The sequence below is a fragment of the Paraburkholderia caballeronis genome (genome assembly GCF_900104845.1).
GTDB classification, from domain to species: Bacteria; Pseudomonadota; Gammaproteobacteria; order Burkholderiales; family Burkholderiaceae; genus Paraburkholderia; species Paraburkholderia caballeronis.
In genome coordinates this window covers 1,367,350-1,480,278 of record NZ_FNSR01000002.1, presented here as the reverse complement: position 1 = coordinate 1,480,278, position 112,929 = coordinate 1,367,350, and the positions used below count along the sequence as shown (strand labels likewise).

Sequence of the window (112,929 nt, the reverse complement as noted above, 5' to 3'; positions counted from 1 at the left end):
CGCCTTGCCGCGGTCCTTCACGTCGAACCATGCGGTGATGAGCTTGACCGCGGCCGCGACGTCCCCGCCCGCGGCGAGGCCCATCAGCGCCTGCAATGCGATGCCGGCCGCGATGCCCGGCGTCATGCTGAAGCCGAAAGTCGCGAAGCCGAGCGCGACCATCGTGCCGGCCAGCATCACGCGGCTGCCGACCTTGTCGGTCAGGAAACCGCCGAGGCCGTTCGCGACGACATATCCGCAGAAGAACGCGGTGACGAATACGCCGAGCGCCATCAGCGGCAGACCGAGCGACGCCGACGCGACGACTGCGACCGAGCCCCACGCGAGCCGGTCGATCATCGTGAAATCGAGTGCGATCCAGCCAAGAAGCACAGCGACCCATCGGTATCCCGCGCGGGCCTGTGCGGAACCCGTAGCGTCCGTGCGCAGGGTGTCCGGGCGACTGCTCATTTGTTGTCTCCTCCGAATCGGCCGCGGCCCGATACCGCCTCGTGCGGCATCGCCACGTTCCGCCAGCCGTCAATCAGGTTTGCAGCGGCGAAACGTCCCCACGACCGTCTCTGGAAAGACGTTCGTTCATCCGTGTACTTGTAGTTTCGTGGGGGTCCGCAGCCTTGCTTTTTTGTGTCCCGCGCGTTGCACGCGCGGGCCGCAGATCATACCGGCAATCATCGCATCGCCATGTCCGTCTCCTGTGTCGATGGGAGTTGGCGCTTCAGCGCCTACTCCCATCCCATGCACCGCTGTCGATGGGAGTTGGCGCTTTAGCGCCTACTCCCATCCCATGCACCGCTGTAGATCGGAGCGACCAAAAAGCGCCCACCCCGATGCCACGCAAAATGATTGCCGTTCCCGCTGATCGTGATGCAACCGAAACCGCCGCCGTCAGGCCGCCGGCCCTTCGACAAACGCGTCGCAAAAGAACTCGCTCGAAGGCAACGCGCGCAGCGACGTGAAGTCGTCGCGCGCGGCCTTCGTCATCGCCGGCGCGCCGCACGCATAGACCTGCATGTGTTCGAGCGACGGATGATCCTGCATCACTGCCTCGTGAACGAAGCCGGTGCGCCCGTCCCACGCTTCGGCCGCGTCCGGCGCCGACAGCACCGGCACGAAGCGAAACGCCGGATTGCGCGCGGACCACTTCGACGGCACGTCGAGCGCATACAGATCGGCGGCCCGCCGCGCGCCCCAGTACAGATACATCGGCCGCTGCACGTTGCGCGACAGCGCATGCTCGACGATCGAGTGGATCGGCGCAAAGCCGGTACCGCTCGCGACGAACACGATCGGCTTGTCGCTGTCCTCGCGCAGATAGAAGTCGCCGTACGGCAGTTCGACTTCCAGCGCATCGCCCTGCGCGAGCGTCGGCAACACTTCGCCGCTGAAGCGGCCGCCCGGCACGTGACGGATGTGCAGCACCGCGCCGTCCGACGCAGACGGCGGATTCGCCATCGAGAAGCTGCGCCGCTCGCCGTTGCCGAAAACGACCTGCAGATACTGGCCCGCCCTGAACTTCGCCTTCACGCCGGCGGGGAAGCGCAATTGCAGCACGGTCACGTCGGGCGACGGCTGGCTGATGCGAAAGATCTTCGCGCGCACGACCCGCCGCGCGGACGGATCGGCGCGGCGGATGCTCGCGGACTCCAGCACCAGATCGCTGCGCGGCTTCGCCCGGCAATACAGCGCAAAACCCTGCGCGCGCTCCGCGTCGCTCAGTCCCTCGGAAGCGCCGGTCGCATCGACGAGACCCTCGACGACCCGCCCGCGACAGCTTCCGCAAATGCCCTTCCTGCACGAATACGGCAGTTCGAAACCGGCCCGCAATGCCGCGTCGAGCACTGTCTCATCGCCGCTGCAATCGAACCGGTAGTCCGTTCCCGCCACCTGAACCTGATATGTCATCTGTGTGTCGTCCTGCACTGGCAACGCGTTTCGCTCATCCGTCAACCGGCCCGCTCACAGCGGGATCACCAGCAGCGTGTCGAACGTCGAGCTGTCGCAGACGACGATGCGTTCCGCGAATTTCAGGTTCGGGCCGTCGAACACGATCCGGTCCAGATAGCAGCCGGTGACGAACGGATCGGTGCGTCCGTCGCGCATGATCCGGTACGTGACGAACGGCGTTTCCGCGCGGACTTCGTCGCGCTGCTGGCCGAGGATCGCCGGCATGCCGACAATGTGCCGATAACGATGGCTTTCGAAAATGTTCGCTTCGCGCAGCGCCGAGATCCGGTCCACCAGCATCCCGCGCGAGTCCGCGTAGAAGATGCCGGCGGGCAGGTTCGCGCGATGGTTCGCGCTCGACGTGATGTTGTACAGGCAGTCCGCGGTGAAATAGTTCGGCCACGACTCCAGCTCGTCGTTGTCGATCGTCCGCACGTAGGCTGCATTCAATGCGCCGACCTTCCACGTCAGTTCCAGCTCGTTCATACGTCAAATCCCCATGTGTTGCCGATAGGCCTTCCAGAAGCCGCGCACAGCGGCCTCCGTGGCGCGCGTGTCGGTGGTCGCGGTTTCGCCGCCGCCCATTTCGAGCACGCCGAATTCGTCGGTCGCGCTGACCGTGCCGCGCTGCACGAAGCCGCCGACCGCGCCGTCCTCCAGCGAAACGAGTCCCGCCGGGCCGATCAGGTTGGACTGGCGGATGCGCATCTTCGTCATTTCCGGCGTGTCGTCCTCGAAGCCGAGGTAGGTCCAGTTGAGCTGCGTCTCTTCGATGCCCTTCGGCAGCACTTGCCGGACGACGATGCTGTTGTTGACCTGGCCCAGCACGAAGCCCGGAAAGACCGACAGGATCTGCAACGTGATGCCGTCGCCGAATTCGTCGACCCCTTCGAGGAAGCTCGCGTCTTCGAGCCGGTAGGTTTCGCTGTCCGCGCGCAGCCCCTGGTCGCGATACTCGTTGCCCGCGGGCGCGGTCTTGTCGATCATCGAAAAGCTGACGTGATTGCCGCCGTCGGGCGACACGATCAGGCCGCCCTTCTGCGTCAGACGATTGATCTCGAACGTCGTCAGGAACAGATGCAGCAGGCTAGCATGGTAGGAATCCTTTACGTTTTCGAAGTAAAGCTTCCAGTTGTTCGGCAGCGCCTGGCTGTAGCGGCCGAGGATGCGCAGCGGCTTGCGCAGCACGCGGCGGATGCGGCCGAGCACTTCGTCGCCGATGTATTCCTCGATCGGCGGCACGTCGTCGGACAGGCTGCCGAACACGATGCCGCACAGCGTCGATACGCGCAGCTTGCGCGGGTTGTGGTCTTCCATGCAGAACGAGCCGGGCATGCCGCCCTTGCCGTTCACGCCGTTCTGGAACGACACGCCCTTCAGGTTGCCTTCGAGGTCGTAAGCCCAGCCGTGGTACACGCACGCAAAGCCAGTGGTGTTGCCCGCGTTTTCGAGGCAGATCAGCGCGCCGCGGTGCGTGCAGCGATTCTCGAACGCGTAGATCTCGCCGTCCTGTCCGCGCGCGACGACGACCGGCATTTCGCCCGCGAACGTCGTCACGTAATCGCCGGGATTCTTCAGTTCGGCTTCGAGGCAGAGGAAGTTCCAGGCCGGCCCCTCGTAGATGCGGCGCTGCTCGGTCGCGTACACCGTCGCATCGTTGTAGACCCAGAACGGAACGCGCGTCAACTGGTCGGCAGGCCATGCGGAGCGCACGGAGGGGAATGGGAGCCTCTGTTCGTTCATTTGTACTCCTGAAATAGGCAAAAGTGGGGCGCGCTGCCCTGTGCCTGAATCGGCCGATGGGCTGCGACGTTTTTTAAACTATGCCCTTCTGGCTTGATCCATGTCAACGATTTTTGGATCAAAGTACGCGTAAACGATAGTTAGTGCGTATTGTGTATCGAAGTGCGTATTGCGCACTTATAATGACTGTAAGAAATCGGGGTGGCCGCTCATCAACGGTCCAACCGCCTCGATTCTTTCGAGGGTCTTTCAGACCCGTTTAGTACAATCCGATACTTTCTGCCGGCTTGGAGCGCGATGGATACGAACGACGATGATCGCAACGACGAACGATCGACTGAACGCGATTTCATTGGAGCCCTGGAAAAAGGCCTCGCAGTAATCGAAGCGTTCAACGCGTCGGACGCCGCGCTGACCGCAGCCGCCGTCGCCACCAAGACGGGCCTCACGCGCGCCGGCGCGCGTCGTTATCTGCTGACGCTCGCGAAGCTCGGTTACGCCGACTTCGACGGCAAGTTCTTCCGCCTGACGCCGCGCATCCTGCGCCTCGGCTACGCGTACCTGTCCGGCGCGTCGCTGACGAAACTCGCGCAGCCGATTCTCGAAATGATCGGCGAGCGGATGAACGAGGTCGCGTCGTTGACGCTGCTCGACGGCGACGAGGTCGTGTTCGTCGGGCGCTCGGCGGCTACCCGCATCGCGTCGGTGTCGATCGGCATCGGCACGCGCCTGCCCGCCTACTGCACCGCATCCGGCCGCGTGCTGCTGATGCACCGGACTGACGTGCAGATCCGCAAGTACCTCGACAACGTAAAGATCATCGGCTACACGGAAAAGACCGTCACCGATCCCGGCGCGCTGCTCGGCGAGTTCCAGCGCTCGCGGCAGGACCGTTATTCGGTGATCGACGAGGAATACGAGATCGGCCTGCGATCGATCGCGGTGCCGGTGCTGAACGCGCGCAACCAGTTGGTGTGCGCGCTCACGGTCAGCGTCCACTCCAGCCGCATGACGCCCGAGCAGATGGTCGAGGAAATCCTGCCGGTTCTGGAAAGCGGCGCGCGGACGCTCGCGTCGATGCTGTGACGCAAGCCGCTGCCAGCCGCCGCTTCGTTTCGACTCCAGGGAGCCCCACGTGATCTCGCACATCTTCATCGGCGTCAACGACTTCGAGCCCGCCTTCGCGTTCTATTCGGCGTTGATGCAGACGCTCGGGCACCGGCTGAAGTTCTGCGAGCGCGACAAACCGTGGGCCGGCTGGATGGCGGCGGACGCGCCGCGTCCGCTGTTCATCGTCGGCCAGCCTTATGACGGCAATGCGGCGCAGGCGGGCAACGGCCAGATGGTGGCGCTGCTCGCGCGCGACCGGCAAACGGTGGACCGCGCGCATGCGCTTGCCATCGCGAACGGCGCGACCTGCGAAGGTCCGCCGGGTTTGAGACCGCACTATCACGCCGACTACTACGGCGCGTACTTCCGGGATGCGGACGGCAACAAGCTGTGCATATGCTGTCACGACCCGGCGCTGGATTAGCGGGTCCAATCGATCCAGCACGTCAACGCCTTCGACGTCCCACACCGGCACGCAAAACACGACCGCACGAAGCGAACCACGACAGCTTCGTGAAAAGCGTGTCGTCATCGAATGTTCGCGCGATTCGGCATAGGCCTTGCGCAACGAGTCCGCGTCGCATCGGCCTGCCGCTGCGGTGAACCGGCATCGAATCAACCGCTCCGTTCACAAAGCCGCCGGCCGGCATCCTGGCAGTGTTAAGCCCGGTAGCGATCGACGGCGGTGGCGCGCCGATCGACCCCTTTGTCCCGGGCGGGCAGGGCCGCACCGGCCCGTTGCACGTCGACCGTCCTCAACCGTCCACCCGTCCCCCCACCGCGAGCCGCGCCGGATCGACGATCCGGTCATACGCGTGCGCGTCCAGCAGTCCGAGCGCCAGCGCCGCCGCGCGCGGCCCGATCCGCTCGTCCACTGCCTTCGCGATGATCCGCGCGACGTTGTCGTAACCGAGCACCGGGTTCAGCGCGGTCACGACCAGCAGCGCGTTCTCGACGTTCGCGGCCACCCGCTCGCGATCGACGTCGAGACCGGCCACGAGCCTGCGCGAGAACACGACGACCGCATCCGCGAGCACGCGGATCGATTGCAGCAGGTTGTAGATCAGCACCGGCTTCGCGACGTTCAGCTCGAAATTGCCCGACGCGCCGGCCATCGTCACGGTCTGGTGATTGCCGGCGACCTGGAAACACGCCTGCGCGAGCACTTCCGCGATCGTCGGATTGCGCTTGCCCGGCATGATCGACGACGTGAGGCCGTCGTCGGGCAGACGCAGTTCGCCGAGCCCGCAGCGCGGCCCCGACCCGAGCCAGCGCACGTCGTTCGCGATCTTCAGCAGCGCGACCGCGATCGCGTTCAGCACGCCGGATGCTTCGACCAGCGCGTCGTGCGCGCCCATCCCCTCGAACTTGCTCGGGTTCGGCGCGAACGCGAGCCCGCTCGCGCCGGCGAGTTCGTCGCAGAACGCCTCCGCGAAGCCCGGCGGCACGTTCAGCCCGGTGCCGGCGGCCGAGCCGCCCTGCGGGACCACGAGCACGCGCGGCAGCACGCTGTCGATCCGCGCGACCGCATTGGCCGCCTGGTGCGCGAATGCGTCGAAGGTCTGCTCCATCGTCATCGGCACGGCGTCCATCAGATGCGTGCGCGCGACCTTGACGATGCCGGCGAACGCCCGCGCGCGCGCCTGCAACGTGACGCGCAATTCGTCGAGCGCGGGCCGCAGCCGGCCGGTCAATTCGAGCGCGGCCGCCATGTGCATCACGGTCGGAAAGCTGTCGTTCGACGACTGCGACGCGTTCACGTGATCGTTCGGATGCACTGGCGACTTCGTGCCGAGCGGCTGGCCCAGCAGTTCGTTCGCGCGATTCGCGATCACCTCGTTCGCGTTCATGTTGGTCTGCGTGCCGGAGCCGGTCTGCCAGACCGTCAGCGGGAAATGCCCGTCGAACTCGCCGTCGCGGACTTCGGTCGCGGCCGTTTCGATCGCGTCCGCAAGACGCGCGTCGAGCACGCCGAGCTTCGCGTTCACGCGCGCGGCCGCCCACTTGTGCAGGCCGAACGCGTGAACGAGCACGGCGGGAAACCGTTCGTCGCCGATCTCGAACAGCCCGAGCGCGCGCTGTGTCTGCGCGCCCCAGTAGCGGTCGGCGGGAATCTCGACGGCGCCGAACGCGTCGCGCTCGATCCGGGTCGGGTGAGTCGTGGTCATCGTGTTCCTCGTTGCGGCGGGGTCAGCGCGACGCGCCCGCATGGTTGCCCGGCAGTTCGTCCGGATGCACGGCCAGCGAATCGTCCGGGTCGATGTCCGGATAACGCTCCGGATACAGGTAACGCTGCGCGGCCTGCGCGTCGAACGTGCCGGACCAGCGCGCGACCACGACGGTCGCGAGCGCATTGCCGATCGTGTTGCAGGTCGCGATCGCCATCGACAGGAAGCGGTAGACGCCGAAGATCACCGCGAGCCCTTCGACCGGCAGGATGCCCGTCGACGTGACGGTCGCGGCGAATACGACGAACGAGCCGCCGGACACGGTCGCCGCGCCCTTCGACGTGAGCAGCATCAGGAGCAGGATGCCGAGCTGCTGCGCGAGCGTGAGCGGCACGTTGTACGCGTGCGCGATGAACAGCACGCCCATCGCCATGAAGATCGACGTGCCGTCCAGGTTGAACGCGTAGCCGGTCGGCAGCACGAGCCCGACGGTCTGCCGCTCGCAGCCGAACCGTTCGAGCTTGAGGAGAAGCGGCGGCAGCGCGCTTTCGGACGACGCGGTGCCGAGCACGATCAGGATCTCGTCCTTGATGAAGCGCATGAAGCGCCACATGCTGAAGCCGGACAGCTTCGCAATCGCGCCCATCACGACGACGACGAACAGCACGATCACCGCGTAGAAGCTCAGCACGAGCTGCGCGAGCGCGACCAGCACGGCGGTGCCGTTGCTGCCGACCGCGTACGCGACCGCGCCGAACGTGCCGTACGGCGCGAGCTTCATCACGAGGTTGATGAACGCGAACAGCACGTCGGACACCATGCCGAGCCCTTCGTTGATGCGCGCGCGCCGCTCGTCCGGAATCGCGAGAATGCCGATGCCGACCATCACCGCGAGCACCACCACCTGCAACAGCTCGCCCTTCGCGAACGCGCCGATGAAGTTGTCCGGCACGATGTGCATGATGAAGCCGGTGAAGGTCTGCGGCGACGCCTTCGCGACGCTGACCGCCGGGCCGTTCGCGGTCACCGCCGCCATGCCCTCGCCGATCGGCAGCAGGTTCGCGACCAGCAGGCCGAGCGCGAGCGCGATCGTCGACACGACCTCGAAGTAGACGATCGAGCGCCAGCCGACCCGTCCCGCGCTGCGCACGTCGCCGGCGGACGCGATGCCGTGCACGATGGTCAGGAACACGAGCGGCGCGACGCCCGCGCGGATCAGCGCGAGAAAGATGTCGCCGAGCACCTTCAGTTGGGTCGCCCACTTCGGCGCGACGATGCCGAGCACGATGCCGGCGACGAGCGCGACCAGCACCTGCATGCCGAGCCGCCTGTACCACGGTCGCGCGGCGCGCGACGGCGCGGCGCGGTCATCCGATGTGCTGCTGTCCTTCATGTCGTCTCTCCTCCGGTTCCGCGGTTCAGATCGCGCCCGACAGCGCGATCGCGCGATCGACCATCTGCGGCGCGAGGCCGAGATAATTCGCGGGATCGGTCATCCGGTCGATCGCGGCGCGGTCGAAATGCTGCGTGACGGCCGGCAGCGCGGCCAGTGCGTCGGCGAGCGTGCCGCCTTGCTCGTTCACGGTGCGGCACGCGTCGTACACGATGTCGTGCGCCTGCTGGCGGCCGGTGAACGGCGCCATCTGCATCATCACCGCTTCGGCGACGATCAGCCCCTTGCTGATACCGAGATTGTGTTTCATCCGCGCGGCATCGACGATGAGGCCGCCGAGCGCGAACTTCGCCTGATGCAGCGCGCCGGCGGTCAGGATGAAGCTCTCGGGAATCGCGATCCATTCGGCGTGCCACGGCCCCGTCGCGCGCTCGAAGTCCTGGACCATCGCATCGACCATCAGGCCCGCGTGCTGGCGCACGGCCTTCGCGGCCGCGAGCATCAGCTCGCTCGAAATCGGATTGCGCTTCTGCGGCATCGTACTGCTCGCGCCGCGTCCCTTGACGAACGGCTCGTACACTTCCGCGAACTCGGTGGACGCCATGATCATGATGTCGAGCGCGATCTTGCCGAGCGAGCCGGTCACGAGCGCGAGCAGGTTCACCGCTTCCGCAAAGCCGTCGCGCGCCACGTGCCACGTGGTCGCCGGCACGCCGAGGCCGAGTTCGTCCGCGAGCGCCTGCTGCACCGCAAAACCCTTGTCGCCGATCGACGCGAGCGTGCCGGCCGCGCCCGCGAACTCGACCACCGCGACGCGCCCGCGCAGTTGCGCGAGCCGCTGCTGGTGCCGGTCGAACATCGCGAGCCAGATCGCCGCCTTGTAGCCGAACGTGACCGGCAGCGCCTGCTGCAGATGCGTGCGGCCCGCCATCGCGGTGTCGCGGTGACGCTTCGCGAGATCCGCGAGAATGCCGCGCAATTCGCGGATGTCGCCGTCGATCGAGTCGAGCGCGTCGCGCACCTGCAGCGCGACGGCCGTGTCCATGATGTCCTGGGTGGTCGCGCCCCAGTGCACGTAGCGGCCCGCGTCGCCGCACATGCCGACCAGTTGATGCACGAGCGGCAGGATCGGGTAGCCGACGATGTCGGTTTCCTCGCGCATGTGGTCGAAGTCGATGCGCTCGATGCGCGACTCGCGCGCGATCACGTCGGCGGCGTCAGCGGGAATCACGCCGATGCGCGCCTCGGCTTTCGCGAGCGCGACTTCGACGTCGATGTAGCGCTGGATCAGCGCATGGTCGGAAAATAGCGCACGCATCTTCGCGGTGCCGAACGCATCGCGAAACAGGATGGAATCGACCACGGTGCTGGAGAACGGTACGGCCGGGTTCGTCATGACGACCTCTGCAAAACGGAAACGATGAACACAGGGACAATTCGCGCGCGACGCGCCATATGTCCGGACATATTTAATCTAATATGTCCGGACAATACGCACAAGTTATGATTTACCCTGGATAACACTCACGCACCCATGAACAAGCCCCACTTTTCCGACATCGCGCGCGACCTGACCGAGCGCATTGCGTCGGGCGGTTATCCGGTCGGCTCGTATCTGCCGACCGAACTGGAACTGCGCGACCTGTACGGGACGAGCCGCCACACGGTCCGCGCGGCGCTGCTCGAACTCCAGCGGCTCGGCCTCGTGTCGCGCCGCAAGAACGCCGGCACGCGGATCGAGTCCGCGCAGCCAACCAGCAGTTTCCGGCCGTCGCTCGCGTCGCTCGACGACCTCGTGCAGTTCGGCACCACCCACCTGCGCGTCGTGCAGCACACCGGGGAAATCGTAGCGTCGGACGCGCTCGCGAAAACGCTGCAATGCCGCGCCGGCGACCGCTGGGTATGCATTTCGAGCCTGCGTATCGACGGCGGCGCGAAGGGCGCGCCGGTCGGCTGGACCGACGTCTACGTCGATCCCGCGTATGCGGAAGTCGTGGAAGCGGCGCGCGCCACGCCGGAGATGCTGGTCAGCACGCTGATCGAGGCGCGCTACGGCCGCTGCATCTCGCAGATCCAGCAGAACGTGAACGCGGTGATCGTGTCGCCGGACATGGCGCAGAAGCTGAATGTCGAGGCCGGCACGGCGGCGCTCGAAATCGTGCGCCGCTACCTGGACGCGGCGGGCGTCGCGTTCGAGATATCGGTCAGCGTGCATCCGGCCGACCGGTTTTCGATGTCGATGACGCTCAGGCGCTCGGACGCCTGACAAAACCCGCCGCCGGCCCACGGGCGGCGGCCGTCCGGGTCGGCGCTCAGATCCTGAAGCGCATCACGGCTTCGCGCAGCGCGGCGGCCTGCGACTCCAGCGACATCGCCGCCGCCGTGGTCTCCTCGACGAGCGCCGCGTTCTGCTGCGTGGCCTCGTCCATCTGCGCGACCGCGCGGTTCACCTGGCCGATGCCGTCGCCCTGCTCGCGCGACGCGGCCGCCACCTCGTGCATGATGCCGCTGACCCGCTCGATCGACTGCACGATCTCGCGCATCGTCGCGCCGGCGGAATCGACGAACGCCGAGCCTTCCGCCACGCTGCCGACCGCGCCGTCGATCAGCGCCTTGATCTCGCGCGCGGCCGTCGCCGAACGCTGCGCCAGCGTGCGCACCTCGGTCGCGACCACCGCGAAACCCCGGCCCTGCTCGCCCGCGCGCGCCGCTTCGACCGCCGCGTTCAGCGCGAGGATGTTGGTCTGGAACGCGATCGCCTCGATGGTGCTGACGATCGTCGCGATCTTCTTCGACTGCTCGCTGATCCCCGCCATCGTCTCGACCACCCGCGACATCGCGTTGCCGCCCTTCTGCGCGACCTGGGCCGCGCCGGCTGCGAGCGTGCTCGCGCTGCCCGCGTTCTCGTCGTTGTGGCGCGCGGTCGTCGTCAGTTCCTCGACGCTCGCCGCCGTCTGCTCCAGCGCCGCCGCCTGCGATTCGGTGCGGCGCGACAGGTCCGCGTTGCCGGCCGCGATCTGGTGCGTGGCCGCCGCCATCGACTCGCTGCTCGCGCGCACGGTCGACACCGTCTCGCGCAGACCGTTGCGGACGTCCGACAGCCCGCGCAGCAGCACGCTCATCTCGTCGCGGCCGCGCATCTCGACGGACCGCGAAAGGTCGCCGCGCGCCAGCGCCGCGCACACGTCGAGCGCCTGCGCGAGCGGCCGCGAAATCGCGCGATGCAGCCCGACCGCGCATGCGAGCGCCAGCACGAGCGCGACCGCCAGCGCGACGCCGGACAGCATGCTCACGTGCGTCAGCATCGACTGGAAGCCGTCGTAGCTGTTCGCGCCGTCCTGCATCAGCCACGCGTTCAGGCGGTCGGTGCTTTTGGTCAGCGCGAGCGCGAGCGGCGGCATGGTCTGCATCGTGATCTGGTTCGCCTTCGCCGCGTCGCCGTCGTGCAGCGCCTGCAACGTCGGCTCGATCGCGCCGTGCAGCAGGTTGTCGAGGTCCGACGAGACGGCCTGCGCCAGTGGCTCCTCGCCCGGCTTGCGCGGCAGCGCGAGGAAGCGCGCATACGCGCGCTGCGCGGTCGCGAGGTAGTTGCGCGCCTTGTCCATCAGCGCCGGCGTGTCCGCTTCGTCCGGATGGAGCAGCACGCGGTCGATCGCGACCCGGCCGATCGCGAGGTTGTATTTCGTGTCGCCGAGCGCGACGGCGGCTGCCAGCTGGATCGAGTAGGTGTCGCTCAGCGCCGCCTTGCCGCTGCGCGCGGCGAGTTGCCCGAGCCCCGCCACCGCGAGCATCAGCACGATCAGCAGACCGAACGCAAGCGCCACCCGCGCCCGGATGGAGAAATTCGAAAACATGACTGGACAGGCCCCCGCCGCACATTGAGTTGCTGGTATCGCGGCCCATCCGGTTATGACCCAATATGTCCGCACATATTCAGCAAATTACGGTTGATAAGGGTCTAATCATGATAGGGGTAAACCCTTATCAACGCGTGTAGAGCACGGTTCGACGGAAGTGCTGCGGCGAAAGGATCGACACCCCCACCTGTCGGATCGTTGACACAAAACCTTCTATTGATAACGATTATCGTTTACAGCATAATTCGGGCCGCATTCGAATCCCTGGGATGCCACACGATCCCGCTCCGCCTAATCCAGCCACGTTGTCTGGTCTCGCCGCTCCGCCGCCATGCCTATCGTCAAGTCGTCCCAATCATCGGCACGCCGCCGCCCGCTTCACTGGGGCGCCCGCGCGCTCTTCTCGGTCTGCGTATCCGGGCTGGCCCACACGGCCGCCGCGCAGTCGTCCGGAAACGATACGAACACCGAAACGACCGCTTCGCAGTTGCCGACCGTCAAGGTCACCGCCGCGGCCGAAACCGAACCGACCGTCGGCTACCAGCCGCGCACGAGCAGCGTCGCGAGCCCGACCGGGCAGCCGATCGTCGACATCCCGCAGGCCGTCGCCGTCGTCAGCGGACAGGTGATGGAGGACCAGCAGGCGCGCTCGCTCGACGACGTGCTCGGCAACGTCAGCGGCGTCACGCAGACCAACACGCTCGGCGGCACGCGCGACGCGTTCATCAAACGCGGCTTCGGCTCGAACGACGACGGCTCGATCCTCGTGGACGGCATCCGCACGCCGATCCTGCACAACTACCTCGTGACGGCCGACCGCGTCGAAGTGCTGAAGGGGCCGGCGTCGCTGCTGTACGGCATCCAGGAGCCGGGCGGCGTCATCAACATCGTGACGCGCAAGCCCGAGGACGAATTCAGCGGCTCGGTGTCGGCGACCCACACGAGCCACGGCGGCAACGGCGGCAGCTTCGACCTGACCGGGCCGCTCGGCGGCGTCGGCCAGGTGGCGGGCGGCACGCTCGCGTTCCGGCTGATCGGCGAGGACAACACGAGCCAGTACTGGCGCAGCTTCGGCCGCCAGCGCGACGCGCTGATCGCGCCGTCGCTGGCGTGGCACGACGCGAACACGTCGATCGACGTCAGCTACCAGTACGTGGATTACACGACGCCGTTCGACCGCGGCACGGTGCTCGTGAACGGCCGCCCCGACGACGCGCTGCGCTACACGCGCTACGAGGAGCCGTGGTCGCAGAGCAGCGGCATCCAGGAAACGTTCCGCGCGCGCGTCGAGCACCGCTTCTCGGACCAGTGGAGCGTGCGCGGCACGTACGGCTGGAGCCGCGACCGCTACGACCAGTACCTGACCCGCGGGATCTCGTTCGACGACACGACCGGCCTGATGCGCCGCTCGTCGGACGCGAACCTCGGCCGCAACGACTCGGACCAGGTCGCGACGGTCGGCCTGCTCGGCAACCTCGGCATCGCCGGCATGCGCCACGACCTGTATTTCGGCGGCGAATACGAACGGCAGCGCAGCTTCCGCGGCGACACGGTGCGCGGCGCCGCGACGGGTGGCTTCGACCTGTTCGATCCCGTGTACGGACTGCTCGCGCCGGGCGGCAAACCGAGCGCCACGCAGAGCGACAACCTGTCGAAAGTCCACACCTATTCGCTGATCGCGCAGGACACGGTCCATCTGACCGACCGCCTGATCGCGTCGGCCGGCGTGCGCTGGGAGGACTGGCACCAGATGTCCGGCGTCGGCCGGCCGTTCACCGTCAACGACGATTCGCACGGCAATACGTGGCTGCCGCAGTTCGGGCTGGTCTACCGGATCGCGCCGTCGCTGTCGGTGTACACGAACTACAGCCGCTCGTTCGTGCCGAACGTGTCCGGCGACGCGGTCGAGCCGCTCGCGCCCGAACGCGGCCGCGTGTACGAAGCGGGCCTCAAGTTCGACCTGAAGCCGGGCATCACCGGCACGCTCGCGGTCTATCAGATCGACAAGCGCAACGTCGCGGTGACCATCGGCGACGTCACGTCGACGATCGGCAGCGCGCGTTCGCGCGGCGTCGAACTCGACGTGGCGGGCCGCGTGACCCGCCATCTGAGCCTGATCGGCAGCTATGCGTACACGAACGCGGTCGACGAGCAGGACAACACGCCGATGGTCAACGCGCCGCGCCATTCGGGCAGCCTGTTCGCGGTCTACGACACGACGCTGCCGTACGTGTCGGGGCGCTGGCGCTTCGGCGGCGGCGCGCGTCTGGTGGGCAACCGGCCGGGCGACACCGCGAACAGCTTCACGCTGCCGGGATATGTGGTGGTCGATGCGTTCGCCGCGTACGAAACGAAGATCGGCAGGATCCCGACGAAGATCCAGTTCAACGTGAAGAACCTGTTCGACAAGACCTACTACCCGTCGAGCAACAGCAACCTCATCATCGCGGTGGGCGAGCCGAGGCTCGTGATGCTGACTTCGACGTTCTCGTTCTAGGCGTGGGGGATCGGGCGGGCGGTCGCGGTTCGGTTGCGTCGCCCGATGCCGATAGCGCGGCTTACGGCGCGAGCACGCGCGTCTCGATGCGCGCGAGCCGCTTCAGGTGGCGCGGCGCCGGCACGAGATCGGCGCCCGAGAACAGCACCGGCGCGCCGTCGTCCTCGTCCAGCGCGTTGCCACCGCATTCGTAGGCGACGACCGCCTGCTGCCCGACCGGCGTGTTGAACAGTTCGTGCCACGAAAAGGTGACCGCATAACCATCGTGGCCGACCGCCAGAAAGATCATGCGCTTGAAGTCGCCGGGCGCGTCGCAGCGCAGGCCGGCGTGCTGAAGTAAATCGGTGAGCAGCACGCCCCGGTACGGTTCGACCGTGCGGATGAAACGCTGGGTGGTGTAGCAGCGCAGATCGAACGGCGCACACGTGACGGCCGGAAAACACCGCAGCGCGTCGAGCGAAATCGCCTGCGGACGCAGCACGCAGCCCGTGAGCCGCAGCGTGCCGGGAAGGTCGATCTCTTCGACGGCGCGGCGGGCGGTCTGTGCGATGTCCATGGTCGGAGTCTCCTCGATGGGCGGCGGGCGTGGCGGGCGAAATATCCTCGCGTATATTACGCCGCGATGCGCGGGTCATCCAGTTCGGCCCGCGCATGACGCTTCGCCTTCGAAGATCCAGCGTCAGCGCCGCGGACCTGGCCCTCGGACAACACAGCGCGATCTGCGTATTGGCCGCCTTTTCGGCGTCCGATTGCACCGTGTCCCGATGATCCGGCTCGCCGTCCAGCACGCCGGTCAGGCACGCGTCGCACATCCCCTGCTCGCACGACAGCGGCACGTCGATGCCCGCGTCGAGCAGCACGTGGGCGATCGAGCGGTCGGCCGGAATCGCGAACGACTGACCTGTCGAGGCGAGCCGCATGATGAATGCGTCGCCATCGCCGCCTGCGCCGGCCGACGCAAACGCTTCCGTATGCACGTGCGTTTGTGATCAGCCTCGCGCAAGCGCGGCTTCGCGCAGGTGCGCCATGAAGCCGGCCGGCCCGCACACGTAGAGGCGCGTGTCCGGTGGCCTGCGCCTGACGGCGGCGGGGCAAGTTGTTCGCGACGCTGCTGCAACGCTGGAACAAGGACTACGCGCGTGCGCTCGCGCAACTGGAGGAGTTGCAGGGACTCAAGCGCGGCCAGGTGCAGAGAGCGATCATCGACGCGCTCGCCAGCAACCGCGAAATGGTGCACACGTATGCGCATCTAACCGAACGCATCCGGATCATCCGGCGTCTCGACTTCACCGACGACGCGCGGATCACCGCCGCGTTCGAAGCGCAGCCGCTGCATCGCGACGGAGTGCGCGCGCCCGACGATCATGATCTGCTGTTCGCGCAGCCGTTCCGCGCGGCTCGCGCTCGCTCTCTAACGGGTGTTGGGGCGGTCATCGTGCGATGCCCGCCCGTCGCAAACGCATACGAAAACTCAGCTTGCCGACGCCCTGACCGACGTATCGACCAGCACCGGCTGCTCGCGATACCGCGCCGGGAAAAGCCGCTTCAGGTCCGCGAGCTTCGGCATGTCGTTGATCGCGATATACGACGCATCCGGATGCAGCGTCAGGTAGTTCTGGTGATACGTCTCGGCCGGATAGAACGTGCGATCCGCTTCGACCGTCGTAACCGGCGACGCGGAGAACGCGTGCCCGTCGCGCAACTGCGCGAGGTACGCGCGCGCGATGCGGGCCTGTGCGGGCGTCGTCGGAAAGATCGTCGAACGATACTGCGTGCCGACGTCCGGCCCCTGGCGGTTCAGTTCGGTCGGATCGTGCGCGACGGAAAAATAGATCTGCAGGATTTGCCCGTAGCTGATCTGGCGCGGATCGAACGTGATCCGCACCGATTCCGCGTGACCGGTCGTCCCCGTGCTGACCGTCTCGTACTGCGCGGACGCGCGATCGCCGCCCGTATAACCGGACACGGCGGACGTCACGCCCCTGACGTGCTGAAACACGCCCTGCACGCCCCAGAAGCAGCCGCCCGCGAGCACGGCCGTCTCGAACGGCGGCGCGCCGGTCGAGGCATCCTTTTCATCGAGCGTCGGCGGCGGCACGACGCGCGCTTCGCCGGCGAGCACCGGCGGCTGCACGAGGGCGGCCGCGGCCGCAAACAGGGTCACGGCCGCGAGCAGCGGCCAGCGCCAGCCGAAACGGCGACGCGACGTACGGGACGTGCGGGAAAAGCGGGAGGCTTCTTGCATGGCGGTTGCTCCATGACGTGACGAGACAGGACAAAACACGGCCGGCGCATTCGCCTAGCCGAACGTGAACGAATAAGCGTGCACGCCGGGATCCAGGAAGCGGATCTCGAACGTGCGGTCCGCGACGGCTCCCTGCTGGCGGATCAACTGATACAGGCGCTGACCGGTCACCGTGCCGTAGCCGTTCGCATCGACGTCCGCGCCGTGGTCCGCGCCGGGCGGCTTGCCGTCGACGGTCACGCGAAAGCGGACCGGCTTGCCGTCGCCCGCCGGGCCGAGCACGAGGTGCAGGTCGCGCGCATGGAAGCGATAGACGATGCCGCCGCCGGCGCGGTCGAGATCGGCATGCTCCGCGCCGAGCGTCCACGTGCCGGCCAGCGCCCACTGGTTCAGGTCGAGCGGACCGGCCGCGTAGTCGTGCGGCCGGTCCGCGACCGGCTCGCCCGGCGACGCGAAGCCGTGCGCGCGCTCGTAGCCGAGATAGGTCTCCGGCGACTGCATGTCGTTCATCGCGGGCGGCGCTTCGGCGCCAGTGCCGGTGTCCGTGACGAAACCCGCGGGCAGATCGCGCGCGCCGGCCTCGGTCAGCAGTTGCCGGATGGTTTGTTCGGATTCCCGGTAATCGCCTTCGCCGAAATGGTGATGGCGGATCTTCCCATTGGCATCGACGAAATAGTGCGCGGGCCAATACTGGTTGTCGAACGCGCGCCAGATCGCGTAGCGATTGTCGATCGCAACCGGATAGTCGATCTTCAGGTCGGCCACCGCGCGCCGCACGTTGCCGATGTCCTTCTCGAACGCGAACTCGGGCGCATGCACGCCGATCACGACGAGTCCGTTCGCGCGGTACTTGTCGGCCCACGCCTTCACGTACGGCAGCGCCCGCAGGCAGTTGATGCACGAATAGGTCCAGAAATCGACAAGCACGACCTTGCCGCGCAGCGCGGCGGCCGTCAGCGGCGGCGAGTTCAGCCATTGCACCGCGCCGTCGAGCGACGGCAGTTCGCCTTCGACCGGCAGCGCGGCGGACGGCGCGTGCTGCGCGGCGCGCATCGACGCGCTCGCCTGCATCGACGCGGAGCCTTGCATCGACGCGGACGCCATGTGATCCGACGCGGGCCGCAGACGGTCGAGCAGTCCCTGTTCGAGCTGGTTCGTGCCGGCGAGCGACAGCCGCGCGAGCACGCCGGTATCGGCATGGAGCGCGATCGCCGCGACGCCCGCGAGCACCGCGATGCCGAGCCCGCGCCGGATCCATTCGCCGACGCCGAGCGAACGCTTCATCGCGGCGAACACGCGTTGGCCGGCGATGAGCGCCAGCGCGAGCGACGTCGCCGCGCCGGCCGCATACGCGAGCAGCAGCAGCGACGTATGCACGCTCGCGCCTTGCAGCGCGGCGCCGGTGAGGATCAGGCCGAGAATCGGGCCGGCGCACGGCGCCCACAACATGCCGGTCGCGACGCCGAGCAGCAGCGACGCGCCGAAACCGCCGCCCGCGCGCTGCGGATCGTCGGCCGACGCGGACAGCCGCGCGCCGAGCGCGACAACCGGGCGCGACAGATAATCCGCGAGCGAAGGAAACAGCAGCGCGACGCCGAACACGGCGAGCAGCACGAGCGCCGCGATGCGCCCGTACTGGTTCGCCGCGACGGCCCAGCCGCCGCCGACGGCGGCCAGCGCGCCGACCGCGCTGAACGCGATGGCCATGCCGATGAGCAGCGGCAAGCCGCTGCGCACGAACGGCCGCTCCGTGCGGGCGAACACGAACGGCAGAACAGGCAGGATGCAAGGGCTGACGATGGTCAGCACGCCGCCAAGCCAGGCAATCAGGAACAGGGGCATACGGGCGTCGCTCCAGGGCGTCCGCGCGCCGTCGATCGGCGCTGCGGACAACGGTTGTCAGAGGGAGAACACCGGAGGGCGGCGGTTATTCCGCGCCCGGTCTCGCGACGACAGCGTCGCACGTTGCCGGTCTGGCCGTTCGGACGTCGCTCTGATGCGTATTCGTCGAAACGGCGCGGAGGGTTGCAGCGGAACACGGCTTCGCACGGAGCGAAACGAAGCCGGTTATCAGGGGGAGACGAAGATGAAACCGTGGAAGCAGCCGATGGCTTCCGCGACGGCCTAAGCCGGCGTCAGCGGGCGATCCCGCGCCAGCCGAATTCGACGAACGTGCGGCACAACGCTTCCATGCCGGCCGCGTCCGCTTCGTCGAAACGCGCGAGGCGCGGGCTGTCGACGTCCCATACGCCGATCAGCGCGCCGTCGGCGGCGACGAGCGGCACGACGATTTCCGATTGCGATGCCGAATCGCATGCGATGTGGCCCGGGAACGCATGCACGTCCGCGACGACCTGGGTCTGCCGCGACAGCGCGGCCGTGCCGCAGACGCCCTTGCCAAGCGCGATCCGCACGCACGCCGGTTTGCCCTGGAACGGGCCGACCACCAGTTCGGCGCCGTCGAAGAAATAAAAGCCGGCCCAGTTCAGGCCGTCGAGCGAATTGAACACGAGCGACGAGAAGTTGGCCGCGTTCGCGACCGTATCGGTTTCGTGCTCGATCAGCGCGCGCGCCTGGGCAACGAGCGTTTCATAAAGCGCGGGTTTGGACTCGGGCAGCGTGTCGGAAAGCGTGAATGTCATGCGTATCGATCGAAGTGTGCAGCGGGAAAAATTCGCGCCAAAATGCGCGCCAGCCGTTATGGTGCCACGAGCGCGGCCGGCGGCGCTGCGCGTCCCACTCGATCAACGCAAATCACGTACACTCACGCGCACCCGCGGCAAGCCATCGATCGACGATCAGGCAACGCGTAGTCAGCTACGCCGCACGAACCGCTCCCTTACGAAAACATCAGCATGGAAAACAGTCAGCTTACCCCCATCACGCTTCGGCAAAGCCGCGTCGTCGTCGCCGGCGGCACATCCGGCATCGGCTTCGCCGTCGCGGACGCCGCGGCCCGCGCCGGCGCCGAGGTCGTCATCGCATCGAGCAATCCGGAACGCGTCGCGGCCGCCCTCGCGCGCCTGCCCGAAGGCACGCGCGGCGAGTCGATCGATTTCACCGACGACGCGCAGGTCAGCGCGTTTTTCGCGCGCGTCGGCGCGTTCGATCATTTCGTCTACACCGCCGGCGAATCGCTGCTGCTGCAAACCCTCGCGGACCTCAGCATCGCAGACGCGCAGCGCGCGTTCGACGTGCGCTACTGGGGCGCGCTGCGTGCCGTCAAACACGCTGCGCCGCTGCTTCGCGCGGGCGGCTCGATCACGCTGACGAGCGGGGTCGCGTCGTCGCGTCCGCTGCCCGCGTGGACGGTGCCGTCCAGCATTCTCGGCGCGATCGAATCGCTCACGCGCGCGCTCGCCGTCGAGCTGGCGCCGCTGCGCGTCAACGCGGTCGCGCCCGGCGTGCTGCGCACCGCGCTGTGGGACAACATGACCGACGCGGACCGCGCGGGCCTGTACGAATACATCGCGGAGAAAATGCCGGTGCGGCGCGTCGGCGAAGCGGCCGACGTCGCGCAGACGTATCTGTACCTGATGCAGCAGGGCTTCAGCACGGGACAGGTCGTCGTCGTCGACGGCGGACACGTGCTGGTTTAACGCGCAACGGAACAACGGCTCGCGCTATCCGCGAGCCGTTGTTCAGCCTGCCGGGCTTTCGTCGCCGACCTGAATCGGCAGACGAAGGCCCTTTTTTCTGCGCGCTAGAAATTCGCGTGCAGGTTGACGAACGCGCTCAGCGATTCCCCGACGTACGCGCCCGCCGCGTTCGCGGCGACGAAGTAACGCCGGTCCGTGATGTTGTGGACGTTCAGATCCACGCCCCAGCGACGCGCTTCATAGCCGAACGCGGCGTTGGCGATCACATACGACGGAATCGAGTTCACGTTCGTGATGTCGCTATAGCTGCGGCTGACGTAGTTGACCCCCGCGCCGACGTGAAAGCCCGGCATCCCGGCGATCGAGAACGCGTACGTGGTCCACAGGTTCGCGATGTACGCCGGCGCGCCCTGCGGATGATTGCCGACCGACGTGATGCCTTGCGGGTTGTCGGTGATCTTCGCGTCCTGCGCGGTGAAGTTCGCGATCACGTGCCACTGCGGCGTGAGGCTCGCATCGAGCGACGCTTCCGCACCCTTCGTCCGCTGGCTGTCGAACACGACGCTCTCGACGCCGCCGATCGTCGTCAGCGCGGCGACGTTGTCGCGCGACACGTCGAACAGCGCCGTGTTCAGCACGTACCGGTCGTCGAGGAACGCGAACTTGACGCCCACTTCGTATTGCAGCGCGGACTCGGGCGCGCCGATGCCGTTCTGCGTGTTCTCGGAGTTGAAGTTCGCCAGATGGCTCTTCGACACGCCGAAATACGGCGACAGCCACGGCAGCGCCTTGTACAGCACGCCGACGTTCCAGCTCACCGGCGCGTCGTTGCGCGAGTCGGTCACGCCGGCGACGAGCGGCTGCCCCTGGGTGTCGAACCGGCCCGGCACGGAGATGCCCGGCGTCAGCGACGTGTCCCACCAGTCCTTGCGCACGCCCGCGCGCAGCTTCAGCTTGTCCGTCACGTCGATCTGGTCGGTCGCGTACACGCTGTAGTAGTTCGCGACGAGGTGATCGTTGTCGCACGAATGCTTCGCGTCGCACAGGAACGTCAGGCCCGCCAGCGACGTCTCCGGCGGAACCGGATTAAACGCGTCGGGAATGTTCGGCAGATCGGCGGTCGTGCGTTCGGTGTCGATCGTCTGGTGCTGATACTCGAAGCCGGTCAGCAGCGTGTGCCGGACGCTGCCGGTCCCGAACCGCCACACGGGCTCCAGTTGATAGTCGAAGCTGTTGTCCGAATCGTCCTGCTGCCGAAGCTGTCTGCCGACGACCTCGTTGCCGCTCACCTTCGTGCTCGTGCTGTCGCCGTTGCCCAGCACGTCGAGGCTGCGATGCAGATACGAGAACCGGTTGTTGATGGTCAGGATGTCGCTGACCTTCCATTCGTCGGCGACCGTCGGGCGCACGTAGTTGCCGCGCGCGAACGCGAACGGCGTCGAATACTTCGAGTCGATCGGCACGTTCGTTATCGGCGACCCGTGGAAGTAGATCAGGCCATATGAATCCGGGGTCTCGTGAATGTTGCGCGCGTCGATCGAAAAGTCGATCTTGTGGTTCGCGGTCGTCCATTCGAGTTCCGGCCGGATTTCCGCGTCGCGGCTCGACAGGCCGCGAAAGCCGTCCGAGCGCGACGCGGTCGCGTCGACGCGATAGTTCAGGCCCGCGATGCCGGTCGGCCCGGTCACGTAACCGCTGCCGCCGACCGTGCCGAACGAGCCCGACTGGAGGCTCGCGCCGGCATGGAACTCGGACGACGGCGTGTAGTGCACGATGTTGATCGTGCCGCCGGGCGGTCCGCTGCCGAACAGCGCCGACCCCGGCCCTTCGAGCACCTCGATGTGCTCGACGCCGTTCAGCGAATGCGAGATGCCGCCGAGCAGATCGCCATCGGAGAAACCGTCGTTGTAGACCTGCGCGTTCAGCCCGCGAATCAGGAAGTGATCGTAGTAGCCCTTGGTGTCCTGACCGCCGACGTTCACGCCGCTCGCGTTGGCGACGCCGTCGCGGAGCATCATCGCGCCCTGCTCGTTCAGCAGCGCGCGCGGAATCACCTGCACGCTGGCCGGCAGGTCCTTCAGTGCGGTTCCGGTCTTGCTCACGCCGACGACCTGGTCCGGATCGTTGACGTTGTCGGCCTGCGCGGCCGGCCCGGAGACCGTCCCGCGCACCTGCACGGGCGGCAGCGTCGGCGCGTCCGCCGCAGCGGGCTTCGCGGCGCCTCCGGACGGCGCCGGCTGGGTCTCCTGAGCGAGCGCCGTGTGCGCCAGCGCCACGGCGAGCAGCGAGCCGGTCAATCCCCTGCTCGTGCGCTTCCGAAGCCTTTGGACATCGATTCTTTTCACTTCTGATTCTCCGGTTGATGAGTGTGCTGCCGGACTGTCCGTCGTCGGATCCGCGTTGCGGCAAGCGCGCGCCATCCAGGCATCCATTCTCGGAATAGCAATCATTACTATTTGTGAGCACACGAATGGACGTGAACTGGCGTGTTGGCCGCCTGCCCCGCGGTGGTCTCGCGAAGGACTCCCCTGCTGCCGTCCGGCTTCCCTCCGCCGATCGCAGACTGCGGATTCGCATCCGGACAGCCCGCCAGCGCGGAAAGGACTTCTGACAGCCTCGTTCAAACGAACGTGATCCGGGCTTTATTCCAGCCTCATCCGTTTATTCATTACTGCCGGTTACAAAACGCCCGAGGACGACGCCCGCCTGGCTTCGGCCGACACATGCCCGCGACCCATGAGGGCCGCTCCCGCAGCTGCCTCACCGTCCCCAATAAGCAGGGACGGCGTCCTTTTTGACCGAACCACGATGGATGAAGAGCGGCCCGGTCACGACCCTGAACAGTCGCTCGCTCCGCCCTCAAGCCGCTGTTTGACTTGACGTGCATCTCCTGATAGCGACGGGGCATCCGGCAGTAAAAAGCCGCGAACGTCAGGTTTCGATTTCAGCGGACGCAAGCTTTTGGCTCCGATTGTCCCGTCGCTACCTGTAAAGCCAGGACGATCGGCAACCTATTCGGGAAGCTCGGCCATTGGCCGTCATTTATTGGCCACAAAGAATCCCCTCCATCGCACCACCGCTGATCGATCTGCCGATTAACCCTGGGAAAAGCTGCGGTCCCTATATGCAACAAACTGACGTGAGGCAATGCAATGCTTTGGTTCAATAAAATCGAGGACCACGCCTCCGCCCTTGCGCCACTGGCTTCAGCGGCCAGGTCTGTCGAGTGCGCGGTCGAATTTCGCCATGTCACCCGACGTTTTCCGGCAAGACATGGCAACGCGCAAATGACCGCCGTCCAGGATGTCTCCGTTGCGATTCGCAAGGGCGAGGTGGCCTCGCTGATCGGCCCGAGCGGCTGCGGCAAGAGCACGCTGCTGAACATGGGCGCGGGCCTTTACATGCCGACCGAAGGAGAGGTTTTCGTCGGCGGTCGGCGCGTTACCGGACCTTCGCACGACGTGGCGTTCATGCTGCAGAAGGATCTGCTGATGCCATGGCGCACCATTGCTGAAAACGTCGAGCTTGGCATCCAGATTCGCGGCGTGCCGCGCGGCGAGCGTCGCGCGAAGTCGGCGATCTTGCTGGAACGTTGCCATCTCAAGGGCTTCGAATCGCACTATCCGCATCAACTGTCAGGCGGCATGCGTCAGCGCGCGGCATTGGCGCGCACACTCGCCGTCGAGCCTGACGTCCTGCTCATGGACGAACCGTTCTCGGCGCTCGACGCGCAAACCAAGATGGTGTTGCAACAGGATCTCGCCCAGATGCTCGCCACCGAAGCGAAAACCGCGTTGCTGATTACGCACGATCTCGCCGAGGCCGTCGCATTGTCCGATCGCGTATTCGTCATGAGCGAACGACCCGGCACCATCATCGAGGAAATCCTGATCGATCTGCCGATGCGCGATAACCCGCTTGAGCGCCGCAAGCTCTCGGCCATGAACGGCTACATCGCCAGGTTGATGGATCTATTGAAAGTCGGCAGAGAAGATCACCTCGGCTGATTCAGACGACCAGCGTTTTCAGCATTCACCCAGATACCGGACCCAGCCAGATGATGCGCACGACTCTCAAACTGAAGATGATGACCGGCAGCCTGATGCTGCTCGTCCTGTTCCTGATCGGCTGGCAATGGGGGCCGGCGGCGCTCGGCATACCTGAATTCGTGCTGCCGAGACTTTCGTCGACCTTCAACGAAGCCATTCGCATGCTGAACAGCGAGAACCTGATGATGCATGCCGGCGTCACGGCGCTCGAAGTCGTTGCCGGATTCGTGATGGGCTCGGCGCTCGGCGTGACGATTGGCGTGGCGCTGGGTCTTTCGCCGACCACCGAAACGGTGCTGTCGCCGTACATACTCGCGCTGCAGATCGCGCCCAAGGTCGCATTTGCACCGCTGTTCGTGATGTGGATGGGCTACACCGTTTATCCGAAGATCGTCGTCGCGGTGCTGATCGTGTTCTTCCCGGTCATGATCAACGTGCTGGGCGCGGTTCGGGCGGTCGACCCCGACATGGTCAACCTGGTGCGCGCCATGTGCGGAAATCGCTGGCAGGTGTTTCGGCTGGTCGAGTTTCCGTCCGCGATGCAGGCGCTGTTCGCGGGCCTGCGCATCGCCTCGACGCTCGCCATCATCGGCGTCACGGTCGGGGAACTGGTGGGCGGCGACAAGGGGCTCGGCTTTCTGCTCGTCTACGGCGAGGGGCAAGGCAATACCGCCATGGTGTTCGTGTCCATCGTCGCGCTGACGATCATCGGGATTCTCGCCTACGCGGCAGTCGTCTGGCTTGAGAAGCGCGCGCTGCACTATCTGCCCCGCGCCAGCATGCGTACTGTCTGAGCGGGTCAGCCATTGAGCCGATCATCATGACTGACTACAGCGGCACGATCCGGCGCGCGGTCCGCACCGGCCAGCCCCCACTCGTGCGCAGCCTCGAACGCGGCCTGCGCATTCTCGGCGAGTTCTCCTCGCGCGAGACCTTGCTCAGCGGCTCGGAACTGGCACGGCGTCTAGGCATGCCCCGTACGACGGTGTTTCATTTGCTGCAGACGCTCGAATCGTTCGGCGTCCTCGAACGGTCCGGCAACGCGCGCGGATACCGGCTTGGCGTGGCTGTCCTGCGTCTGGGTTTCGAATCGCTGAGCCCGCTCGATTTGACGGATTTCACCCAACCCGTGCTCGACAAGCTGCGCGACGCAACCCGCCTGACGAGTCACGTCGTGATTCGCGAAGGCCGCGACGTCGTATTCGTTGCAAAGGCACAGAGCCGCGCCCCCCTCTTCTCGCTCGTGAAAATCAATGTGGGGACGCGCCTGCCGGCGCACGCAACGGTGCACGGCCAGGTGCTCATGGGAGACATGACGTTGCGCGAACTGGCCGCGCTGTTTCCCGAGGGCGAGTTGAAACAGTACACCCCCCGTACGCCGCGGTCTGTCGAAGCCTTATATGAGGTTGTGCGGAAAATCGCGCAGCGCCGCCATGCAGTGAGCAGGTCGTCGTTCGAGGACGGGATTTCGGTCATCGCCGCACCCGTGCTTGATGAATCAGGGCGTATTGCTGCGGCTGTCGCGGTGACGATGCCCCAGGCGGAGACCGGTTCGAGCGATTCGGAGAGCGGTCTGATCGAGCAGGTATGCAAGGCCGCCAGCGATCTTTCGCTGTGGCTGAGCTTTCGGCCTCGCGCCCGTTCGCCGGCACGAGCGTAGCGACGCTGCGCGGCCGTCAAAGTTTTCTTACCAACCGGCTTTGGTCCATTGATATGAGCGAAACAAAAAATCCCGGCCCGCAGAACGCGCCGGCTGAAACGATGCTTCTGACGGTGTTCCTCAAGCACGACCAGTCGAACAATCTCGACGCGTTTCAGTCTCGCCTGAAGGCGGCCGACTGGTGGGAACGCTTCCCGCCCGAAGGCGTCAAGGTGATGTCATGGACCGTCGCAATGGGTTTCGGCCAGATCGTCACGCTGGAATTGCCGCCTGCATTGCTGCCGGTCGTCAATCTTGAACTCGAACGTTCCGCATGGGGCGTCTTCCGCACCGAATGTTATTCCACCTACGACTTTTTGCCCGTGCGCGAGCGCATTCGCGAACGGGTACGCCAGGGAGGCCAATGATGGAGCGTTATCTTGAACCGCATCAGGCTCGCATGCGTGAGCCGTCGCAATACGAGAACCTGCTCGGCGATTCGATCGAGCGCGCCTACGCGAACGGATTGCACGATCTCGCATCGCTGGTGGGTTATCTGAACGACGCGGGACCCGGCCCGCAAGTGGGAGTCCGGTGGACCGAGGCAAGCTTTGCCGCCGAGATGAAGCGGCTGGCAGCGGACTAGACGCGCCGCGACAATCGATTTCAAAGGAACAGGCGATCGACATGAATGCCCCTGAAGACACCGTTGAGGCCGTGCTCGAAAACGGCCTGAAGAATCTGTGGTTCCCCCTCTGCCCGTCGGATTTCATCGGCAAGGAGCCCATATCGCTGCGACGGCTCGGCAAGAAGCTCGTGCTGTGGCGCGACGCCGACGGCGCGGTGCATGCGCTGGAAGATCACTGCCCGCATCGAGGCGCCCCGCTCTCGAAAGGGATCGTGCTGGGCGATCGCATCGCATGCGGCTATCACGGCGTTCAGATTCGCGCGGATGGCGTGGTGACAAGCGTACCGGGCAGTCCGGGCTGCAAGCTGGAAGGCTCGCGCGCGGTGCAGTCGTTTCATGTCAGAGAGTCGAACGGCGCCGTGTGGCTCTATAACGCGCAGGGGAACATCGACGAACCGCCACCGCTGCGCTTGCCGGAACAACTCACGTCCGGCGAATTCTCTTCTTTCCTCTGCTACACCGAATGGAACGGCAGTTACCGCTACGTGCTCGACAACGTGATGGACCCGATGCACGGCACGTATCTGCACAAGCAGTCTCATTCGATGGCGCTGGGGGACCAGAGTGCGAGCTTCCGCATTCGCGACACCGAAACCGGTTTTGTGTTCGAGAAAGAAGGCCAGCGCGACGTCAATTTCGACTGGACCGAATGGGCCGACACCGGCGTCCACTGGCTGCGTCTTGAGATCCCCTATCCGAAAACAGGCGGCCCGGGCGGCAATTTCATCATCGTCGGCAGCTTCACGCCGATCTCGGCGAACCAGGCCGCCGTATTCCACTGGCGCTGCCGCAAGGTCGATGGATGGCAACGCGACACGTGGCGCTTCCTCTACAAGAACCGTCTGGAAGCGCGCCACTGGGCCGTGCTCGAACAGGACCGCGACATGCTCGAATTCATGGAGGCGGACGCGAACCAGCGCGAACACCTGTATCAACACGATATGGGTGTTGTCAAACTGCGGCGCCATTTGAAAAGTCTTGCCAAGGCCCAACTCGAAGAGGCGGCGGCCCAATGAGCGACGTCAGACTCAACGCGAGCCGTATCGTCGCGGCCGGCGTGCCGGACCTCGACCACGCGACATGGACCAACGGCATTCGCATCGGCAGCGAACTGGTGCTCTCCGGCATGACCGCGCATCCGGCGACAGTAACCGCGAATCAACCGATCTCCACCTACGAGCAGGCGCTGATCGTGCTGAACAAGATCAAGTCGCTCGTCGAGGCCGAAGGCGGCTCGATCGCGAACATCGCGCGGCTCACGGTCTACGTGACGGATATCGCCGACAAGGACCAGATAACCCGTGCCCGTCGCGTTTTCTTTGCCGGACTGGGCGCCTATCCGACGTCGACGCTCGTGGCCGTGTCCGGCCTTGTCTTTCCCGAGCTGACTGTCGAGATCGAGGCGAGTGCGCGGCTCGATTTCGATCTGCGGCAGATCCGCCCGCCACAATGACCTGAATTTTGGCCGCGCCGCCGAGCAAAAGGCGGCGCGGAACGAATATGAGCAGCAATGAACTCCTGCAGGCCCGCATACGCACCTTGCGTTATGAAGCGGAGGGCGTACTCAGCGTCGAATTGATACCGGCACAGGGCACACATTTTCCGAGGTTCGATCCGGGCGCCCATGTCGATCTGCATCTCCCCAATGGATTGACGCGCAGTTATTCGCTGCTCAATTCATGCGACGAGGTCGACCGTTATGTGCTGGGAATTCTCTCCGACCGGCAAAGCCGCGGCGGCTCGCGCTACGTGCACGAAAATTTCCGCTGCGGCATCACGCTGCCGGTTGGCGTACCCCGCAACCACTTCGCACTCGACGACAGCGCCGAGTCGACCGTGCTGATCGCGGGCGGGATCGGCATTACGCCGATTCTCTGCATGTATCGTCGCTTGCGCGAAGCGGGTAAGGCCGTGCGGCTCGTGTACTGCTCGCGCAGCCGCGCGCAGGCCGCGTTTCTGGATGAACTCGCCATGCTGGGCGGAGACATTCATCTCCATTTCGATGATGAAAACGGCGGCCAGCCGTTCGACCTGGCAGGATATTTCAAACAGCAACCCAGGACGATTCACGCCTACTGTTGCGGCCCGGTTGTGATGTTGAACGCGTTCGAAGCAGCGTGTCATGCGAGCGGAATCGAGCATGTCCATGTCGAGCGCTTCGCGGCGGATCAGGCAGCGGTGCAAGCGCCGAAGAATGGCTACACGGTGGAGCTGGCAAAGAGCGGCAAGACGCTCGACGTGCCCGCCGGCAAGACCCTTCTCGAAACGCTGCTCGAAGCGGGTATCGAAGTCGAATACAGCTGCGCGGAGGGAATCTGCGGGGCGTGCGAAACGCGCGTACTTGGGGGGTGCCCGGAACATCGCGATTCGGTCCTGAGCGCCGCTGAAAAGGCCTCCGGCAAAACGATGATGATTTGCGTGTCCGCCGCGAAAAGCGGCACATTGGTTCTCGATCTCTAGCGGGCTTCGGCCGCACGGAACAGTATGACGATACTTGGCATCGAACAGATTACCTATGGCGTAACCGACCTTGCATCCTGCCGGCGCTTTCTCGCCGACTGGGGGCTGCGCGAAGTGGATTGCACGGAGCGGTCCGCATACTTCGAAACGCTGAACGGTTGTCGCGTCCACGCCGTCGCGCACGACGATCCGTCGTTGCCGCCGGCGTTCGAAGACGGGCCGACCCTTCGCGAAGTCACGTGGGGCGTCGCGACACGCGCGGAACTCGACGCGTTGCGTGGCCGCTTCGCCGGTAGAGCCGGACACTTCGAGCACGACGATGCAGTGGGCTGTATCGATCCCAACGGGCTGGCGATACGTATCGAGGTTACCCGCAAACGCACCATCGATCAGCAAGGCTCGCCGGCCAATCCGTGGGGATATCCCCCTGCGCGGATCGATACGCCGGGCCCGGTTTATCAACGCGCGGAACCGGTCGAGGTGGGGCACGTCGTGTTCTTCACCGATGCGCTAGCCGGGACCGAGGCGTTTTACCGCGAACTGCTGGGTTTCGAAATATCGGACCGCTACCCGGAGCGTGGCACATTCATGCGCTGTTCGCCACACGGCGGTCACCATGATCTCTTCCTGCTTTCCCTGCCGGGCGGCAAGCGCGGACTCAATCATGTCGCGTTCACCGTCCGCGATATTCACGAGGTATTCGGCGGCGGATTGCACATCAGCCGTTGCGGCTGGAACACGCAATTGGGGCCGGGCCGCCACCCTATTTCATCGGCTTATTTCTGGTACTTCCAGAATCCCTGCGGCGCCCTGATCGAGTATTACGCCGACGAGGACTACCTGACGCCGGAGTGGCAGCCGCGCGAATTCGAGCCGGGGCCGACCACGTTTGCGGAATGGGCGGTGGACGGCGGCCTCGACGGTCACTCGCGGCGACAGGCCGGAGCCGCAAAAAACCTCCGGGCTGCGTTCCTCACCGATCGCAAGGCGCCAGCAAGCTGATTCCGTCCACGCGAAAGAGACGCCGCGTCAAGGCCGTATGCCGTCGCGCGGATCGCTGTGGTGCGACGCGTACGCCCCCGGCGAGAGGCCGCACCATCGCTTGAAGGCGCGCGTGAAGGACTTCTCCGATTCGTAACCGACACGCGAAGCGATTGTCGAAATGCGCGTGGGCCGGGCGGTCAACTCATGGGCGGCGAAATGCATCCGGACATCGGTGACATAGGCCATGGGCGCCATTTCCACCAGCTCGGTAAATCGCGCAGCGAATCTCGAACGCGACATGCCGGCGGTCTCGGCGAGCGTGGACAGGTTCCATGCCGAACCCGGATCGCGACGGATCGCCAGAATCGTCTTGCCGATCTGCGGATCGAAGAGTCCTCTGAGCCAACTGGCGGTGGTCTGCGAATGCTGGAATACGTGGGCGCGGATCATCTGCACGAACAGCACATCGGAAAGCCTCGCTGCGGCGATGGTCCATCCCGGCTGGCATGACATGGATTCTTCGATGAAGGTTTGCAGCGTCGACTTCAGCCACGGTGAAACCGCCGGATCGTCGGCGCGAATGTGGATGAGCGCCGGCAGGATGCCGAACAACGGATGACGCTTTGCATTCGGAAACCCCACGATGGCCGTGTGCAGCTCGCACGCCGCGCCGCCGCCGCCCGCTTCGAATTCGAGCGGCGTGTCGTATTTGGGCACGAGGCCTTTTTCCGCCAGAATCGAATTGAAGGAGATCGGCGGGTGATCGGGATCGGAACTCATGCGATGCCAGTCGCCGTGCGGCAGCAAAACGACGTCGCCGGGTTGAACGAGTACCGGGGACTGTCCCTCAAGAGACAGGTAATACGGCGCGCCCCTGCAGATACGAAATGGGACGCCCTGCACCGCATCCTTGTCGAACGACCAGGGCGCGCGCAACGTGAAGTGCCCTGTCACGACCGCGTTGGCGTGGAAATCCTCCAGGTACTCGTTCAACTGATCCACAACTGACTCCATTCGATGCAGCACCGCGCCGGCACGTCAGGATCGCCCGGCTCCGGGCGTCTGTCGATACGGTTCTCCCACTATGCCCAGCTTAGCCGGACAAAATTTGCGGGAGGCGGAAATCGTCGCGAGCCGGAGTCCATCCGCCGCCTGGGACGTTCTGCAACTCTTTTGATGGTTCCGGGAGTTGTCCCTCGAATATCCGCGACAAAGAATCCGGCTAACGCTTCGCTTGCGATGCGGCGCTTCGTGCCAGGACGCAAGCCGGCAGTTGGTTTGCAGCCGCTGGCGGAGCCACACGCCGACTGTCGGCGGATTCGCAGCGACGTGCACATCCCGATGTCGATATTCACGCGAGATTCAAAAATGTTAAGCCAAGAAAAGAACCGGTTGCTCACCGAGGTTGGACCTGGCACGCAAATGGGCGACTACCTGCGGCGCTACTGGCATCCCGTTGCGGGCGTAAGCGAATTCGACGAGATGTCGGTTCGCCCGATTCGCCTGTTTGGAGAGGACCTGGTGCTGTTCAAGGACCTCTCCGGCAAGTTCGGCCTCGTGCAGCGGCGCTGTCCGCACCGCAACGCGGACCTCGCGTTCGGGTTCGTCGAAAAATGCGGTCTGCGCTGCGCGTACCACGGCTGGGAGTTCGATGCGAAGGGCCAGTGCACCCACCAGCCCTACGAGGAGATTGTCGACGCCGATGCGCGCCTGCGCAAAAAAGTCACCGTCACCGCTTACGAAGTCAGGGCGAAAGCCGGCTTGATCTGGGCTTACATGGGTCCGGCGCCGGCTCCCGAGTTGCCGGATTGGGAGCCCTTCCACTACGAGCACGGATTCGCCCAGGTCGTTCTGGCGGAGGTGCCGTGCAACTGGTTCCAGTGCCAGGAGAATTCGATCGATCCGATTCACTTCGAATGGACCCATAACAACTGGACGCAGCGCTTGCAGGACAGCAACGCGGAATATGTCCCGACGCATCTGAAGACTCAGTATGAAGAATTCGATTTCGGTTTCATCTACAAGCGACTGCGTGCGAAAGAAAGCGAGCAGAACCCGATGTGGACCATCGGCCGCGTGACCTTGTGGCCCAACGGCTTCTACCTCGGCCATCACTTCGAATGGCGCGTGCCGATCGACGATGAAAACACGCTCAGCGTGCTGTGGGTGTTCAACCGGGTGCCGAAGGAGCAGGAGCCCTATGTGCAGGAGCACATCCCGAGCTGGTACGGACCCGTGCGCGACGAGAACGGCGCGTGGATTACGAGTCATGTCGCGAATCAGGATTTCGCGGCGTGGGTAGGCCAGGGCGCGATCACCGATCGCACGAAGGAAACGCTCGGCGCAAGCGACCGGGGAGTCGTGATGCTGCGCCGGCGCTTCTTTGAAGAACTGGAAGCGGTAGCCGCCGGCAAACAGCCCAAAGGGCTGATCACCGACCGGGAAGCGAATCACAACGTTTATTTGCCGTCGGCGTGCCGCGATGAACTGATGAACGGCTTGACGCGTGCCGAACTCGCCGCGCACCCCTTGCTGGGACCTTATCTGCGGGACTTTATCGGTCAGGCTGGGCAGCCCGACCACGTTCGCGAAGCATACGAAGCGGCTATCGGGCAAAGGCTTGAGGGCGCGACTTTCTTCACGGTGCATGGCGCGCGTGCCGCGGAAGAAGGAGAAGCAGCCGCCAACGATCCCGCCTGACGCAGGCCCGCCGTGCCCGCTTCCCGGCGGGCCGGCTGGTTCGTGGAGTGTGAACGTGAGCGTTTCATCAAGAAAGTTTTAAATCGCATGATAAGGATGGCGAAATGAAAACCGGAATAGTAAAAGTACTGACCCGCGCGTCGCGGACGCTGGCGACGCTCACCGCGCTGGCCGCCGCCAGCCTGAATGTGCATGCGCAGACTCCGTTGAAGGACGTCACCTTCCTGCTCGCGGCCCCGCCTGGCGAACTGGCTTTCGCCCCATTCATGCTGGCCGACAGCAAGGGCTATTACGCGAAAGAAGGTCTGCGCGTACGCTGGGTTGCCGTGCATGGCGGGGCGGATGTCGGCAAGCAGCTGGCGGCAGGCAATGGCGACCTGGGCGACGCGCTCGGCGATACGCCGATCATCCTGCGGGCGAATGGCATCGACGTGAAAGCCGTTGCATTGCTGGGCGGTCACCCGCTGCATCAGTTGATCACCCGGGACGACCGTCATATTGCGAGGGCGGCTGACCTCAAGGGAAAGACGCTTTCGGTGATGTCGTATGAAGACACCTCCTATTTCGTCACGCTTGGCATTCTGGGCAGCGCCCAGTTGACCCGCACCGATCTCCAGGTTCACGCCGGCGGTCCGAGCGGCGTGTGGCAGGACGTGGCGACCGGTAAATCCGATGCGTTGGTAGGCACGCCGGAATGGGGCGCCGATGTCGAGGCAACCGGCGTCAAGGTGACCTACCGTCCGACGGACCAGTTCACGCCCGGCATGGGGCAGGCCATCATCGCCTCCGACAGGGAGATCGCGTCCGATCCGGAAACCGTGCGCAAGTTCGTGCGCGCCACGCTTCACGCGATGAACGACATTCAACAGGACCCGCAGGCAAGCGCGAAGGAATATGTGGCGGCCGTGCCGTCCTACAGCGGCAAGCTCGACTTCGTGACCAAAGTGCTCAGCTATTACGCAAAGAGCGTCTTTCCGGGACCGCTCAGACCGGGCGAATTCGATCGGGCCATCGTGGAGAAGGTGCAATCCGCTTATCTCGACGAGAAGGTAGTGCGTGCCGCCCAGCCCGTCGACAGCCTGTTCACCAACAGGTTTATCCAGTAGCCGTATCGGTCATTGATTTTTGCCCACGATGTCTTGATTCACCAATACAAAACCAGACGACAGAAAATATGAAATATTTCAGGTGCGGAGTAGGTGTGGTGCTCGCATGCATGAGCGCCGGTGCGTATGCGCAAAGTTCGGTCGAAATCTATGGGCTTATCGATGCGGGAATAACGTATGTAAGCAATCAGGGCGGCAGTCGGCTTTATCAGTTCGCGGACGGCATCAATTTCGGCAACCGGTTCGGTCTGGAGGGGTCCGAAGACCTGGGCGGCGGATACAAGGCGGTATTCCGTCTTGAGAACGGCTTCTCACTCGGCACAGGCGGATTGAACCAGGGAGGAAGCATGTTCGGGCGGCAGGCGTACGTTGGTTTATCCAATCAGTACGGGACGTTGACCCTCGGCAACCAGTACGACTTCGTGTTCGACTACCTCACCGAGTTCAGCGCAACGGGCTATGCGCTCGCTTACGGCGGCCACATGGGCGACGTCGACCGTCAGGGCGGCGATCGCCTGAACAATTCGGTGAAGTTCTCCAGCAACGATTTCCACGGACTGCGCTTCGGCGCGATGTATTCGTTTGGCAACGTGGCGGGCAGCCTTCGTGAAAACAGCGCGTGGAGCGCCGGTGCGAAATACGATCAAGGCAATCTCAGTCTGGCGGCGGTCTATACGCAGTTGAACAATCCGCACGGTATCGCCGCCCTTGACCCGTATAACCAGCTCGGCGTATTCACTTTCCTGAATCAGACCGTCGCGACCCGAAACCCGGCAACGGGGCAAGTCACGGACTTGTATCCGTACGGCACGGCATTTCCGGTGGACCGTCAATCGATGGGTGAAGTCGGCGCCTCGTACAAGCTCGGCAACCTGACCTTGACGGGCAATGTCACGGCGACCACCTTCAAGGGTTATGGAACGCAGCAAACGCTGTGGGTGTACGAAGCCGGCGCGCTTTACTCGGTGACGCCGCAACTGCTTGGCATCGCAGGTTACGAGTATCAGAAGATGGGCGACGTTCACTGGAATCAGCCCACCATCGGCGCTTACTACTATCTAAGCAAGCGTACGAGCTTCTATGCGGCGGTGTCCTATCAGGTCGCATCGGGGCCGCTCAACGCCACGCAGGGACAAGGCTTCTATTTCGGACCGTCGTCGAATCACGAGCAGACTTCGGCGCGCATCGCGATCATTCACAAGTTCTAATGCGGAGCGCGAGCAGAAAATAATTATGTCCTCGCTGCCGCGACCCCGAATGTCTGTTCCACTCCGCAACAAGCCAATGGCGCTGCGGCATGGAGAGCACGCACGGGGTTGACGGCTTGCTTCGTTGAAGTTATGGCCGGGCATTCGCGGCAAACGGGTCGCGAATGCCCGGCTCACTCGCATGTAGCGGCATGTAGCGGACACGTCGGCTACGATGTGCGAACGGCGGTTTGCGGCCGATCGGGCGTTACCAGCTTTCCTCGAACAGGGTTAACATCCGAATCTGTAGTTGCAGGGGATCGCCATGCCCATGCAGCAGGTTCCAGGCAGACGTACAGGTTCATATCTGATCGGGCGCAGCGCAGGCCGTCGTGAAGCTCGTTTTTATTATAAAAATCAACCCATTTAACGTGACTCACACCCTTTCCACCACCGTCACCGCCGAACTGGAGATTCGCAAGAGCCGCTTCATCGCGCAGGCGATTCCGGTTGCGGATCGCGACGCCGCGATGGCCGAGCTTCGCCGGCTGCGCGACGAGCATCCGGCCGCGACGCACGTCTGCTGGGCGTTGCTCGCGGGCGGCCAGTCCGGCATGTCCGACGACGGCGAGCCGTCCGGCACCGCGGGCCGGCCGATTCTCGAAGTGCTGCGCCATCACGATCTGGACGGCGTGCTCGCGGCCGTGGTCCGCTATTACGGCGGCGTGAAGCTCGGCGCGGGCGGGCTCGTGCGCGCGTACACCGACGCGATCGCGACCGCGTTGCAGGACGCGCCGCGCGTCGAGCGGATCGCGCAGAAGGAACTGGTGATCGAGATCGGTTATCCGGAAGAGGCGCGCGTGCGCCACTGGATCGAGCAGGAAGGCCATACGCTGGCTGGCAGCGAGTACGGGATGACGGTGCGCCTGACGATCCGTCTGCCCGCCAACGTGATCGACGCGGCGCGCGATGCGCTGCGCGACGTCACGCAGGGGCGCGGCGGTTTTCCCGACCATGACTGACACGCGGCCGGAGCCCGACGACTCCGGCCGCGCGCGACATCAAGGCTACGTCGCGGAGATGATGACCTTCAGCGCCTGCGAACGCGCCGCATCGCCGAACGTCGCATAAGCATCGGCGATCTTGTCGAGCGTGAAGCGGTGCGTGACCAGCTTGCCCGGTTCGAGACGCTTCGTCTCGACGGTCGACAGCAGCATCGGCGTCGTGTAGGTGTCGACAAGCCCGGTCGTCAGCGTGATGTTGTGCGACCACAGCTTTTCGAGGTGCAAGTCCACCTTCGTGCCGTGCACGCCGACGTTCGCGATCGTGCCGCCCGCGCCGACGATCGCCTCGCAGATCGCGAACGTGGCCGGAATGCCGACCGCCTCGATCGACACGTCCACGCCGCGATTGCCGGTCAGCGCCATCACGCGCTCGACCGCGTCGCCGCCCTTGCTGTTCACCACGTCGGTCGCGCCGAACGTCTTCGCGACCTCCAGCCGGTTGTCGTCGAGATCGACGACGATGATCCGCCCCGGCGCATAGAACTGCGCGGTCATCAACGCGGCGAGGCCGACCGGCCCCGCGCCGACGATCGCGACCGTCTGCCCCGGCTTCACCTTGCCGTTCAGCACGCCGCATTCGAAGCCGGTCGGCAGGATGTCGCTCAGCATCACGAGCGCCTCTTCGTCCGCGTCCTTCGGCAGATGGTAGAGGCTCGTGTCCGCATGAGGAATCCTGACCTTCTCCGCCTGCGTGCCGTCGATCAGATGGCCGAGAATCCAGCCGCCGGTCGTGCAATGCGAATACATCTGCCGGCGGCAGTATTCGCACTTGCCGCACGAGCTGATGCACGAGATCAGCACCGGGTCGCCGACCTTGAAGTTCGACACGCCGTCGCCGACCGCCTCGACAATGCCGACGCCTTCATGGCCGAGCGTCGTGCCGGGTTTCACTTCGGGAACGTCGCCCTTGAGGATGTGCAGGTCGGTGCCGCAGATCGTCGTCTTCGTGACGCGCACGATCGCATCGGACGGTTTTTCGATCTTCGGTTCCGGTTTGTCTTCGAGTGCCTTTTGACCGGGACCCCGGAATACCAGCGCTTTCATGTCTGCCTCCATTGTCGTGGTGTGACGGGATGGAACGGGTCCGCCATGGCGGCGGGAAAACGACGCGCGAATACGCGTGGCGTATGCAATGCGAATGGTGGCGTGGCTCGCCGCGGTTGTGCGATGGATGAAGGGCGGCGGCCCTCAGGCTGCGACCGAGCATAGCATGCGGGTCATGAGCCCCATCTGCGAAAACGCCGGGACGATGGCGGGCAAAACGTCGCAGAAATGCGGGCCTGAAAGCTGCGGGAAAAGCGCGAAAAAAAAGCCGCCGACAAAGTCGGCGGCCACAGGGACGTGAAGAACAATGATGAGCCAGCGATGATGCCCGTCCAACGTGACCGTAGCGTTAAACTCCGGCACATCGCAGCGGACGCCGCGCGCGCCGCCGTGTTCAGTGAACCGGCTGCCCATCGCGCGTGACCTTCACCGCGCTCTGCGTCACGTAACTCGCCCGCACGTTGTCGCCGACCCGCAGGTCTTCGAGCGACACGTTCGGCGGCACGTCGAGCGTCACCGTCTCGGTCGGACCGCGCAGCGTGATCTCGCGTCGCGCGCGATCGATGTTGCGGATGGTCGCGACCACTTCGATGTTGTGCGACGTCGTCGTCACGCCGCCGGTCGCGGGCGTGGTGGACGTCGTCTCGACGCGCGAGCGCACGCCCGAGCCGCTGCGCTCCGCGCGCAGCAGCAACGCATGGCGGTACACGATGTTCACGTGGTCGCCCGGCGCGAGCTTGCTGACGTCGGCAACCTCCGGATCCACATGGACGGTCACGCGGTTGCCGCGCCGGGTGCCGCGCTCGCCGGTCAGCGTGACGCTGTTCGTGGCGGGGTCGATGCTGACGATGCGCGCGTTGGTCTCGGTCACGCTCATGCCGAGCACGGCGGACGGCGCATCGGCATCGGCGGGCGTGGCCGCATGAAGCGGCGCGAACGGCGCAGCGGATACGGCAGCCGCGACGCAACCGGCCGTTGCGAGCCGCAGCGAAAGCCGCAGCGAAATGGAACGGTGACGCTCACGCATGGGGTGGCTCCTTCTATGGCGTTTTCCAACGACAACGGGAAGCAGCGACGTCCGATGCGCGAAGCGATGTGAATGTGCCGGAACCGTCGCCGCAAAAGCCTGCAATGCGCAAAAGCCCGATCATTGTCCACGCAATCGGAGAAGGACGTCGCGCGAATGGCCGCGCAGGCGACGGCGAGCCGCACGCTAGCAAACGTGCGCACGGAAATAACGGACGTCATTTAAACCGCATTAAATCGCACGATGTGGTACACCCTGAATCGCGCGCATTCCGTTCATCCGCCCAATGCAGAAACCGGATCGCGCAACGGCAAAACGTGTTAAATGGCGATTACATCCGGGCCGATTTAAACGATGCGGAAAAGCGTGTGAATAACGCCGCGCCGCGCGCCGGTCAGGATAGCAAACATCATATGAAAACAAGGCCGCATGCGGCTTGTGGCGGACATGAGGAGAATCCCGGAATGGCAGCGCGCATTGTTCACCGATTCACCGACATTGATTTTCCCCGATAGTCCACGATAATCGACAAGTCAAGCAGACTTTTTTTCGTGCGCGTGTACACATTCCATACAAAACCATTTATTAATATTCGTGCGGACGCAATGCGTCCGCACGCGCTCACAGCGGACGTTCAATCGTCCTCAGTAGTCCGGACGCGGACACCGGCAACCTCGCAGCAGAGGTGATCCGCACGCAGGGCAGTGGCTGACAGGGGCGGCGTATTCTCGATGCCGCATGATCGGAACCTTTCGTCGACGAGTGATCCCATGCTTACCCAAACCGAGAATTTGCCGAGCGTCGCGAGAAGAATGGCCGCCGGCCAGATGCTCATTGACGGCGCCACGGTCAACGCAGTAGCCGATTCGCTGCATCTTTCGGCGCAGACCGTGCGGCGCTACAAGACGATAGTCGAGGACGGCGGCCTGGCCGCGCTCAAGCAGATGAGCGTCGGCGGACGGCCGTCGGTTCTGAACCATGCGGCGCTCGAATGGATCTCGGGCGCGCTGCACGGCTCCGCGCGCGAGCACGGCTTTCCGAGCGACGCGTGGACGAACAGCCGCGTGCGCGAACTGATCGGCCGCCAGTTCGGCGTGCACTACTCGCGCGTGTACACGTGGCAGATCGTTTCGAATCTGGGCCTCGGGCATCGTCTGTCGAAGTCGGCGCGCTGACCCGCGCGCCATCGCCGCCGCCCGGTCCGTCCACGGGTCCGTCCACGGCAGGCAGCCGCCGCCCGGGCAGGCCGCTCAGGTGGCCGCGCCATGCCCCGCGGCGAGCGGCGGCTCGACGCTGTCGCCGCTGACCACCTGCGTCCTCACCTGGTTGCGGCCCGCCGCTTTCGCTTCGTAGAGCTGGCGGTCCGCCGCCGCGAGCAGCCGCGCGCCGCTGCCGCCGTCGGGCGGCAGGCTCGTCGCGCAGCCGATGCTCACCGTCACGCGGCCCTGCGGCGAGTCGCTATGCGCGACGTTCGCCGCCTCCACCCGCCTGCGGACCTTCTCCGCGATCCGCGCCGCGCTGCCGGCCGGCGTGCCGGGCAGGATCACCGCGAACTCCTCGCCGCCATAACGCGCGACGGTGTCGACCGAGCGCCGCAGCGCCGACGCGATGCGCTCCGCGACGACGGTCAGCACCTCGTCGCCGGCCGCGTGGCCGTACGTGTCGTTGAAACGCTTGAAGTGGTCGATGTCGATGAACAGCACCGACAGCGGCATTTCGTCGTGCACCGCGTGCTGCCACTCCGACGCGAGCCGCCGGTCGAGCGCGCGCCGGTTCGCGAGACCGGTCAGCGGATCGGTGACCGCGAGCCGCATCAGTTCCGCCTCGGCCAGCACCTTGTCGCGCAGCGCGAACGCGAACAGCCACGACAGCACCACGTACGCGCCGCCGAGCACGACGGTCAGCCCGATCGCGAGCCGGCTGCGACGCCGCCAGTTCGCGAGCAGGTCGTCCACCGCGGGCGCGATGCCGACGATCAGCGGCGCATTCGCGACGTGCGTGTACGTGTAGATCCGCTCGACTCCGTCGGCCTTCGTGCTGGTCGTGAACGTGCCGGACGCGCGCCGGCTCATCAGCGCGAAACCCGGCGAATCCACGTAGTTCGCGCCGATCCCGCGCGACAGCGTCGGCTTGCTCGCGAGCAGCGTGCCGTCGTCGAGAAAGACGAACACGCGGCCCTGCCGCCCGACGTCGATCCGGTCGAGCAGATGCTGGAAGTATTCGATGCGCACCGCGAGCAGCGCGACGCCGTCGAAGCGTCCGTCCGCGCCGTTGATCCGCCGCGACAGCCCGACGGTCAGCACGCCGTTGCGCAGCATCGACCGGTACGGCTTCGAGATGTACAACTGCGCGTCCGGATTGCGCTGCTGCGCGACGAAGTAGTCGCGGGCCGAGAGCGACAGCGCCGGATTCGGGGTGCCGGTCTGCGAGGCCTTCACGTGTCCGGACGCGTCGAGCACATACGCGCCGCCGAGAAACGACGCGACCGTCGCGCGATCGAACAGCACGCGCTGCCGCAGCGCATCGGGCAGCCGCCACGTCTGCGGCTGCTGCGCGCCGGTCACGACCGCCTGCAATGACAGGTCGTAAAGCTCGACGTTGCGCGCGAGGTCGCCGCTGATCGTCGTGACGACGTTGCGCGAGTTCTCCACCGCGTGATCCAGTTCCTCGACCCGCCCCGCATAAAGCGTCTGGAACGTGAGCGCCGCCATCACCGTCGCGGTGAGCGTGCCGGTGATCCCCGCGAGGAACGGATGCCGGCCGACCATCCGCGCGATCTCCAGCACCTTCGCGGTCACCCATCTGCGCGCCCGGTGGCGCGGCGGCAGCACCCGTTTGTTCACTGCGCAGCTCCCGAGGTTCGCGCGGTCGTCCGGCCGTGCGTCGTAGGCGCCGGGCGGCTCGCGACGGTTCTTTCTACGTGTCGTGATGCGGCCTGTTCGGCGCGGGCGATGCATCGCGCATCGCCACGACAGGGCGGGCGGCGCGTCCGACCGTGCCGCCGCGCGCGCCGCACCGGCTCTCAATTATCGGCGAGCATGCGCAGATCGCAAGCCGCGTCGCGCCATTCGGGGCCTTATATGAAACAAATGTGTCATCAATTCGACACGCCCGCCAGTCAGGATCGAAAGCCGCGGTTTCCTGAACTGAACGGAGCGAGCAGACCATGCCGGATCTTTCCTATTCGTCGCAGCCGGGCGCCGCCCCGGCCCGCGGCCGCAACCTGAGCCTCATTGCGTTCCTCGTCGTCATCGCGGCGGGCATCGCCTACGTCGGCACGCATCTCGCGTCGGACCTGTCGCCGGTGCGCGAGACTTCGGCGATGCCGTGGCTGCTGCTCGGCATCGCGCTGCTGATCGCGCTCGGCTTCGAGTTCGTGAACGGCTTTCACGATACGGCCAATGCGGTCGCGACCGTCATCTACACCCATTCGCTGACGCCGAACCTCGCGGTGGTCTGGTCCGGCGCGTGGAACTTCCTCGGCGTGCTGACCTCGACCGGCGCGGTCGCGTTCGGCATCCTCCAGTTGCTGCCGGTCGAGCTGATCCTCCAGGTCGGCAACAGCGCCGGTTTCGCGATGGTGTTCGCGCTGCTGATCGCCGCGATCATCTGGAACCTCGGCACCTGGTACTTCGGGCTGCCGTCGTCGAGTTCGCATACGCTGATCGGCTCGATCATCGGCGTCGGCCTGATGAACCAGATGCTGCACGGCGCGTCCGGCACGAGCGGCGTCGACTGGAGCCAGGCGCTCGGCGTCGGCAAATCGCTGCTGTTCTCGCCGGTCGTCGGCTTCATCGCAGCGGGCCTGCTGCTGCTCGTGCTGAAGGCGCTGGTGCGCATCCCGGCGCTGTATGCGGAGCCGAAGGGCAAGGAGCCGCCGCCGTTCTGGATCCGCGCGCTGCTGATCCTGACCTGCACCGGCGTGTCGTTCGCGCACGGCTCGAACGACGGCCAGAAGGGGATGGGCCTCATCATGCTGATCCTGATCGGCACGGTGCCGACCGCCTATGCGCTGAACCGCGCGGTGACGCCCGCCGAAACGCAGACGTTCGTCGCGGTCGCGCAGCAAGCGGCGCAGACGCTCGGCGGCTACACGAACGGCGTCGCGGCCCCCGCGAACCCGCGCGCCGAAGTCGAGCGGTTCGTCAGCTCGCGGCAACTGACGCCGCAGACGGTGCCGGCGCTGCAGGCGCTGACGACCCAGGTCGGCAACGCGGTCGCGGGTTACGGCTCGATCGCGGACGTGCCGCAGGCGAGCGTCGACAACGTGCGCAACGACATGTACGTCACGTCCGAGGCGATCCGGCTGATGCAGAAGTCGAACCAGCCGGCCTTTTCGCCGGACGCCGAAAAGGCGATCTCGAACTTCCGCACGCAGATCGATCATGCGACCAAGTTCATTCCGACCTGGGTGAAAGTGGCGGTCGCGATCGCGCTGGGGCTCGGCACGATGGTCGGCTGGAAGCGCATCGTCGTGACGGTCGGCGAGAAGATCGGCAAGCAGCATCTGAGCTACGGCCAGGGCGGCTGCGCGGAACTGGTCGCGATGGCGACGATCGGCGCGGCCGACGTGTACGGGCTGCCGGTTTCGACCACGCACGTGCTGTCGTCCGGCGTCGCCGGCACGATGGCCGCGAACGGCTCCGGCCTGCAATGGAGCACGGTGCGCAGCCTCGTGCTCGCATGGGTGCTCACGCTGCCCGCGTCGATCCTGCTGGCCGCCGGGCTGTACTGGCTGTTCCGCCATCTGTTCTGAGGCACGGCGGCGCCGGCTCCGTAGCCCGCGCCGCGTCAAATGAAAACGCCGCGCGGCCCTGTCACGGGCCGCGCGGCGTTTTGCTTATCGCGTCAATACTTCTCGGGAATGATCATGTTCTCCGGCACCGGATGGCGGATGTAGTCCGGATGATGGACGCGCGCCGGCAGCGTGATCGTCGGATGCTCGACCTCGTGGTACGGCACCTGCGACAGCAGATGGCTGATGCAGTTCAGGCGCGCGCGTTTCTTGTCGACGCCCTGCACGACCCACCACGGCGCCTCGGGAATGTGCGAACGCTGCAGCATCACTTCCTTCGCCTGCGTGTACGCCTCCCAGCGGCGGCGGCTTTCGAGGTCCATCGGCGACAGCTTCCACTGCTTCAGCGGGTCCTCGATGCGGCTCTGGAAGCGGATTTCCTGTTCTTCGTCGGTGATCGAAAACCAGTACTTGACGATCTGCACGCCGCTGCGCGCGAGCATCTTCTCGAACTCGGGCACCGAGCGGAAGAACTCCTCGTACTCGTCGTCGGTGCAGAAGTTCATCACGCGCTCGACGCCCGCGCGGTTGTACCAGCTACGGTCGAACAGCACCATCTCGCCGCCGGCCGGCAGATGCGCGACGTAACGCTGGAAGTACCACTGCGTGCGCTCGCGGTTGCTCGGCGCGGGCAGCGCGGCGACGCGGCACATGCGCGGATTGAGCCGCTGCGTGATCCGCTTGATGACGCCGCCCTTGCCCGCCGCGTCGCGCCCCTCGAAGATCACGACCAGCCGGTGGCCGGTGCTGGCGATCCAGTCCTGCATCTTGACCAGTTCGCCCTGCAGCCGGATCAGCTCGCGGAAGTACATGCGGCGTTCAACGCGCTCGTCGTCGGTCAGCTCGAAACCACCGCCTTCCTGGAGGCGGTCGTCGACTTCCATTTCGAGTTCCTCGTCGTACGCGTCGAGCATTTCTTCGTCGAGGCGGCGACGGCGATGCAGTTCGGTCGCGTTTTCCCGGTCGGACTCGTTCATTGCAGTTCTCCTGTTCCTGTATCGGTGTCGATGCCGGCGTAGGCATCCGTGCCGTCCGCGCCCGCCCGCGTATGCGCACGGCCGCGGCCACGCGTCACTATCGGCGCAGCCGGTGTCATCCTTATTTCAAAACCGCCGCGCGGATCAGCCGCGAGGCTTCGCGAAGCTCAGTTCGTGGCCGTCGGGGTCGAGCACGTGGAAGTAGCGTTCGCCCCACGGCGCGTCGGACGGCGCGAACGCCGGAGCAATGCCGGCGGCCCGCAGCCGTTCATAAAACGCATCGACGTCCGACACGTACACGATCACGCGGCCCCAGCCGCCGAACGGCCCATGCGGCGCTTCGAGCAGGTTCAGATACGCGGGCGGCGTGCGTTGGTCGCCGCCGAGCGCGAACGACGCGAAACCCGGCACGGAATCGCCCGGCTTGCGCTCGAAACCCAGCGTCTCGTAGAAGCGCACCGAGCGCCCGATCTCGCTGACGGTCAGCGTCACCGCGCTCAGCGACTCGATCTGCGCGCTGCGTCGTTCCCTCATCACCGCCTCCTTGCGGCTCGCGCTTCGTCTGCCTGCCCGGGTTCCCGCACGCCAGCAACGCATGCGTCCGGACAGCCGCCGGTCGTGTCGCCGGCCCTGTTCCGCGACTTTAGCAGCGTTTCGCGCAGCGGCGTACCAGTGCCGCGACGGCTCGGCAAAAGCGCCGCTCGAACGGCCGGCAACGCCGCCTGACTGCGTTAGCGCTCCACGTGCGCATTGCGGCCACGTCTTGATGCGCTGCGTTAGGATCGTACCGGCCTTCGCATCCGTGCCGGCATCGCGTCAGTTCCGCCGCAACGACTTTTTCGATGCACCCGACATGACCATCCCGATCCGACCCAGCAGCGAGCGTCAGCGTCAACCGGAAACGACCATCCGCCGTAGGGGCGACGGCGCGTGGCCGGAACGGCGGCCTGCGGCTGGCCGTGGCGTTCGCGCCGTTGCGAGGCCGCCGTCTTGCGCGCGGCGCGGCGCTTCGTTCGTTGGCCTCCACGGTTTGAGCGGACGTCGTTGCGGCCTGCGCGACCGATGCCGCGCGGACGCGCGCTGATGGACGCCCGCCCTGGCCGCGTCCGCCAGTCGCGCGCCAACCGCCGCGCGGCGCATTGTCTGCCCGGCGCGTGGCCCGCATCCGCCGAACGCATGACGGCGCATCGCTGCGACCGGGCCGCCGCCGCCGAAGCGAACTCCTGCTCGGCAAGCAGGCGCCGTATGTCGCGCTCGCGATGCTGAACTTCCTGCTGATGACGCTGCTCGCGGTCACCGCGTTCGGCGTGCCGATCATCGGCAGCTTCTGGACGCTCGCGGCGGCGGCGGTGCTGTACAGCCTGTGCTCGACCGCGATCGGCCTGCTCGCGTCCACCTTCACGAAAAGCCAGATCGCCGCGCTGTTCTTCACGATGATCGGCGCGATGGTGCCGGCCGTGCAGTTCGCGGGCCTCCTGAACCCGGTGTCGTCGCTCGAAGGCGGCGGGCGGCTGATCGGGCAGATCTATCCGGCCGCCTGCATGCTGACGATCAGCCGCGGCGTGTTCAGCAAGGGGCTCGGTTGCGCGGACCTGCATGGCGCGTTCGGGCCGCTCGCGCTCGCGTACCCGGTGATCCTCGGCGCGACGGCCGCGCTGCTGAAGAAGCAGGAGCGCTGACAACATCCCGCCGAACCTGCAACGCGACGTGCTCGCCGGGCGGCCGGCCGGGATCCAGTTGAACATCGACGCGACGCGGATGAGCCAGGCGTTCACCGGCAGCGGCTACATCCAGCAGATGATCGACGACGAAGCGCGCGAGTTCGTGAACCGCTACCGCGCGTCGGACGAGTTGCCGGTCGATCTCGCGGTGCGGATGCGCTTCAACCCGAATCTCACCCAGGCGTGGTTCGGCTCGGTGATGGAGGTCATCAACAACGTGACGCTGCTGTCGATCATCCTGACCGGCGCCGCGCTGATCCGCGAGCGCGAGCACGGCACGATCGAGCATCTGCTGGTGATGCCGGTCACGCCGATCGGGATCATGCTCGCGAAGGTGTGGTCGGTGGGGCTCGTCGTGCTGGTCGCGTCTGGCCTGTCGCTGACGTTCGTCGTGCGCGGGCTGCTGCAGGCGCCGGTCGAGGGATCGGTCGCGCTCTTTCTCGCCGGCGCCGCGCTGTACCTGTTCGCGACGACGTCGATGGGCATCTTCCTCGCGACGCTCGCGCGCAGCATGCCGCAGTTCGGGATGCTGCTCGTGCTCGTGATGCTGCCGCTGCAGATGCTGTCCGGCGGCGCCACGCCGCGCGAAAGCATGCCGAAGATCGTGCAGACCATCATGCTCGCCGCGCCGACCACGCATTTCGTGCAGTCGGGCGAGGCGATCCTGTATCGCGGCGCGGGCATCGACGTGGTGTGGCAACCGTTCCTGTGGATCGCGGCAATCGGCTGCGCGCTGTTCGCGCTGTCGCTCGCGCGTTTTCGCAAGACCTTGAGCCAGATGGCGTAACCCGCGAAACCGCGCCTCTTCCGGCTTTCCCCCTGTATTGCGCACACCGAATGCGGCTATGATCGGGGGGCTGCGCAACAGCCGCGTCCGTTGCGCAGCCCGCCATGCCGCTTGATGCACCGCTTGATGCACGGGCTGATGCGTCGTCCGATGCGTTGCCCGGCAGGTCGCCGCACCCCGCGCGACACGCCGCGCAGCGCGCCGCACGGCGCGTTGCGCCAATCCCCGCGAATACGCGCAGCTGCCGGCCGAAGCCGGGCCTACGGAGACAGCCGAATGACCCTGCCCCTGCTCATCGCCCTTCCGTTCGTCGCGGCGGCGCTCATCGCGGCCGCGATGTTCGCGATGCCGGACGGCGTGCGGGTGCGCGCGCTGAGCCCGTGGTTCGCGTTCGCCGCACCGCTCGTCGGCCTCGGGCTGCTCATCAGCGAGCGCGTCGGGATGCCCGCGGCCGGCGTGCTCGCATGGCGGCGGCCCTGGGTGCCGGGCCTCGGTCTCACGATCGGGCTGCGGCTCGACGGCCTGTCGTACCTGTTCGCGCTGCTGGTGCTCGCGATCGGCCTGCTCGTGTTCGTCTATGCGCGCTACTACCTCGCGAACAGCGAGTCGCTGCCGCGCCTCTACGTGCTGTTGCTGCTGTTCATGGGCTCAATGCTGGGCCTCGTGCTGTCGGACAACCTACTGCTGCTCGCGATCTTCTGGGAGCTGACGAGCGTCGTGTCGTTCCTGCTGATCGGCTTCTGGCCGGCGCGCGCGGACGCGCGGCGCGGCGCGCGGATGTCGCTCTCGATCACCGCGGCCGGCGGGCTCGCGCTGCTCGCGGGCGTGCTGCTGCTCGGCCATATCTGCGGCAGCCTCGAACTGGCCGACGTGCTCGCGCAGGCAGGCCGCGTGCAGCACGACCCGCTGTATCCGGCGATGCTGCTGCTGATCCTGTTCGCCGCGTTCACGAAGTCCGCGCAGTTCCCGTTCCACTTCTGGCTGCCGCACGCGATGTCCGCGCCGACGCCGGTGTCCGCGTACCTGCACTCGGCGACGATGGTGAAGGCCGGCGTGTTCCTGCTCGCGCGGCTGTACCCGGTGCTCGACGGCACCGACGAATGGTTCTACATCGTGAGCCTCACCGGCCTCGTCACGCTCGCGGGCGGCGCGGCGATGGCGCTCGTGCAGCGCGACCTGAAGGGGCTGCTCGCGTATTCGACGATCAGCCACCTCGGCCTCATCATGCTGCTGTTCGGGCTCGACACGCAGCTATCGACGGTCGCCGCGCTGTTCCATACGATCAACCATGCGGTGTTCAAGGCGTCGCTGTTCATGGCGGCCGGCATCATCGACCACGAGACCGGCACGCGCGACCTCGGTCAGTTGCGCGGGCTGCGGCGCTACATGCCGCACACGGCGCTGCTCGCGATCGTCGCGTCGCTCGCGATGGCCGGCGTGCCGCTGCTGAACGGCTTCCTGAGCAAGGAGATGTTCTTCGGCGAGACGCTCGCGCAAGGGCTGCTCGGCGAGTTCAACTGGGTGATCCCGACGCTCGCGCTGTGCGCGACCGCGCTGTCGGTCGCGTATTCGCTGCGCTTCGTGTACGGCGTGTTCTTCGACGGCGCGACGCCGCGCGACCTGCCGCAGTTCCCGCCGCACGAGCCGCCTCGCTTCATGAAGCTGCCGGTCGAGATCCTCGTCGTGGTGTGCCTGCTGATCGGCCTCTTTCCGCAGTTCACGATCGGCACGATGCTCGAAGCGGCCGCGCGCGTCACGCTGGGCGGCCCGCCGCCCGACTACAGCCTGAGCCTGTGGCACGGCGTGAACGCGCCGCTGACGATGAGCGTCGTGTCGTTCGCGGCCGGCGTGCTGCTGTTCGCCTTCCGCCGCGACGCGTTCCGCCGGCACCGCTCGCTGCTGTCCGAGTTCAACGCGAGCGAAGGCTTCGACGTGTTCGTGGGGCGGCTCGAACGCGCCGCGCGCCCGCTCGTGCGGCTGTTCGAGAGCGGCTCGCTGCCGTCATACCTCGCGTGGATGATCGGCGCGATGCTCGTCGTGCCCGGCCTCGCGCTGAGCGCGCTCGCGCCGTTCGCCGGCCCCGCGCCGCGCATGCCGGCGGACCCGGTCACGCTGGCCGGGCTCGCGCTGCTCGCGGCGCTCGCGATCGGCGTCGTGCTCGCGCGCGCGACCCTGCTCGTCGCGATCGTGCTGCTCGGCAGTTGCGGGCTGCTCGTCACGCTCGCGTTCGCGCGGTTCTCCGCGCCCGACCTCGCGCTGACGCAGATTTCCGTCGAGATCGTCACGGTGCTGCTGCTCGTGCTCGCGCTGTATTTCCTGCCGGCCGTGCAGCGCGCGCCGGACCCGGCCGCCGCGCGCATCCGCAACGCGGCGCTCGCGATCGCGGGCGGCGCGCTGGTCGGCGGCGTCGCGTACGCGGTGCTGACGCGCGCGCCGCTGCCCGGCATCGCGCCGTACTTCCTCGCGAACGCGCTCGGCGGCAGCGGCGGCCACAACGTCGTGAACGTGATCCTCGTGGACTTCCGCGGCTTCGACACGCTGGTCGAAATCTCGGTGCTGGTCGTCGCGGGCCTCGCGGTGAAGGCGCTGCTGCGCGGGCTGCGGCTCGCCGCGCCGAAGACCGGTCCGCGCGGGCTGCCGTGGTCGTCGCAGTCGCATCCGCTGCTGCTCGCGATCCTCGCGCGGCTGATGCTGCCGCTCACCGCGCTCGTCGCCGTATTCGTGTTCCTGCGCGGCCACAACCTGCCGGGCGGCGGCTTCGTCGCGGCGCTCGTCGCGTCGATCGCGCTGCTGTTGCAGTACGTCGCGAGCGGCGTGCTGTGGACCGAGTCGCGCATCCGCATCAATTACCGGTCGCTCGCGGGGCTCGGCATCCTGTGCGCGGCGCTGACCGGGCTCGGCAGCCTCGCGTTCGGCTACCCGTTCCTGACGAGCGCGTTCGGGCATCTGCATCTGCCGCTCGTCGGCGAGATCGAACTGAGCACCGCGATGCTGTTCGATCTCGGCGTGTTCGGCGCGGTGGTCGGCACGACGCTGACGATCGTGTCGCACCTCGGCGTGCGCGACAAGAACCTGCAATCCGTGGAGAAAAGCTGATGGAAGCCGCTTATGCCGTGACGGTCGGCGTGCTGTGCGCGTGCGGGCTCTACCTGCTGCTCGCCGCGCGCATGCTGCCGGTGATCTTCGGGGTCACGCTGTTCTCGTATGCGATCAACCTGTTCCTGCTCGGCATGGGGCGGCTCACGACCGGCCGCCCGCCGATGGCCGGCGCAGGCGCGGGCCAGGCGGACCCGGTGCCGCAGGCGCTGGTGCTGACCGCGATCGTGATCGGCTTCGCGATGACCGCGTTCTGCGTGGTGCTCGCGCTGCGCTCGCTCGCGCTGAACGGCACCGACCACGTGAACGGCAAAGAGCCGCGCGCCGAATGAATCACGGCCTGCTCCTTCCGGTGCTGATCCCGCTCGTCGCGGCGGGCGCGATGATCGCGCTGCCGGCGCGCGCGCGGCGGCTGCAACACGCGATCCACGTGATCGCGACGCTCGCGCTGCTGCCGGTCGCCGCGTGGCTGTGGTCGCGCGCGGCGGCCGGCGACATCGCGGTGTACGCGCCCGGCCACTGGCCCGCGCCGTTCGGCATCGTGCTGCAGCTCGACCGGCTCGGCGCGCTGATGCTCGCGCTGACCGCGTTGCTCGCGTGCTGCTGCACGCTCGGCACGAGCGCCGTCGACGCGCTGCGCGGCCGCCACTTCGGCCCGCTGTTCCAGTTCCAGTTGATGGGATTGAACGGCGCGTTCGTCGCGGGCGACCTGTTCAACCTGTTCGTGTTCTTCGAGCTGCTGCTGATCGCGTCGTATGCGCTGCTGCTGCACGGCGGCGGCCGGATGCGCGTGCGCAACGGGCTGCATTACCTGGTGCTGAACCTCGCGGGCTCGTCGTTCTTCCTGATCGCGCTCGGCGTGCTGTACGGCGTGACCGGCACGCTGAACATGGCCGACGCCGGCGAACGGCTCGCGCAGCTCGCGCGCGACCACGCGGACACGCTGCCGCTCGCGACCTTCGCCGGCACGATGCTGATGCTCGTGTTCGGGCTGAAGGCCGCGCTGTTCCCGATGTCGTTCTGGCTGCCGCAGGCGTATCGCAGCGCGATCGGGCCGGTCGCCGCGCTGTTCGCGGTGATGACGAAGGTCGGCGTGTACGCGATGCTCCGCTGCGATGCGCTCGTGTTCGGCGCCGCGCACGGGCTGCTCGACGGTTTCATGAACGGCTGGGCGTGGTGGCTCGCGATCGCGACGATCGGGTTCGGCGCGCTCGGCTCGCTCGCGGTGCAGAGCCTGAAGGCGACGACCGGTTATGTCGTGCTGGTGTCGGTCGGGCTGCTGATCGCGGCGGTGTCGATGCAGAGCGTCGGCGCGTGGAGCGCGCTGCTGTATTACCTCGTCAGCACGACGCTGTGCACGGCCGCGCTGTTCCTGCTCGCGGACGTCGTGGAAGCACAGCCGCAGACGCCCGAGGCGGCGGACGAGCTTGAGCCGCGCCGTGTATTGCCTGTCGCGGTGACGGCGCCGGTTTTCGATGCGGGCGCGGCGGCGGCCGCGGCCGTCGGTACATCCCAGCCCGTCGAACCCGCCGCCGCATCCATCGACACCGCCGTGGCCGGGCGGCCCGCCGTCGCCGCTGTCACGGCTGCCACCGGCCCCGCCGCCGCGCAACCTTCGACCGCCGCCGCGCTGCTGCTGCTCTTCGCATCGCTCGGCGCGGTCGGGCTGCCGCCGCTGTCGGGCTTTCTCGGCAAGGCGATGGTGCTCGCCGCGACGCCGCTCGCGCGCGCGCCCGTGCTGTGGACCGCCGTGCTCGTGTCGGGCCTGTTGCTGATCGTCGCGATGAGCCGCGCCGGCACCCGCATCCTGTGGGCGATCCCCGCGTCGTTCGGCTACGCGAACGCGCCGCCCAGGTCGCCGTCCACGCTGCCCGCGCCCCCGCCCGCCAGCAGCATGAAGCTCGTCGCGTGCGCGCTGCTGCTCGCGGGCGTCGTCGCGATCACGATCGGCGCGGGGCCGCTGAAGCGTTACCTCGACGCGACCGCGACGCAGTTGTTCGACCGCACCGCGTATGTGGACGCGGTGCTGCATGCCCGGAGATGACCGATGCTGAAACGGCTTTTCCCGCACCCGTGGCTCACCGTCGTGCTGCTGATCGGCTGGCTGCTGCTCGCGAACGACGTGTCGCCCGGCAACGTGCTGCTCGGCGCGGTGCTCGGCTGCGCGATCTCGTTCTTCGTCGGCGAGGGGCTGTGGCTCGCGCCGGTGCGCTTCGGCCATCCGTGGCTGCTGCTGCGGCTCGCCGCGCACGTGCTGATCGACATCGTCGTCGCGAACGTGCAGGTCGCGCTGCTCGTGCTCGGCCCGACGCGGCGGCTGCGCCCCGCGTTCATCCACGTGCCGCTCGACAGCACCCATGAGATCGCGCTGACCGCGCTGATCGGCATCGTGTCGCTGAGCCCCGGCACGCTGTGCGCGGAACTGAGCGACGACCGCACGCAGCTGATGGTCCACGTGCTCGACCTCGACGACGAAGCGGAACTCGTCGCGCTGATCAAGACCCGCTATGAAGCCCCGCTGATGGAGATCTTCACATGTTAGCCGCCGTGATTCCGGTTTCGTACGCGCTGCTCGGCGCAGCCTTCCTGCTGACCGTCGTGCGGCTCGTGCGCGGCCCGTCGCTGCCGGACCGCATCCTCGCGCTGGACACGCTGAACGTGAACGCGATCGCGCTGATCGTCGTGTACGGCATCCAGTTGCGCTCGACGCTGTTCTTCGAGATCGCACTGCTGATCGCGGTGACGGGCTTCGTCGGCACCGTCGCGCTGACGAAGTATCTGCAGCGCGGCGACATCATCGAACTGAACTGAACGGGGCTCGCCTATGGACACCGTGATCGAAGCGATCGTCTGCGTGCTGCTGTTGACCGGCAGCCTGTTCACGCTGATCGGCGCGATCGGCCTCGCGCGCCTGCCGGACTTTTTCATGCGGCTGCACGGGCCGACGAAATCGACGACGCTCGGCGTCGGCGGCGTCGTGCTCGCGTCGGTCGTGCACTTCTCGTCGCTGCGCGAACTGACGAGCCTGCACGAAGTGCTGATTCCGGCATTCCTGTTCCTGACCGCGCCGATCAGCGCGCACATGCTCGCGAAGGCGGGCATCCAGCAACGCGTGTCGCTGTGGCGCGCGACGCGCGGGCGGCCGGCGCTGGATGACGGCGACGAGGCGCCGCGCGACGCTGGCGACGCGCGTTCATGACTTCGCGTGTAGCCGCGCGCGGATGCAGAGGCGGCCGATGAAACGTTCGTTGCTGCTGCTTGCACTCGCTTCCACAACCGCGCTCGCGTCGCCATTCGATCCCGCCGACGAACTCGCGCAGCGCAGCGGATTGCCCGCGAGCGAAGTCCGCGCGATGCTGTCGAACTGCGACGCCGCGCAGGCCAACATGAACTTCTGCGCGTGGCGCGACCAGCTGGTCGCAGAACACGCGTTGCAGTCGGCCGTCGATGCGAAGGCCGGCGTTTCGACGTCGTGCCGGTCCGCGCTCGCGAAAAGGATCGACGTGTGGAAGCACAAGCGCGACGCCGGATGCAGGCGATCCGCAGAAACGGAATGGGGCGGCGGCTCGATGCTGCCTGCGGCGGTCGCGATGTGCGCGACGAAGGCGACGCAGCGCATGACGAATACGATCCGTTCCGCGGCATGCGGATGATTCATGCGCGGGCATCATCGGCGGCTCGCGATACTTGACGCGGCTACGTCCCGACGAGCGATCGTAGCGATCGCAGCGATCGATGCACCGCGGCAAGCCGCGCGGGAACCGCGACCCGAACACGTCATGAACAGGTTTCCACTCCGCGTAAAAACCGCTCCACTTACGTTGTAAAACGCGACCCAACCCCGACCACACCCCGACCACGTGATACGCAGCCGCCGCGCGTAGCGCACGCGATGCCGCATCCTCCGCATTCGCCCGAAGACCCGCACAGAGCCTGTGCGATCCAGGCCGCCATGTCCTTTTTCTCCGGCTCGTCATCCAGCGCGGCACAGCGATTGCTGACTGCAGGCGTCCCCACCGCGCGTCGAACGCCCGCGCCGGGCCGGACAACAGGAGCCGCGGCGGACCCGACAGACGTCGTCGACCGTGCGTCAAAGACGCGCAGCCGCCGCGATGGCACGGGCGCCTTGCCCGACTTTCGATGAGGTGGAAGAGATGAAGATGATTCGCACGATCGCCGCGCTCGCAGGCGCGGCCGCGCTGCTCGCCGCATGCGGCGGAGGCAGCGACGATGTCGGCAAGGAACTCGGCCTGCAAAACCCCGAGATCCATTTCGTTCACGCGATAGCCGGCGGCCCGACCGTCGACTTCCTCGTCAACGGCTCGGCATTGCAGACCGGCATCACGTACAAGACCGTCACCCACTTCGCGAACATCAACACCGGCGCAACCACGGTCGCGTTCGCCAACGCCGGCAGCACGACGCCGCTCGCGAGCGGCAACTTCCCGGACGTCGCGAAGGGCCACGAATACACGGTGCTCGCGCTGCCCGCGCTGACCGGCGCGGACATCGGGCTGATCGACGATCCGTTCGACAAGGGCCTGCTGTCGAACAGCGCGCGGGTGCGCGCATTCAACGCGACGGTCAACGCGCAGAACGTCGACATCTATCTCGTGCCGCCGAACACCGACATCTCGACCACGTCGCCGACGCTCGCGGGCGTGTCGTTCAAGAACGCGGTGCCCGCCAGCGGCCAGGACTCGAACTACATGAACGGCGGCACCTATGTCGCGATCGTCACGACGGCCGGCAGCAAGACGCCGATCTTCCAGTCCGCGTCGTTCGACCTCGCGAACAACGCCGACTGGCTGATCACGACGGTGCCGGTCGCCGGCGCGCTGAGCCAGTTGCAGCCGAACCAGATCCATCTGCTCGTCGCGCAGGGCGGCAACACGCAGCAGCCGGCCCTCGAACTGACGAACGCGCTCACGAACCAGTAGGCGCATCCGCGTGGCCGCCGCGCGCGGACAGGTCCGCGCCGCGGCCGGTCTTGCGCGCCTCGGCCAGCATGAAGTCGATGAAGGTGGAGGCCGCGCGCGTATGGTGGCGGTTCGGCATGTACAGCATGTACATGTGCGTGCCGAAGATGCTGAGCCGCCATGCGTCGAGCGCGGTCACCACGTCGCCGCGGCGCATGTCGTCGTGCACCACGTAGTCGGGCACCACGCCGACGCCGAGGCCCGCGAGAATCGCCTGGCGCAGGAACAGGAAGTTTTCCGAAATGATCGTCGGCTCCAGCAGCACCTCGTGCCGCTCGTCGCGCAGATACGCGGCGATCCGCAACTGCCGCCCGACCACCGCGGCGGTAATCAGCGGCGCGGTGCGCAGGTCGTCGAGCCGGGACGGCATCCCATGCTCCGCCGCATACGCCGCCGACGCGCACGCGACATAGCTCACCGGCCCCATGTCGCGCGCGACGAGGTTCTGCGGCGGCTCCGACATCACGCGCACCGCGATGTCCACTTCGTCGCGCATCAGGTCCTCGACGCGATTCTCGAACATCACGTCGAGCACGATGCCCGGATACTGCCGCTTGAACGCGATCAGCCAGTCCGACATCACCAGTTGCCCATAACCGCTCGGCACGCTGAGGCGCACGCGCCCCTGCAGGCTCTGCCCGAGCGTGGACACCGATTCGCGCGCGGCCAGCAGCGCGCTCTGGATCGCGCGGCCGTGCTCGTACAGCTTCAGCCCGATCTCGGTCGGCTCGACGCGGCGCGTCGTGCGCCGCACGAGTTGCAGCCCGATCGACTTTTCGAGCTGGTTCAGGTGGTAGCTGACGTTCGCGCGGCTCATCTTCAGCCGGCGCGCCGCCTCGCTGAGATTGCCCGCGTCGAGGATCTCGACCAGCAGGGTCAATGCGTTGACGTCCATCAATCGGGTCACTGTCAAGGATGGCTTGACAGTCTGTCAACCGGCAATGCAATTGTCAATGAACCCTGACTGCGCCGACAATCGCAGGAACATCCGAAAACTGCGCCCGCGCGGGCCGCCCCGATCCCTGGAGACACGCCACGATGGAATTCGACACCGCCTCCCCCCCCTCATCGCCGGTTACGCACGCGCTGCGCGGCAAGGTCCTGCTGGTCACGATCGACAACCCGCCGGTCAATGCGCTCGGCGTGGACGTGCGGCGCGGCCTCGCCGCCGCGATCGACGCGGCCGATTCGAACGACGCGGTCGAAGCCGTGCTGATCGTCGGCGCGGGCCGCAACTTCATCGCGGGCGCGGACATCCGCGAGTTCGGCAAACCGCCGCAGCCGCCCGCGCTGCCCGACGTGTGCAACCGCATCGAGGCGTCGGCCAAACCGGTGATCGCCGCGATCCACGGCGCGGCGCTCGGCGGCGGGCTCGAAGTCGCGCTGGCCGCGCATTACCGGATCGCGGTCGCGGGCGCGAAGCTCGGCCTGCCGGAAGTCACGCTCGGCCTGCTGCCCGGCGCGGGCGGCACCCAGCGCGCGCCGCGCCTGATCGGTGCGGAGGCGGCGCTGTCGCTGATGCTGAGCGGCCGCCACGTGGGCGCGCAGGAGGCGCTGAAGCTCGGTCTCGTCGATCGCGTCGGCCACAGCGACGACGTACTCGCGGAAGGCATCGCGTATGCGCAGGAACTGCTCGCGGCGCGCGCGCCGGTGCGCCGCACCCGCGACGCGCACGGCCTCGCGGATCGCGCGGCCAGCGAAGCCGCGATCGCGGCCGCGCGCGCCGCGAAGAAATCGCACGGCCTGTTTTCGCCGCAGAAGATCGTCGATTGCGTCGAGGCCGCGCTGAACCAGCCGTTCGACGAAGGTTTGCGCTTCGAGCGCAAACAGTTCGTCGCATGCCTCGACAGCCCGCAGCGCGCGGGCCTCGTGCATGCGTTTTTCGCGGAGCGCGAAGTGCAGAAAGCGCCGGAGACCAGAAACGCGGAACCGCGTCCGCTGCGCACCGTCGGCGTGGTCGGCGGCGGCACGATGGGCGCGGGCATCGCGGTCGCGGTGCTCGACGCAGGCCTGCCGGTCACGATGATCGAACGCGACGACGACGCGCTCGCGCGCGGCCGCGCGAACGTCGAGAAGGTCTACGACGGGCTGATCGCGAAGGGCCGCCTGAGCGCCGACGCGAAAGCGCAGACGCTCGCGCGCCTCGACGGCAGCACGTCGTACGACGCGCTCGCCAACGTCGATCTCGTGATCGAAGCGGTGTTCGAAGACCTTCCGGTCAAGCAGGCGGTGTTCGCGGAACTCGACCGCGTGTGCAAGCCGGGCGCGGTGCTCGCGACCAACACGTCGTATCTCGACATCGACGCGATCGCGGCCACCACCTCGCGCCCGCAGGACGTCGTGGGCCTGCACTTCTTCTCGCCCGCGAACATCATGAAGCTGCTCGAAGTCGTGGTGCCGGCGCGCGTATCGGCGGACGTGGTCGCGACCGCGTTCGACCTCGCGAAGAAGCTGCGCAAGGTGCCGGTGCGCGCGGGCGTCTGCGACGGCTTCATCGGCAACCGGCTGCTCGCCGTCTATCGCACGGCCGCCGATCATCTGATGGAGGACGGCGCGTCGCCCTACCAGATCGACAAGGCCGTGCGCGAGTTCGGCTTCCCGATGGGACCGTACCAGGTGATCGACCTCGCGGGCGGCGACATCGGCTGGGCGACCCGCAAGCGCCGCGCGGCCACGCGCGACCCGAACGCGCGTTACGTACAGATCGCCGACCGCCTGTGCGAGCGCGGCTGGTTCGGCCAGAAGACCGGGCGCGGTTTCTACCTGTATCCGCAGGGCGCGCGCACCGGTTCGCCGGACCCCGAGGTCGAGGCGATCATCGCGGCCGAGCGCGAACGCGCGGGCATCGCGCCGCGCGCGTTCAGCGACGACGAGATCATCCGCCGCTACCTCGCCGCGATGGTCAACGAAGGCGCGAACGTCGTGCACGAGGGCATCGCGCTGCGCCCGCTCGACGTGGACGTGACGCTGATCTACGGCTACGGCTTCCCGCGTCATCGCGGCGGCCCGATGCACTACGCGGACACCGTCGGCCTCGCGAACGTGCTTGCGGACATCCGCGAATTCGCGAAGGAAGACCCGTTGTTCTGGCGTCCGTCGCCGCTGCTCGTCGATCTGGCCGAACGCGGCGCGACGTTCGCGAGCCTGAATCAATCCGCGTGAGCGTCGCGCCCGCGCATCCCTGCAAGAGAACGACTCGATGAACCTGAACTTCACCGCCGAAGAAGAAGCGTTCCGCGCGGACGTGCTGCGCTTTCTGCGCGAGCGCCTGCCGCAGCGGCTCGCAACGAAGGTGCAGACCGGCAAGCGCCTCACGCGCGACGACATGGCCGAATGGCACCGCATCCTGAACGGGCAGGGCTGGCTCGCGAACCACTGGCCGAAGGAGTACGGCGGCCCCGGCTGGACCGCGGTGCAGAAGTTCATCTTCGAGAACGAATGCGCGATCGCCGGCGCGCCGCGCATCGTGCCGTTCGGCGTGAACATGCTCGGGCCGGTGCTCATCAAGTACGGCAGCGAAGCGCAGAAGCGCTACTGGCTGCCGCGCATCCTGAACGGCGACGACTGGTGGTGCCAGGGTTATTCGGAGCCGGGCGCGGGCTCGGACCTCGCGGCGGTGCGCACGACCGCCGTGCGACGCACGGACAGCGACGGCGACCACTACGTGGTGAACGGCCAGAAAACGTGGACCACGCTCGGCCACTACGCGAACATGATCTTCTGCCTCGTGCGCACCGCGACCGACGTGCGCAAGCAGGAGGGCATCAGCTTCCTGCTGATCGACATGAACACGCCGGGCGTCGAGGTCCGGCCGATCATCACGCTCGACGGCGAGCATGAAGTGAACGAGGTGTTCTTCACCGACGTGCGCGTGCCGGCGGACAACCTCGTCGGCGAGGAAAACAAGGGCTGGACCTACGCGAAATACCTGCTCACGTACGAGCGCACGAACATCGCGGGCGTCGGCTTCTCGGTCGCGGCGCTCGCGCGGCTGAAGCGCGCCGCGCAGACGGTGCAGCGCAACGGCCGTCCGCTGATCGACGACCCGCAGTTCGCCGCGCGGATCGCGCGCGTCGAGATCGATCTGGAAAACATGAAAACGACGAACCTGCGCGTGATCGCGGCGGTGGCCGGCGGCGGCGTGCCGGGCGCGGAAAGCTCGATGCTGAAGATTCGCGGCACCGAGATCCGCCAGGAGATCTCGTCGCTGCTGCGCCGCGCGATGGGGCCGTACGCGCAGCCGTTCGTCGAGGAGGCGCTCAACGAGGGTGACGACGGCGAGCCGGTCGGCCCCGACGACGCCGCGAGCGCCGCCGCGCAGTACTTCAACAACCGCAAGCTGTCGATCTTCGGCGGCTCCAACGAAATCCAGAAGAACATCATCTCGAAGATGATTCTCGGTCTGTAAGGGGTCGCGCGATGGACTTTCAACCTACCGAAGACCGCCGGATGCTGGCGGATACGCTGAACCGCTTCATCGCGGAACAGTACGGCTTCGACGTGCGCGACCGCATCGCGCGCTCCGGCGAAGGCTTCAGCCGCGACCTGTGGCAACGCTTCGCGGAACTGGGCGTGATCGGCGCGCTGTTCGCGGAAGCGGATGGCGGATTCGGCGGCGACGGCTTCGACGTGGCGGTCGTGTTCGAATCGCTCGGGCGCGGGCTCGTGGTCGAACCGTTCCTCGACACGCTGATCGTCGGCCGCGCGCTCGCGCAGGCGGGCAGCGACGCACAGCGCGAATCGATCGCGCAACTGATCGACGGCTCGCGGCTCGCCGCGTTCGCGCACGACGAACCGGGCTCGCATTACGAGGCGACGCGCGTGACGGCGCGCGCGGAAAAGCGCGGCGACGGCTGGGTGCTGACCGGCGCGAAGGGCGTCGTGCAGCAGGGCGAGCACGCGGACGTGCTGCTCGTGTCCGCGCGCACGTCCGGCAGCGACTACGACGAAGCGGGCATTTCGCTGTTCGTGGTCCCGCGCGCTTCGAGCGGCGTCGGCGTGCGCGGCTACCGGAAGATCGACGGCGGCCGCGCGGCGGAGGTCACGTTCGATCATGTCGAACTCGGCGCCGACGCGCTCGTCGGTCCGGAAGGCAGCGGCTTCGCGACGCTCGAACACGCGACCGGTTTCGGCCTTGTCGCGCTCGCGGCGGAGGCGCTCGGCGCGATGGACGTCGCGCGCGACTTCACGCTCGACTACCTGCGCACGCGCAAGCAGTTCGGCGTGCCGATCGGCAGCTTCCAGGCGTTGCAGCACCGGATGGCCGACCTGCTGCTCGAAATCGAGCAGGCGCGCTCGGCGGTCATCAACGCGGCGGCCGGGCTCGGTGCGCCGCGCGCCGCCCGCGAACGCGCGCTGTCGGCGGCGAAATACACGGTCGGGCGCATCGGCGCGCGCGTCGCCGAAGAGTGCATTCAACTGCACGGCGGCATCGGCATGACGTGGGAACTGCCGCTCGCGCACTACGCAAAGCGGCTCGTGATGATCGACCATCAGCTCGGCGACGAGGATCATCACCTCGAACGCTACGTCGCGTTCGGCCGCGCAGCGTAAGCTATCGGCCGCGAGCAACGCGCACCCGACCGTGCGCCGCGCTCGCGCCGTTCGCCCCAACCCGATGGAGACATTCCCCGATGCAGTCCACCGATAAACCCGCACTGCCGCTCGCCGGCGTGCGCGTGCTCGACCTGTCGCGCATCCTTGCCGGACCGTGGAGCGCGATGGTGCTCGGCGACCTGGGCGCCGAAGTCATCAAGGTCGAGCATCCGCGCCGCGGCGACGACACGCGCGACTGGGGCCTGCGCGTCGGCCAGACGGAGACCGCGTATTTCAACAGCGTGAACCGCAACAAACGCTCGGTGACGCTCGATCTGCAGACCGACGCGGGCTGCGCGATCGCGCGCGACCTCGCGAAAACGAGCGACGTCGTGATCCAGAACTTCAAGGCCGGCGGCGCGGAGAAGCTCGGCCTCGGCTACGACGCGCTGTCGAGCGACAATCCCCGGCTCGTCTACTGCTCGATCTCCGGCTACGACCGCACCGGGCCGGAAGCGGCGCGGCCCGGTTACGACCTCGTCGTGCAGGGCGAGGCCGGGCTGATGGCGCTGAACGGCGAAGCGGACCAGCCGCCGCTGAAATTCGGCGTCGCGGCGGTCGACCTGTTCACCGGCATGTATGCGGCGCAGGCGGTGCTGGCCGCGCTGTACGAACGCGAGCGCACCGGGCGCGGCCGCCACGTCGAGATGGCGCTGTTCGACTGCGGGCTGATGATCACGTCGTACTACGGGCTCGAAGCGCTGATCGCCGGCGAAGACCCGCCGCGCTACGGCAACGCGCATCCGTCGATCGTGCCGTATGGCGTGTTCGACGCCCAGGACGGCCCGCTCGTCATTACGGTCGGCAACAACAGCCAGTACGAGCGTTTCTGCCGCGACGTGATCGGCCGTCCGGACCTCGCGGACGACCCGCGCTTCGCGACCAACATCCTGCGCTCGCAGAACCGCGCGACGCTGCTGCCGGAGATCCGCCGCGAACTCGCGGCGCGGCCGCGCCGCGCGCTGCTCGACCGGCTCGCGCTGGCCGGCATCCCGTGCGGCGAGGTGGCCGGGCTGCGCGAGGCGCTGACGTCGAAACGCGCGGTCGACGGCGGCCTCGTGACGACGCAGCCGCATCCGCACGCGGGCACGACGCCGGTGCTCGCGCCGCCGTGGCGCTTCGACGGCGAGCGGATGCCGGTGCGCCGCGCGCCGCCGCAACTCGGCGAAGGCACCGACGACGTGCTGAAGTCGGTGCTCGGGCTGTCCGACGACCGGCTCGCGGCATTGCGGGACAGCGGCGTGATCTGATGGCCGAGGCAGGCTTCGTGCTGCGAAGCCTTCGCCGGTCTGCCGGTCGCCGTCGATGCAGGATCGCCAGCCGACGCGATCCGCCCGGCCGCGCGACAAGCCCCTCGCCCTGACCGAACAGAAAGAACCCCGCGCCAGGCCCCCGGCCAGCCGCCACACGCAACCGCGCGCGCCCGGCTATATTGCGGATGGAGCCGGCCCAGCGCCGCTCCGCCGCCGGCCGTCCGCCGCCGGCGCGACCCGACCCAGCGCCCCAACCCGTCGTCGATGGAACATGCCTACGCCCAGTTGCTGCACCTGCTCGCCGCGCACCCCGGGTGGACGCTCGCCTTCGTATTCGCCGCCGCGTTCCTCGAATCGCTCGCGCTGATCGGCACGTTCATCCCCGGCAGTTCCGCGATGTTCGTCGCCGGCGCGTTCGTCGGCACCGGCACGCTGAACCTCGGCTGGCTGTTCGCGTTCGCGATCTCCGGCGCGGTCGCCGGCGACGGCCTCAGCTACTGGGTCGGCCGCCGTTATCGCGACGCGCTGCATCAGTTGTGGCCGTTCTGCCGCCATCCGGGCCTGCTGACCGCCGCGAAGCAGTATTTCGCCCGGCACGGCGCGCGCAGCGTGATCTTCGCGCGCTTCATCGCGCCGCTGCGCGCGGTCGTGCCGGTCGTCGCCGGCATGGTCGGCATGTCGCCGATGCGGTTCTTCGTGATGAACGTCGTGTCCGCGCTGATCTGGGCGCCCGCGCACATCCTGCCCGGCGTCGTGTTCGGCGCGTCGCTGCAACTCGCGGGCGCGGTGTCGTTCCGGCTCGTCGCGGTGCTCGCGATCTTCGCGGCGGCCGGCTGGCTGATCTTCCGCGTGTCGCGGATCGTGCTGTCGCACGCGGACGCGTGGGCGAGCGCGTCGCGGCAACGGGCGGCGCGCTGGGCCGCGCAGCACCACGGCGCGACCGCGCGCCGGCTCGCGCGGCTGCTCGACCCCGCGCAGCCCGCGCTCGGCGCGGTCGTCGTGCTGACCGGCCTCGTGCCGGTATGCGCGGCGATCTTCTCGTACGTGCTCGGCAACGTGCTGCGCGGCGATCCGCTCGTGCAGGTCGACCAGTCGGTGCGCCAGTTCCTGTATTCGATCCGCACGACGTGGGCCGACACGCTGCTCGCGCGGATCGAGACGCTCGGCAGCGCGCCCGCGCTGATCGCGCTGATGGCGGCCGTCACGGTCTGGATGGCGGTCGAGCGGCGCTGGCGCACGATCGCCTACTGGCTGATCGCGGCGGCGTTCTCGCAGTTGCTGATCCTCGCGATCCGCGTCGTGATCCACCACACGCCGGCCGACGACGGCAACCTCGACGCGTTCGTGTTCCCGAGCGACCGCGTCGCGTCGATGGTGATCGTGTACGGCTTCGTGATGTTCCTGCTGGTGCGGCGCGTGTCGCGCTGGCAGGTCGCGGTCGCGGTGGCGACGGCCGGCAACGCGATCATCGTCGCATTCGGCTTCGCGGGGCTGTACTTCGACCGCTTCCTGTTTTCCGACGCGGTCGGCGGCGCGGCGTTCGCGTCGATCTGGGTGGCGGTCGTCGTGCTGACGTCGCTGTGGCGCTACCCGGACCATCCGCCGTCGCGCAACTTCATGCCGCTCGCATTCGCCGGCGTGCTGGCGGCGGCGCTCGTGCTGCAGCCGGTCGAGGAGCCGCGCGCGGGCGGCATGGCGGCGCGCGGCGCGGACGAGCCGCTGGTGCTCACGCGCCTGCAATGGACCGACACGTCGTGGAAGACCTTCGCGTGCTACCGCGTCGACATGAAGGGCGGCCGCCGCGAGCCGATGACGATCCAGTGGGCCGCGAGCGCGGCCGACCTGTCCGCCGCGCTGCGCGACGCCGGCTGGACCAAAGGCCCGCAGTTCACCGCGCATGGCCTGCTGTCGCTGGTGTCGCCGCAGGTGAACGCGACCGCGCTGCCGATCCTGCCGAAGCTGAACAACGGCGTGCCGTCGCCGCTCGTGTTCGCGCGTGCGCATCTGCCGGACGACCCGGCGCATCCGGGCGCGCGCCGCGACGTGCTGCGCTTCTGGCCGAGCGGTTATGCGCTGCTGCGCGACGACGGCCGCCCGCCGGCGACGATCTGGGTCGGCACGCTCGTCTACGAGCGGCTGCGCCGGCCGTCGTGGCCGTTCAACGTGCTGGTGCAGTATGCGGGGGATCAGGAGCGGCCGATCGCCGGGCCAAACGGCCCGCCGGGCTGGCAGGCGGTCGTGATGCCGGCGAGCGAGGGCTGCGAGGAGCGGCCGGTCACGCTGCTGGTCCCGGACGATCGCCGCTGACGCCGGCCGACCAGCGCCCGGTCGCGCGATAGTGATCGATGCGGCGGCGGCCTTCCGCATACGCGGCGTCGAGCGCCGCGTCCTCGCCGGAGTAGTTGCGCATCAGGTCGTGAAAACGCACGCTCTGCCCGTCGAGATGCGCATCCGCGCCGTGCCGGCACAGGTACGCGCTGTAGTGGAACAGCGGCTCGGGCGAGCGCGGCCCGAACGCGGGAAGCGTCAGCACCCAGATCTCGAAGCCTTCGTGCTCGGTGTGGTCCCACATCGTGCGTCTCCATGGCTGAAGATACGGCGATCGTAGCATGGCGCCCCCGCGCGGACGCGGCGCGAAGGCCGCGCGCAAAACCCCGCCGCATGACGCTCCTCAGCGGTCCGCGCGAACGCGCGCATGCCGTGCAAGCGTCGCACCCGTCAGTTTGGTTAAACTATGGGGCCACAAGAATCATGCGAATCACGCCGAGCCGCCGGAGACCTCCGGCGGCCGGTCCCGGTCACGCCCGATCACGCCTGAGCCATGCCCGACCCCATGACGCCCCAGCCAGCCGCCCCCGAGCCGCAGTCCGTTTCCAGTTCCGTCACGCGCAGCGCGATCTTCCTCGTCGCGACGATCAACGACGACCCGCAAAGCCGTGCGACGGTGCGCGCCTGGTGCGCGGACGTCGCCGCGCTCGTGCGCTCGGTCGGCAAGCGCGTGCCGGCCGGCAACCTCAGCTGCGTGTGCGGCTTCGGCTCGAAGGCGTGGGACCTGCTGTTCGGCGAGCCGCGCCCGGCCGGACTGCATCCGTTCCGCGAGTTCGGCTCCGGCGAGCGCGTCGCGGTCGCGACGCCCGGCGACCTGCTGCTGCACATCCGCGCGGACCAGATGGACCTGTGCTTCGAACTCGCGACGCAGTTGATGAACCGTCTCGAAGGCGCGGTGACGACCGTCGACGAGGTGCACGGATTCCGCAACTTCGACATGCGCGCGATGATCGGTTTCGTCGACGGCACCGAGAACCCGAGCGGCAGCGAGGCCGCGCACTTCACGGTGATCGGCGACGACGACCCGGCGTTCGCGGGCGGCAGCTACGTGCTCGTGCAGAAGTACCTGCACGACATGAAAGGCTGGAACGCGCTGCCGGTCGAGATGCAGGAGCGCATCATCGGCCGCACGAAGCTGTCGGACATCGAACTCGACGAAACGGTGAAGCCCACCTGGTCGCATAGCTCGCTGACGACGCTCGAAACGCCGGACGGCGACGAGATCAAGATCGTGCGCGACAACATGCCGTTCGGCCGGCCCGGCTCCGGCGAGTTCGGCACGTACTTCATCGGCTATGCGCGCTCGCCGCAGCCGATCGAGCAGATGCTGGAAAACATGTTCGTCGGCCAGCCGCCCGGCAACTACGACCGCCTGCTCGATTTCAGCCGCGCGGTGACGGGCGGGCTGTTTTTCGTGCCGTCGCAGCCGCTGTTCGAGGCGCTCGCCGACCGCGACCCGTCCGCCGCCGCGGCCGAAGCCGCCGCGGCCGTATCGGCGGCGTCCGCTTCGGCGGCCTCCCCCTCCACCGCGAACGCCGCGCCGTCCGGCGACGGCTCGCTGAATGTCGGTTCCCTCAAAGGAGCACCCCGGTATGAATAACCTGCATCGCGAACTGGCGCCGATCTCGTCGGCCGCCTGGTCGCAGATCGAAGAAGAAGTGTCCCGCACGTTCAAGCGCTCGCTCGCGGGCCGGCGCGTCGTGGACGTGAACGGGCCGTGCGGCGCCGCGCTCGCGGCGGTCGGCACCGGCCATCAGAACGGCATCGAGGCGCCGCTCGACGGCATTCGCGCGCGCCAGCGCGAGGTGAAGTCGGTGGTCGAACTGCGCGTGCCGTTCGAACTGTCGCGCGATGCGATCGACGACGTCGAGCGCGGCGCGGAGGACTCGGACTGGCAGCCGGCGAAGGACGCGGCGACGCGCCTCGCGTATGCGGAAGACCGCGCGATCTTCGACGGCTACAAGGCCGCGCAGATCACCGGCATCCGCGAAGGCACGTCGAACCCGGTGCTGCCGCTGCCGGCCGACATCGCCGACTATCCGAACGTGATCGCGAAGGCGCTCGAACAGCTTCGGCTGCAAGGCGTGGACGGCCCGTACACGGTGCTGCTCGGCTCGGACGCGTACACGGCGGTCAGCGAGGCGAGCGACCAGGGTTACCCGATCCTCGAACACATCCGCCGGCTCGTGAACGGCGAGATCATCTGGGCGCCCGCGATCGTCGGCGGCAGCATCCTGACGACGCGCGGCGGCGACTTCGCGCTGCATCTCGGCCAGGACGTGTCGATCGGTTATCTGAGCCACACCGACACGACGGTGCGCCTGTATCTGCAAGAGAGCTTCACGTTCCTGCTGCTGACCACCGAAGCGTCGGTGGCCGTGAAGCCGGAATGACCGATGCGCGGACGGCTCCCCATCCGTCCGCGACCTTCCCCGCCGCGCGGTTTTCCGTCGCGCGCCGCGCGCGGGCCGGTATGATGACGGCCTTGCCGCGCGCGCCGCGCGCCACGCTTTCACTCACACGGCTAACCAACACCCAGGGGGAATTTCCATGACGGCCGCAACGCAGTTCGACCAGGTCTCCGTCGTCAAGCGCGCCAACGTCTATTTCGACGGCAAGTGCGTGTCGCATACCGTGCTGTTCGCGGACGGCAGCCGCAAGACGCTCGGCGTGATCCTGCCGGGCACGCTGAACTTCGGCACCGATGCGCCGGAACTGATGGAAGTGCAGGCCGGCCAGTGCCGCATCCGGCTCGACGGCAGCAGCGAATGGCAGACCTACGGCGCGGGAGACACGTTCTCGGTGCCAGGCAAGAGCCGCTTCGACATCGACGTGATCGAGACGCTCGATTACGTGTGCAGCTATCTGTGAACCCGCATCGCGTCGCCTGAAGCGGGACGGTCGCGGCTCGCGCCGTGACCCGACAGAGAGAACCACGCCGCGCTTTGCGCGGCGTTTTCGTTTCCAGCCTGCGAGCGCGCGGCACCTGCCGCCCGACACGACAGCGCCCCTTTCGGCTGGCTACAATGCGCCGAAGCGCGGACCTCGTCGCGCGGCGCGCTTCGGAGAGAAGCAGCCGCCGCGCGAAACCGCCGTTCCGGCCGAAAGGCCCGTTGCCCGATCGAAGCGACCGCAACCCGCATGCGCCCCCTGCCCCGTTCCGCCGGTTCAACCGGTTCAGCCGATACCCGACCGCGCGCCGCCACCGACCGGCCGCCGCCGCGCAGCCCGTTCGTCACGCTGGCGGTCGTCACGGTGCTGACCGGCATCGGCGCGGGCCTCGGCGGGATGCTGCTCGCGCTGCTGCTGCATGAAGTGCAGCACCTCGCCTACGGCTACAGCGAGGCGCATGTGATCAGCCGCGAAACCTTCCTGCAAGGGGTGACCGGCACGTCGCCCGCGCGCCGCGTCGCGGTGGTGATCGCATGCGGCGCGATCGCCGGCGGCGGCTGGTGGGCGCTGTACCGGTTCGGCCGCCCGCTCGTCGGCATCGCGGCCGCGCTGAAGCCGGGCGGCGCGAGAATGCCGGTGTTGTCCACGCTCGTGCATGCGCTGCTGCAGATCGTCACCGTCGCGATGGGCTCGCCGCTCGGCCGCGAAGTCGCGCCGCGCGAAGTCGGCGCGGTGTTCGCGAGCTGGCTGTCGAAGCGCACCGGCCTCACCGCCGCCGAGCGCCGCGTGATGATCGCGTGCGGCGCGGGGGCGGGGCTCGCGGCCGTCTACAACGTGCCGCTCGGCGGCGCGGTGTTCGTGCTCGAAGTGCTGCTCGGCACGTTCGCGTGGTCCGCCGTGATTCCGGCGCTGACCACGTCGTCGATCGCGGCGGTCGTCGCGTGGATCGGGCTGGGCGACGAGCAGCAGTACCACGTGCCCGCGTATGCGGTCGATGCGCATCTGCTGCTGGGGTCCGCGCTGTGCGGGCCGCTGTTCGGCGCGGCCGCGCATGGATTCGCGCAACTGACGAGCCGCGCGCGCGAAGCGTCGCCGAAGGACTGGCGGCTGCCCGCGTTCGCGCTCGCGAACTTCGCGGCGATCGGGCTGCTCGCGATTCCGTTTCCGCAACTGCTCGGCAACGGCAAGGGGCCGGCGGGACTGAGCTTCGCCGACGACCTCGGCATCGGTCTCGCGGCGACGCTGCTCGCGCTGAAAGTGCTGATCACGACGACGACGCTGCGCGCCGGCGCGAAAGGCGGGCTGCTGACGCCGGGGCTCGCGAACGGCGCGCTGCTCGCGATCGTGATCGGCGGCCTCGCGAATCATCTGTGGCCGGGGCTGTCGCCGGGCGCGTTCGCAATCGTCGGCGCGGCCGCGTTTCTCGCGGCGTCGATGCAGATGCCCGTCACCGCGATCGTGCTGGTGCTCGAATTCACGCACGTGAACCACGATCTCGCGATACCGATGCTGCTCGCGGTCGCCGGCGCGGTCGCGACACAACGCTGGATCGCGCAGCCGCGCAGCCGCGCGCTGGCCCGCATCGAGCGGAGCGCGCCCCGCCCACGCCGCGCATCGCAGCCCGCCGCGAACGAAACCGAAAACCGCGAAACGCTCGATTGAACCCGCGCCGCGCAACCCTTCACGCATCCTCGACAAGGAACCCACGATGAACACCGACAACCATCGCCAGGACGTCGAACTCGCGCGCTGCACGCGCCTGCTGAACCACGGTCCCGTGACGATCGTCACGAGCCAGCACGACGGACGCGCGAACGTGATGTCCGCGTCGTGGGCGATGCCGCTCGACTTCGATCCGCCGAAGGTCGTCGTCGTGATCGACAGCCACACGCTGACGCGCCGCCTCGTCGAGGCGAGCGGCGTGTTCGGTTTGCAGTTGCCGGCCGTCGCGTTCGCGCGGCAGACGCTCGCGGTCGGCACGAGCAACGGCGTCGAGATCGACAAGTTCGCGGCGTTCGACCTGCGCACGTTTCGCGGCCGGCAGATCGACGTGCCGATGCTCGCGGACTGCGTAGCCTGGTTCGAATGCAAGGTGATTCCGGACGACGCGCAGCGCCACGACCTGATCCTCGCGGAAGTCGTCGCCGCGTACGCGGACTCGCGCGTGTACTCGCACAACCGCTGGCACTTCGAAGCGACGCCCGAACTGCGGACCTGCCACTACGTCGCGGGCGGCACGTTCTTCGCGACCGGCGAACCGTTCGAGGTGCAGGCGACGCCGCCGGCGGTGACCGGGAGCAGCGCGCCGCAACCCTGACGCGTTGTCGTTGCCGTTGCGTCGTCGTTGCGCCGTCAGCCGCCCAGGTCCGCGAGCGGATGCGTGCCGGCCCACCACGGCGACACGAGGAAATGGCGCACACGCTCGGGCCGCACTTCGGCGAGCGTCGCGGGCGCCCAGCGCGGCGCGCGGTCCTTGTCCACCAGATGCGCGCGCACGCCTTCGCAGAAGTCGCCCTCTTCGATCGCGCGCGAGACGATGCCGAGTTCCATCCGGAAGCAGTCGGCCAGCGACATCTGCCGGCCGCGCAGCAACGCCTCGCGCGTGACCGCGAGCATCGTCGGCGAATAATGCGTGAGCGCATCGAGCGTCGCGTTCAGCCAGTCGCGCTCCGAGGCCGGCGGATCGCGTTCGAGATCCGCCCGCAACGTCGCGACGATCCGCGCGACGTCCGCATGACGGTCGAAGTGGCGGCCAATCAGCGGCGCGAGCGAAGCGAGCGCGCCCGTCTGCGCGACGTCGTTGTCCATCGGCACGAATACGCGCCGCAACGCGGCTGGCAGGTCGTCATCGTGCAGCGGCATCCGTTGCAGCCGGTCCTCGAAACCGTCCAGCCATTCGCCGGACACGCACGCGTCCGCCAGTCCGCACTGCACCGCGTCCGCGCCGGTCAGCAGCGCGCCGGTCAGCCCGACGTATAGTTCCGTCTCGACCGGCATCGCCGCGAGGAAACGCGTCGCGCCGACGTCCGGCAGCATGCCGATGCGCGTCTCCGGCATCGCGATCTTCGAGCGCGTCGTCGCGACGCGCAGCCGCGCCGCCTGGCCGAGCCCCATTCCGCCGCCCATCGTCACGCCGTCGAGCAGCGCGACAAGCGGCTTCGACAACGTGTGCAGCGCGTAATCGAGCCGGTATTCGTCGAGGAAGAATTGCAGCCAGCCGGCGTCGCCGTCGCGTTCGCGGTCGCACGCGAGGCGATACAGCGCGCGCACGTCGCCGCCCGCGCAGAAACCCTTCTGCCCCGCGCCGTTCAGCACCATCGCGACGATGTGGTCGTCGTTGCGCACCCGGTCGAGCAGCGCCGCGAGGTCGCGCACCATCGTGGGCGACAGCGCATTGAGCGCGGCCGGACGATTCAGCGTGACGATCGCGACGCGATTCACGACGCGAAACAGCACGTCGTTTTGCGCTTCGTTCTTATCCATCGTGGCCGGCGTCGCGCTCATGCGTTGCCCTCCGTCGCGGTGCCCCAGCGCGGCGCGCGCTTTTCGAGGAACGCGTTCACGCCTTCGCGCTGATCGGCCGAGCCGGCCAGATCGACGAAGCGTTCGCGCTCGACCGCGAGCGCCGCCGAACGCGGCACGCCGTTGCGCGCCTGATGGATCAGCGTCTTGCTGAACGACACCGCCTGCGGGCTCAGCGACGCGACGCGCGCGGCCATCGCGAGCGCGGCGTCGCGCGCGCCGCCGGTCGGCACGACCTCCTCGACGAGCCCGATGCGCAGCGCGGTCGCCGCGTCGACACGTTCGCCGGTCAGGATGATCCGCTTCGCCCAGCCTTCGCCGACGAGCCACGGCAGCGTCTGCGTGCCGCAGCCGCACGGCAGCAGCCCGACCGCCGTTTCGGGCAACGCGAGCAGCGCGTGCTCTTCCGCGACGCGGATGTCGCATGCGAGCGCGCATTCGAGGCCGCCGCCCATCGCATAACCGTTGATCGCCGCGATCACGACCGGCCGCGCGTTCTGCAACGCCTCGAATGCCGAGCCGAACGCGGATGCCGCGTCGCGCGCGACGTCGCGGTCGCCCGACGCGAACGTGTTCAGATCCGCGCCCGCGCTGAAGAACTTCGGGCCGCTGCCGGTGACGACGACCGCGCGCACCTGCGGTTGCGCGTCGAACGCCTCGACGACCTGCTGCAACTGGCGCAGCCCATCGGGCGTGAACGCGTTCGCGGGCGGACGCGCCAGCGTGACGACGGCCACCGCGCCGCCGTGCGTGAATTCGAATTCGATCATGGGGGGTCTCCGTCGATCAGTGGCATGGACGCGCGAGCCGGGCTACCCGCGTTCGCGCGAATGTGCGCGGCGGGAAGCCGCACGCGTCGTATTGCATGCGTGTCGCGCCGTAGCGCGTTTTGCGCGGCCGGCTTCATGCCGGCCGCGCGGTTCGCGGTTCGCGGTTCGCGGTTCGCGGTTCGCGGTTCGCGGTTCGCGGTTCGCGGTTCGCGGTTCGCGGTTCGCGGTTCGCGGTTCGCGGTTCGCGGTTCGCGGTTCGCGGTTCGCGGTTCGCGGTTCGCGGTTCGCGGTTCGCGGTTCGCGGTTCGCGGTTCGCGGTTCGCGGTTCGCGCGATCAGCGCAGGTCGGGAAAATCTTCTTCCCAGTATTCGCCGGGCAGCCGCGCCGGTTCCGCGCCGCGCTCCATTTCGCGGCGGCGCAGTTCGACGCGGCGAATCTTGCCGGAGATCGTCTTCGGCAGATCGCTGAATTGCAGCCGGCGAATACGCTTGTACGGCGCGAGTTTTTCGCGCGAGAAACGGAACACCGCGCGCGCGAGTTCCGGGCCGATCTCGTAACCCTGCCGCACGGTGACGAACGCCTTCGGCACCGACAGCCGCAGCGCGTCCGCGCTCGGCACGACCGCCGCTTCCGCGATCGCCTCGTGCTCGATCAGCACGCTCTCCAGCTCGAACGGACTCAACCGGTAGTCGGACGACTTGAACACGTCGTCCGCGCGGCCGACGTACACGTAATAGCCGTCGTCGCGGCGCAGCGCGACATCGGACGTGTGGTAGTAGCCGTTGCGCATCGCGTACTCCGTCGCCTTCGCGTTGTTCGCGTAGCCGGTCATCAGCCCGAGCGGCCGATGCGCGAGCGGCAGCGCGATTTCGCCCTCGGCGACCGGCTGGTCGTCCGCATCGACCAGTTCGACTCGATAGCCGGGCAGCGGCCGCCCCATCGATCCCGCGACGACCGGCTGGCCCGGCGAATTGCCGATCTGGCAGGTCGTTTCGGTCTGCCCGTAGCCGTCGCGGATCGTGATGCCCCACGCGTGCCGCACGCGCTCGATGATCTCCGGATTCAGCGGCTCGCCCGCGCCGACGATCTCGCGCAGTTTCACCGGATACGACGCGAGCGGCTCCTGCACGAGCATCCGCCACACGGTCGGCGGCGCGCACAACGTGGTGACGCCGCATTGGACGAGCGCGGTCAGCGTGTCCTTCGGCACGAAGCGCGCGTAGTTGTAGACGAACACGCACGCCTGCGCATTCCATGGCGCGAAGAAGCAGCTCCACGCGTGTTTCGCCCAGCCCGGCGAGCTGATGTTCCAGTGCACGTCGCCCGGTTGCAGCCCGACCCAGTACATCGTCGACAGATGGCCGACCGGGTAGCTCTCGTGCGTGTGCTCGACGAGCTTCGGCTTCGACGTGGTGCCCGACGTGAAATACAGCAGCAGCGGGTCGGTCGCGTTCGTCGGGCCGTCCGGCTCGAACGACGCACTCGCGCCGTATGCGCGGCCGAGGTCGATCCAGCCTTCGGCCTCGTCCGGCCGCGCGCCGACCGCGATGCGTTTCACGCTCGCATCGAGCGCGTCGAACTTCGCGAGTTCGGCCGCATCGACGACGACAAAACGCGCGCCACCCGCTTCGACGCGCTCGCGCACGTCGTCGGGCGACAGTTGCGTGGTTGCGGGCAGCACGACCGCGCCGAGCTTCATCGCGGCGAGCATCACGTCCCATAACTCGACGCGGTTCGGCAGCATCAGCAGCAGACGGTCGCCGCGCGCGACGCCGTGTTCGCGCAGGAAGTTCGCCATCCGCGACGAGCGTTCCGCCATCTGCGCGAACGACAGCCGCGTGCCGCCGCCGGCCGGGTCGTCGACGATCCATAACGCGGGGTTGTCGTTGCCGCGCGCGATGACGTCGAAGTAGTCGAGCGCCCAGTTGAACGTGTCGAGCTTCGGCCATTCGAACTCGCGATACGCGCGTTCGTAGTCGGTGCGATGACGCAGCAGCAGATCGCGTGCGTCGAGGAAGGCTTGCGCGGAACGTGTGTTGCGGGTCATTGTTGTCTCCTTCGTCGAGGCCACTTGGCACCCTGGCACCTTGGCGCCTTGGCGCCTGCCGCGCCTCGCTCCATTTATCGAAATCGGCCAATCCGAACCGCAATCGGCCCACAACCCTCCTCGCCCCTACAACTGCCGCGCGATCACCATCCTTTGCACTTCGCTGGTCCCCTCGTAAATCTGCGTGATCCGCGCATCGCGATAATGCCGCTCGACGTTATAGTCCGCGAGATAACCATACCCGCCGTGAATCTGTATCGCGTGCGAGCACACTTCCTCCGCCATCTCGGACGCATACAGCTTCGCCTGCGACGCCTCGGACAGACACGGCTTGCCGAGCGTGCGCAGCCGCGCCGCGTGATGCACGAGAAAACGCGCGGCGTTCACGCGCGTCGCCATGTCCGCGAGCATGTTCGCGACGCTCTGATGCGCGATCAGCGGTTCGCCGAACTGCACGCGCTCGTGCGCATACGCGCGCGCCGCATCGAACGCCGCGCGCGCGATGCCGAGCGCCTGCGCGGCGATGCCGATGCGCCCGCCTTCGAGATTCGACAGCGCGATGCGCAACCCCTCGCCGCGCGCGCCGAGCAGGTTGCCTGCGGGGATCGTGCAGTTGTCGAGCGCAATCGGACAGGTGTCCGACGCGCGAATGCCCATCTTCTTTTCGGGCGGCCCGACGTTGAAGCCCGGCGTGCCGGTCGGCACGATGAACGCGGACAGGCCGCGCTTGCCCGCGTCGGGATCGGTGACCGCGAACACGATCGCGACGCCCGCGCGCGCGCCGTTCGTCACGAACTGCTTGTTGCCGTTCAGCACCCAGTGGCCGTCGCGCAGTTCGGCCCGCGTGCGCAGGTTGTTCGCCTCGGAGCCGGCCTGCGGCTCGGTCAGGCAGAACGCGCCGATCGTCTCGCCGGCCGCGAGCCGGCCGAGCCAGCGTTCCTTCTGCTCGTCGGTGCCGTATTTGAGGATCGGCCCGCAGCCGACCGAGTTGTGCACGCTGACGAGCGTCGCGCACGACGCGCAGCCGGCCGCGATCTCCTCCATCACGAGCGCGTAGGCGACGTAGTCGGTGTACGAGCCGCCGAGTTCGGGCGGCACCATCATCCCGAGAAAACCCAGCTCGCCCAACTGCTTCACGACCTCGGGCGGCAGCGCGCCGTCGCGGTCCCACTGCGCCGCGTTCGGCGCGAGGCGCTCCGTCGAAAAGTCGCGGGCTGCGTCGCGGATCATCCGCTGCTCGTCGGTATAGAACTCGTCCATCGTGTGTCTCCTCGTCTGTCTTGCGGCGGGTCGCATGCTGCGCCGCGGCGGACCGCGCGACGGCGGCCGCGTTTCGAACTGTCGCGCGACGCGGCCCCGGCCGCAAGGTTTGCGAAAAGTGTAGGGACCGGCGCGGCGGCGTCCTATGTCCTGCACGATCAACCTGCGTGAGCGGATTTGCCATACTCTACGCAGAATCGCGGCCCTGTCCGCGTTTACGCGAACCCGGACGACAATGAAAAAGAGCGAAAAAGGCACGATCTCGATGAGCCTCGTCAACGAGACCCTCGCGCTCGCCCGCGCGCGCGGGCTCGATGCGGCGCCGCTCGCCGACGCGGCCGGCATCGCGCCGGCGCTGCTCGCGGCGCCGCGCGCACGGGTGTCGTCCGCGCAGTACGGCGCGCTGTGGTCGGGCATCGCGCGCGCGCTCGACGACGAATTCTTCGGCCAGGACTCGCATCCGATGAAGAGCGGCAGTTTCGTCGCGATGACGCATGCGGCGCTCGGCGCGCGCACCGGCCGCCATGCGTTGCAGCGCGCGGCCGGTTTCATGCGGCTCGTGCTCGACGACCTCGCCGGCCAGATCGACATCGACGACACGCGCGTGCGCATCGTGCTCGCGCATCGCGACGGCACGCCGACGCCGACGATGTTCGCGTATGCGACATGGTTCATCCTCGTCTACGGGCTGGTCTGCTGGCTGGTCGGGCAGCGCATCCCGCTCGTCGCCGCGCGCTTTCGCTGCGCGATGCCGGCCGCCGCGGCCGAATACCGGCTGATGTTCTGCGACGACATGAAGTTCGCGCAGGACGCGTCGTACGTGGACCTGTCGCCCGCGTTCCTCGACCTGCCGGTCGTGCAGACCGCCGCGTCCGCCCGCACGTTCCTGCGCAGCGCGCCCGGCAACTTCGTCGTCAAGTACCGCGATCCCGGCTCGTATGCGGCGCGCGTGCGGCGCACGCTGCGCGCGTTGCCGGTGTCCGCGTGGCCCGGCGCGGACGACGTCGCGCGCCGGCTGCACGTCGCCCCCGCGACGCTGCGACGGCGGCTGAAGCAGGAAGGCCGCAGCTTCCAGTCGATCAAGGACGAACTGCGCCGCGATCTCGCGATCGGCGCGTTGCAGGACACGCGCCGCACGGTCGCGGACATTGCCGCGGACATCGGCTTCGCGGAACCGAGCGCGTTCCATCGCGCGTTCCGCAAGTGGACCGGCATGCGGCCGTCAGACTGTCGCGGCGCGCGCGGACGCGATGCCGCAACCGCATCGCATGCCGAATGATTCGCGCATTGCGTCGCCAATGAATGCAATCCTGCCTGCGCCCGATATGCAGCAAGACTGATACGGCGCAAGCAAGGAACCGTTGCGGGCGACAAGCCTTCCGGATTACGCGATCGAACCTATACTTTCAAGGGTTATCCCTGAGATGAAAGGAGTCGCAATGAAATCCGTTTCCCGTCTGATGCTCGGCATGATCGTCGCGGGTTGCGCGGCGGCTTCCGCGTCCGCATTCGCGGCGCCCACGGACCCGTCCGCGCCGAAGACGCGCGCCGAAGTCCGCGCGGACCTCATCGAATGGCGCGCGGCCGGTTTCGACCCGCTTGACTGGATCAACTATCCGGAGAACGCGCAACGCGCGGGCGCGATCGTCGCGCAGCGGCGCGCGGCCCGTGCGGCGGCCGGTGTGCCGATGCCGGGTCAATCGCAGTAACGACGCTTCACTTCCCCGTCTCTTCCTTCCCGCCTTCACCGGCGTCCCGACTCTTCCGAACCCCGCTCCGATGCCGCCGCCGGCATCGGAGCCGCGGCCTCGCTGCCGCAAGCCCGTGGCAATCGACGCAATCGCGCGCGGTCATCACCGGCCGGCACGCTGTTGCACCGGCTCCACGCCGACGCCCGATCCATCACGCGGTCAACATCCTTGTTTACAATCGCGCCCGTAACGCGCGATCCGGCCGGGATGCATTCCCGCCGGCCCGCTCCCCGAGAACCATCCGCCTCACTGTCAAAGGCCCGACTTCATGGACGCCCTCAAACGCTATTTCGGTTTCGAAGAAGCAGGCACCGACCTGCGCACCGAACTGCTCGCCGGCCTCACCACGTTCCTCACGATGGCCTACATCATCTTCGTGAACCCGGCGATCCTCGGCGACGCCGGCATGCCGAAGGAGTCGGTGTTCGTCGCGACCTGTCTCGTCGCCGCACTCGCGTCGATCATCATGGGCCTCTACGCGAACTATCCGATCGCGCTCGCGCCGGGCATGGGGCTGAACGCGTACTTCGCGTACACGGTCGTGAAGGGCATGGGCTTCACGTGGCAGGCCGCGCTCGGCGCGGTGTTCGTATCCGGCTGCCTGTTCCTGATCGTCACGCTGCTGCGCGTGCGCGAGGCGATCGTCAACGGCATCCCGCATTCGATCCGCGTCGCGATCACCGCCGGCATCGGGCTCTTCCTCGCGATCATCTCGCTGAAGACGGCCGGCGTGATCGTCGGCAACCCGGCCACGCTCGTGACGCTCGGCAACCTGCATGCCCCGCATACGATCCTCGCGATCATCGGCTTCTTCGCGATCGTCGCGCTCGACGTGCTGCGCGTGCGCGGCGCGATCCTGATCGGCATCGTCGGCGTGACGGTGCTCAGCTTCTTCTTCGGCGGCAACCAGTTTCACGGGATCTTCTCCGCGCCGCCGTCGATCGCGCCGACGTTCCTGCAACTCGACATTCGCGGCGCGCTGTCGTCCGGCGTGCTGCACGTGATCCTCGTGTTCTTCCTCGTCGAACTGTTCGACGCGACCGGCACGCTGATGGGCGTCGCGAACCGCGCGGGGCTGCTCGTGCACGGCAAGATGCACCGGCTGAACCGCGCGCTGCTCGCGGACAGCACGGCGATCGTCGCCGGCTCGGTGCTCGGCACGTCGTCGACGACCGCGTACATCGAAAGCGCATCGGGCGTGCAGGCGGGCGGCCGCACCGGCGTCACGGCGCTGACCGTCGCGGTGCTGTTCCTCGCGTGCCTGTTCGTCGCGCCGCTCGCGGGCGTGGTGCCCGACTATGCGACCGCGCCGGCGCTGCTGTACGTGTCGTGCCTGATGCTGCGCGAACTCGCGGACCTGCCGTGGGACGACGCGACCGAAGTCGTGCCGGCCACGCTCACCGCGCTCGCGATGCCGTTCACCTATTCGATCGCGAACGGCATCGCGTTCGGCTTCGTGTCGTATGCGGGCCTGAAGCTGCTGACGGGCCGCGTGCGCGACGTGAAGCTGATCGTCTGGATCATCGCGGCCGTGTTCCTGTTCCGCTACGCGTATCTCGGCGCGGAATAAAGCGGCGGCGGCATTCGTTCCGCCATGGGCGTTCCGGTTCTGAACGAACCCGGCGCGACGCGGGCCGCGCGCGGGTCTGCATCAACCTGCGCGAAGTTTCGCGCGCCGCACCGTTTGTCCGGTACGCTTACGCGCTTATCATCGGATGAGCGTCCCTGAACCGAAGGAGTCCATGTGGCCAGCACCCGATACGACCGTTATTCGAAACCCGCCATCGTTTTCCACTGGGCGATCTTCGTGCTCGTCGCGCTCGCGTATCTCGCGATCGAAGTGCGCGGCCCGAAAGGCACCGACAGCCGCATCTTCTGGAGCAACGTGCACTTCTGGGCCGGCTCGCTCGTGCTGTCGCTCGCGGTGCTGCGCCTGCTGTGGCGTCTGTGGCGCGGCGCGCCGCCCGAGATCGAATCGAACCGCGTGCTGATGTTCGTCGCGCGCGTCGTGCACGTCGCGCTGTATCTGTTCATCTTCGTGCAGCCGCTGCTCGGCATCCTGACGATCAACACCGGCGGACATCCGGTCACGCTTGCGTGGCTGAACCTGCATATCACGCTCGTCGGCGCGGACCCGCTCGCGCACGACGCCATCAAGGACGCGCACGAGTTCATCGGCAACCTGTTCTACTGGGTGATCGGTCTGCATGCGGCGGCCGCGATCGGCCACCATGTCGTGTTCCGCGACAACACGCTGCGGCGGATGGTGTGACGATGCAACGGACGCCGGCGCGCGTCCGTCGTGTCAGCCAGCGTCAGCGGGTGAAGCGCACGGACCTGTTGCAGCCGCCGCTCGCGTAATGCGAGCGCAGGTCCGCGCGACGGATGCACGAGAAACGCGCATGAAGCGCGCAAGAACCGCGCAAGAACCGCGCGCGAAGAAGCGCCGGTCAGGAAACCACCGCGTGCGCGTGCACGAAGCGCACATAACCGCTGCGCAGCACGAGGCATTGCGCGCGCGTCTCGGACAGCAGCCGGCGGGCCACGGCCTCGATCCGGTCGCGATGATGATCGAACGCGTCGATCATGTCCTCCGCGCGCGGCGAGGCGGCGCCGAAGTGGTCCTCCAGCGCCTCCGCGGTGATCGTACACTCGACCCGTTCCCCATCGATCATCGCCGGAAAGGCCAGCGTCAACTCTCGCCCCGAATACTCGGGATTCTCTTTCGGAAAAATGATCTGCATGGGTATCGCCTTCCGGTGAACAGTGAACGGGCCGCGCGTGTCACGATGGCGGGTCCCTCCGAGACCGGGGCGCACGGACGAATCGACCGCCACGCGCAACGCGCCGCCGACGGTTGATTCGATTCACTTTAGACGACTTCCGCCAACCCGCAAGCCCGGCGTGATCGGGGTCGGGAAAGCCCTTTCTGCACTGTGCTTTCGTGGTGCGCGGATGGCGCGGCGCAGCGAAACCCGCACCATGCGCAAACAAACCCGCCTGCCCGCGTCGGCGCGGGCTTCGGCCTGCATCGGCTCCGCCATCCTCGCGCCGCGCTGCCCGCATTCACCCGCGATGCGCACCGCGACGGCGCACGCTGCGCATCACGACTCGCGATGCCGGTGTGATTCGACGTCCTTCGGATGCAGCGTCAGCATCGCAACGCATGCCGCAACGCCCACGCCCACCGCGATCGCGCCGGACAGCATCACGTCGTTCTCGCCGTAAAGCAGCCCGTGGACCGAGATCGCCATGCCAGCCAGCGCGACGAAGGTGGCGAGCGCCGCCACCACGATCCTCAATTCGCCTTGCACCATGATTCCACCCACCCGACGACCCAGCGCGGCGGCAGACGACCCGTCGCCGTCGAGGCGCGGCACACACACACGCCTGTCGCCCATCATCCCCCTCGCACGGCGAAACACAAGCACGTCGAAGCGCCGGCCGTGCGCCGTGCCGATCCTGTTACCATGACCGTGCATGCACGCCCGCTGCTGCAATGCAGCGGTCACGCCGCCGGGTGCATCGAATCACCTCGCCGGCATGGCGCGACAGCGCGACATGCGGATAACAAACCGGAGACACGCAGTGACCCGACGTCCTGTCCCGCCCGCATCGGCGGCCCGCACGGACGCGATCGCGCAGGCTCACGCGCGGTCGCGCGAACTGGGGCTGCGCGCGTCCGAAGCGCCCGACTTCCAGCCGCTGCGCGACAACGAGCTGCGCGGCCTGATCGACTGCAATCACACGCTGTACAGCGAGGCGCTGCCGGTATTGGAGGCGCTGCACGCGCAGATCGTCGACACCCAGAGCATGGTGCTGCTGACCGACCGCAACGGCGTGATCCTGCACAGCCTCGGCGACAGCGATTTCGTCGAGAAGGCGCGGCGGGTCGCGCTGCGTCCGGGCGTGTCGTGGGCCGAGAGCCATCGCGGCACGAACGCGATCGGCACCGCGCTCGTGGACGGCCGGCCGACCACCGTCCACGCGGACGAACACTTCCTGCACGCGAACCGCATCCTCACCTGCTCGTGCGCGCCGATCGCCGATCCGTACGGCCGCACGCTCGGCGCGCTCGACGTGAGCGGCGACTCGCGCGGCTTCCACAAGCACACGCTTGCGCTCGTGCGGATGTCGGCGCAGATGATCGAGAACCATCTGTTCGCGACCGAATTCGCCGACGCCATCCGCCTGCAGTTCCATGCGCGCGCCGAGTTCATCGGCACGCTGTACGAAGGGCTGGCCGCGTTCGCGGCGGACGGCGCGCTGCTGTGCGCGAACCGCAGCGCGCTGTTCCAGTTCGGCGAGCCGCTCGCGACGCTCCAGCAACGCCGCTTCGCGTCGCTGTTCGGGATGCCGTTTCCGGCGCTGCTGCAACGGCTCGTGCATGCGCCCGGCGAGACGCTGACGCTCACGCTGCCGAGCGGCGTGCGCGTGATCGCGCGCGGCACGCCGGGTCCGCTGCGGACCGCCGCCACGATTTCGCTCGCGGGTCAGAGCGCGCGCAGCGCCACGCAGGAGCCACCCGCCGCGCCGGCTGCGCGCCGCGCGCCGCCAGTCACGCTCGCCGACCTCGACACCGGCGACGCGCGGATGAGCGCCGTGCTCCAGCGCGTCGCGAAAGTGCGCGGCCGCGACATCCCCGTGCTCGTGCTCGGCCGCACCGGCACCGGCAAGGAATGGCTCGCGCGGGCGCTGCATCACGACTCGCCGCGCCGCGACGCGCCGTTCGTCGCGCTGAACTGCGCGGCGCTGCCGGACACGCTGATCGAAGCGGAACTGTTCGGCTACGAGGACGGCGCGTTCACCGGCGCGAAGCGGCGCGGCAATACGGGCAAGATCGCGCAGGCGCACGGCGGCACGCTGTTCCTCGACGAAATCGGCGACATGCCGCTCGCGCAGCAGGTGCGGCTGATGCGCGTGCTTCAGGAACGGGCGGTCGTGCCGCTCGGCGGGACGACCGCCGTGCCGGTCGATCTGCGGATCGTCTGCGCGACGCACCGCGACCTGCACGCGATGATCGCCGACGGCACGTTCCGCGAGGACCTGTATTACCGGATCAACGGCCTCTCGGTCACGCTGCCGCCGCTTTGCGAACGCACCGATCTCGCGACGCTCGTCGAGCGCGTCCTCGCGGACGTGCGCCGCGACACGCCGCTCGCACCCGCGCGGATCTCGGACGCGGTGCGCGCCTGCTTCGAACGCTGCCGGTGGCCGGGCAACCTGCGGCAGCTCGCGAACGTGCTGCGGACCGCCGCGATCATGGCCGAAGGCGCGGACGCGATCGACATCGAGCATCTGCCAGACGACCTGCTGCGCGATTGCGATGCCGCGAATTCGATGCCCGTGCAACGGACCGGCACGCCCCCGCCGACGGTTGCCGCCGCGCGGCCGACGCGTCTGCACGACTGGCAGGCCGCGCTGATCGACGATGCGCTCGCGCGCCATCGCGGCAACGTCTCCGCCACGGCGCGCGAACTCGGGCTCGCGCGCAACACCGTCTATCGGCACCTGAAGCCGCGCCGCTAGAACGCGCAGCGCCGCCGCATCGAACGCGACGCCAGGTTAAGCTTGGCGGACCTGCTTTCGATCGCCCTTCAATGGCCTCACCCCAAGAACTCAAACGCTACCGGCGCAACCTCGCCGACGAACTCGACAGCGCGGCTGTCTACGACGCGCTTTCCACCGCGGAATCGGACGCGCAGCGCCGCGCGATCTTCGCGGAGCTAGCCGTCGCCGAACGCGAGCACGCGCAGGTGTGGCGCGAGAAGCTCGCCGCGAACAACGTGCGCGTGCCGCCGCATCGGCGCAGCGGGAAGACGCTGCTGCTGTTGACGCTGACGCGCGTGTTCGGCCCGTCGGTCGTGCTGCCGACGGTCGCCGCCGCCGAATACGCGGACCGCGACCGCTACGCGCACGAACCGGGCGCGGAGAAGCTGTCCGCACAGGAACAGCAGCACGCGGCGATCGTGCAGTCGATCGTCGCGAACAAGGCCGCGCGCGGGCAGAGCAAAGGCGCGCAGATCGCCGCGGCCGAATCGTGGCACCGCGGCGTCACGTCGGGCAACGATCTGCGCGCGGCGGTGCTCGGCGCGAACGACGGGCTCGTGTCGAACTTCTGCCTCATCATGGGCGTCGCCGGCGCGGGCGCGGCCAATCGCACGATCCTGCTGACGGGGCTTGCCGGACTCGTCGCGGGCGCGTGCTCGATGGCGCTCGGCGAGTGGCTGTCGGTGACCAACGCGCGCGAGTTGGCGCGCACGCAGATCGCGAAGGAAGCCGACGAACTGGAGCACACGCCGGACGCCGAGCGCCACGAACTGGCGCTGATCTACCAGGCGAAGGGCATCGAGGCGGGCGAAGCGCGCCGCGTTGCTTCCCAGATCATGCGCGACAAGGACCACGCGCTCGACACGCTGACCCGCGAGGAACTCGGGATCGATCCGAAGGAACTCGGCGGCAATCCGTGGACCGCCGCGGCGGTGTCGTTTTTCCTGTTCGCGCTCGGCGCGGCGTTTCCGATCGTCGCGTTCCTGTGGGCGGGCGGCTATGCGGCGATCGCCCAGTCGGTCGTGCTGAGCGCGATCGGGCTCGCGGCGGTCGGCGTGTTCACTTCGCTGTTCAACGGCCGCAGCGCGCTGTTCTCCGCGTTCCGGCAGATCGTGATCGGGCTCGTCGCGGCGGGTTTCACCGCCGGCGCGGGCCGCCTGCTCGGCGTATCGATCTCATGAGCGACGTCAAAAACGCGACGCCGCTCGTGACCGTCGAGCCGCTCGGCAAGTCGTTCGAGGCGCCCGCCGACCTGACGCTGCTGGAGGCGGCGCAGTTCGCGCATATCCGCCTGCCGCGGATGTGCCGCAACGGAACGTGCCGCACGTGCCTGTGCCGCATCGTCAGCGGCAAGGTGCGCTACACGATCGAATGGCCGGGGCTCACGCGCGAGGAAAAGGCCGAAGGACTCACGCTGCCGTGCGTCGCGGTCGCGGAAACGGATCTGGCGATCGAAGTGCCGGACGCCGAGGAAATCTGAGTCGCATCGCGGCGCGAGTTCGCGCACGGTAGTAACGGAATGCGGGGCTGTGCGCCGACGCGTTTCGTTTCCTGCCATGCTCCGCGCCGCTTTCATCGGCATTCGTCGAAGGGCTGCCGTTTTCGGCAGCGCCATGCCGCCGCCCCGCCACGGACACGCGCCGACGCGCCTGTCGTAGCTTTCCCCCGCCAAGGAGATGCTGTGATGAAGAAGAGGATCTGTGTCGCCGGAATGCTGCTGGTCGCGCTGTCCGCGCCGGTTCATGCGCAGTTTCAGGGGCCGGGCGCGTCGGTCAGGGAAGCCACCGTTGCGCAGGCGCGCAGCGGATTGCGGGTCGGCTCCGACGTGACGCTGACCGGTCACGTCGTCGAGCATCAGCGCGAGGACTATTTCACGTTTCGCGACGATTCGGGTAGCATCCGCGTCGAGATTTCGCCCCGGCTGTTCGGCGGCCGGACGGTGACGCCGGAGGACCGGGTGCGGATCACCGGCGAAATCGACCGGAGCCCGCGCGGCCGGTACATCGACGTCGAATCGCTCGAAATCCTGCATTAACGGGGATGTGGCTGGCGCAAGCCCGCGTCGGATCGAGGCTTGCGCCGCCTGGCTTATCCAGCGCGCCCGCGCTATTAAGTCACCACATGCAAAAGTGTCAAATGATGACCCCGGCATTGTTGCCCTCACCGGAACAGTGAGTTCGCGGAGTAGGTATTTACCCTAATCTCAAATTTGTCTAAAGTGCGCACATGGGCAAAGCGATCGCGCTTCTGCCCCTAACAAGACAAATTCGGAGGTTTCACCATGAAGTCGATCTTCCAGGCTGCTGTCCTCGCCGCTGTCATCGCTGTTCCGGCCGTTTCGTTCGCCCAGTCGCAACAACCGCTGACGCGCGCCCAGGTTCGCGACGAACTCGTTCAACTGCGCGCGGCCGGTTACGATCCGCACGACTGGATGCACTACCCGGAAAACATCCAGGCTGCGGAAGCCCGTGTCGGCGCGGAAAAGGCGTCGAACACCGCGTACGGCCCGAGCACCAGCGGCACGTCGCAATCGAGCCAGTAATACCGGATTCGGCCGGGCGTCGCCAGCGGCGTCCGGCATAAACGGAAAGGCCCGCTCTCATTGGAGAGCGGGCCTTTCCGCATTTTGGGGCCGAAGCGGCGTTCAGCAGGACCGCGCCGCGTCGGCTCGTGCGTTCATCGCCACCAGCAGCGGCGCTCCCAGTGATGATGCACGTGGACGTTGCGGCAAACGCGATGATGATGGTGCGAATAGCGGTGTTGCGGATAGGCCTGGGCGGCCATCGGCGCGAGAACGGCGAACGCCGTGGCCAGTGCAATGACGGTCTTCTTCAAAACTGCTCCGTTACAAATACGTTGACGGTAGAAAACAGGGAGCGATGCGCCGGAGCCTCGGCTCCGGCCCTCGCATCCGGGTTAACGGCCGTGACCGCCGTGTCCTCCACCCCCACGGCCGCCAAAATGGCCTCCACCGCCATGCCACGGGCGCCCGCGACCGCCGCCGTAGTAGCGGTCGTGGCCGCCGCCACCCCATATGCCGATGTTGACCGAGCCGTATGCTGGCTCGTACGCAGGCGCATAACCGCCGTAGTACGCGGGCTGGCCATATCCGTAGTCGTATCCCGGCGCCACCGCGCAACCGGCCAATGCAGCCGCCAGTCCGGCGGCAATCAAAGTCTTGAGCATCGCTTTTCTCCTTTCTTGGACGTAAGAAAAGCGAAACGTCGCAGGGTTCGCGTGAAATTGTGACGGGTGTTTACCTCTGTAACCGCAGCCGGAAGGCCGGGAGCGGCAACGCAGGAGAATCCGCGCGCGGGCGGCCCCGGTCAGCCGCGCTTGCCGAACGCGTTTTCGATCTTGCGATCGGTGTTGTACTGGCTGAGCGCGTACACCGACCAGATCGCGGCTGGAATCCAGCCGATCAGCGTGATTTGCAGGACCAGGCAGATGATGCCGGCGATCGGCCGCCCAATCGTGAAGAATTGCAGCCAGGGCACCAGCAGCGCGAGCAGGAGACGCATGTTCGAATATTCCTTTTGCGGACAGACGGGAAATCAGTTGACGGGCGCGAAGCGCGGCACCAGCGTGCCTTCGTACTCGACGAGTTCGAAGAATACCGACGACGGGCGCGTCCAGATGGTGCCGTTGTCCGCGCGATAGACGATCATCGTGACCGACGGGTCCGACTCCAGCGTCGCCTCGCAGACCAGTTCGTAGATGCCGCCCTTGTAGTGTCGATACCGAACCATCGGAACCTCCTTGTGCTGTCGTCCGGGGATGCGTCAGTGTAGCAAGTCGCGTGCGCATCGCGTCGTCGCATAGCGCGCCCGATGCACCCCATCCGTTCGCGAAAAAACCCAAGGTCAGCGGCTCGCGCCGCTTATGGCCGACGACCGTTGCTTGCGCATCGCGGCGGCCGGTCCGTCGCCGCAGATCAGCGCGACGCCGGCCGCCGCGGTCGCGCGCAACGACGCGCGCGAGTCGCCGGCCCGCGCACGCACCGCGAGGCTATGGAGCAGCGCCGACGCGACCCGCGCGAGCAGCGCCGGGCCGGCTTCGTCCGGCAGTACAAGGTCGCGTTGCGACTCGGCGTGCTGCAACGCCATCTGGAAACGCACGACTTTCTGCTCGACCGCTTCAGCGTCGCGGACGCCTACCTCGTGACCGTGCTCAACCGGGCGCCGCACGCAGGCGTCGATCTTGCCGCGTGGCCCGCCGTCCACGCGTACGCGCGGCGGATGCTGCAACGGCCTTCGGTCGCGAAAGCCGTCGCGGACGAGCTGGCGCTGTACCGGAAGGAAGCCGCGAAGCGCCCGTGAACAGCGGGCTTGCCCACGCGCGCGCCCGTGGTCTAAAGTCCCGGACGGCCCACGATTGACGTGCGGCCGTCGCCCTTGCCTCCGCAACGGACGGCCAACCCACAAAGACCACGCAGACTGGGCGGGCGCATGGATTTCGAGGTCATCGTACTGGGCGCCGGCATCGTCGGCGTGAGCGCGGCACTGCATCTGCAGGATCGCGGACGCCGCGTCGCGCTGATCGACCGGCGCGGCCCCGGCGAGGAAACCAGCTATGGCAATGCCGGCCTGATCGAGCGGTCGTCGGTGGTGCCGTATGGTTTTCCGCGCAGCGCGACCGCGCTGCTGCGCTACGCGCGCAACCGCTCGACCGACCTGTACTGGGACTATCGCTCGCTGCCGTCCTACGCGACGTGGCTCGCGCGCTTCTGGTGGGAGTCCGCGCCACAGCGCCATGCGGCGGCCGCGCGGGACATGCTGCCGTTGATCGAGCGCAGCGTCGCGGAGCACGACGCACTGGCCGCGCGCGCGGATGCGCAGTCGCTCCTGCACGCGAACGGCTGGCTTCAGGCAATCCACACGCCGGCGCGCTTCGAACTCGACGCGGCCCGTGCGGAGCGCGTCGCGCGCGAGCACGGCTTGCGCGTGACGGCGCTCGACGCAGCGGCGTTACGCGCACGCGAGCCGAGTCTCGCGGCAGGCTTCGCGGGCGCGCTGCACTGGCTCGACCCCAAAACCGTCGCGAATCCGGGCGAACTGGTCGCACGTTACGCGCGCCTGTTCGAAACGGACGGCGGCGCGTTCAGGCGCGGCGACGCGGCCACGCTGCGCCGCGAACGCGACGCATGGGCCGTGCAAACCGCCGATGGTCTGATCAGCGCGAACGAAGCGGTCATCGCGATGGGTCCGTGGTCGGATCTCGTGTTCGAGCCGCTCGGCTACCGGATTCCGCTGCGCGCGAAACGCGGTTATCACATGCACTACCGGCCGCAGCGCGGCACGTTGTCGATGCCGGTCGTCGATACCGAACGCGGCTACGCCATCGCGCCGATGCAGCAGGGCATCCGGCTCACGACCGGCGTCGAACTCGCGACCCGCGACACGCCGCCGACCGGCGTGCAGCTCGCGCGCGCCGAGACGATCGCGCGCCCGCTGTTCGGCCTCGGCGACCGGCTCGACGCCGAACCGTGGCTCGGCATGCGCCCGTGCACGCCCGACATGCGCCCGGTGATCGGCCCCGCGCCGCGCCATCCGGGCCTGTGGTTCGCGTTCGGCCACAACCATCACGGCCTCACGCTCGGGCCGGTCAGCGGCAAGCTGCTCGCGCAGATGATGACCGGCGAGCCGACCTTCACCGACCCGCGTCCGTACCGCGCGGAGCGTTTCGGCTGACCGGCCTCCAGGCATTTTTTTCGCGCGCGTGGCGTGCGCTTTTTTGGCGTGCGATAACCGATACTCAGCAAACGCAAGCCGGAGCACACCCGATGGCCACGCTCGAAGCATTTCGTGCCGTCCTCGACGATCAGCACACACCGGAGATCATCCGCAACCACATCATCGATTCGCTGCAGTACGCGCTGCGCAATCATGGACAGGTGTTCGCGTCGAAGGAAGTCGAATGGCTCGCGACATGGGATGACGCGCGCATTCCGCTCGCGGCGTCGAAAGAACTGAGCAAGCGCACAGAGCCGCGCTGACCCGGCACACGCCGATACGCGAGCGCTACCACTTCGCTTTGCGCCCGCGCGGCTTCCACCTCCGACCATCCGCAGCAGCCCCGCTTTAAAGCGGCATGGCTGCGCTCGCACGCCGCGCCCGTTGGGAGCCGGACCATCGCGCTCCGGCATTGAACGGCCGCCGCATCTGCGCGGCATTTGCATAAAAGCCTGTATGAATGTACAGTGCGCAGATTCGTCCGCCTGCCCGTCGAACGCAACGGGCACGTTCATCAAAAACGGAGAACACGACGTGCGAATCATCATGACCGGGGCGATGCTGTGCGCCCTCGCGTCCTCCGCGTTCGCCGCGGAGCACTACGTGGAGGTCTGGAATCCGCCGGAAGCGCGTATCGACAGCGCGCGCCCGTCGGCGCCCGGCAAACGAAGCCATGCGAAGAAAGGCGCGAAGCGCCGCATCGCGGCCGCGGACCATCTCGCGCCGCGCAAGGTCGCCGGGCCGGCCGAACGCGCGTCGGCCGCCTTGCCGGCCGCTCCCGCCAAACCCGCCATGACGCCGCAAACCGACCGCCATCCTGCCCTTACCCCGAAGGTCGGTCCCGACGGCCGCGTGTTGCAGGTCGGCTACCGGTTGCCGGCGAGCCGCGCATCGGCCGGCATCCGTCTGCCGTAATCCGTCCCGTCAGCTGCCGCGAGCGCATAAAAAAAGACCCCGACACCAGCGCGGTACGGGGTCCAATCCCATGTCAAGGAGATGTCATGGAGGAGACGGGTTCATCATAGCCAGCGGGCGCAGTCCGCCTCAACCAATGCTTTCGCATATGCATATGGCCGCCCTTCCTGCATTGCTCTGCATGTCCGGTCGCCCGCGGGGAAACCCGGCCCGCGTATATCGTTAGAACAAAATCTCGCTTCGTCCGGCGCTGCCCGATCACTAAGATTGCCGTTCCAGCTTCGCCTCCCGGACCGGTGCCCAGCCGCGCCCCGCGACTCGCCCCCAAGCAACAAGAAGGAGCACTTCGTTGACCACTCCCGATCCCCATCGCCGCCCGCTCGTGGTCGGCATCGGCGGCACGACGCGCGCCGCCTCGTCGACCGAACGCGCGCTGAGCTTCGCGCTGCGCGGCGCCGAGAACGCCGGCGCGCGCACCCATCTGTTCGGCGGCACGTTCCTGCATAGCCTCCCGCATTACGCGCCGGAAACCGAACAGCGCACCGACGAACAACTCGAACTGATCGAAACGGTCCGCGCCGCCGATGCGGTGATCATCGCGACGCCCGGTTATCACGGCGGCGTGTCCGGTCTCGTGAAGAACGCGCTCGACACGCTGGAAGAATTGCGCGCCGACGAGCGTCCGTATCTCGACGGCCGCGCGGTCGGCTGCATCGTGACCGCGTACGGCTGGCAGGCAGCGGGGTCGGTGCTCACGTCGCTGCGTTCGATCGTGCACGCGCTGCGCGGCTGGCCGACGCCGTTCGGCGCCGGCATCAACACGCTCGAAACGCGTTTCGAAAGCGCGCAGCAGTGCTCGGACCCGAAGGTCGTCGACCAGTTGTACACGGTCGGCACGCAGGCCGCGCAGTTCGCGCTCGCGTTCAACGCGCATCGCGCGGCAACCGCGACGTCGGGCGCACCGGCCGTCAACGAATCGCGCGCGAACCGGCTGTTCAGCGTCGCGGTCTGAGCGGCGCATCCGTCGTCATCCCCCGTTTCATCCGTTCGATCACGATGCGTCGCGCGCCATGAGCGCGACGCATCGCGCATGACCGGCGCGGCACTGCGTTCGCAAGCCGCTATTCCCTCCGCACTGCGTTTCGCACGCATTCCCAGGCATGCGCACCGAAGCACGTCCAACGCATCGCCCGCTCGCACGTCCCGTGCACGCACCGCGTGCGCCACACCACAGACACCGGCAATTCGTAGCCGCACATTAGTCCCGAACGCGCCACCTCGCCTCATCCGGATCATCTGCTGACGGTTTCAGGCCGCCCATGATTTGCTTGCGACGAATGATTGGTTCCTCCCGCGCACGGCTGCCCCTACGCTCTGTCCGTGCCCGCGCGACCCGCAACCGTTGCGCGCGAACCGCACGACCGAAGCACCCTGCAAGCGGATTCACCGAAGCCATGAACCCATCCATTCGCTACAAAGGCTATGAAGTCGCCCCTGCGGCACAGCGGCTTCCGAATGGCCTGTTCGCCGCCAATCTGACCATCGAGGCGCAGTCCGGCAGCGCACGCTCATTCGACGCGCTCGACTACTTCTTCGACGAGGAACACGCGCTCGCGTACGCATTCCGCTGGGCGCGGATGTGGATCGACGACCAGCGCGCCGCGCTGCGCCGTTGCGCGTGACGCTGCGGCCAATCTTACTGTTGTGACAGAATAGGAGCCACATCATAGGTAGACGATCGATGCTCCATGTCCGACACCCTGACGCCTGACGACGCAAAAACCCGCACAGTCGACAACCCGGACGCCGCGCTGCGTCACTGGACGCATGACGTGCGCGGCCCCGTCAGGATCGGTTCGGACGAGCATCGCCGGATGTTCTGCCGGATGCTGCTCGACACGCACAATCCGTATCGCCCCGCGGTGATCGACTGGCCGAAGCTCGCACCGGACGCGCTGCGCCGCCTCACGTCGCTGCCGATCTGGGACATCGCGGTGCAGACCGAAGGCCGCGCGTCGATCCGCGTGAAAACCTATGCGGCCACCGTCACCGACCCGCTGCTGCGCGAAGCGATCGAAATGGACGGCGACGAGGAAGCGCGCCACAAGGTCGTGCTGTCGAAGCTGGTCGAAGCCTACGGCATCGCACTCGCGCCCGAGCCCGCGTATCCGCCGCCGAAGCGGCCCGAATGGGCGTGGATGTTCACCGGCTACAGCGAGTGCATCGACAGCTTCTTCGCGTTCGGCCTCTTTCGCTCTGCCCAGGAGTCCGGCTACTTCCCGCCGGAACTCGTCGAAACCTTCGAGCCGGTGATCCAGGAGGAAGCCCGGCACATCCTGTTCTTCACCAACTGGGTCGCGTGGCATCGCAAGACGATGCCCTGGTGGCGCCGGCCGTGGCATTCATTGTGCGTCGCCGTCATCGGGTTCCTGCTCGTGTGGGAGCGGCTCGCGATCGCGCGCGGCATCGACGCGGACGGCGTTGCGCACGACTCGAACTTCCTGCCCGCGAACCGCGAAGTGATCGGCGACGCGCTGAAGCCGCGCGACATGCTCGAACTGTGCCTGCAGGAGAACGACGACCGGATGCGCGGCTACGATCCGCGCCTGCTGCGTCCGACGTTCGTGCCGGCGCTCGCTCGCCTCGCGCTGCGCTTCATGAAAAAATGAAAGCTCGCGCGCGCCGCGCCGGACCTCGGGAGGACCGCATGACCTGGACTGTGGACGAACAGGCGGAACTGACCGCGACGCAGGCCGTCGATGCGATCCAGACCGGCCGGCTGACCGCGTCCGGCTACGTCGCGACGCTGCTCGCGCGCGCCGAGGCGCTCGCGAACCTGAACGCGCTGACCGTGCTCGACGTCGAGGGCGCGCTCGCGAGCGCGCACCGGATCGACTCGCTCGGCGCGGCCGAACGCGCGAAGCTGCCGCTCGCGGGGCTGCCGGTCGTCGTGAAGGACAACATCAACACGCGCGGACTGACGACGTCGGCCGGCACGCCGTCGCTCGAACACTTCGTGCCGGCGCGCCACGCGCCGTCGGTGCAGCGGCTCGTCGATGCGGGCGCGATCCTGCTCGGCAAGGCGAACATGCACGAACTCGCGTTCGGCATCACCAGCACGAACCTCAGCGCGCACGCCGGCCCGGTGCGCAATCCGTACGACCCGGCGCTGATTCCTGGCGGCTCGTCGGGCGGCACCGCCGCGGCGATCGCCGCGCGCATCGTCCCGGCCGGCCTCGGCACCGACACCGGCGGCTCGACGCGCATCCCGGCCGCGTTATGCGGGATCGCGGGGCTGCGGCCGTCGGTCGGCGACGGCGGCACCGGCCGCCGTTATCACGACCCGCACGCGGTCGTGCCGATCAGCCACACGCGCGACACGGTCGGGCCGATGGCGCGCACGGTCGCGGACCTCGCGCTGCTCGACGGCGTCATCACCGGCCACGGCCCGCTCGCGCACGCGCCGGTCGCGAATCTGCGGATCGGACTGCCCGCGCCGCTGTGGGAAGGACTCGAACGCTCGCTGGAGGACGTCGCGCGCGTCGCGCTCGCGAAGCTCGAAGCGGCCGGCGTCACGTTCGTGCCGGTCAGGATGCCCGAGCTGCTGGTGCTGAACGAACGCGTGAGCCGCACGCTCGCGCTGCACGAGCCGATCGACGATCTGCTCGAATGGCTCGTCGCGAATCACGCGCCGGTGCAGACCGTCGCCGACGTCGCCGCGCGGATCGCGAGCCCGGACGTGCGCGCGGCCTACGACGCGATCCTCGCGGACGCGTTCGGCGGCGACTATGAAACCGCGCTTACCGTGTGGCGTCCGCGCCTGCAGCAGATGTACGCACAGACCTTCGCGAGCGCGGGCCTCGATGCGCTGCTGTTCCCGACGACACGTCTCGTCGCGGTGCCGATCGACGACCTGAACGGCTCGTCGCGCGTGTCGATCGACGGCGGCGCGCCGATCGACGAGATGGACGCGTATCTGCGCAACACCGACCCGGCGAGCAATGCGGGAATTCCGGGGCTGTCGCTGCCGGCCGGGCTCGCGGACGGCCGCCTGCCGGTCGGCCTCGAACTCGACGGACCGGCGGGCAGCGACCGCCGGCTGCTCGCGATCGGCCTCGCGTTCGAGCAGATTCTCGGCACGCTGCGAGCGCCGGCGCTGTAGCCGCGGCTAGACGTTCGGCTGTATGCCCAAAGCCGCAGCAAATGCTCGCGCCATCGCGAATCCACCGTCCGCACGGGGATCGCGACACACGGTCCGTTACCGTTCTGCGGAGGGGCGGCGGCTTACAGTGAGAACCGCTCGCGTTTCAATCCGCCTTCAGCAATGCACCTCACCGATCTGCCCAAAGGAAGCGCCGCCGTCGTCCAGACCGTCGCGGACACGCATGCGTCCGATCCGATCGCGCCGCTCGGCTTCGACTGGCAGATCAGCCTCGCGCCGATCCCCGCGTTCGCCGCGCGCGAAACGGCCGTCGCCGCGCTCGCGACCGTCTATTCGGTAGCGGGCGACGAAGCGGACATCGCCGGTCCCGGCCATACGCTCGCGTCGAATTTCCCGCTGGCGAGCGCGCTGTCGCTGAGGGTGTGGTTCGCGTTCGCGCCGCAGTGCATGTCCACGCTCGCGGTGATCCGCCGCGAGACGCGTCCGTGGCGCAACGTCGCGATCTCGTTCGGTTATAGGTTCGTGGTAGCGTACGTCGCGGCGCTCGTCACGGATCAGGTCGCGAGGCATTTCACATGAGCGTAGGACTCGTCGCGCAATATGCGGTGATCGCGCTGCTGGTGGCGGCGAGCGCGGTCCATACGGCGCGGCGGCTCGCGCCGAAGCTGACGAAACGCAGGCGGAACGCCATCGCGCGCGAGTTGCTGAAACCGGGCGCGCAGCCGTCCTGAACCGCATCGGACGCGCGCTGCAACCGGGCGAAACGGCCGGCGCTCATGGCGATCGCGACGCGTGCGGCGACGGCCGCGGGGCATGCGGCAGTTGCCGGCCGCCGTCCTCCGCCGCGCGTCCGGACGACCGGCCGCTGACGTTCCATCCGCACCGCAGATAACGCCGGGCCGCCGGCGCGACGCGGCGCGGCCCTTTCATCGCTGTTGCCGTTCGAGGAATCCCGCGCCGATGCGCTATCTGACTCTCGCCAGAACCACGCTGTTCGCCGCGTTCGTCGCGGTGCTCCTCGCATCGGGCGGCTGCGCCCGCCTGTCCACCGTCGATTCGGACGGCCTGTGGAAAGTGGTGGGCGGCCAGTGCGTGCCGAACCAGCGCAACACGAACAACCCGGCGCCCTGCACGACCGTCGATTTCACGCGCCGTTATGCGGTGCTGAAGGACCTGAACGGCCGCGCGCAATATCTGCTGATTCCGACCGACCGCGTCGGCGGCATCGAAAGCCCGGAGATCCTGTACGGCGGCTCGCCCGAATACTGGCAGTTCGCGTGGGACGCGGGCCGGCACGTCGAGGCGCGGCTGAAGACCTCGCTCGCCGCGAACCAGTTGGGGCTGGAGATCAACTCGGCGCGGCGGCGCTCGCAGAACCAGTTGCACATCCATATCGACTGCATGCGCGCGGACGTCACCGATGCGTTCGCGCCGCATCGCGGCGACCCGCCGGATACGTGGCGTCCGGTCACGCTCGACGGCCAGCACTACCGCGTGATGCGCGTGACGAGCCTCGTCGATCGAAGCAATCCGTTCCGCGTCGTCCAGCGCAGCCTCGGCCCGCAGCAGCAGATGAGCGACCAGACGATCCTCGTGACCGGCGCGGGTCCGGACGCCGCGCATGACGGCTGGCTGATCGTCCATAGCGGGCTCGACGTCGATGGCGGCAGCGGCACCGCCGAAGGGCTGCTCGATCACGCGTGCAAGGTTGCGCGCGCGTCGTGAGGCAGTAGCGGACAGCGGCAGCGCACCGGGCATCCGGTGCATACGGAACGCGTGAAGAGCGCGCCCCTGTCGCGACTTCGGGACGCGGTACGGTAGCCGGGCATTCGCGCGAAGCCCGCGTTCGCGGAAACGTTCGCCGGATCGCGGTACCGGCACGCAGACTTCACGATAAAGCCACCCGGCATTTCCGCGGCACGCCGTCCGCGTTTATTGCCTGCTTTATTGCCTGCCGCACGTGCGAACGCCGACGCATTGAACCGCGCCGTCCTGCGATGCCGCACGCGGCATCGAGGCCGGCCGGATACAAGCCACCGCAAACCACCGTGCCCGCTTCGCGAACGTCGTCGAAAGACGCACACCTTCACGCCCCCGCGCCCGCGAGAGGCGCAACGATCACTCCGCTTCGAGCACCAGCAACTGCGCGCCGTCCGCGACCTGATCGCCGACCGCGTACAGCACCTCGGTCACCTTGCCCGCCGACGGCGCGCCGATCGTGTGTTCCATCTTCATCGCTTCCATCACGATCAGCGGCGCGCCTTTCTCGACCACCGCGCCCGGTTTGACCAGCACCGCGATCACCTTGCCCGGCATCGGCGCGGTCAGCCGTCCTTCGCCATGCTCCGCATCCGCCGCATGCGCCAGCAGGTCCTGCCATTCGAACGCGAATGCCGCGCCGAGGCAAAACACATGGAACACGTCGCCGTCGATGAACACGCGGCCCGTGACGCGCGAGTTGCCGAGCGTCACGCCGTATTCGCGTTCGCCGCCGCCCAACCACCACGCGAACGGCTCCGCGTCGGCTGCCCCGCTCGCAAGCGTCTGCGCGCGGCCGTCGTGCGCGAACCGCGCCGACAGCAGCGCGTCGCCGTCGAGATCGCGCCAGACGAACGACTGCGTATAACCGCCGTTCAGACGCCAGTGCGCGAGGCCGTCCCACGGCGATGCGCCGCGCGCCGCGCCGCGTTCGCGCCGCAGCAGCGCCGCGCACGCCAGCGCGAGCGCCTCGCGCAGCGGCTTGTCACGCGGCGCGAACAACGCGTCGTGATGACGCTCGATCAAACCCGTGTCCAGATCGGCGGTCGCGAACGGCTCGCTCGTCACGAGCCGTTGCAGGAATTCGACGTTGGTCTGCGGCCCGACGATCTCGCACGCCTCCAGCGCGCGCTGCATCGTCGCGAGCGCGTCGGCGCGCGTCGCGCCGTGCACGATCAGCTTCGCGATCATCGGGTCGTAGAACGGCGTGATCGTATCGCCCTCGCGCACGCCGCTGTCGATCCGCACCGATGCGCCGGTCGCGAACTCGACGCCTTCCGGCATCCGCAGATGCTTCAGCGTGCCGGTGGACGGCAGGAATCCGCGCGCCGGACTCTCCGCATAAATCCGCGCTTCGAGCGCGTGGCCGTTCACCTTCAGATCAGCCTGCGCAAGCGGCAGCGGCTCGCCGCCCGCGACGCGCAACTGCCACTCGACCAGATCGAGCCCGGTCACCATCTCGGTCACCGGATGCTCGACCTGAAGGCGCGTGTTCATCTCCATGAAGTAGAAGTCCGCGCCGGTCATGATGAACTCGACGGTGCCCGCGCCGACGTAATCGACCGCGCGCGCGGCGGCCACCGCCGCCTCGCCCATCGCGCGCCGCACTTCGCCGGCGAGGCCCGGCGCGGGCGCTTCCTCCAGCACCTTCTGGTGACGCCGCTGCACCGAGCAGTCGCGGTCGAACAGATACACCGCGCCGCCGTGTTTATCCGCGAACACCTGCACTTCGACGTGGCGCGGCCGCGTCAGGTACTTCTCGATCAACACGCGGTCGTTGCCGAAGCTGCTCGCGGCCTCGCGCTTGCACGACGCGAGCGCCGCCGCGAAGTCGCCGCTGCGCTCGACCACGCGCATCCCCTTGCCGCCGCCGCCCGCGCTCGCCTTCAGCAGCACCGGATAACCGATGCGATCCGCCTCGCGTTGCAGCAGCGCCGGGTCCTGGTCGTCGCCGTGATAGCCCGGCACGAGCGGCACCGCCGCCGCGTGCATCAGCGCCTTGGCGGCGGCCTTCGAGCCCATCGCGGCAATCGCGGACACCGGCGGCCCGATGAACACGATGCCCGCCTCGTCGCACGCGTGCGCGAAGTCCTCGTTCTCGGACAGAAAGCCGTAACCCGGATGGATCGCCTGCGCGCCAGTCGCGCGCGCGGCGTCGATGATGCGCTCGATGCGCAGATAACTGTCGGCCGCGCTCGCGCCGCCGATATGCACGGCCTCGTCGCACGCGGCGACGTGCTTCGCGTTCGCGTCGGCGTCCGAATAGACGGCGACGCTCTTCACGCCGAGCCACCGGCAGGTCGCCGCGACGCGGCACGCAATCTCGCCGCGGTTGGCGATCAGGATCTTGTCGAACATTGTCGGTTCTCGCTGTTGTGCGGCGCGCTCAGGCGCGCCACGACGGCGTGCGTTTGTCGAGGAACGAGCCCACGCCTTCGCGGCCTTCGTCGCTCGCGCGGATGTTTGCGATGCGGTTCGCGGTGTCCTCGATCAACGCGGCGTCGATCGTGCGGCCGGCGACGTCCTGCACGAGCCGCTTGCATTCGCGCACTGCGTTCGGGCTGTTCGCGCACAGCGCGTCCGCGATCCGCTGCACGGTCGCATCCAGTTGATCGGCGCTCACGCGCTCGCTAACGAGGCCGAGCCGTTCCGCCGTCGCGCAGTCGAACGCCTCGGCCGTCACGAAGTAGCGGCGCGACGCCTGCTCGCCCAGCGCGCGGATCACATAAGGCGCGATGGTCGCGGGCATCAGCCCGAGCCGCGCCTCGGACAGGCAGAAGTGCGCGCTGTCCGCCGCGACGACGACGTCGGCCGCGCACACGAGGCCCATTCCGCCCGCGTAGGCGTCGCCGTGCACGCGCGCGACAACCGGCTTCGTGCAGCGATAGACGGCCGACAGCATCCGCGCGAGCCGCATCGCGTCCGCGCGGTTCTCGTCGTCCGAGTAGCCAGCCATCTTCTTCATCCAGTTCAGGTCCGCGCCCGCGCAGAACGCCTTGCCGTTCGCCGCGAGCACCACCGCGCGCACGTCGTCGCGCGTGCTCAACGCGTCGAACGCGGCGGTCAGTTCCGCGATCATCGTTTCGTTGAACGCGTTGCGCACGTCCGGGCGATTCAGCGTGACCGTCGCGACATGGCCGGCAACGGCCACGGTGAGCGTGTCGTAGTGCATGTTCGAATCTCCTCGCACGGACCGCGTTACATGCGGAACACGCCGAAGCGCGTGTCCTCGATCGGCGCATTCATCGTCGCGGACAGGCCGAGACCCAGCACGTCGCGGGTCTGCGCCGGATCGATCACGCCGTCGTCCCACAACCGCGCGCTCGCGTAATACGGATGCCCCTGGCGCTCGTACTGGTCGCGGATCGGCTGCTTGAACGCGGCTTCCTCGTCGGCGGACCACGCGCCGCCCTTCGCCTCGATGCCGTCGCGCTTCACCGTCGCGAGCACCGACGCGGCCTGCTCGCCGCCCATCACCGAAATGCGCGCGTTCGGCCACATCCACAGGAAGCGCGGCGAGTATGCGCGCCCGCACATCCCGTAGTTGCCCGCGCCGAACGAGCCGCCGATGATGACCGTGAACTTCGGCACCTTCGCCGTCGCCACGGCCGTGACCATCTTCGCGCCGTTGCGCGCGATCCCTTCGTTCTCATACTTGCGGCCGACCATGAAGCCGGTGATGTTCTGCAGGAACACGAGCGGGATCTTGCGCTGGCAGCACAGTTCGATGAAGTGCGCGCCCTTCAGCGCGGACTCGGAAAACAGGATGCCGTTGTTCGCGACGATCCCGACCGGATGCCCCCAGATATGCGCGAAGCCGGTGACGAGCGTCGTGCCGTAGCGCGCCTTGAACTCGTCGAACGCGGAGTCGTCGACGATCCGCGCGATCACCTCGCGCACGTCGAACGGCTTGCGCGTGTCGGCCGGAATCACGCCGTACAGGCTCCCGGCGTCGTAGCGCGGCGGCAGCGGGTCGCGCAGCGCGAGCGGCGGCGTTTTCGCGCGATTGAGGTTGCCGACGATGCTGCGCGCGATCGAAAGCGCATGCGCGTCGTTCTGCGCGAGATGATCCGCGACGCCCGACAGGCGCGTATGCACGTCGCCGCCGCCGAGGTCTTCCGCGCTCACTTCCTCGCCGGTCGCCGCCTTCACGAGCGGCGGCCCGCCGAGGAAGATGGTCCCCTGGTTCTTCACGATGATCGACTCGTCGCTCATCGCCGGCACGTATGCGCCGCCGGCCGTGCACGAACCCATCACCACGGCGATCTGCGGAATGCCCTGCGCGGACAGGTTCGCCTGGTTGTAGAAGATGCGGCCGAAGTGGTCGCGATCGGGAAACACCTCGTCCTGGTTCGGCAGGTTCGCGCCGCCCGAATCGACGAGATACACGCACGGCAGGCGATTTTCCTCCGCGATCTCCTGCGCGCGCACGTGCTTCTTCACGGTGACCGGGTAATACGTGCCCCCCTTCACGGTCGCGTCGTTGCAGACGATCACGCACTCCTGGCCCGCGATGCGGCCGATCCCGGTGATGATCCCCGCGCCCGGCGCGTCGTCGTTGTACATCCCGTACGCGGCCAGTTGCGACAGTTCGAGAAACGGCGAGCCCGGATCGAGCAGTTGCGCGATCCGCTCGCGCGGCAGCAGCTTGCCGCGCGACACGTGTTTGTCGCGCGCGGCCTCGCCGCCGCCGAGCGCGAGGCGCTGCACCTTGTCGCGCAGGTCGGCGACGAGCGCGTCCAGCGCGGCGGCGTTCGCGCGGAACTCGTCCGAGCGCGGATTGAGCTTCGATTCGATGATCGGCATCGCGGGCTTCCTTCGGTCGCGGCGGTCAGAGGGTTTCGGCGAACAGTTCGCGGCCGATCAGCATCCGGCGGATCTCGCTCGTGCCCGCGCCGATCTCGTACAGCTTCGCGTCGCGCCACAGCCGGCCGACCGGATACTCGTTGATGTAGCCGTTGCCGCCGAGAATCTGGATCGCCTCGCCGGCCATCCACGTCGCCTTTTCGGCGGTATAGAGGATCACGCCCGCGCAGTCCTTGCGGACCTGGCGCACATGGTCGCTGCCGAGCGTGTCGAGCTGGCGGCCGACCGCGTACAGATACGCGCGGCACGCCTGCAACGTCGTGTACAGGTCCGCGACCTTCCCCTGGATCAACTGGAACTCGCCGATCGGCTGGCCGAACTGCCTGCGGTCGTGGATGTACGGCACGACCGCATCCATCACCGCGAGCATGATGCCGGTCGGGCCGCCCGCGAGCACCGCGCGCTCGTAGTCGAGGCCGCTCATCAGCACCTTCACGCCGCCGTTCAATGCCCCAAGGATGTTCTCCTCCGGCACCTCGACGTCCTGGAACACCAGTTCGCCGGTATGCGAGCCGCGCATCCCGAGCTTGTCGAGCTTCTGCGCGACGGAGAAACCCTTCATCCCCTTTTCGACGATGAACGCCGTGATGCCGCGCGAACCCGCTTCCGGGTCGGTCTTCGCGTAGACGACCAGCGTGTCGCAGTCCGGGCCGTTGGTGATCCACATCTTCGTGCCGTTCAGCACGTAGCGGTCGCCCTTCTTCTGCGCGCGCAGCTTCATGCTGACGACGTCCGAGCCGGCGTTCGGCTCGCTCATCGCGAGCGCGCCGACGTGCTCGCCCGACACGAGCTTCGGCAGGTACTTGCGCTTCTGCGCTTCGGTGCCGTTGCGGTGGATCTGGTTCACGCACAGGTTCGAGTGCGCGCCATACGAGAGGCCGACCGACGCCGACGCGCGCGAAATTTCCTCCATCGCGACCATGTGCGCGGTGTAGCCCATGTTCGCGCCGCCGTATTCCTCGGAGACGGTCATGCCGAGCACGCCGAGGTCGCCGAACTTGCGCCACAGGTCCATCGGGAACTGGTCGGTGCGGTCGATCTCGCCGGCGCGCGGCGCGATCTCCTTCGCCGCGAAGCCGGCGACGCTGTCGCGCAGCATCTCGATCTCTTCGCCGAGCGGGAACTGCAAACCGGGTACGTTGCTCATGGGTGTCTCCTCCAGATGGGGCATGGGCGCGTGCTCGCCCTTTCGCCGCCCATTTCACGCCAGATTTACGTATACGTCAATAGGTAGATTTGAGTAATGCTCAGTTCTTACCATGCGCCTGTTTGTCTTGTTTTAAAGCGATTGTCACGGGATAATGGGCCGCACCCAAATCCATAATTGAACCTCACTCAGAATGCCCGCCGCCTCGAAAACCGTGCTGCCCGCGTCCCGCAGGGAGCCGGCTGGACGCAAGTCGCAACAGCGCGTGAAGGAGATCCTTCAGGCGGGCCGCGACGTGTTCTCCGAAAAGGGCTACGAGCGCGCGACCACGGCGGAGATCGCACAGCGGCTCGGCGTGTCCGAGGCGACGGTGTTCAGCTACTTCCGGGGCAAGCGCGAGTTGTGCGCGCGGGTGATCGCGGACTGGTACGACGAGATCATCGACGCGATCGAGACCGGCCTGCCGCGCGACGGCACGGTGCGCCAGCAGTTCGCGTTCATCGTCCACATGCACCTGCGGCTGATGCTGGAGAACGGCACGGGGCTGTGCGCGCTGGTGCTGTCCGAGGGGCGCGCGCGGCAGCACGAACTGGGCGAGGCGCTGACCGAGTTGCAGCGCCGCTACACCGCGCCGCTGATGCGCGTGCTCGCGCGCGGCCAGCAGAACGGCCAGGTCCGCAACGACGTGCCGCTGCGCCTGCTGCGCTCGCTGGTGTTCGGGCCGATGGAGCATGTGTTGTGGGACGCGACGCTCGCGAACCGCCGCATCGACATCGAAACGACCGCGCAGCGGCTGATCGACGTGCTGTGGTCCGCGTTGCAGCCGCCTGACCTGGCGACGGCCGCGCTTGCGCAGTTCGGCCAGGACGTCGGCGAGGCGATGCAGCGGCTGGAACGGGCGCGGGCGCAAGCGGCCGGCCGCGGCGAAGCGTCGTTAGAAGCCGTCGATTGATGCGTACCCGACGCTATCGATAGCGCTGGCCGGCAGGAACGCCCGGAACCGGCCGCGCTGACGCCGCGAACTTCAGCGGCCCGGACCGCGCCGCTCGCCGCGCGCGGTCCGTTCGAGCAGCGCCTGAAACGCCTGCTTGATCCGGCTGACGGCTTCGTTCTTGTACGGAAACGGCTCGTTGCGGTCGTGCACCAGCATGCTCGCGTTGACCTCGAACACGGCGACCGCGCCGTCCGGCATCAGCGAGCAATCGATGCCGAAGTAATCGAGTCCGAACTCGTCCTTGATGGATTGCAGCGCCGCGCGCTGCGAGGCTCCGAAAACGCGCCACGGGTCCGCAAGAAATGCCTGCTCTTCGTCCTGCATCCATCGAGAGGCGACCATCGGCGTCGTCGCGTGATGGACCTTCCATTTGTCGTCGATCGCGAGGTGGTACGGCAGGATCTCGTCGCCGACATAGATGAAGCGGTACTTGCGGAAATAACCGTCCGCCGACCGATAGTCGATGAACGGTATCACGTAGTAGCTCGACTGATCGTGGGCAGCCAGGAAGGCGACGAGCTGGTCCCGGTCTTCCATCCTCTCGAAGTCGTCGCCGCCGTGCGTGCCAGCGGGGCGAACCAGCAGCGGATAACGCAGGTCCGCCCCGCCGCCTTCGTCGAGCGTTTGCCGCAGCGCCTCCCGCAGGAAGAAGCGCGTTTGCGGAACGAGGCAGCCCGGCGTGGAAGCGAGACGCCCTGACACCGCCGCCCGGCCGGTTTGCCGGATCAGCCGCGGAGGATTGAGCAGCGGTTTGCCGATACGCTCGACGAGCGTCTCCACGGTCCCGAGGATCGCGCGGCCGAGATCCGCGTCGCAAACCAGGTTGACGACCACGTCCGCGCTGTCGCGCAGCGACTCGATGTCGTAGTCGAAGTCGGTCAGCGCGCTGAGCACGGTGCATTCGAAACGCGCATCGCGGATCAGATACGAGAACGGCGTATTGCCCGCGCACGGCGCGAAAACGAGCAGGACCCGATAGTCCGGCGGCGACACCGTGGCCGGCACCCGCACCAGATGATTCGCCTCAAGCGCACGGCGAAAGGTCGCGGCGGACTCGTCCTCGACGTCGAGCGCCTGCCGCAAACTCGCGACCAGTTGCGAGACCTGCGCATCGTCCGGTTCGAGTGCGAGAACCTTTTCGAAGTAGCCGAGCGCAAGGCGCTCCCTGCCCGTAAACGCATGAGCGATACCGAGCCTTCGAAGCACCGCCGAGTCCGGATGCGCATCGTCGTCGAGCGGCTTGAGCAAGCCGATCGCCTCATCGCACCGGTGTGCGCGAATCAGGATTTCAGCCAGCTTGAGAGTGGCTTCACGATGCGTCGGCGCAGCGCAGAGTATCTGGCGCAAGAGGGTTTCGACGACGTCGAGCCGCCCTTCCTGCTCGTGCGACGCGGCCTGTTGCAACAGGGTTTCAATAGACATAGGGGCGAAAGCCAATGCAGGTCCAGGCGAAGCGCGCCAGTATAGGCGGGCGATAAGCCCGGCAGGTTTCGCAATTGTTCGCGGGTATTACCATCTATTTCAGCCGGGTCGTCGAAGGAACGGAACGCGTCCGTCTGTGCGACTCCGAATGTGCGGTACGCTGACGGCTTTCAGTCCATCCGGCGCTAGTCCGCCCCATCAACCTCTCTCGCCATGTCCGATCATCCGTTCACCGCCCCGATCGCATCGCGTTTCGCGACGATCGCGCTCGCCCACCTGACGCGCGAATACCCGAACAAGCTCACGCACGGCCTCGCGGGTCCGCAGGACGTGCGCAGCCCGCGCGAGTTGCATCCGGTGTTCTACGGCAGCTACGACTGGCATTCATGCGTGCATGGCTACTGGCTCATCGCCCGCGTGCTGCAACGCTTTCCGGACCTGCCGGAAGCGCCGCGCATCGTCGCGACGTTCGACGAACACTTCACCGACGAGAAGATGGCCGGCGAGCGTGCGTACCTCGACCTGCCGCACAACCAGGGTTTCGAGCGTCCTTACGGCTGGGCATGGCTGCTCGCGCTCGCCGCGCAGCTCGATGCGATGAATACGCCCGAAGCGCAACGCTGGTCGCGCGCGCTCGCGCCGCTGACCGGGACGTTCGTCGAACGCTTCGAGACGTTCCTGCCGAAAGCGACGTACCCGCTGCGGGTCGGCACGCATTTCAACACCGCGTTCGCGCTGACGCTCGCGCTCGACTTCGCAAGACAGACCGGACGCGCCGGCCTCGCGACGCTGATCGAGGACACCGCGCGCCGCTGGCATCTGAACGACGTCGCGTGCCAGGCATGGGAGCCGTCCGGCGACGAGTTCCTGTCGCCCGCGCTGATGGAGGCGGTGCTGATGAGCCGCGTGCTGCCGCGCGACGCTTTCCATGCGTGGTTCGCGGCCTTCCTGCCGGAACTCGCGGCACGCCGGCCGGCGACGCTGTTCACGCCGGCCACCGTGACCGACCGCAGCGACGGCAAGATCGCCCATCTCGACGGACTGAACCTGAGCCGCGCATGGTGCCAGCGCACGCTCGCCCGCGCGCTGCCCGATGGCGACGCGCGCATCGCGCTGCTGCACGAAGCGGCACGGACGCATCTGGACACCGCGCTCCCGCACGTGGCCGGCGACTACATGGGAGAGCACTGGCTCGCCACCTTCGCGACGCTCGCGCTTGACGCATGACATAACCGGGACACGCCGCGTTGCCGTTTGTAACAACTCGAAAAAAGGCTGCAATTTCGGTAATTGCATTGCCCCCGGCGATCCTTTAGCGTTCGATAATCCGTCGCACAGCGCGCATCCGCGCGCGGCAGTCCGTTCCGTTCTGGAGATCGTTGTGAGAAGGTCGAAACTGTTACTCGGCGCCGCCGCCGTGGCGGTCGTCTGCGCGAGCGGCGCGGCGCACGCGGCGCGCGTCGGCGTGTTCATCGGCGGCGGCGTGCCGTATTACTACCCGGTCGCGCCGGTCCCGTACTACTACGCGCCCGCGCCGGTGGTCGTCGCGCCGCCGCCCGCGCCGCCCACCTACATCGAGCAGGGTCCGGACGGCCAGCCGCAGACCGCCCCGTATCAGCAAGGCGGCCCCGGACCGGCTCCGCAAGGCCGCATGCCGCCGGCCCCGCAGGCCGATCCGTCTCAGGCAGCGACCGGCGACACCTGGTACTTCTGCGACGCGTCGAAGACCTATTACCCGTATGTGAAGGAATGCGCGTCGGGCTGGCGGGCTGTGCCCGCGCAGCCCGCGCCCGAAAGCGACATGCCCGAGTGAACGAGAGTCCCAGATGAAATACACCTGTTTCGCAGTAGTTGCGGCGGCGGCGCTGTTGAGCGCGTGCGCCGTCGTCCCGGCCGGACCGAGCGTGATGGCGCTGCCCGGCACCGGCAAGTCCTTCGACCAGTTCCGCGCCGACGATTATTCGTGCCGCCAGTTCGCGTTGCAGCAGGTCGGTGGCGTGTCCGCCAGCGAAGCGGCGAATACGAGCGCGGTCGGCAGCGCGGCGGTCGGCACCGCGCTCGGCGCGGCGGCGGGCGCGGCGTTCGGCGGCGGACGCGGCGCGGCGATCGGCGCGGGCGCGGGCCTGCTCGCCGGCAGCGCGGTCGGCATGAACAGCGCGCAAGGTTCGTCGTACGACGTGCAGCGCCGCTACGACTATGCGTACATGCAATGCATGTACGCGTCCGGCAACCGGATTCCGGTGCCGGGCGGCGGGATGTCCACGTCGCAGCCGATGCAGCAGCGTTATCTGCCGCCTCCGCCGCCGGGATCCGCACCGCCGCCGCCCCCGCAGGGCTATTGAGCCCGCGCGATACCTTCGCGCATCGAGCGAAACCGGCGAATGCGAAAGGGAATTGCGAGCAAGAAGAAAGAGAATGGAAAGCGTCGCGGGGCTTGCGGCGGCAAGACCGGTTCATGAAACGCGCGGGCGTGTCGATTCACGCCCGCGCGTTTTTCCTTTACCGGCGCTGCGCGTCGAGGTCCGCGCGCCACGCGACGCGGCGCAACGCATCGATGACCGTCGGCGCATCGGTCATCTGACGAACGCCGGCCTTCGCCGCCTTTGAGCCGCCCGACGCGGCCGGTTCTTCCAGCAACGGCTGCAACACCGGCGCGAGCGACTTCAGCAACTGCACCGACATCGCGCTCGTGAACGTATAACGCGCCGCATACGGCTCGTGCGCCCACGCGGTCAGCGTGCCGTAGAAGCGGTCGCCGATCACGAACACGAACGTCGCGCTGCGGTTTACCTTGCGCGATTCGATCAGCCGCGCGCCGGGCGCATACACGTTGAACCGCTGGTCACCGGTGCCGGTCTTGCCGTACACCGGCAACGCGCGTCCGTCCGGGAACGTGAGGCCGTCCGCGAGCCGTTTCGCGGTGCCGCCCTGCACGACCGACGTCAACAACTCGCGCACGACCACCGTGATCTCCGGCGCCACGAGCGGTTGCGGCGGCACCGCCGCGTGCACGAAGCGCGTTTCATACGGCGTGCCGCGCGCGAATTCGAGCGAGTCGATGCTGTGCGTCGGCAGTTTGTCGCCATCGGCCGCCACGAGGCCGATCAATTGCGCGAGCGCCGCCGGCCGGTCGCCCGACGCGCCGATCGCCGTGCCATACGAAGGCGTCAGCGTCGCGAACGGATAACCCAGCTCGCGCCACGACTTGCCGATCGCATCGTACGCGCGCAGTTCGATCATGTGACGGATGCGCCGGTCCTGCGTCGCGTGATAACGCGTCCTGAACAGCCACTTGTAGGTGTACAGCCGCACGTCGCCGCTGTCCTGCTGGACCTGCGCGAGCGGCGCGCCCGGATGCGCGCGCAGATAGTTCAGCAGCCACAGTTCGAGCGGATGCACGCTGGCGATGTAGCCGCGATCGTTCAGGTTGAAGCGGTCGATCGCGTACTTGTCGTACAGCTTCGCGAGATCGTCGTCGGTCAGCCACTGGAACTTCGTGCCTTTCAGCTGCGCGCGCATCTGCGTGTCGAACCATGCCAACGAGCCGTCCGGCGCGACGCTGCGCAACGCAGTCGCGAGTTTCGGCGGCGACTTGCGCACGTGATGCAACAGCGTGGCCAGCGCGTCGTCCGCGCTCTTGCCTTGATAACGCGCGTAGAAACGGTTCATGTAGACCTGGCTTTCGCCGTCCGCGAAGCGCGTCAGATACGCGTGACGCACGGCCGGATCGTCGAGCCATTGCGACGGCGGGCCGGACGTCTGGATCATCTCGTAGCGGACGATGTCGCGCATCAGCCGCACGAACACGAGGTTCACCGAATGCTGGAACGCGCGGCGCAGCGGCAGGATCTGCTCGTTGTCGCTCGACTCGAAGTTGTTGAAGCTCTGCGCGCCGCCGCCGGTGTAGAACGTCTCGCCGGGATTCGCGGAATACTTGCGATCGACCGCCGCTTCGAGCATCGCGCGCAGCGAGCGGTCCTGCGTGTGCGACAGGTAATCGACGGCCCAGCGCGTCAGCACGTCGGAACGGTCCGGCTGAACGGCGCGCAGCGCCTTCGCGTCGAGCGGCGCGTATTGCGCGTGCAGCCGCTGCACGATCTGCAGATACGTGATCACCGTGCGCAGCTTCGCGGTGGAACCGAGGTTCAGCCGCGCGCCCTGGTTGATGTCGAACGGCTGGTTCACGCTGTCGGTCTGCACGCGCACGACGTTCTCGCCGTTGCGGCGCTCGAACAGCGTGAAGCTGTATGAAATCTTCGACGGGTCGTCCTGCGGGCGCAGCATCTCGAAGCCGACGAGTCCGGCCGCGCGCGCGCCGTCCTTCGTCATCGCGTCGGCGAGGCGGTCGCTGACGGCCTGCTGCACCGAGTCGTCGAGCGTCGCGGTCGCGCTCAGGTCGAGGCGGTCGAGGTCGTACAGCGTGCGCACGCCGAGCGCGGACATCAACTGCGTGCGCAGCGACGTCGTCGCCTTGCGTTCGACATACGACACCGGCGCGCGGACCGGCTTCGAGCGATCGAGCGTCAGTTGCGCGGCCAGCGCAGCGTCGCGCAGCGCGGGCGTAATCACGCCGCCGCTCGCGAGCAGCCGCAGATAACTGTCGGTCAGCCGCGCGAGTTCGGGGTTGTCGCGTTGCAGGTAATAGGACGGCGCGCGCTGCGCGATCAGCAGCGACAACACCTGGCGAAACGCGAGCGCCTGTTCCGCGAGCGTCGCGTCGGTCAGCGGCGCGCGCAGCACGCGGTTCACGTCGCGGAAGTCGCGGCCGTACCACGCGGCCAGCCCGTCGCCGATCCCGCTGATCTCGCCGACGCCGGGTTTCGCCGCGAGCGGCACGGAATTCAGATAACGCACGAGAATCTGCTGACGCGCGGGCATCGTCTGCGGACCGTCGAGATATGCGCGCACCGACGCGGACGCGATCTGCCGCAGCTTCTCCGGCGGCGTGGTGGTGCGGCCGCCCGGCGAATGGCGGAACTTCTCGATCTGCGTCGCGAGCGTGCTGCCGCCGGGCGTCGCCTGGCCGCGGTTCACGAGCCGCAGCCCCTGGTCCGCGAGCGCGTGGCCGAAACGGCCCCAGTCGAGCGCCGGATTGCGGTTCGGCTGGTCGTCCGCGAGCAGGTAACGATCCTCGATGAACAGCAGCGAATCGCGCACGAGCGGCGGCACCGCGTCAAAGTTCTCGTACGCGCGCTGCGGATAACGCGAGTGAAACAGCGTCGCGCCGCTCGCGTCGCGCAGCATCAGGCCGGCCTGGTCTTTCTCCGCGTAAGGCAGGAACAGGCCGTCGTCGGCGAGCGAGATCATGCGTTCCGAATCGCGCGCCTGCGCGGCGACCGCGAAACCGCGCGCGTTCAGCCGCGCGACGAACGTCGGCAGTTGCGCATAACCGAGCCGCACGTCGTACGGACCGTTGGACGAAGGAAACCGGATGTTGGGGCTCGGACCGCTGCCGACCGTGAAGCCGATGTCGCGCGTGAGTTCCGAAAGATAGTGCGCCTGCAGGCGCGAGGTTTCGATTTCGATCTGGACGATGCGCGCCGTGATGACCAGCGCGACGAGGACCGCGACGACGAATCCCCACTTGACCCACTTCCAGAGCGAGCCGAAGCCAGCGGCGCGGAGCGGAAAGCGTACCGACGGGCGGTTCATGCGGATTCTCCCTGACTTGCGCCAGATCACGGAATTGCACCTGCCGAATAGTCTATCCCGCCCGGCCGAAAGCTGCGCGCACACTTGAACGCGCGGGTTCCGACAGTCGTGCACCTACAACACCGATCGCGTCTATCGGGAAATCCGACAGGTTTTCGCATCGGAAACGACAGGAACCGGCCGATATAATGGTCGGTCGCGTTGGTTGTATGTCCGTACGAATGGCCAGGCGGTGCGCTGTGTAGTCATTCGTCAGCAACCATATTGGATCGGACTGGAGTCGGCGCTAGCGCTAACTCCGGGCGACCGCCTTGCATGGGATTCGAGTAGGCGCTAAAGCGCTAACCCGGGTCGACAGCTTTGCATGGGACCAGACTAGGCGCTAAAGCGCCAACTCTGGTCGACCGCCTTGCATGGGACCAGACTAGGCGCTAAAGCGCCAACTCTGGTCGACAGCTTTGCATGGGACCAGAGTAGGCGCTGAAGCGCCAACTCTGGTCGACACACAGGAGAAACATGAAGCGATTCGCCCTGCCCCTGCTCATCACGCTCACACTCAGCGCGTGCGCGTATTTCCAGAAAGACCCAGACGCCGGCGACCCGGTCGTCGACAAAACAACAGCACGCTCCGTCCACGACGTGATCGAATGCCTCACAGTCGAAGCGTCGAAACGCGGCGCAAGCTTCCGCACAACACCGCTGCCGCAAGGCTCGATGCTCGACTTCGGCGATTCAAACGTAATCAAGGTCCGCGCGGACAACGGCGGCACCACCTATCGCTTCTACGCCGGCAAGCGGCACGTGTCGAACCTGTGGCTCGAAAACGCGGACAAGTCCTGCGCGCCGTGAACGATCGTGCGGTTTCGAACATGCCGGTCACGGCCCGCACCGGGGACACGCCACGGCACGGCGGTTTCCGTCACATGAATTACACGCTCTTACGTCCCGTTACGCGCTGTCTCGCGCCGTCACAACTTCGGCGGCCGTTTTAAGAATCGCTTAAGGGTTCGTCCGCAAGATCGCCACACCAAAAAGCAGCAGGAGGCGCCGATGAACAGGCAAGATCCGATGACGAACGACGCAACGACTTTCAAACCCGCCCCGGCCGGCAACCGCACGCCGGCCGACAAACCCGCGAAACGCACGATGCTGCGCCGGCTGTTGAGCCATCACGAACTCGCCACGCTGTTGCTGCTGCTGCACGCGCCGATCGACGCGCACGCGAAGCCGGAAATCCCGATGCTTCAGGAAGCCGGCCTCGTCGAGCAGATTTCGTCCGAAGCGGGCGCGCAGAAGATCCGCCTCACGCCGGAAGGCAACGCGGTGCTGCAAGGCCTCGGCCTCGCCCGCTGATCCGCCGCAACCCCGCCATGACCGGTCCCGTGCGGACCGGCATCCGTGCAATACCCCGTTTCATGCTCACGCGAGCCGACGCGACCGGCGCACGCCTGCCACACGGCGCTGCGGCCTGTGGCAGCCGACGTCGGCCGGCACCGGCGGATGCGAACCGCCCTGCGGGTCGCCGTCGAGGCGCAGCAGCCGATAGCCGTTCTTGTACACAGGCTGAAGCCTGAAGCCGTTCGGCACGTCGATCTCCAGCACCGTGCGCAGCCGCGATACGTGGCTGTCGATCGTCCGCGTCATCGTATGCAGCTCGCGGCCCCACACGGCCGCATAGATGTGGTCGCGCGACAGCACGCGGCCGACGTTCCCGAAGAACAGCGACGCAAGCCGATACTGCGTGCCCGACAGCAGCACCTGCCGGCCATGCAGCGTGACCATCTGCCGTTGCGCGTCGAAGTGATACGGGCCGGCGTCGAGTTGCGCCGGCCGGTAGCGGTCCGGAAACGCACGCCGCAGCAGCGCGTTGACCCGCGCGCCGAACACGGCGGGGCTCACCGGCAGGCTCACGTAGTCGTCGGCGCCCGCCGAAAAGGCGCGCAGCACGCTTTCGTCCGAGCGGTCCGCCGACGCGAACAGCGCCGGGATCGTCACGCCGCCGCGTGCGCGCAGCGTCGTCAGCAGTTCGACGTCCGATGGCAGCGCGCCGTACCAGTCGAGCACCAGCAGGTCCACCGCAGTCGCCGCCAGCGCGTTCGCCAGCATCAGGCAGTCGTCGAACGGCACGCACGTGTGGCCGCAGCCGGTCAGCGTCGTCTCGATCAGGTTGCGTTGCGCGAGGTCGCGCTGAAGGATCGCGATACGCATCTTGAAGTCCTCTTCCATTCGTCCGGTTAAAACGTGCGCCATTCTGTGGACACGAACCGGAACCGCCCATCGGAACAATCCGAATTGCATCGCGCCTGTGGCAACCCGACCTCATCCCTGTCCGACAACAGCCCGGTCGGGTGCGCTGTCGGGTTACGGTAAAATCGCGGGCTGGCCTCAAGTCGTCGGCGCGTCCGCCCATCCGTCCGGACGCGCCCGTGTTCCGTGCCCACCCCGCGCCCCACCTTCCGACGACCCCCGACCGTCACGCCAACCGCGTGAGCCGTCCTCCCATAACAATTCGATTCGTCTCTTCGGAAATGCACGCAACCAACCTGGGCGCAAGCGCGCCCGCGCCCGCACGCGCGCTTGCGCGCGGCGACTACAAGACGCTCGCCCTCGCCGCGCTCGGCGGCGCGCTGGAGTTCTACGACTTCATCATCTTCGTGTTCTTCGCGCCGGTGATCGGCCAGTTGTTTTTCCCGGCGGCGATTCCGGACTGGCTGCGGCAGTTGCAGACGTTCGGCATCTTCGCGGCCGGTTATCTCGCGCGGCCGCTCGGCGGCATCGTGATGGCGCACTTCGGCGACCTGCTCGGCCGCAAGCGGATGTTCACGCTGTCGGTGCTGCTGATGGCGCTGCCGACGCTCGCGATGGGCCTGCTGCCCACCTACGCGACAATCGGCGTGTTCGCGCCGGTGCTGCTGCTCGCGCTGCGCGTGCTGCAAGGCGCGGCGGTCGGCGGCGAGGTGCCGGGCGCATGGGTGTTCGTGTCCGAGCACGTGCCGCGCCGCCACGTCGGTTACGCGTGCGGCACGCTGACGGCCGGCCTGACCGCGGGCATCCTGCTCGGCTCGCTGATCGCCGCGGCGGTCAACCACCACTTCGCGCCGGCCGACATCGCGTCGTACGGATGGCGCATCCCGTTCCTGCTCGGCGGCGCGTTCGGGCTGGTGTCGGTGCGGCTGCGGCAGTGGCTGCACGAAACGCCGGTGTTCGCGGAAATGCAGCAGCGCAAGTCGCTCGCGGCCGAGATTCCGCTGAAGGCGGTGCTGCGCGACCACGGCCGCGCGGTGATCGTGTCGATGCTGCTCACGTGGATGCTGTCGGCGGCGATCGTCGTCGTGATCCTGATGACGCCGCCGCTGCTGCAAAAGCAGTTTCACATCGACGCAACGACGTCGCTGCTCGCGAACTGCGTCGCGACGCTGTGCCTGACGGTCGGCTGCGTGAGCGCCGGCTCGCTCGCCGGACGCTTCGGCGCGCGGCCGACGCTCGCGATCGGCGGCATCCTGCTCGCGGTGTCGTATTACGCGATGTACCGGCAGCTCGCCGTCGACACGTCGCTGCTGATGCCGCTGTACGCGGTAACGGGCTTCCTCGTCGGCACGATCGGCGGGGTGCCGCTCGTGATGGTGAACGCGTTCCCGCCGGTCGTGCGCTTCTCCGGCATCTCGTTCTCATACAACGTCGCGTATGCGGTGTTCGGCGGCCTCACGCCGATCGTCGTCGCGCTGCTGATGAAGTCCGCGCCGATGGCGCCCGCGCTGTACGTCGCGGCGGTCTGCGCGCTCGGCGTCGTGACCGCGCTGTTCGTCAAGGAAACGCCCGCGCGCGGCTGACGCGCCGCGCCTCTCTCCTCGCTTCGCCCCGCCGGCTTCGACGATTCACCCCAGCGTGAAACGTCGGGGCCGGGCTGCGCCGTAGCATCGGCGCATGAATACCTCCACGCCCCTCCCGTCCCGCTTCACGCCCGCGCTCGCACGCATCGTCGCGACCGTCAGCGTCGGTTTCGTCGTCACGCAACTGGATGTGACCATCGTCAACATCGCGCTCGCGCGCATCGCCGCCGATCTGCACGCGGACGTCGCGCGGCTGCAATGGATCGTCGATGCGTACACGCTCGCGTTCGCGGTGCTGATGCTGTCCGGCGGCGTGCTCGGCGACCGCTACGGCGCGCGGCGGATGTATGCGGCAGGGCTCGTCATGTTCGCGTTCGCGTCGCTCGTTTGCGGACTCGCGACCTCGCCGGCCGCGCTGATCGCGGCACGCGCGTTGCAAGGACTCGGCGCGGCCGCGATGCTGCCGAACTCGCTCGCGCTGCTCAACGACGCGTGCGGACACGATCGCGCGCTGCGGGCGCGCGCGGTCGGCCTGTGGACCGCGGCCGGCGCGATTTCGATCGCGGCCGGGCCGGTTGCCGGCGGACTGCTGATCGAAGCCGCCGGCTGGCGCAGCATCTTTCT

The 112,929-nt window shown here is 67.5% G+C and carries 106 protein-coding genes and 3 pseudogenes (2 of these 109 cut by a window edge); 69 read left to right on the top strand and 40 right to left on the bottom strand.

Annotation, left to right across the window (positions count from 1 at the left end):
* The 4 genes from BLV92_RS23155 to BLV92_RS23140 form a co-directional block, all read right to left on the bottom strand.
* On the bottom strand, positions 1-372 hold the start of the coding sequence (locus BLV92_RS23155) for an MFS transporter (protein ID WP_166676629.1). 807 nt of this gene lie to the left of the window's left edge; 372 of the gene's 1,179 nt are visible here — the first part of the coding sequence; its start codon is at positions 370-372; its stop codon lies off the left edge, out of view.
* A gap of 513 nt (positions 373-885) precedes the next feature.
* Positions 886-1,902, bottom strand: a complete 1,017-nt coding sequence (locus BLV92_RS23150; protein WP_090549417.1) for a CDP-6-deoxy-delta-3,4-glucoseen reductase — start codon at positions 1,900-1,902, stop codon at positions 886-888.
* 54 nt (positions 1,903-1,956) lie between these two features.
* A complete protein-coding gene (locus tag BLV92_RS23145) occupies positions 1,957-2,430 on the bottom strand; it encodes an aromatic-ring-hydroxylating dioxygenase subunit beta (protein WP_090549414.1) in 474 nt (157 codons plus the stop codon).
* Positions 2,431-2,433: 3 nt separating this feature from the next.
* Positions 2,434-3,687, bottom strand: a complete 1,254-nt coding sequence (locus BLV92_RS23140) for an aromatic ring-hydroxylating dioxygenase subunit alpha (RefSeq protein ID WP_090549411.1) — start codon at positions 3,685-3,687, stop codon at positions 2,434-2,436.
* 297 nt (positions 3,688-3,984) lie between these two features.
* Between BLV92_RS23140 and BLV92_RS23135 the strand changes: the two genes are divergently transcribed.
* Together BLV92_RS23135 and BLV92_RS23130 are read left to right on the top strand one after the other, a co-directional pair.
* Complete coding sequence (locus BLV92_RS23135; RefSeq protein WP_090549408.1) at positions 3,985-4,773, top strand: IclR family transcriptional regulator domain-containing protein; 789 nt, start codon at positions 3,985-3,987, stop codon at positions 4,771-4,773.
* Between the two features lie 49 nt (positions 4,774-4,822).
* The gene (locus BLV92_RS23130; protein ID WP_090549405.1) at positions 4,823-5,221 is read left to right on the top strand and encodes a VOC family protein; all 399 of its coding nucleotides are present in this window, start codon (positions 4,823-4,825) and stop codon (positions 5,219-5,221) included.
* Positions 5,222-5,552: 331 nt separating this feature from the next.
* On the opposite strand, the gene BLV92_RS23125 is transcribed toward BLV92_RS23130, so the two are convergent.
* From BLV92_RS23125 to BLV92_RS23115, 3 genes are read right to left on the bottom strand one after another with little or no spacing between them, the layout of a single operon-like run.
* Positions 5,553-6,965, bottom strand: coding sequence for a class II fumarate hydratase (locus BLV92_RS23125; protein ID WP_090549402.1), 1,413 nt, complete (start codon positions 6,963-6,965; stop codon positions 5,553-5,555).
* Between the two features lie 22 nt (positions 6,966-6,987).
* On the bottom strand, positions 6,988-8,358 hold the full coding sequence (locus BLV92_RS23120; protein ID WP_090549398.1) for a cation:dicarboxylate symporter family transporter: 1,371 nt from the start codon (positions 8,356-8,358) through the stop codon (positions 6,988-6,990).
* A gap of 25 nt (positions 8,359-8,383) precedes the next feature.
* Positions 8,384-9,754: a class-II fumarase/aspartase family protein gene (locus tag BLV92_RS23115; protein WP_090549395.1), complete on the bottom strand. Its 1,371-nt coding sequence runs from the start codon at positions 9,752-9,754 to the stop codon at positions 8,384-8,386.
* A gap of 138 nt (positions 9,755-9,892) precedes the next feature.
* On the opposite strand from BLV92_RS23115, the gene BLV92_RS23110 reads away from it, so the two are divergent.
* Positions 9,893-10,624, top strand: coding sequence for a GntR family transcriptional regulator (locus BLV92_RS23110; RefSeq protein WP_090549392.1), 732 nt, complete (start codon positions 9,893-9,895; stop codon positions 10,622-10,624).
* 46 nt (positions 10,625-10,670) lie between these two features.
* Here BLV92_RS23110 and BLV92_RS23105 read toward each other — a convergent pair whose 3' ends face one another.
* Positions 10,671-12,212, bottom strand: coding sequence for a methyl-accepting chemotaxis protein (locus BLV92_RS23105; protein ID WP_090549389.1), 1,542 nt, complete (start codon positions 12,210-12,212; stop codon positions 10,671-10,673).
* Between the two features lie 334 nt (positions 12,213-12,546).
* Between BLV92_RS23105 and BLV92_RS23100 the strand changes: the two genes are divergently transcribed.
* Complete coding sequence (locus tag BLV92_RS23100; RefSeq protein WP_090549386.1) at positions 12,547-14,712, top strand: TonB-dependent siderophore receptor; 2,166 nt, start codon at positions 12,547-12,549, stop codon at positions 14,710-14,712.
* Positions 14,713-14,773: 61 nt separating this feature from the next.
* On the opposite strand, the gene BLV92_RS23095 is transcribed toward BLV92_RS23100, so the two are convergent.
* The 5 genes and pseudogenes from BLV92_RS23095 to BLV92_RS23075 form a co-directional block, all read right to left on the bottom strand.
* On the bottom strand, positions 14,774-15,268 hold the full coding sequence (locus BLV92_RS23095) for a molybdopterin-dependent oxidoreductase (protein WP_090549383.1): 495 nt from the start codon (positions 15,266-15,268) through the stop codon (positions 14,774-14,776).
* 160 nt (positions 15,269-15,428) lie between these two features.
* Positions 15,429-15,632 (bottom strand): annotated as a pseudogene (locus BLV92_RS33130) (2Fe-2S iron-sulfur cluster-binding protein); the annotation flags it as partial.
* 551 nt (positions 15,633-16,183) lie between these two features.
* Positions 16,184-16,957 carry a peptide-methionine (S)-S-oxide reductase MsrA gene (msrA, locus tag BLV92_RS23085; RefSeq protein WP_090549380.1) on the bottom strand — a complete coding sequence of 258 codons (774 nt, stop codon included), beginning with the start codon at positions 16,955-16,957 and terminating at the stop codon, positions 16,184-16,186.
* A gap of 54 nt (positions 16,958-17,011) precedes the next feature.
* Positions 17,012-18,799 (bottom strand): cytochrome c biogenesis protein DipZ, encoded by a 1,788-nt coding sequence (locus BLV92_RS23080; RefSeq protein WP_090549378.1) that lies wholly within the window; start codon positions 18,797-18,799, stop codon positions 17,012-17,014.
* Between the two features lie 293 nt (positions 18,800-19,092).
* A complete protein-coding gene (locus BLV92_RS23075; RefSeq protein ID WP_090549375.1) occupies positions 19,093-19,599 on the bottom strand; it encodes a GAF domain-containing protein in 507 nt (168 codons plus the stop codon).
* 213 nt (positions 19,600-19,812) lie between these two features.
* On the opposite strand from BLV92_RS23075, the gene BLV92_RS23070 reads away from it, so the two are divergent.
* A complete protein-coding gene (locus tag BLV92_RS23070; RefSeq protein ID WP_090549372.1) occupies positions 19,813-20,556 on the top strand; it encodes an SDR family oxidoreductase in 744 nt (247 codons plus the stop codon).
* Positions 20,557-20,660: 104 nt separating this feature from the next.
* Here BLV92_RS23070 and BLV92_RS23065 read toward each other — a convergent pair whose 3' ends face one another.
* Positions 20,661-22,853 (bottom strand): TonB-dependent receptor, encoded by a 2,193-nt coding sequence (locus BLV92_RS23065; RefSeq protein WP_244283896.1) that lies wholly within the window; start codon positions 22,851-22,853, stop codon positions 20,661-20,663.
* A gap of 855 nt (positions 22,854-23,708) precedes the next feature.
* Between BLV92_RS23065 and BLV92_RS23060 the strand changes: the two genes are divergently transcribed.
* From BLV92_RS23060 to BLV92_RS23020, 9 genes are read left to right on the top strand one after another with little or no spacing between them, the layout of a single operon-like run.
* Positions 23,709-24,563: an ABC transporter ATP-binding protein gene (locus tag BLV92_RS23060; protein ID WP_090549366.1), complete on the top strand. Its 855-nt coding sequence runs from the start codon at positions 23,709-23,711 to the stop codon at positions 24,561-24,563.
* 50 nt (positions 24,564-24,613) lie between these two features.
* Positions 24,614-25,399: an ABC transporter permease gene (locus tag BLV92_RS23055; RefSeq protein ID WP_373681906.1), complete on the top strand. Its 786-nt coding sequence runs from the start codon at positions 24,614-24,616 to the stop codon at positions 25,397-25,399.
* Between the two features lie 26 nt (positions 25,400-25,425).
* The gene (locus BLV92_RS23050) at positions 25,426-26,265 is read left to right on the top strand and encodes an IclR family transcriptional regulator (RefSeq protein WP_090549362.1); all 840 of its coding nucleotides are present in this window, start codon (positions 25,426-25,428) and stop codon (positions 26,263-26,265) included.
* Between the two features lie 53 nt (positions 26,266-26,318).
* Positions 26,319-26,672: a hypothetical protein gene (locus BLV92_RS23045; protein WP_090549359.1), complete on the top strand. Its 354-nt coding sequence runs from the start codon at positions 26,319-26,321 to the stop codon at positions 26,670-26,672.
* Positions 26,669-26,890 carry a recombinase-like helix-turn-helix domain-containing protein gene (locus BLV92_RS23040; protein ID WP_090549357.1) on the top strand — a complete coding sequence of 74 codons (222 nt, stop codon included), beginning with the start codon at positions 26,669-26,671 and terminating at the stop codon, positions 26,888-26,890. The genes BLV92_RS23045 and BLV92_RS23040 overlap by 4 nt, the downstream gene beginning before the upstream one ends.
* A 41-nt stretch (positions 26,891-26,931) precedes the next feature.
* Positions 26,932-27,948, top strand: a complete 1,017-nt coding sequence (locus tag BLV92_RS23035) for an aromatic ring-hydroxylating oxygenase subunit alpha (RefSeq protein ID WP_090549355.1) — start codon at positions 26,932-26,934, stop codon at positions 27,946-27,948.
* A complete protein-coding gene (locus BLV92_RS23030; RefSeq protein WP_090549352.1) occupies positions 27,945-28,385 on the top strand; it encodes a RidA family protein in 441 nt (146 codons plus the stop codon). Before BLV92_RS23035 ends, BLV92_RS23030 begins: the two co-directional genes overlap by 4 nt.
* Before the next feature lie 47 nt (positions 28,386-28,432).
* On the top strand, positions 28,433-29,392 hold the full coding sequence (locus tag BLV92_RS23025) for a PDR/VanB family oxidoreductase (RefSeq protein ID WP_090549349.1): 960 nt from the start codon (positions 28,433-28,435) through the stop codon (positions 29,390-29,392).
* 24 nt (positions 29,393-29,416) lie between these two features.
* The gene (locus tag BLV92_RS23020) at positions 29,417-30,394 is read left to right on the top strand and encodes a VOC family protein (protein WP_090549346.1); all 978 of its coding nucleotides are present in this window, start codon (positions 29,417-29,419) and stop codon (positions 30,392-30,394) included.
* A 27-nt stretch (positions 30,395-30,421) separates the two neighbouring features.
* Here BLV92_RS23020 and BLV92_RS23015 read toward each other — a convergent pair whose 3' ends face one another.
* The gene (locus BLV92_RS23015) at positions 30,422-31,378 is read right to left on the bottom strand and encodes an AraC family transcriptional regulator (protein WP_243842513.1); all 957 of its coding nucleotides are present in this window, start codon (positions 31,376-31,378) and stop codon (positions 30,422-30,424) included.
* A gap of 237 nt (positions 31,379-31,615) precedes the next feature.
* Between BLV92_RS23015 and BLV92_RS23010 the strand changes: the two genes are divergently transcribed.
* From BLV92_RS23010 to BLV92_RS22995, 4 genes are all read left to right on the top strand, one after another.
* Positions 31,616-33,076, top strand: a complete 1,461-nt coding sequence (locus BLV92_RS23010) for an aromatic ring-hydroxylating oxygenase subunit alpha (RefSeq protein ID WP_244283895.1) — start codon at positions 31,616-31,618, stop codon at positions 33,074-33,076.
* A gap of 104 nt (positions 33,077-33,180) precedes the next feature.
* The gene (locus BLV92_RS23005; RefSeq protein WP_090549338.1) at positions 33,181-34,182 is read left to right on the top strand and encodes an ABC transporter substrate-binding protein; all 1,002 of its coding nucleotides are present in this window, start codon (positions 33,181-33,183) and stop codon (positions 34,180-34,182) included.
* A gap of 68 nt (positions 34,183-34,250) precedes the next feature.
* Positions 34,251-35,390, top strand: a complete 1,140-nt coding sequence (locus BLV92_RS23000; protein WP_090549335.1) for a porin — start codon at positions 34,251-34,253, stop codon at positions 35,388-35,390.
* A gap of 410 nt (positions 35,391-35,800) precedes the next feature.
* Positions 35,801-36,391, top strand: coding sequence for an IMPACT family protein (locus BLV92_RS22995; RefSeq protein ID WP_090549332.1), 591 nt, complete (start codon positions 35,801-35,803; stop codon positions 36,389-36,391).
* A gap of 45 nt (positions 36,392-36,436) precedes the next feature.
* Here BLV92_RS22995 and BLV92_RS22990 read toward each other — a convergent pair whose 3' ends face one another.
* From BLV92_RS22990 to BLV92_RS22980, 3 genes are all read right to left on the bottom strand, one after another.
* On the bottom strand, positions 36,437-37,477 hold the full coding sequence (locus BLV92_RS22990; RefSeq protein WP_090549330.1) for a zinc-dependent alcohol dehydrogenase family protein: 1,041 nt from the start codon (positions 37,475-37,477) through the stop codon (positions 36,437-36,439).
* Positions 37,478-37,621: 144 nt separating this feature from the next.
* On the bottom strand, positions 37,622-37,891 hold the full coding sequence (locus tag BLV92_RS22985; RefSeq protein WP_090549327.1) for a hypothetical protein: 270 nt from the start codon (positions 37,889-37,891) through the stop codon (positions 37,622-37,624).
* Entirely contained in the window at positions 37,872-38,504 is a 633-nt protein-coding gene (locus BLV92_RS22980; RefSeq protein WP_090549324.1) for a hypothetical protein, read from the bottom strand. Before BLV92_RS22980 ends, BLV92_RS22985 begins: the two co-directional genes overlap by 20 nt.
* A gap of 68 nt (positions 38,505-38,572) precedes the next feature.
* Between BLV92_RS22980 and BLV92_RS31750 the strand changes: the two genes are divergently transcribed.
* A complete protein-coding gene (locus BLV92_RS31750; RefSeq protein WP_143040720.1) occupies positions 38,573-39,019 on the top strand; it encodes a hypothetical protein in 447 nt (148 codons plus the stop codon).
* A 255-nt stretch (positions 39,020-39,274) separates the two neighbouring features.
* Positions 39,275-39,679, top strand: coding sequence for a helix-turn-helix domain-containing protein (locus BLV92_RS22975; RefSeq protein ID WP_090549321.1), 405 nt, complete (start codon positions 39,275-39,277; stop codon positions 39,677-39,679).
* Positions 39,680-39,754: 75 nt separating this feature from the next.
* Here BLV92_RS22975 and BLV92_RS22970 read toward each other — a convergent pair whose 3' ends face one another.
* Positions 39,755-41,347 (bottom strand): GGDEF domain-containing protein, encoded by a 1,593-nt coding sequence (locus tag BLV92_RS22970; RefSeq protein ID WP_244283894.1) that lies wholly within the window; start codon positions 41,345-41,347, stop codon positions 39,755-39,757.
* A 323-nt stretch (positions 41,348-41,670) separates the two neighbouring features.
* Between BLV92_RS22970 and BLV92_RS22965 the strand changes: the two genes are divergently transcribed.
* Positions 41,671-43,260 (top strand): inorganic phosphate transporter, encoded by a 1,590-nt coding sequence (locus BLV92_RS22965; RefSeq protein ID WP_090549318.1) that lies wholly within the window; start codon positions 41,671-41,673, stop codon positions 43,258-43,260.
* 92 nt (positions 43,261-43,352) lie between these two features.
* On the opposite strand, the gene ppk2 is transcribed toward BLV92_RS22965, so the two are convergent.
* Positions 43,353-44,276, bottom strand: a complete 924-nt coding sequence (gene ppk2, locus BLV92_RS22960; RefSeq protein WP_090549315.1) for a polyphosphate kinase 2 — start codon at positions 44,274-44,276, stop codon at positions 43,353-43,355.
* A gap of 144 nt (positions 44,277-44,420) precedes the next feature.
* On the bottom strand, positions 44,421-44,810 hold the full coding sequence (locus BLV92_RS22955; protein ID WP_090549312.1) for a VOC family protein: 390 nt from the start codon (positions 44,808-44,810) through the stop codon (positions 44,421-44,423).
* Positions 44,811-45,487: 677 nt separating this feature from the next.
* Between BLV92_RS22955 and BLV92_RS22950 the strand changes: the two are divergent.
* From BLV92_RS22950 to BLV92_RS22905, 10 genes and pseudogenes are all read left to right on the top strand, one after another.
* Positions 45,488-45,955, top strand: a pseudogene (locus tag BLV92_RS22950) (ABC transporter permease); the annotation flags it as partial.
* Between the two features lies 1 nt (position 45,956).
* A pseudogene (locus BLV92_RS22945) lies at positions 45,957-46,784 on the top strand (ABC transporter permease); the annotation flags it as partial.
* A 276-nt stretch (positions 46,785-47,060) separates the two neighbouring features.
* On the top strand, positions 47,061-49,880 hold the full coding sequence (locus tag BLV92_RS22940) for a monovalent cation/H+ antiporter subunit A (protein ID WP_090549307.1): 2,820 nt from the start codon (positions 47,061-47,063) through the stop codon (positions 49,878-49,880).
* Positions 49,880-50,212 (top strand): Na+/H+ antiporter subunit C, encoded by a 333-nt coding sequence (locus BLV92_RS22935; RefSeq protein WP_090549304.1) that lies wholly within the window; start codon positions 49,880-49,882, stop codon positions 50,210-50,212. Before BLV92_RS22940 ends, BLV92_RS22935 begins: the two co-directional genes overlap by 1 nt.
* Positions 50,209-51,924 (top strand): monovalent cation/H+ antiporter subunit D, encoded by a 1,716-nt coding sequence (locus BLV92_RS22930; protein ID WP_090549301.1) that lies wholly within the window; start codon positions 50,209-50,211, stop codon positions 51,922-51,924. Before BLV92_RS22935 ends, BLV92_RS22930 begins: the two co-directional genes overlap by 4 nt.
* Positions 51,925-51,927: 3 nt before the next feature.
* Positions 51,928-52,422 (top strand): Na+/H+ antiporter subunit E, encoded by a 495-nt coding sequence (locus BLV92_RS22925; RefSeq protein ID WP_090549298.1) that lies wholly within the window; start codon positions 51,928-51,930, stop codon positions 52,420-52,422.
* On the top strand, positions 52,416-52,691 hold the full coding sequence (locus BLV92_RS22920) for a K+/H+ antiporter subunit F (protein ID WP_090549295.1): 276 nt from the start codon (positions 52,416-52,418) through the stop codon (positions 52,689-52,691). Before BLV92_RS22925 ends, BLV92_RS22920 begins: the two co-directional genes overlap by 7 nt.
* Positions 52,692-52,704: 13 nt before the next feature.
* A complete protein-coding gene (locus tag BLV92_RS22915) occupies positions 52,705-53,079 on the top strand; it encodes a Na+/H+ antiporter subunit G (RefSeq protein WP_090549293.1) in 375 nt (124 codons plus the stop codon).
* A gap of 37 nt (positions 53,080-53,116) precedes the next feature.
* Positions 53,117-53,533: a lysozyme inhibitor LprI family protein gene (locus BLV92_RS22910; protein ID WP_090551348.1), complete on the top strand. Its 417-nt coding sequence runs from the start codon at positions 53,117-53,119 to the stop codon at positions 53,531-53,533.
* Between the two features lie 501 nt (positions 53,534-54,034).
* On the top strand, positions 54,035-54,820 hold the full coding sequence (locus tag BLV92_RS22905) for a DUF4397 domain-containing protein (protein ID WP_090549290.1): 786 nt from the start codon (positions 54,035-54,037) through the stop codon (positions 54,818-54,820).
* Here the strand turns inward: BLV92_RS22905 and BLV92_RS22900 are convergent.
* Positions 54,807-55,754: a LysR family transcriptional regulator gene (locus BLV92_RS22900; RefSeq protein ID WP_090549287.1), complete on the bottom strand. Its 948-nt coding sequence runs from the start codon at positions 55,752-55,754 to the stop codon at positions 54,807-54,809. The genes BLV92_RS22905 and BLV92_RS22900 overlap by 14 nt on opposite strands.
* Before the next feature lie 143 nt (positions 55,755-55,897).
* On the opposite strand from BLV92_RS22900, the gene BLV92_RS22895 reads away from it, so the two are divergent.
* The 5 genes from BLV92_RS22895 to BLV92_RS22875 all read left to right on the top strand — a co-directional run bounded on the left by BLV92_RS22895 (position 55,898) and on the right by BLV92_RS22875 (position 64,014).
* The gene (locus tag BLV92_RS22895) at positions 55,898-58,021 is read left to right on the top strand and encodes a 3-hydroxyacyl-CoA dehydrogenase NAD-binding domain-containing protein (RefSeq protein ID WP_090549284.1); all 2,124 of its coding nucleotides are present in this window, start codon (positions 55,898-55,900) and stop codon (positions 58,019-58,021) included.
* Positions 58,022-58,058: 37 nt separating this feature from the next.
* Entirely contained in the window at positions 58,059-59,267 is a 1,209-nt protein-coding gene (locus BLV92_RS22890; RefSeq protein WP_090549281.1) for an acyl-CoA dehydrogenase family protein, read from the top strand.
* An 11-nt stretch (positions 59,268-59,278) separates the two neighbouring features.
* A complete protein-coding gene (locus BLV92_RS22885; protein ID WP_090549277.1) occupies positions 59,279-60,412 on the top strand; it encodes an acyl-CoA dehydrogenase family protein in 1,134 nt (377 codons plus the stop codon).
* Between the two features lie 80 nt (positions 60,413-60,492).
* Positions 60,493-61,704, top strand: coding sequence for a CaiB/BaiF CoA transferase family protein (locus BLV92_RS22880; RefSeq protein WP_090549274.1), 1,212 nt, complete (start codon positions 60,493-60,495; stop codon positions 61,702-61,704).
* Positions 61,705-61,971: 267 nt separating this feature from the next.
* A complete protein-coding gene (locus tag BLV92_RS22875; RefSeq protein ID WP_090549272.1) occupies positions 61,972-64,014 on the top strand; it encodes a bifunctional DedA family/phosphatase PAP2 family protein in 2,043 nt (680 codons plus the stop codon).
* Here BLV92_RS22875 and BLV92_RS22870 read toward each other — a convergent pair.
* Positions 63,983-64,279, bottom strand: a complete 297-nt coding sequence (locus tag BLV92_RS22870; RefSeq protein ID WP_177197949.1) for a hypothetical protein — start codon at positions 64,277-64,279, stop codon at positions 63,983-63,985. The genes BLV92_RS22875 and BLV92_RS22870 overlap by 32 nt on opposite strands.
* Before the next feature lie 249 nt (positions 64,280-64,528).
* Between BLV92_RS22870 and BLV92_RS22865 the strand changes: the two genes are divergently transcribed.
* The 5 genes from BLV92_RS22865 (at position 64,529) to BLV92_RS22845 (ending at position 69,244) form a co-directional block, all read left to right on the top strand.
* Positions 64,529-65,635: a Dyp-type peroxidase gene (locus BLV92_RS22865; RefSeq protein ID WP_244283893.1), complete on the top strand. Its 1,107-nt coding sequence runs from the start codon at positions 64,529-64,531 to the stop codon at positions 65,633-65,635.
* The gene (locus tag BLV92_RS22860; protein WP_090549266.1) at positions 65,628-66,428 is read left to right on the top strand and encodes a family 1 encapsulin nanocompartment shell protein; all 801 of its coding nucleotides are present in this window, start codon (positions 65,628-65,630) and stop codon (positions 66,426-66,428) included. Before BLV92_RS22865 ends, BLV92_RS22860 begins: the two co-directional genes overlap by 8 nt.
* Positions 66,429-66,585: 157 nt before the next feature.
* Complete coding sequence (ppnP, locus tag BLV92_RS22855) at positions 66,586-66,906, top strand: pyrimidine/purine nucleoside phosphorylase (RefSeq protein ID WP_090549263.1); 321 nt, start codon at positions 66,586-66,588, stop codon at positions 66,904-66,906.
* Positions 66,907-67,176: 270 nt separating this feature from the next.
* Positions 67,177-68,589 (top strand): chloride channel protein, encoded by a 1,413-nt coding sequence (locus BLV92_RS22850; protein ID WP_090549260.1) that lies wholly within the window; start codon positions 67,177-67,179, stop codon positions 68,587-68,589.
* A gap of 46 nt (positions 68,590-68,635) precedes the next feature.
* Positions 68,636-69,244 (top strand): flavin reductase family protein, encoded by a 609-nt coding sequence (locus BLV92_RS22845; protein ID WP_090549256.1) that lies wholly within the window; start codon positions 68,636-68,638, stop codon positions 69,242-69,244.
* 35 nt (positions 69,245-69,279) lie between these two features.
* Here BLV92_RS22845 and BLV92_RS22840 read toward each other — a convergent pair whose 3' ends face one another.
* The 4 genes from BLV92_RS22840 to BLV92_RS22820 all read right to left on the bottom strand — a co-directional run bounded on the left by BLV92_RS22840 (position 69,280) and on the right by BLV92_RS22820 (position 74,526).
* Positions 69,280-70,431: an enoyl-CoA hydratase/isomerase family protein gene (locus tag BLV92_RS22840; protein WP_090549254.1), complete on the bottom strand. Its 1,152-nt coding sequence runs from the start codon at positions 70,429-70,431 to the stop codon at positions 69,280-69,282.
* Positions 70,428-71,219 carry an enoyl-CoA hydratase gene (locus BLV92_RS22835; protein ID WP_090549250.1) on the bottom strand — a complete coding sequence of 264 codons (792 nt, stop codon included), beginning with the start codon at positions 71,217-71,219 and terminating at the stop codon, positions 70,428-70,430. Before BLV92_RS22835 ends, BLV92_RS22840 begins: the two co-directional genes overlap by 4 nt.
* A gap of 334 nt (positions 71,220-71,553) precedes the next feature.
* The gene (locus tag BLV92_RS22825; RefSeq protein ID WP_090549247.1) at positions 71,554-73,266 is read right to left on the bottom strand and encodes an AMP-binding protein; all 1,713 of its coding nucleotides are present in this window, start codon (positions 73,264-73,266) and stop codon (positions 71,554-71,556) included.
* A 126-nt stretch (positions 73,267-73,392) separates the two neighbouring features.
* A complete protein-coding gene (locus BLV92_RS22820) occupies positions 73,393-74,526 on the bottom strand; it encodes an acyl-CoA dehydrogenase family protein (protein ID WP_090549245.1) in 1,134 nt (377 codons plus the stop codon).
* A 145-nt stretch (positions 74,527-74,671) separates the two neighbouring features.
* Here BLV92_RS22820 and BLV92_RS22815 point away from each other — a divergent pair, with 145 nt between their 5' ends.
* The 4 genes from BLV92_RS22815 (at position 74,672) to BLV92_RS22800 (ending at position 78,549) form a co-directional block, all read left to right on the top strand.
* Positions 74,672-75,805 carry an AraC family transcriptional regulator gene (locus BLV92_RS22815; protein WP_373681886.1) on the top strand — a complete coding sequence of 378 codons (1,134 nt, stop codon included), beginning with the start codon at positions 74,672-74,674 and terminating at the stop codon, positions 75,803-75,805.
* 160 nt (positions 75,806-75,965) lie between these two features.
* Entirely contained in the window at positions 75,966-76,235 is a 270-nt protein-coding gene (locus BLV92_RS22810) for a DUF4148 domain-containing protein (RefSeq protein ID WP_090549239.1), read from the top strand.
* A 310-nt stretch (positions 76,236-76,545) separates the two neighbouring features.
* Entirely contained in the window at positions 76,546-77,847 is a 1,302-nt protein-coding gene (locus BLV92_RS22805) for an NCS2 family permease (RefSeq protein ID WP_090549236.1), read from the top strand.
* A gap of 174 nt (positions 77,848-78,021) precedes the next feature.
* Positions 78,022-78,549 (top strand): cytochrome b, encoded by a 528-nt coding sequence (locus BLV92_RS22800; protein WP_090549233.1) that lies wholly within the window; start codon positions 78,022-78,024, stop codon positions 78,547-78,549.
* A gap of 178 nt (positions 78,550-78,727) precedes the next feature.
* Here BLV92_RS22800 and BLV92_RS22795 read toward each other — a convergent pair whose 3' ends face one another.
* Together BLV92_RS22795 and BLV92_RS32695 are read right to left on the bottom strand one after the other, a co-directional pair.
* Positions 78,728-79,021 (bottom strand): DUF1488 family protein, encoded by a 294-nt coding sequence (locus BLV92_RS22795; RefSeq protein WP_090549230.1) that lies wholly within the window; start codon positions 79,019-79,021, stop codon positions 78,728-78,730.
* A 360-nt stretch (positions 79,022-79,381) separates the two neighbouring features.
* Positions 79,382-79,789, bottom strand: a complete 408-nt coding sequence (locus BLV92_RS32695; protein WP_244283892.1) for a DUF2964 family protein — start codon at positions 79,787-79,789, stop codon at positions 79,382-79,384.
* A gap of 76 nt (positions 79,790-79,865) precedes the next feature.
* Here BLV92_RS32695 and BLV92_RS22785 point away from each other — a divergent pair, with 76 nt between their 5' ends.
* The 5 genes from BLV92_RS22785 (at position 79,866) to BLV92_RS22765 (ending at position 84,369) form a co-directional block, all read left to right on the top strand.
* On the top strand, positions 79,866-81,806 hold the full coding sequence (locus BLV92_RS22785) for a sigma-54-dependent Fis family transcriptional regulator (protein ID WP_090549224.1): 1,941 nt from the start codon (positions 79,866-79,868) through the stop codon (positions 81,804-81,806).
* 71 nt (positions 81,807-81,877) lie between these two features.
* A complete protein-coding gene (locus BLV92_RS22780; protein ID WP_090549222.1) occupies positions 81,878-83,008 on the top strand; it encodes a VIT1/CCC1 transporter family protein in 1,131 nt (376 codons plus the stop codon).
* The gene (locus tag BLV92_RS22775) at positions 83,005-83,307 is read left to right on the top strand and encodes a 2Fe-2S iron-sulfur cluster-binding protein (protein WP_090549218.1); all 303 of its coding nucleotides are present in this window, start codon (positions 83,005-83,007) and stop codon (positions 83,305-83,307) included. The genes BLV92_RS22780 and BLV92_RS22775 overlap by 4 nt, the downstream gene beginning before the upstream one ends.
* Positions 83,308-83,511: 204 nt before the next feature.
* A complete protein-coding gene (locus tag BLV92_RS22770) occupies positions 83,512-83,862 on the top strand; it encodes a YgiW/YdeI family stress tolerance OB fold protein (RefSeq protein WP_134044109.1) in 351 nt (116 codons plus the stop codon).
* A 246-nt stretch (positions 83,863-84,108) separates the two neighbouring features.
* Complete coding sequence (locus tag BLV92_RS22765) at positions 84,109-84,369, top strand: DUF4148 domain-containing protein (protein ID WP_090549210.1); 261 nt, start codon at positions 84,109-84,111, stop codon at positions 84,367-84,369.
* Between the two features lie 134 nt (positions 84,370-84,503).
* Here BLV92_RS22765 and BLV92_RS32195 read toward each other — a convergent pair whose 3' ends face one another.
* From BLV92_RS32195 to BLV92_RS22750, 4 genes are all read right to left on the bottom strand, one after another.
* The gene (locus tag BLV92_RS32195) at positions 84,504-84,662 is read right to left on the bottom strand and encodes a hypothetical protein (protein ID WP_167627132.1); all 159 of its coding nucleotides are present in this window, start codon (positions 84,660-84,662) and stop codon (positions 84,504-84,506) included.
* A gap of 81 nt (positions 84,663-84,743) precedes the next feature.
* Complete coding sequence (locus tag BLV92_RS22760; protein WP_090549207.1) at positions 84,744-85,013, bottom strand: hypothetical protein; 270 nt, start codon at positions 85,011-85,013, stop codon at positions 84,744-84,746.
* A 140-nt stretch (positions 85,014-85,153) separates the two neighbouring features.
* Entirely contained in the window at positions 85,154-85,348 is a 195-nt protein-coding gene (locus tag BLV92_RS22755; protein ID WP_090549205.1) for a YqaE/Pmp3 family membrane protein, read from the bottom strand.
* Positions 85,349-85,381: 33 nt separating this feature from the next.
* On the bottom strand, positions 85,382-85,576 hold the full coding sequence (locus BLV92_RS22750; protein ID WP_090549202.1) for a DUF1653 domain-containing protein: 195 nt from the start codon (positions 85,574-85,576) through the stop codon (positions 85,382-85,384).
* 261 nt (positions 85,577-85,837) lie between these two features.
* Between BLV92_RS22750 and BLV92_RS32690 the strand changes: the two genes are divergently transcribed.
* From BLV92_RS32690 to BLV92_RS22700, 11 genes are all read left to right on the top strand, one after another.
* Positions 85,838-86,146, top strand: a complete 309-nt coding sequence (locus tag BLV92_RS32690) for a glutathione binding-like protein (protein ID WP_244283891.1) — start codon at positions 85,838-85,840, stop codon at positions 86,144-86,146.
* Positions 86,147-86,275: 129 nt separating this feature from the next.
* Entirely contained in the window at positions 86,276-87,517 is a 1,242-nt protein-coding gene (locus BLV92_RS22740) for an NAD(P)/FAD-dependent oxidoreductase (protein ID WP_090549196.1), read from the top strand.
* A 92-nt stretch (positions 87,518-87,609) separates the two neighbouring features.
* Positions 87,610-87,822, top strand: coding sequence for a hypothetical protein (locus BLV92_RS22735; RefSeq protein ID WP_090549192.1), 213 nt, complete (start codon positions 87,610-87,612; stop codon positions 87,820-87,822).
* Between the two features lie 271 nt (positions 87,823-88,093).
* Positions 88,094-88,474 carry a hypothetical protein gene (locus BLV92_RS22730; RefSeq protein ID WP_244283890.1) on the top strand — a complete coding sequence of 127 codons (381 nt, stop codon included), beginning with the start codon at positions 88,094-88,096 and terminating at the stop codon, positions 88,472-88,474.
* Positions 88,475-88,823: 349 nt separating this feature from the next.
* Entirely contained in the window at positions 88,824-89,486 is a 663-nt protein-coding gene (locus BLV92_RS22725; RefSeq protein WP_090549186.1) for an NADPH-dependent FMN reductase, read from the top strand.
* A gap of 442 nt (positions 89,487-89,928) precedes the next feature.
* Positions 89,929-90,156 carry a transcriptional regulator gene (locus tag BLV92_RS22720; protein ID WP_090549183.1) on the top strand — a complete coding sequence of 76 codons (228 nt, stop codon included), beginning with the start codon at positions 89,929-89,931 and terminating at the stop codon, positions 90,154-90,156.
* 66 nt (positions 90,157-90,222) lie between these two features.
* Positions 90,223-91,143, top strand: a complete 921-nt coding sequence (locus BLV92_RS22715; protein WP_090549182.1) for a ferritin-like domain-containing protein — start codon at positions 90,223-90,225, stop codon at positions 91,141-91,143.
* Between the two features lie 38 nt (positions 91,144-91,181).
* Complete coding sequence (gene iaaH / locus BLV92_RS22710) at positions 91,182-92,636, top strand: indoleacetamide hydrolase (protein WP_090549178.1); 1,455 nt, start codon at positions 91,182-91,184, stop codon at positions 92,634-92,636.
* Between the two features lie 162 nt (positions 92,637-92,798).
* Positions 92,799-93,215, top strand: a complete 417-nt coding sequence (locus BLV92_RS22705) for a nucleoside recognition domain-containing protein (RefSeq protein WP_090549175.1) — start codon at positions 92,799-92,801, stop codon at positions 93,213-93,215.
* Complete coding sequence (locus tag BLV92_RS32190) at positions 93,212-93,367, top strand: DUF6587 family protein (RefSeq protein WP_167627131.1); 156 nt, start codon at positions 93,212-93,214, stop codon at positions 93,365-93,367. The genes BLV92_RS22705 and BLV92_RS32190 overlap by 4 nt, the downstream gene beginning before the upstream one ends.
* Before the next feature lie 229 nt (positions 93,368-93,596).
* The gene (locus tag BLV92_RS22700; protein WP_090549172.1) at positions 93,597-94,361 is read left to right on the top strand and encodes a CDP-diacylglycerol diphosphatase; all 765 of its coding nucleotides are present in this window, start codon (positions 93,597-93,599) and stop codon (positions 94,359-94,361) included.
* Positions 94,362-94,754: 393 nt separating this feature from the next.
* On the opposite strand, the gene BLV92_RS22695 is transcribed toward BLV92_RS22700, so the two are convergent.
* The 4 genes from BLV92_RS22695 to BLV92_RS22680 are packed head-to-tail and all read right to left on the bottom strand — an operon-like array spanning position 94,755 to position 100,407.
* On the bottom strand, positions 94,755-96,752 hold the full coding sequence (locus tag BLV92_RS22695; RefSeq protein WP_090549170.1) for an acetyl-CoA carboxylase biotin carboxylase subunit: 1,998 nt from the start codon (positions 96,750-96,752) through the stop codon (positions 94,755-94,757).
* A 28-nt stretch (positions 96,753-96,780) separates the two neighbouring features.
* On the bottom strand, positions 96,781-97,566 hold the full coding sequence (locus BLV92_RS22690; RefSeq protein WP_090549168.1) for an enoyl-CoA hydratase/isomerase family protein: 786 nt from the start codon (positions 97,564-97,566) through the stop codon (positions 96,781-96,783).
* Positions 97,567-97,592: 26 nt separating this feature from the next.
* Complete coding sequence (locus BLV92_RS22685; RefSeq protein ID WP_090549165.1) at positions 97,593-99,200, bottom strand: carboxyl transferase domain-containing protein; 1,608 nt, start codon at positions 99,198-99,200, stop codon at positions 97,593-97,595.
* A 25-nt stretch (positions 99,201-99,225) separates the two neighbouring features.
* On the bottom strand, positions 99,226-100,407 hold the full coding sequence (locus BLV92_RS22680; RefSeq protein ID WP_090549162.1) for an isovaleryl-CoA dehydrogenase: 1,182 nt from the start codon (positions 100,405-100,407) through the stop codon (positions 99,226-99,228).
* A 193-nt stretch (positions 100,408-100,600) separates the two neighbouring features.
* Between BLV92_RS22680 and BLV92_RS22675 the strand changes: the two genes are divergently transcribed.
* Positions 100,601-101,359 (top strand): TetR/AcrR family transcriptional regulator, encoded by a 759-nt coding sequence (locus BLV92_RS22675; protein ID WP_090549158.1) that lies wholly within the window; start codon positions 100,601-100,603, stop codon positions 101,357-101,359.
* A gap of 72 nt (positions 101,360-101,431) precedes the next feature.
* On the opposite strand, the gene BLV92_RS22670 is transcribed toward BLV92_RS22675, so the two are convergent.
* On the bottom strand, positions 101,432-102,823 hold the full coding sequence (locus BLV92_RS22670; RefSeq protein WP_110332502.1) for a tetratricopeptide repeat protein: 1,392 nt from the start codon (positions 102,821-102,823) through the stop codon (positions 101,432-101,434).
* Between the two features lie 213 nt (positions 102,824-103,036).
* Between BLV92_RS22670 and BLV92_RS22665 the strand changes: the two genes are divergently transcribed.
* The 3 genes from BLV92_RS22665 to BLV92_RS22655 all read left to right on the top strand — a co-directional run bounded on the left by BLV92_RS22665 (position 103,037) and on the right by BLV92_RS22655 (position 105,165).
* Positions 103,037-104,050 carry a DUF2891 domain-containing protein gene (locus tag BLV92_RS22665; RefSeq protein ID WP_090549152.1) on the top strand — a complete coding sequence of 338 codons (1,014 nt, stop codon included), beginning with the start codon at positions 103,037-103,039 and terminating at the stop codon, positions 104,048-104,050.
* Between the two features lie 154 nt (positions 104,051-104,204).
* Complete coding sequence (locus BLV92_RS22660) at positions 104,205-104,636, top strand: hypothetical protein (protein WP_090549150.1); 432 nt, start codon at positions 104,205-104,207, stop codon at positions 104,634-104,636.
* A 13-nt stretch (positions 104,637-104,649) separates the two neighbouring features.
* Entirely contained in the window at positions 104,650-105,165 is a 516-nt protein-coding gene (locus BLV92_RS22655) for a YMGG-like glycine zipper-containing protein (protein WP_090549147.1), read from the top strand.
* Positions 105,166-105,322: 157 nt separating this feature from the next.
* Here the strand turns inward: BLV92_RS22655 and BLV92_RS22650 are convergent, their stop codons facing one another.
* Positions 105,323-108,475 (bottom strand): transglycosylase domain-containing protein, encoded by a 3,153-nt coding sequence (locus BLV92_RS22650; protein ID WP_090549144.1) that lies wholly within the window; start codon positions 108,473-108,475, stop codon positions 105,323-105,325.
* Between the two features lie 516 nt (positions 108,476-108,991).
* Between BLV92_RS22650 and BLV92_RS22645 the strand changes: the two genes are divergently transcribed.
* Complete coding sequence (locus BLV92_RS22645) at positions 108,992-109,324, top strand: hypothetical protein (protein WP_090549141.1); 333 nt, start codon at positions 108,992-108,994, stop codon at positions 109,322-109,324.
* 201 nt (positions 109,325-109,525) lie between these two features.
* Positions 109,526-109,828, top strand: coding sequence for a hypothetical protein (locus tag BLV92_RS22640; RefSeq protein WP_090549138.1), 303 nt, complete (start codon positions 109,526-109,528; stop codon positions 109,826-109,828).
* Positions 109,829-109,894: 66 nt separating this feature from the next.
* On the opposite strand, the gene BLV92_RS22635 is transcribed toward BLV92_RS22640, so the two are convergent.
* Positions 109,895-110,683, bottom strand: a complete 789-nt coding sequence (locus BLV92_RS22635) for a response regulator transcription factor (RefSeq protein WP_090551345.1) — start codon at positions 110,681-110,683, stop codon at positions 109,895-109,897.
* 320 nt (positions 110,684-111,003) lie between these two features.
* On the opposite strand from BLV92_RS22635, the gene BLV92_RS22630 reads away from it, so the two are divergent.
* Together BLV92_RS22630 and BLV92_RS22625 are read left to right on the top strand one after the other, a co-directional pair.
* Complete coding sequence (locus tag BLV92_RS22630) at positions 111,004-112,305, top strand: MFS transporter (protein ID WP_090549137.1); 1,302 nt, start codon at positions 111,004-111,006, stop codon at positions 112,303-112,305.
* Between the two features lie 94 nt (positions 112,306-112,399).
* Positions 112,400-112,929 carry the start of an MFS transporter gene (locus tag BLV92_RS22625; RefSeq protein WP_090549134.1) on the top strand. 928 nt of this gene lie beyond the right edge of the window, so 530 of the gene's 1,458 nt are visible here — the first part of the coding sequence; the start codon lies at positions 112,400-112,402; its stop codon lies beyond the right edge, outside the window.

Excerpts from the sequence above, each read along its gene's own strand:
- BLV92_RS23150 (WP_090549417.1), bottom strand. The coding sequence starts at position 1,902 with ATGACATATCAGGTTCAGGTGGCGGGAACGGACTACCGGTTCGATTGC.
- BLV92_RS23145 (WP_090549414.1), bottom strand. The coding sequence starts at position 2,430 with ATGAACGAGCTGGAACTGACGTGGAAGGTCGGCGCATTGAATGCAGCC.
- BLV92_RS23140 (WP_090549411.1), bottom strand. The coding sequence starts at position 3,687 with ATGAACGAACAGAGGCTCCCATTCCCCTCCGTGCGCTCCGCATGGCCT.
- BLV92_RS23135 (WP_090549408.1), top strand. The coding sequence starts at position 3,985 with ATGGATACGAACGACGATGATCGCAACGACGAACGATCGACTGAACGC.
- BLV92_RS23125 (WP_090549402.1), bottom strand. The coding sequence starts at position 6,965 with ATGACCACGACTCACCCGACCCGGATCGAGCGCGACGCGTTCGGCGCC.
- BLV92_RS23120 (WP_090549398.1), bottom strand. The coding sequence starts at position 8,358 with ATGAAGGACAGCAGCACATCGGATGACCGCGCCGCGCCGTCGCGCGCC.
- BLV92_RS23115 (WP_090549395.1), bottom strand. The coding sequence starts at position 9,754 with ATGACGAACCCGGCCGTACCGTTCTCCAGCACCGTGGTCGATTCCATC.
- BLV92_RS23110 (WP_090549392.1), top strand. The coding sequence starts at position 9,893 with ATGAACAAGCCCCACTTTTCCGACATCGCGCGCGACCTGACCGAGCGC.
- BLV92_RS23105 (WP_090549389.1), bottom strand. The coding sequence starts at position 12,212 with ATGTTTTCGAATTTCTCCATCCGGGCGCGGGTGGCGCTTGCGTTCGGT.
- BLV92_RS23100 (WP_090549386.1), top strand. The coding sequence starts at position 12,547 with ATGCCTATCGTCAAGTCGTCCCAATCATCGGCACGCCGCCGCCCGCTT.
- BLV92_RS23095 (WP_090549383.1), bottom strand. The coding sequence starts at position 15,268 with ATGGACATCGCACAGACCGCCCGCCGCGCCGTCGAAGAGATCGACCTT.
- msrA (WP_090549380.1), bottom strand. The coding sequence starts at position 16,957 with ATGCAAGAAGCCTCCCGCTTTTCCCGCACGTCCCGTACGTCGCGTCGC.
- BLV92_RS23080 (WP_090549378.1), bottom strand. The coding sequence starts at position 18,799 with ATGCCCCTGTTCCTGATTGCCTGGCTTGGCGGCGTGCTGACCATCGTC.
- BLV92_RS23075 (WP_090549375.1), bottom strand. The coding sequence starts at position 19,599 with ATGACATTCACGCTTTCCGACACGCTGCCCGAGTCCAAACCCGCGCTT.
- BLV92_RS23070 (WP_090549372.1), top strand. The coding sequence starts at position 19,813 with ATGGAAAACAGTCAGCTTACCCCCATCACGCTTCGGCAAAGCCGCGTC.
- BLV92_RS23060 (WP_090549366.1), top strand. The coding sequence starts at position 23,709 with ATGCTTTGGTTCAATAAAATCGAGGACCACGCCTCCGCCCTTGCGCCA.
- BLV92_RS23055 (WP_373681906.1), top strand. The coding sequence starts at position 24,614 with ATGATGCGCACGACTCTCAAACTGAAGATGATGACCGGCAGCCTGATG.
- BLV92_RS23050 (WP_090549362.1), top strand. The coding sequence starts at position 25,426 with ATGACTGACTACAGCGGCACGATCCGGCGCGCGGTCCGCACCGGCCAG.
- BLV92_RS23045 (WP_090549359.1), top strand. The coding sequence starts at position 26,319 with ATGAGCGAAACAAAAAATCCCGGCCCGCAGAACGCGCCGGCTGAAACG.
- BLV92_RS23040 (WP_090549357.1), top strand. The coding sequence starts at position 26,669 with ATGATGGAGCGTTATCTTGAACCGCATCAGGCTCGCATGCGTGAGCCG.
- BLV92_RS23035 (WP_090549355.1), top strand. The coding sequence starts at position 26,932 with ATGAATGCCCCTGAAGACACCGTTGAGGCCGTGCTCGAAAACGGCCTG.
- BLV92_RS23030 (WP_090549352.1), top strand. The coding sequence starts at position 27,945 with ATGAGCGACGTCAGACTCAACGCGAGCCGTATCGTCGCGGCCGGCGTG.
- BLV92_RS23025 (WP_090549349.1), top strand. The coding sequence starts at position 28,433 with ATGAGCAGCAATGAACTCCTGCAGGCCCGCATACGCACCTTGCGTTAT.
- BLV92_RS23020 (WP_090549346.1), top strand. The coding sequence starts at position 29,417 with ATGACGATACTTGGCATCGAACAGATTACCTATGGCGTAACCGACCTT.
- BLV92_RS23010 (WP_244283895.1), top strand. The coding sequence starts at position 31,616 with ATGCGGCGCTTCGTGCCAGGACGCAAGCCGGCAGTTGGTTTGCAGCCG.
- BLV92_RS23005 (WP_090549338.1), top strand. The coding sequence starts at position 33,181 with ATGAAAACCGGAATAGTAAAAGTACTGACCCGCGCGTCGCGGACGCTG.
- BLV92_RS23000 (WP_090549335.1), top strand. The coding sequence starts at position 34,251 with ATGAAATATTTCAGGTGCGGAGTAGGTGTGGTGCTCGCATGCATGAGC.
- BLV92_RS22990 (WP_090549330.1), bottom strand. The coding sequence starts at position 37,477 with ATGAAAGCGCTGGTATTCCGGGGTCCCGGTCAAAAGGCACTCGAAGAC.
- BLV92_RS22985 (WP_090549327.1), bottom strand. The coding sequence starts at position 37,891 with ATGGGCAGCCGGTTCACTGAACACGGCGGCGCGCGCGGCGTCCGCTGC.
- BLV92_RS22980 (WP_090549324.1), bottom strand. The coding sequence starts at position 38,504 with ATGCGTGAGCGTCACCGTTCCATTTCGCTGCGGCTTTCGCTGCGGCTC.
- BLV92_RS22975 (WP_090549321.1), top strand. The coding sequence starts at position 39,275 with ATGCTTACCCAAACCGAGAATTTGCCGAGCGTCGCGAGAAGAATGGCC.
- BLV92_RS22965 (WP_090549318.1), top strand. The coding sequence starts at position 41,671 with ATGCCGGATCTTTCCTATTCGTCGCAGCCGGGCGCCGCCCCGGCCCGC.
- ppk2 (WP_090549315.1), bottom strand. The coding sequence starts at position 44,276 with ATGAACGAGTCCGACCGGGAAAACGCGACCGAACTGCATCGCCGTCGC.
- BLV92_RS22955 (WP_090549312.1), bottom strand. The coding sequence starts at position 44,810 with ATGAGGGAACGACGCAGCGCGCAGATCGAGTCGCTGAGCGCGGTGACG.
- BLV92_RS22940 (WP_090549307.1), top strand. The coding sequence starts at position 47,061 with ATGACCCTGCCCCTGCTCATCGCCCTTCCGTTCGTCGCGGCGGCGCTC.
- BLV92_RS22935 (WP_090549304.1), top strand. The coding sequence starts at position 49,880 with ATGGAAGCCGCTTATGCCGTGACGGTCGGCGTGCTGTGCGCGTGCGGG.
- BLV92_RS22930 (WP_090549301.1), top strand. The coding sequence starts at position 50,209 with ATGAATCACGGCCTGCTCCTTCCGGTGCTGATCCCGCTCGTCGCGGCG.
- BLV92_RS22925 (WP_090549298.1), top strand. The coding sequence starts at position 51,928 with ATGCTGAAACGGCTTTTCCCGCACCCGTGGCTCACCGTCGTGCTGCTG.
- BLV92_RS22920 (WP_090549295.1), top strand. The coding sequence starts at position 52,416 with ATGTTAGCCGCCGTGATTCCGGTTTCGTACGCGCTGCTCGGCGCAGCC.
- BLV92_RS22915 (WP_090549293.1), top strand. The coding sequence starts at position 52,705 with ATGGACACCGTGATCGAAGCGATCGTCTGCGTGCTGCTGTTGACCGGC.
- BLV92_RS22910 (WP_090551348.1), top strand. The coding sequence starts at position 53,117 with ATGAAACGTTCGTTGCTGCTGCTTGCACTCGCTTCCACAACCGCGCTC.
- BLV92_RS22905 (WP_090549290.1), top strand. The coding sequence starts at position 54,035 with ATGAAGATGATTCGCACGATCGCCGCGCTCGCAGGCGCGGCCGCGCTG.
- BLV92_RS22900 (WP_090549287.1), bottom strand. The coding sequence starts at position 55,754 with ATGGACGTCAACGCATTGACCCTGCTGGTCGAGATCCTCGACGCGGGC.
- BLV92_RS22895 (WP_090549284.1), top strand. The coding sequence starts at position 55,898 with ATGGAATTCGACACCGCCTCCCCCCCCTCATCGCCGGTTACGCACGCG.
- BLV92_RS22890 (WP_090549281.1), top strand. The coding sequence starts at position 58,059 with ATGAACCTGAACTTCACCGCCGAAGAAGAAGCGTTCCGCGCGGACGTG.
- BLV92_RS22885 (WP_090549277.1), top strand. The coding sequence starts at position 59,279 with ATGGACTTTCAACCTACCGAAGACCGCCGGATGCTGGCGGATACGCTG.
- BLV92_RS22880 (WP_090549274.1), top strand. The coding sequence starts at position 60,493 with ATGCAGTCCACCGATAAACCCGCACTGCCGCTCGCCGGCGTGCGCGTG.
- BLV92_RS22875 (WP_090549272.1), top strand. The coding sequence starts at position 61,972 with ATGGAACATGCCTACGCCCAGTTGCTGCACCTGCTCGCCGCGCACCCC.
- BLV92_RS22870 (WP_177197949.1), bottom strand. The coding sequence starts at position 64,279 with ATGTGGGACCACACCGAGCACGAAGGCTTCGAGATCTGGGTGCTGACG.
- BLV92_RS22865 (WP_244283893.1), top strand. The coding sequence starts at position 64,529 with ATGCCCGACCCCATGACGCCCCAGCCAGCCGCCCCCGAGCCGCAGTCC.
- BLV92_RS22860 (WP_090549266.1), top strand. The coding sequence starts at position 65,628 with ATGAATAACCTGCATCGCGAACTGGCGCCGATCTCGTCGGCCGCCTGG.
- ppnP (WP_090549263.1), top strand. The coding sequence starts at position 66,586 with ATGACGGCCGCAACGCAGTTCGACCAGGTCTCCGTCGTCAAGCGCGCC.
- BLV92_RS22850 (WP_090549260.1), top strand. The coding sequence starts at position 67,177 with ATGCGCCCCCTGCCCCGTTCCGCCGGTTCAACCGGTTCAGCCGATACC.
- BLV92_RS22845 (WP_090549256.1), top strand. The coding sequence starts at position 68,636 with ATGAACACCGACAACCATCGCCAGGACGTCGAACTCGCGCGCTGCACG.
- BLV92_RS22840 (WP_090549254.1), bottom strand. The coding sequence starts at position 70,431 with ATGAGCGCGACGCCGGCCACGATGGATAAGAACGAAGCGCAAAACGAC.
- BLV92_RS22835 (WP_090549250.1), bottom strand. The coding sequence starts at position 71,219 with ATGATCGAATTCGAATTCACGCACGGCGGCGCGGTGGCCGTCGTCACG.
- BLV92_RS22825 (WP_090549247.1), bottom strand. The coding sequence starts at position 73,266 with ATGACCCGCAACACACGTTCCGCGCAAGCCTTCCTCGACGCACGCGAT.
- BLV92_RS22820 (WP_090549245.1), bottom strand. The coding sequence starts at position 74,526 with ATGGACGAGTTCTATACCGACGAGCAGCGGATGATCCGCGACGCAGCC.
- BLV92_RS22815 (WP_373681886.1), top strand. The coding sequence starts at position 74,672 with ATGTCCTGCACGATCAACCTGCGTGAGCGGATTTGCCATACTCTACGC.
- BLV92_RS22810 (WP_090549239.1), top strand. The coding sequence starts at position 75,966 with ATGAAATCCGTTTCCCGTCTGATGCTCGGCATGATCGTCGCGGGTTGC.
- BLV92_RS22805 (WP_090549236.1), top strand. The coding sequence starts at position 76,546 with ATGGACGCCCTCAAACGCTATTTCGGTTTCGAAGAAGCAGGCACCGAC.
- BLV92_RS22795 (WP_090549230.1), bottom strand. The coding sequence starts at position 79,021 with ATGCAGATCATTTTTCCGAAAGAGAATCCCGAGTATTCGGGGCGAGAG.
- BLV92_RS22780 (WP_090549222.1), top strand. The coding sequence starts at position 81,878 with ATGGCCTCACCCCAAGAACTCAAACGCTACCGGCGCAACCTCGCCGAC.
- BLV92_RS22775 (WP_090549218.1), top strand. The coding sequence starts at position 83,005 with ATGAGCGACGTCAAAAACGCGACGCCGCTCGTGACCGTCGAGCCGCTC.
- BLV92_RS22770 (WP_134044109.1), top strand. The coding sequence starts at position 83,512 with ATGAAGAAGAGGATCTGTGTCGCCGGAATGCTGCTGGTCGCGCTGTCC.
- BLV92_RS22765 (WP_090549210.1), top strand. The coding sequence starts at position 84,109 with ATGAAGTCGATCTTCCAGGCTGCTGTCCTCGCCGCTGTCATCGCTGTT.
- BLV92_RS22760 (WP_090549207.1), bottom strand. The coding sequence starts at position 85,013 with ATGCTCAAGACTTTGATTGCCGCCGGACTGGCGGCTGCATTGGCCGGT.
- BLV92_RS22755 (WP_090549205.1), bottom strand. The coding sequence starts at position 85,348 with ATGCGTCTCCTGCTCGCGCTGCTGGTGCCCTGGCTGCAATTCTTCACG.
- BLV92_RS22750 (WP_090549202.1), bottom strand. The coding sequence starts at position 85,576 with ATGGTTCGGTATCGACACTACAAGGGCGGCATCTACGAACTGGTCTGC.
- BLV92_RS32690 (WP_244283891.1), top strand. The coding sequence starts at position 85,838 with ATGGAGCAGCGCCGACGCGACCCGCGCGAGCAGCGCCGGGCCGGCTTC.
- BLV92_RS22740 (WP_090549196.1), top strand. The coding sequence starts at position 86,276 with ATGGATTTCGAGGTCATCGTACTGGGCGCCGGCATCGTCGGCGTGAGC.
- BLV92_RS22735 (WP_090549192.1), top strand. The coding sequence starts at position 87,610 with ATGGCCACGCTCGAAGCATTTCGTGCCGTCCTCGACGATCAGCACACA.
- BLV92_RS22720 (WP_090549183.1), top strand. The coding sequence starts at position 89,929 with ATGAACCCATCCATTCGCTACAAAGGCTATGAAGTCGCCCCTGCGGCA.
- BLV92_RS22715 (WP_090549182.1), top strand. The coding sequence starts at position 90,223 with ATGTCCGACACCCTGACGCCTGACGACGCAAAAACCCGCACAGTCGAC.
- iaaH (WP_090549178.1), top strand. The coding sequence starts at position 91,182 with ATGACCTGGACTGTGGACGAACAGGCGGAACTGACCGCGACGCAGGCC.
- BLV92_RS22705 (WP_090549175.1), top strand. The coding sequence starts at position 92,799 with ATGCACCTCACCGATCTGCCCAAAGGAAGCGCCGCCGTCGTCCAGACC.
- BLV92_RS32190 (WP_167627131.1), top strand. The coding sequence starts at position 93,212 with ATGAGCGTAGGACTCGTCGCGCAATATGCGGTGATCGCGCTGCTGGTG.
- BLV92_RS22700 (WP_090549172.1), top strand. The coding sequence starts at position 93,597 with ATGCGCTATCTGACTCTCGCCAGAACCACGCTGTTCGCCGCGTTCGTC.
- BLV92_RS22695 (WP_090549170.1), bottom strand. The coding sequence starts at position 96,752 with ATGTTCGACAAGATCCTGATCGCCAACCGCGGCGAGATTGCGTGCCGC.
- BLV92_RS22690 (WP_090549168.1), bottom strand. The coding sequence starts at position 97,566 with ATGCACTACGACACGCTCACCGTGGCCGTTGCCGGCCATGTCGCGACG.
- BLV92_RS22685 (WP_090549165.1), bottom strand. The coding sequence starts at position 99,200 with ATGCCGATCATCGAATCGAAGCTCAATCCGCGCTCGGACGAGTTCCGC.
- BLV92_RS22680 (WP_090549162.1), bottom strand. The coding sequence starts at position 100,407 with ATGAGCAACGTACCCGGTTTGCAGTTCCCGCTCGGCGAAGAGATCGAG.
- BLV92_RS22675 (WP_090549158.1), top strand. The coding sequence starts at position 100,601 with ATGCCCGCCGCCTCGAAAACCGTGCTGCCCGCGTCCCGCAGGGAGCCG.
- BLV92_RS22670 (WP_110332502.1), bottom strand. The coding sequence starts at position 102,823 with ATGTCTATTGAAACCCTGTTGCAACAGGCCGCGTCGCACGAGCAGGAA.
- BLV92_RS22665 (WP_090549152.1), top strand. The coding sequence starts at position 103,037 with ATGTCCGATCATCCGTTCACCGCCCCGATCGCATCGCGTTTCGCGACG.
- BLV92_RS22655 (WP_090549147.1), top strand. The coding sequence starts at position 104,650 with ATGAAATACACCTGTTTCGCAGTAGTTGCGGCGGCGGCGCTGTTGAGC.
- BLV92_RS22650 (WP_090549144.1), bottom strand. The coding sequence starts at position 108,475 with ATGAACCGCCCGTCGGTACGCTTTCCGCTCCGCGCCGCTGGCTTCGGC.
- BLV92_RS22645 (WP_090549141.1), top strand. The coding sequence starts at position 108,992 with ATGAAGCGATTCGCCCTGCCCCTGCTCATCACGCTCACACTCAGCGCG.
- BLV92_RS22640 (WP_090549138.1), top strand. The coding sequence starts at position 109,526 with ATGAACAGGCAAGATCCGATGACGAACGACGCAACGACTTTCAAACCC.
- BLV92_RS22635 (WP_090551345.1), bottom strand. The coding sequence starts at position 110,683 with ATGCGTATCGCGATCCTTCAGCGCGACCTCGCGCAACGCAACCTGATC.
- BLV92_RS22630 (WP_090549137.1), top strand. The coding sequence starts at position 111,004 with ATGCACGCAACCAACCTGGGCGCAAGCGCGCCCGCGCCCGCACGCGCG.